This window comes from Microbacterium sp. PI-1, assembly GCF_004337555.1.
In the GTDB taxonomy this organism is placed as follows: domain Bacteria; phylum Actinomycetota; class Actinomycetes; order Actinomycetales; family Microbacteriaceae; genus Microbacterium; species Microbacterium aurugineum.
In genome coordinates this window covers 1-112,899 of sequence record NZ_SJYZ01000007.1, presented here as the reverse complement: position 1 = coordinate 112,899, position 112,899 = coordinate 1, and the positions used below count along the sequence as shown (strand labels likewise).

Below are 112,899 nucleotides of genomic sequence, written 5' to 3'. Positions count from 1 at the left end.
GTTCTTGCCACCTGCTCATCAGTCCACCTCTCTCAGCGCGCGCAGGGCGCGGTACGTGTGCGGAAAACTCTCGTAGGCAGTCTGCAACCGGGAGGCGAGGCTCTCTTGAGGCGCGACCTCCTCTGCGAAGGCGACCCAATCCGCCGCCTGCTCCTCCGTGACGACGTCGAGGCCGATCGCCGCGAGCATCGCGTCCCCGTAGGCGGCTCCCAAGGTCGCCGCCGTCCGTTGGCGCAGGCCCGTGAGGTCGCTGACCGTCTGCATCAGCACCTCGTTGTGTGTTCCGCCGCCGATCGCGACCACGCGTGGCTCGACATCGCCGCCTTCGAGCAGTGCAGACACGGCGAGCACGATCGACTGTCCGACTCCTTCGACGACAGCACGGGCGATCTCGGCCCGACCGGTCGAGAGCGTGAGACCGCTGAACGCGGCACGGGCAGCGGGGTCGTGCAGCGGTGTGCGCTCGCCGCTGAAGTGCGGCAGGTGCAGCACTCCGTTCGCGCCCGGCGGCGCGGAGCGGACGAGTTCCATCAGGCGCCCGAACATCGCGGCGTCGCCATCTCCGTGGTCGAGTCCGAGCAGGTCGGCGACCCATCGTGTCGCGGTGCCGGCCGTCGATGTGCCCGCGGCGAGGACGAAGCGACCCGGCAGTGCGAAGGGTGCGGCCCACAGACGCGGATCCGCGTGCGGCTGGTCAGTCACGCGTATGAAGTAGCCGCTCGACCCATACATGAGCATCAGATCGTCGGCCGCGACCACCGAGGCCCCGACCGCTTCGGCGACGGCGTCCGTCGTGCCGACGAGCACCGGTGTGCCCTCGGGGATGCCGGTCACTGCAGCAGCCGCGGCGGTGACCGTGCCGGCGACGTCGGTCGACCATCCGAGACGGGGCAGGGTCTCCCGGCGGATGAGGTCGTCGATCCCGCCGAGGTCCCAGTCCAGCCGGGCCAGGTCGTAGCAGGGATGGAAGTAGCCGGCCGTTGCATGGTCGATCACGACCTCACCGGTCAGACGCGCGACGAGGTAACTCTGACTCGTGAGGTACCACCGGGTGCGCCCGGCGACTTCGGGCTCGTTGCGCTCGACCCAGAGCATCTTCGGCCCCGCGGACTGGCTGGTCAACGCATTGCCCGCCCGGCGGTAGATCTCGTCCCGTCCGAGTCGCGTCTCGAGGATGCCGATCTCCTCGGTCGCCCTGGTGTCGATCCCGTAGAGGATGGCGGGGCGGAGCGCACGCAGCTCGGAGTCCACGGGGAGCACACACGGGCCGATCGCGCTGCACGCCACCGCGGCGATCACGGCATCCGGTACTGCGCTCCGCAGCGTCGTGGCGACCTCGACGAGGTCGTGCCACCACACCGCATCCGCGTCCTGCTCGACTATTCCAGGTGCGGGCGTGCTGATGCCGTGCCTTGTGCGTGCCTCGGCGTGCACCCGCCCGGTGGCATCGACCAGCACGCCCTTGGTCTCGTACGTTCCGACATCGATGCCGAGGAACAGGTCCATCAGAGTGCCTTTCGGATGCGGGAGTCAGGCCCGGGGAATCTCGGCGAGCGCGATCGTCTCGGTCTGACTGCTCGGCGCGCGACGCGGCCTTCGCCGGACCCTCACCTGATCGAACACCATCACCGCGATCAGGATCACCCCTTGCGCGATCGCATACTCATATGCCGAGAGTCGGATGGCCGTGAAGCCGGACTGCACAACCTGCAGCACGAGCGTCGCGAGGACCACGCCCGTGATGGTGGCGAATCCGCCGGTCGGGTTCGTCCCGCCGAGCACCGCGATCACGATCACGAGCAGCACATAGGACGTGCCGTAGTCGGCGCTCGCGGTCGGGTTGCGGGACAGGAACACCAACCCGGCGATGCCGCCGAGCAGCCCCGTCGTCACATACGTGCCGTAGAGCACGCTCGTGCTGCGGATGCCGGAGTACATCGCCGCCGTGGGGTTCGCCCCCTGCAGCTGAGTGCGTCGCCCGAACGGGGTGCGGGAGATCAGCACCCCGATCAGCACCGCCACCACGAGGAACTCGAGGAACAGGATCGGGATGCCGCCGACAGTCGCTTGCCCGACCGATGAGAGCACGGCCGGGGCACCGTAGAGCGTCTTCCCGCCTGTCCACACGATCGCGATCCCGTTGAAGATCTGCATCGTGGCGAGGGTCGCGAGGATCGGCGTGATGCCGACCGTCGCGATCAGGAAGCCGTTGACCGCACCGGCGAGAGCGCCGACCAGGATGCCGATGAGAGCGATGAACCCACCCAACGACTCGGCGGTCGCCGGATCACTGCTCGCGATGGCCGTGAACATGGTGCTGACCGTGATAGCCGACAGGTTCGCGATGGCTACCAGCGACAGGTCGATCCCGCCGGTGAGCATCGCAAGGGCCATCGCGATCGCGAGGATTCCGACCTCGGGTGAGGCGACCATCATGTTCTGAAGATTGATCGGATTGAGGAAGACCCTCGGGTTGAGGATCGCGAAGAGTCCGAACGCAAGCACGAAGAGCACCAGCATCCGACCGATGCCACGATCCACGTGGATGCGACCGAGCAGCGAACGCACCGAGCGATCGACCTGGTCGTTCATCCGGGCGAGCTGCCCGGGAGGGGGCGTCTGTGGCATGGTCACTCCTTCACCGTGTCGAGGACGAACGTCCGGCGGGAAGCGCGGCGAGCCATGACGGCCTGGATCCCGACGCCGATCACCAGGAGGAAGCCGACGGCGGCACGCTGCCACGCCGTCGGCACGCCCATCAGGATGAGACTGTTGTTGATGATCTGCACCAGCAGCACGCCGAGCACAGTGCCGGTGACGGTGCCGCGTCCACCGAAGATCGAGGCGCCGCCGAGCACGACGGCCGCGATCACGTCGAGCTCCGTGCCGACGAGGTCCTGCGGGTTGGCGCTGCGCCCGAGCACGACGTGGATGAGTCCGCCGATCGCGGCGACCGCCCCGACGAGCACGTAGAGCAGGATCTGCAGGCGCACCACGGGGAAGCCCGCGCGGCGAGCCCCTTCCAGGTCGCCGCCCATCGCGTAGATGCCGCGGCCGAACATCGTGCGCCGCAACAGGAATGCGGCACCGATCACCAGCAGCACGACCGGCACGATGAGCATCGGCAGGTAGGCGCGAGTCGACTCGATCGAGATGAGGTTCGCGGTCGACAGCCAGGAGATGCCGTTCGGCAGCTCAGCTATGTATCGTGAGCCGATGTAGGCGAGCAGCACACCCTTGAAGATGCCCTGCGTCGCGAGCGTGACGATCAGGGTCGGCAGCCGGAACCTCGCGATCACGATGCCGTTGACGAAGCCGAGAGCTCCGCCGATCACAATTGCGAAGGCGAGGATGCCGATCAGCCCGAAGTCGAGCCTCTCGCCCTGCGCGAGAGACACGGTCGTGTAGGCCGCGAAGATGCCGATGGCTGCGAACGAGACGTCGATACCGCCGGAGATGATCACGAGGAGCACCGCAAGCGCGAAGACCATCGGCACCAGAGCAGAGCGCAGGATCGAGAAGAGCGTGTGCACACTGAGGAAGGCGGGGTTCACGGCGCACATCACGATCACCAGGACCACGATGATGCTCGCCAGCACCAGCTCGTTCGACATGCGCCCGATGCGGGGAAGGCGGATGCGGGTGTCGGTGGCGCTCACGCGGCCATCACCTCCTGGATTCGGGGTGCGGCGATCTCGTCGCCCGCCAGCCGCGACACGATCTCGCCGCGGCGGACCACGAGCACGCGGTTGCAGAGGGAGACGAGTTCGGGAACATCGTCGGAGATCATGAGCACACCCATCCCGTCACGCGCGGCCTCGCGGAGGATCTGCAGGATCTCCTCCTTTGAACCCACGTCGACGCCGACCGTCGGTCCGTTCAGGATCAGCACTCGCGGTTTGGTCGCGAGCCACTTGGCCAGCACGACGCGCTGCGCGTTGCCGCCGGACAACGACCGCACGGGCGCTTCGACGCTGGAGGCCTTGATACGCAGGCGGGAGAAGAGACGCGAGATGGTCTCAGCCGTGCGCTTGCGGCTGAGAAGCACCTTGCCGACCGCGTGCTCGCTCAGGGAGCCCGCGATGATGTTGTCGGAGATCGACTTGTCGAGGAACAGGCCCTGTGTGAGCCGGTCCTCGGGCACGTAACCGATACCAGCGTCGACGGAAGCCCGGATGCTCCCCGGCCGCACGGTACGCCCGCCGACGGTGACGGTGCCGGATCGGGGGGTCAACAGCCCGAACAGTGCGTCGGCGATCTCGCCGCGACCTGATCCGAGAAGCCCGGTGAGACCGAGTATCTCGCCCGGCTGCAGGTCGAACGAGACATCCGTGAAGGCGCCCGGAAGATCGAGGTGCTCGACGCGCAGCAACGGTTCGACGTCGTCATCGACCTCGACGACGACCCGGGAGTCGTCGACCTCACGACCTGTCATGGCGTGAGTGAGGGAGGCGACGTCGAACTCGTCGGCCGGGCCGCTCGCGACCAGGCGCCCGGAGCGCAGCACCGTGATGTCCTGAGACACCTGCAGGACTTCGTCGAGCTTGTGGCTGACGAACACCAGGGCGACACCGCGCTGCTGCAATCTCCGCACGAGGGCGAACAACCGCTCGACCTCGGAGTGCGTGAGCGCCGTCGTGGGCTCGTCCATGAAGATGACTCTGGCGTCCTGCACGAGCGCGCGGCAGATCGCGGTGAGCTGACGGTCGGCGACGGAGAGTCGTTCGACGTCGGAATCGAGGTCGAGACTCAGCCCCAGTTCCTCGACGATGCGCTGCGCCTCGGGCCGGCGCTTCTTCGCGCTGTAGAGCTTGCGTCGCGCGGCGATCGCGGCCGGGAGCACGATGTTCTCGGCCACGGTCAAGTTGGGGAAGAGCGAGAAGTCCTGGTAGATGACCTGGATGCCCGCACGGAGGGCCTGCGTCGGCGAGAGGTGTGCGAGCGGTTCGCCATCCAGCAGGATCTCGCCCGCCTCCGGATTCTCGACACCGCTGATGATCTTGATCAGCGTGGACTTGCCGCACCCGTTCTCGCCCGCCAGGCAGTGCACCCGTCCGGGGTGGAGGGTGATGGCGACGTCGTCGAGGGCGACGACCCCGCCGAAGACCTTCCGCACCCCCCTGACCTCGAGAACGGGCCTGGTCCCGCGAACGGAGTCGACCTGAGGAGAAGCGGGCCCCGTTCCGGGCGTCGGCTGCGCCTGTTCTGCGTTCATGTTCTTCCTCCGGGGCGGGGCCGCGCGCTGGCGACCCCGCCCTGAGTCGTGAGGGACGTCGGGATCAGAAGTCGTAGTCGTCGACGTTGTCCTTGTCGACGATGACCGCGGCGTCGCCCACGTACACGTTGTCGAAGCCGTCGAGCTTCTTCAGGGAGTTGTACCCCTCGATACCGAGGTCGGTGCCGTCTGCGATCTCCTCGCCGTCGACGAGCAGCTGCGCGATCTTGAGCTGGGCCTTGCCCGCCATGGCGGGATCCCAGAAGAAGATCTTGTCGATCGAGCCGTCGACGATGTACTTCTTCGCCACCGACGGGATGCTCGTGCCCATCACACAGACTTGGTCCTCCAGGCCCGCTTCCTGCACCGCGCGAGCGATGCCGGCGACGTCGGTACCGGCCGAGCCCTGGAAGCCCTTGATGTCGGGATACTTCGCGAGCAGCTCCTTTGCGCGCTGGTAGGCGACGCTCTCGTCTTCCTTGCTCTCCACAGGCTCTTCGACACGGGTCAGCTCGGGGTACTCGGCCTGCTGCTGGTCGTACGCGCCGCCGACCCAGTCCATGTGGGTCTTGGCCGTGAGCCCGCCGACGAAGGAGACGTACTGCCCGGAGTCGCCCATGCACTCGGCGAGGTTGTCCATGATCTTCGCCCCGTAGGCCCGGTTGTCGAACGCCTCGATATCGATGTCGGCGTTCTCGATACCGGCTGCTTCGTGGGCGACGACGACGATCCCCTGGTCCCGTGCCTGCTTGAGCACGGACTCGAGCGCCTCGGGCGAGTTGGGGACGACGGTGATCGCGGCCGGTGACTGCGCGATCAGGTCCTGGATGATCTGGATCTGCTTCTCGGGGCTCGCGTCGTCGGCACCCTCCTGGCGCGCGTCGATCCCTGTCTCCTCGGCGAACTCCTTGACGCCGACCTCCATGCGGTCGAACCAGCCGACACCCGAGATCTTGACCACGGTGACCATCGCGCCGTCTTCGGCACCTCCACCGGCCTCGCCACCACCGGTGGTTCCGCCGACCTGACCGCAGCCGGCCAGGGCAAGCATGGCCACCGCGCCGAATCCGATCCCTGCAAGCAACTTCGTCTTACGCATGTTCCACTCCTTCGTGTTGAGCCAGTGTTAGTTTCGACCACCCCCAGGGAGGAATGGGAAGAAATCTCATCGCTGTGGAACAGTAAAACGTGATCCCTTCGCTTGTCAATGCGAAATCTCACACCTGTTGCTCAACCGTTGCGCAAGAGGGCCGGACGCGGAGCGCGGTTCGCTAGAGCGCAGGAACGGCTTCGATCTGCACGCCAGCCGCGCGCAACCCGACGAGCGCGGGGTGATCCACCGCACCATCCGTCACCAGAAGATCGACCTCACCCGGGCCGGCGACATTCGTCAGATGCACGCGGCCGAGCTTCGACGCGTCGGCGACGACGATGACGCGATCGCAGGCTTCGATCGCCGCGCGCTTCACCGCCCCCTCCTCATTGGAGTAGTCGGAGAGACCGCGCTTGCCGTCTACCCCGGAGACCCCCATGACGTACACGTCGCAGTTGTAGCGCTTGAATGCCTCGATCGACTCGGCACCGACCAGGCTGAGCTCGCCCGGCCGCACCCGCCCACCGGTGACGAGGATCGTGGTGTTGGGCTCGTCGTGGAGCTCGAGCGCGACGAGGATGCTCGGCGTGACAACCGTGAGCCCGAGCCCCTTGCCGACGATCGCCCGAGCCACGGCAAGCGCAGTGCTGCCGCTGTCGAGCACGACGGTCTCACCATGGTTGAGATGAGCGACGGCAGCGGCAGCGATGTTGATCTTCTCGCGCGCGCCCATCAACGCTCGCGAATTGAACCCGGGCTCCACCGCCGTTCCGTGCGCGGCGATCACACCGCCGGTCACCCGACGCACGCTGCCGCGCTCTTCGAGGAGCTCCAGGTCGCGACGGATGGTCATCTCGGAGACGTCGAACTCCAGGGCGAGAGCCTTGAACTCGGCCTCCCCGTCAGAGAGAACACGCTGCTCTATCAGCGCGCGGCGCTCGTGGGCTTCCATCCCTACCTCCTCGTGTGGCAGATCCCACCTTAGGCGACAAGCTTGTGTGAATGAATTACTTGTGCTTTGCTCGTCGTGAATCTTTCACAGCAACTGTGATCCATTCCGAAGAAACGAGGAAAGACATGCCCAACTGGCTCCCCGAGGTGTTCGGCACACAGAAGCCGATCGTGGCGATGCTGCACCTGGCTCCGCTCCCCGGCGACCCCGGCTACGACACCGTCGGCGGTGTCGCCGCGATCGTGGACCGCGCCCGTGGCGAGCTCGACGCCCTGCAGAGCGGCGGCGTCGACGCCGTGATGATCTCGAACGAGTTCAGCCTTCCGTACCTGACGAAGACGGAGCCGATCACCGCGATCACCATGGCCCGCGTCCTCGGCGAGCTCCAGCGCGATCTCTCCGTCCCTTTCGGCGTGAACGTGCTGTGGGACGGCCGGGCCTCCATCGACCTCGCCACCGCAACCGACGCCGCCTTCGTCCGCGAGATCTTCACGGGCGTCTACGCCAGCGACTTCGGTCTGTGGAACACGAACGTCGGTGAAGTCGCCCGCCACCGCCACCGCATCGGCGCGGGGAACGTGAAACTGCTCTTCAACATCGTGCCGGAGTCGGCCACCTACCTCGCCGAACGCGACCTGGGCTCGATCGCCCGCACCACGGTGTTCGCGACCAAGCCCGACGCTCTCTGTGTCTCCGGGCTCACCGCGGGCGCGCCCACAGACACGCAGTCGCTGGCCATCGTGAAGGAGAACGCCGGAGATGTCCCCGTCTTCGTCAACACCGGCGTCCGGGCCTCCAACGTCGCCGATCAGCTCGCCGTCGCCGATGGCGCTGTCGTCGGCACGTACTTCAAGCAGGACGGCAAGTTCGAGAACCGCGCCGACCGCACGAGGGTCGAGGAGCTCATGGTCGCCGCGAAGGCGTTCCGATCACAGCTCGCCTGAACCGCGACCACTGCGACCTGCGAACCGCCCCGATCCGCGTGAACCCCGGGGCGGTTCTGCGTGTGGGCCTCCGCGCTAGGGCCGCAACGGGAGGACGTCGCTCAGATCGGCGCGGGTCCCGGAGGCGTGGATGCGCCCGGCGGCCGCGGCCTCCGCCCATCGCTCGGTCCCGGTCGACACGGCGATCCAGGTCGCGGCATCCATCTCGACGACGTTGGGCGGCGTGCCCCGGGTGTGACGGGGTCCTTGGATGACCTGCACCGCACCGAACGGGGGCACCCGAACCTCGACGCTGTTACCCGGCGCCTTCTCGTCCAGCAGCTGCAGCAGGTAGCGCACGGCGGTGGCGAGGTCGGAGCGCTGCGGCTTCGCCCCCGAGGCATCGGCGGCACGGACGGCATCGAGCGCGACGCGTCCGTCCGTGATGTCGATCTTCCTGGCCATCTCTCCAGACTACGTCCGACGTCGCGGGACGAGTCCTAAGCTCGAACGCATGAGCATGCATCCCCAGGGCGCCCGCGCCGAGCTGCTCGCGGCTGTCGCCGACCATTCCTGGGGCGTGCGCATCCCGCAGCTCGCCGATCCGCAGAGCGCTCATGACGCGGCCGTGCTCATCCTGTTCGGCGTGCTCGACCGCATCCCCGCCCCCACGGCCGGACCCGCCGTCGCCCGCGATCTCGACGTGCTTCTGCAGCGCCGCGCACCCACCCTCTCCTCCCACCCCGGTCAGGTCTCCTTCCCGGGCGGCCGTGTCGAGCCGGATGACGCCGATGCCGTGGCCACAGCCCTGCGCGAAGCCGAGGAGGAGACCGGGCTCGATCCGGACGGAGTGGAGATCCTGGCCACGCTCCCCGTGATTCCGCTCGCCGCCAGCAACCACCTGGTGACCCCGGTGCTGGCCTGGTGGCAGTCGCCGTCGCGGGTCGTGGCCGTCGACCACGCCGAGACCGTCGAGGTGTTCCGCGTCCCTGTCGCCCAGCTCCTCGACCCGGCCACCCGGTTCACCTCGACCCTCACACGGATGGGCCACACCTTCCGCGGCCCCGCCTTCGACGTCGACGGCACGATCGTGTGGGGCTTCACCGCGATGGTGCTCGATGCCCTGTTCGACGCCGCCGGCTGGACCGTGCCCTGGGATGCCTCCGTGGAACGGACCGTCGACCTCTGAGCCCGGTCGACCCCGGAGCCCGGTCGTTCTCGGAGTCTGGAGTCCCTTCGACCTCGGTCACAACTCCTCAAGAATGTTGGGCGAACGACCGACACACCGCGGGTATGCACCGATTCGGCGGGCTTCTGCGGAGTTGTGAACACCGAACACCCGAACACCGACCACCTGAAACCCGGACCGTGAGCCTCGGTAGTCTGGACGGGTGAAGATTTTCGTCCTCGGTTCCGGTGCCCGTGAGCACGCGATCATCCTCGCCCTGCGGGCAGAGCAGACGGAGCACGAGATCTTCGTCGCTCCGGGCAATGCCGGCATCGCGCAGGATGCGACCCCCGTCACGGTCGATCCCCTCGACGGTGCCGCGGTGACGGCCTTCGCGCATGAGCACGCCATCGACCTGGTCGTCGTCGGCCCCGAGGCCCCGCTGGTCGCCGGTGTCGCGGATGCGCTGCGGGTGCGTGGCATCCCGGTGTTCGGCCCGGGCAAGGCCGCCGCTCAGCTGGAGGGCTCGAAGTCCTTCGCCAAGCGGGTCATGGACGCGGCTGGCGTGCCGACCGGTCGTGCAGTCCGTGCATCCACCACAGCCGAGGTCGAGTCCGCGTTCGACGAGCTCGGCGCACCGTACGTGGTCAAGGCCGATGGCCTCGCCGCGGGCAAGGGTGTCATCGTGACGTCCGACCGTGCCGACGCCCTCGCACACGCCGAGCAGTACCTTCCTGCCGGGCCCGTCCTCATCGAGGAGTTCCTCTCCGGCCCCGAGGTCTCGCTGTTCTTCCTCAGCGACGGCGACACGGTGCGCGCACTCAGCCCCGCTCAGGACTTCAAGCGCGCACTCGACGGTGATGCCGGACCCAACACCGGTGGCATGGGCGCGTATTCGCCGCTGCCGTGGCTCGCCGAGCAGTTCGGCAGCGAGCGGGCTTTCGTCGAAGAGGTCACCCGTGACGTGGCTCTCCCCGTGGTGCGGCAGCTCGACGCCGAGGGCACCCCGTTCATCGGGCTGCTCTATGCGGGGCTGATCCTCACCCCGGCCGGTGTGCGCGTGATCGAGTTCAACGCCCGCTTCGGCGACCCCGAGACGCAGATCGTGCTGCCCCGACTGGTGACCCCGTTGTCGGACCTGCTGTTCGCCGCTGCCTCCGGCACGCTCGAGGATCAGCCCGAGCCCGAGTTCAGCGACGACGTGGCGATCACCGTCGTGCTCGCCAGCGAAGGGTACCCCGAGGCGCCGCAGACCGGTCGTCCGATCGAGGGCCTCGCGGACGCTGCGTCGGTCGAGGGTGTGCGACTCGTGCATGCGGCGACCGCGAGCCCCGATGCACCGGGAGGATCGCTCATCGCGACGGGCGGCCGCGTGCTGAACGTCGTGGCCGTCGCCTCCGACTTCCGCACGGCGCGTGACCGCGCGTACGAGGCGATCTCCCGCATCTCCCTCGAGGGCTCGCACCACCGCACGGACATCGCCGCCCGCGTCGCGGAGTAGTCCTGCTCCGCCTCCGGACCGCAGACGCTCGCGGTGAGGCTAGCTCGCGGTGAGGCTGGTCCCCGAGATGTCGATCCAGTACCGCCGTACGCGGGGCTGCCCGGGCTCGGGGGCGTCGATCACGTCTTCGAGCTCGCCACCTGCACCCTCAATCGTCCGGATCGACCCCACGTTGTCGTCATCGCAGGTGAGCATGACCCGCTCATAGCCCTCGGCCTTCGCCAGGCGCAGCATCAGGCGGAGCGCCTCGCGTACGATCCCCTCCCGGCGTCGGGAGGGGATCACCGAGTATCCGATGTGGCCGCCGAAGCGACGAAGCCACTCGTTGAGCTCCCGACGGAACGCGATGAACCCGACGATCTCGTCACCCTCGGTGATCCAGAAGTAGTCGCACGGAACCCGCCCCTCCGGCAGCGCGGCACCGGGGGTCGCGAACAGCGCCGCCATCTCGACGAAGGCCTCGCACGCGGCACGGTCGGGCACCACCCCCTTCTCGATACCGGCACCGTCGACGTGTGCGCCCTCGAACTCGGCCACCGCGGAAGCCCAGGACTCGAACAAGTCGGTGGTCGGTCGGGAGAGCGCGATCGTCATCGCCTCAGCACACCAGACGGTGGTCGCCGGTGCAACTCACTCCGGGCCTTCGAATCGCGCAAACGGCCCGATCCGAGCCACGGATGCGACCATTCACGCGATTCGAAAGCCGGGGCCGGACTCAGGGAGCCGTGGTCTTGTCGTAGCGGCCGAGGAACAGCGAGGCGATGAGGGCGATCCCCATGACACACGCCGGCAGCAGGATCGACTGCGCCATACCGGCGGCGAACCCGTCGGCCACCTGCGGCGGAAGCGTCCCGCCCGTCGAGATGCCGGACGGCGCATCGGCGAGACCCGGGAGGTTCGCCTCCAGGCGCGACTGCATGAAAGCCGCGATGGATGCCGAGCCGATGACCGATCCGATCGTCCTGGTCGTGTTGTAGATGCCCGCACCCGCACCGGCCTGGCGCGGAGGGAGCTTGCGCGTCGCCGTGGTGGCGAGCGGGCCCCACATGCCCGCGTTGCCGATGCCCATCAGGGCGGACGGCAGCAGGAACATCCAGATCGGGGTGTCCATGTTGATCAGGGCCGAGTACCAGACCAGCGCGCCGGCCACGCAGAGCAACCCCGGGATGAGGATGATGCGCGGATCGACCCGGTCGAGCAGCTTGCCCGCGGCCGGAGCGAGCACACCCGAGAGCACGGCCATCGGGATCAGGAGCAGCGCCGCTTCGGTGGGCGTGAGCCCGCGCGCCGTCTGCAGGAAGAACATCATCGGCAGCGACATGCTGGTCACCGTGAAGCCGACCGCGGCGATCGCCACGTTCGCCCCCGAGAAGTTGCGGTCGCGGAACAGCTCGAGCGGGACCAGCGGCTCACTCCGGGTCTTGGCCTGCTGCAGGATGAAGAGACCGAGGACCACCAGCCCGGCGATGATCAGGCTCCACACCGAGATGGGGCCCCAGATGACGCCCCAGTCGTACTTCTCGCCCTCCTGGAGTCCGAACACGAGGAGGAAGAGGGCCACGGCGCTCAGCACCACGCCCACGATGTCGAAGCGGTGCGGGTGCGTCGCGAGCTTCGGGACCAGGCGCCAGGCGAGCACGAACGCGACGATGCCGACCGGGACGTTCACGAAGAAGATCCACTCCCAGCCGAAGCCGTCGACCAGCAGGCCTCCGACGAGCGGGCCGACCAGGGTGGCGACACCGGCGGTCGCGCCCCACAGTCCCATCGCGGCACCGCGGCGCTCAGGCGGGAACGTGCGGGTGATCACGGCCATCGTCTGCGGGGTCATGAACGCCGCACCGAGCCCCTGCACCGCGCGGGCGACGATGAGCCCCTCGAGTGTGGTGGAGAGTCCGCACCAGAGCGAGGCGAGCGTGAAGATCGCGAGACCGATCAGGTAGATGTTCTTCGGGCCGAAGCGGTCGCCGAGGCGTCCGGTGATCAGCAGCGGCACGGCGTAGGCGAGCAGGTAGGCGCTCGTGACCCACACCACGTTGTCGAGGTTGTTCGTGTTCGGGTCGAGCGCCGCCTTGATGGCCGGGTTCGCGACCGACACGATCGTGGTGTCGACCAGGATCATGAAGAAGCCGATGACGAGCGCCCAGAGCGCGGGCCAGGGACTCGTGGGCTTGTGCCCGAGGGAGTAGGTGCCGGTCGACGGACCGGAGGACGAGGGCGCGGACACCGGTGGGCGGTCTCCGGCACGAGGAGCATCGGTCATTGCTGTGCAGCCTTTCGCTGAGCGCGGTAGCGGTCTGAGTTCTGGAATGCCGTGGGACCCCACGGCAGGGCGTCGGCCTCGAGGCGTTCGAGCAGGGAGTCGAGCCAGCGGAGCTCCGCCGCCAGCAGCGCTTCCTGACGCTCGATCTCGACGAGGACCTGTTCGGGAACCGCGTGATTCCTGGCCTTCGCCAAGCCGTCGCGATGTCGGATGTGGTCGTCGACCAGGGCGACCCGGTGCGCGCCCAGAAGCTCGATGACCTCCGGACGCTCGAGGTTGTGCGCCTCGGCGAGCGCGATCCGGAACTCGGCGGGGCGGTCGATGCGGGGCAGCTCGCGCTGCACCCACGTGACGACCGCTTCGCGTCCGGCATCCGTCAGGGAGTAGGTCGTGCGCTCCGGACGGTTGCCGTCGCGGTCGATGCCGAGTTCATCGATCAACCCTGCACGATGCAGCCGGGAGACCGTGTGGTACAGCGTCCCGTTCGTGATCGTGAGGAGCCGGTCGTCGTGGCGGGCCCGCATGAGACGCACCATCTCGTAGGGGTGCATGTCACCCTCGCGCAGCAGCGCGAGCACCATCACCCCCATCGGGGTGAGGCGATCGACGGCATCCTTCTTCATGGGTCCCCTCAAATAGTCCATGTGGACTATACGCCCATTTCGACCGCCCGCACAGACCCCGTCCTCCCGCCGAGACCCCGTCCTGTCGCCGAGACCCCGTCCTCCCGCCGACACCCCGTCCTGTCGCCGAGACCCCGTCGCAGTTACGGCGGTACGGCGGGGTCTCGGCGACGAACGGGGGTCTCGGTGGGACCCGCCCGACGGAACCGGGATAATGAGCGGGTGAGCATTCCTTCAGAAGGCACGGCACAGAGCATCCCCGGCTGGCGGCACATCTACTCGGGCAAGGTCCGCGACCTGTACGCCTCGGAAGACCCGGCGGACACCCGCATCCTCGTGGTCGCCTCCGACCGCGTGAGCGCCTTCGACTTCGTGCTCTCTCCCGGCATCACCGACAAGGGCGCCCTGCTGACACGTCTGAGCCGCTGGTGGTTCGCCCAGCTCTCCGACTTCCCCAACCACATCGCCGCGGGTGAGCTGCCCGAGGCCGTCGCCGATCGCGCCATGCTCGCACAGTCGCTCGAGATGCTGCCGATCGAGTGCGTCGTGCGCGGCTACATCACGGGGTCGGGCTGGGTCGAGTACCAGGAGAGCGGCACCGTGTGCGGCATCCCGCTGCCCGCGGGCCTGCACAACGGCGACCGGCTGCCGGAGCCCCTGTTCACCCCGGCCTACAAGGCGCCGATGGGCGAGCACGACGAGAACATCACGTTCGAGCGCGCCGTCGAGCTGGTCGGCGCCGACCGTGCGGCCGAACTGCGCGACACCTCCCTCGCGATCTACACGGCTGCGGCCGCCATCGCCGAGGAGAAGGGCCTGATCCTCGCCGACACCAAGTTCGAGTTCGGGACGGATGCCGACGGCACTCTGCGCCTGGCCGACGAGGTGCTCACGAGCGATTCGTCGCGGTACTGGGACGCCGAGGCCTGGCGCACCGGCAGCACCCCGAGCGCACGGATGGCGAGCTTCGACAAGCAGATCGTGCGCGACTGGCTGGCCGCGAACTGGGACCAGCAGGGCGAGCCGCCGCTGCTTCCGGACGATGTGGTCGCACGCACCGCCGACCGCTACCGCGAGCTGATCGAGCGCCTCGGAGCCTGACCCGTCCCGCTGTGCGCTGCTCGCACGCCCGCGTGTGCTACTCCGACGCCCGGTGTGCGGTTCGGATGCATGACGATCCGACGGATGCATGACGATCGGCCGCAAGCCGCTCCTGCATCCGTCGTGCACACCTGCATCTGAACCTGCACGCCGACCGACGGAGAGGGGCGTCCGCACTCAGGGAACCCTCAGGAATCGATAGTGTTGCTCCAGCACTCCTGCCATCCCCCGAACCTCTGAGGAGCCCGCATGGCCCTGTGGAAGCTGCACGGAAACGGCCGCACGGTCGAACCCGACGCCGTCGTCCGTCCCGATGAGCGCCTGAACTGGCCGGCGACGATCGCGATCGGACTCCAGCATGTCGTCGCGATGTTCGGCGCCACGTTCCTGGTGCCGATCATCACCGGCTTCCCGGTCGCCACCACCCTGCTGTTCAGCGGTGTCGGCACGATCCTGTTCCTGCTGATCACCCGCAACAAGCTGCCCAGCTACCTCGGCTCTTCCTTCGCCTTCATCGCACCGGTCACGGCCGCGACCGCCTCCGCGAACATGGGCACCGCCCTGGCCGGCATCGTGGCGGTCGGCGTACTCCTGGCGATCATCGGCGTCGTGGTGCACACGGTCGGCGTGAAGTGGGTCGATCGCTTCTTGCCGCCGGTCCTGGCGGGGACCATCGTCGCCCTCATCGGGTTCAACCTCGCCGGCGCAGCGCACAACAACTACGCCGCAGCGCCCGTGACCGCGACCTTCACCCTCGCGATCACGATCCTCTTCGCCGTCGTCTTCCGCGGTTTCCTCGGACGCATCTCGATCTTCCTCGGCGTGATCGCGGGCTACATCTTCGCGGGTTTCCGCGGGGAACTGGACTTCACAGCCGTCGAGAAGGCGGACTGGATCGGGCTGCCCACCTTCACCTTCCCGAACTTCACCGAGCCCGGCACGCTGACGGCGTTGGCGATGTTCCTCCCCGTCGTCCTGGTGCTGATCGCGGAGAACGTCGGCCACGTGCGCGGCGTCGCGACCATGACCGGTGATGCGAGCGTGAACCAGCAGACCGGCAAGGCCCTGATCGCCGATGGTGTCTCGACCACCCTGGCCGGCTTCTTCGGCGGATCGGGAACCACGACCTACGGGGAGAACATCGGTGTGATGGCTTCCACCCGCGTCTACTCCACCGCTGCGTACTGGGTGGCCGGAGCCGCCGCGATCCTGCTCAGCCTCTCGCCCAAGTTCGGTGAGGTCATCAACTCCGTGCCCGCCGGAGTGCTCGGTGGCGTGACCACCGCACTGTACGGCCTCATCGGGGTGATCGGCATCAAGATCTGGGTCGACAACCGCGTCGACTTCTCCCGGCCCGTCAACCAGTACACGGCCGCCGTCGCCCTGATCATGGCCGTCGGCGGGTTCATGATCAAAGACGAGGCCTCCGGCTTCGAACTCGGCGGAATCGTCATCGCCACGGTCGCGGCAATCCTGATCTACCACCTGGGGAACCTGATCGCCCGCCTGCGCAAGACCGGTGCCGACGACCCCCGTCCGCTCGCAGCCGTCGGCCCGCTCGGCGGCGACCCCGAGTAACCGGCTTCTCCCGCCGGCTCTCCCGCCGGCTCTCCCGCCGTCGCGGTTCACAACTCCGCAGAAGTAGCCCGAATCCCGCTTCATGCGGCCGGTTCGGCCCGGAACGGCTACGTTTCTGCGGAGTTGTGAACGCGACTTAGTCGATGACCGCGAGCACGCCGTCGGCCGAGACCGTCGCGGAGAGCGCAACACGCTGTGAAAGCGTGCCGGCGCGATGGGCTTCGACCGTCGTCTCCATCTTCATGGCGTCGATGACGGCGACCGGATCGCCCTGTGCGACCTCCGCGCCCTCCTCGACGAGCCAGCGCACGAGTGTGCCCGGCACGGGGGAGCACAGTTCGGTCGGATCGGCGGCGGGCGTGGGCACGGCAGCGCCCGTCGGCGGCCCGAGTCCTGCGAGCAGAGCCGCCGGGAGCCCGAGCATCACCCGCCGTCCGTCGATCTCGACCGGGAAGCGCTGCAGCACAGCGTCCGGCAGCGCTGACGGGCGGGGATGCATCTCCAGCTTCGGCAGCAGCGCGCTCTCGATCCACTGCGTGTGCACCGCGAAGGTCTCGGTGGCGAACGCCGCATCGTCGAGGGCGAGCAGGTCGAACGGGATGACCGTCGCCGGACCCTCCACCACGAGCTCACGCAGTGCCCGGCGCGCCCGCACGATGGCCGCGTCGCGCGACTCCGCGTGCACGATGAGCTTGGCGATCATCGAGTCGAAGGCCGGCTGGACGACGTCGCCCTCATCGATGCCGCTGTCCCACCGCACGCCAGGACCACCGGGGATCCGCAACCGCTCGACGCGGCCGGGGCTGGGCAGGAATCCGCGACCGGGGTCCTCGGCATTGATCCGGAACTCGAACGCGTGGCCGACGGGGTCGGGCGTCTCGGTGAAGGACGGACCTTCCCCGAACGCGATCCGGAACTGCTCGCGCACCAGATCGATCCCGGCGACCGCTTCGGTGACCGGATGCTCCACCTGGAGCCGGGTGTTCACCTCGAGGAAGGAGATGGTGCCGTCGGCGGCGAGCAGGAACTCCACCGTGCCGGCCCCGCGGTAGGAGACCTCGGCGCAGATCGAGCGTGCGGCGTCGTGGAACCGGGTCCGCTGTGCGACGGACAGTCCGGGCGCGGGGGCTTCCTCGATGAGCTTCTGGTTGCGACGCTGCATCGAGCAGTCACGATCGCCGACGATGACGACACCGCCGCGTCCGTCGCCGAGCACCTGGACCTCGATATGACGCGGGCTCTCCAGGAACCGCTCCACGAAGCACTCGCCTCGACCGAACGCCGCGATGGCCTCGCGGGTGGCCGCATCGAACGCCTCCGCCACCGCGGACAGCTCGCGCACGACCTTGAGTCCACGCCCGCCGCCGCCGAAGGCCGCCTTGATCGCGATCGGGAGACCGTGTTCCTCCGCGAAAGCCACCGCCTCCTCCGCGCCGGCCAACGGCTCATCGGTTCCGGCCGCCAGAGGGGCACCGACCTGCTGAGCGATGCGACGCGCGGTCATCTTGTCTCCGAGCGCGTCGATGCTCGCGGGCGTCGGACCGATCCAGACCAGCCCGGCCTCTTCCACCGCTCGCGCGAACGCGGCGCTCTCCGACAGGAATCCGTATCCGGGATGCACGGCGGTCGCCCCCGACTGCCGTGCGGCGGCGAGCAGCGCGTCGATGGAGAGGTAGGTGTCGGCGGCCGTAATGCCGACGAGACCCACGGCCTCGTCGGCGAGGCGCACGTGCAGGGCATCGACGTCCTGGTCGGCGTACACCGCGATCGATGCGTAGCCGGCTTCGGCACAGGCACGGATGACGCGCACGGCGATCTCTCCGCGATTGGCGATCAGGATCCTCTGCGTGGTCGGCGCGGCGGTCATGAGGTCTCCTTGACGATGAAGCGAAGGCGCACGCCCGGTGGCAGCTGACCTGCGAGGTCGAGGCTGCGGTCCGTGAGTGCACCGATGATCGGGTATCCCCCGGTGAGGGGGTGGTCGGGGAGGAACAGCACCGGCTGCCCGTCGGGCGGCACCTGGATCGCACCGGTGACGGCGCCCTCGCTCGGCAGCTCCCCGCCGCGTGCGCGTTCCAGGGGCACCTCGCCGTGGAGCCGGATGCCGACCCGGTCGGAGCGCGGCGTCACGGTCCACTCCTGAGCGGTGAGGGTCGCGAGCGCGTCGGCCGTGAACCAGTCGTCGCGGGGACCGAGCGTGATCTCGAGCTCGACGAGGTCGCCCACGGCCGGCAGCTCACGGGGCAGGGCGTCGGGTTCGACCGGGTGCGAGGCGACGCCGCCCACCGGGACGACCGCGCCCGCGGTCAGCACCTCGGGTCCGAGTCCGGCCAGGGTGTCGGCGGCGCGGCTGCCCAGTGCAGCAGCCGCCTCCAGTCCACCGCGGACGGCGATGACATAGCGCAGTCCGCGCGCGGGATGGCCGAGGGTCAGCTCGTCGCCGTCGACCGTGGCGAAGGGCACACCGTGGGCCACGGAACGGACAGCGCCCTCGACGTCGGTCAGGCTGAGCGCACCGACCGCTCCGGTGACCGCGGCGACGCCCGCTCCCCGGAATCGCAGCACCGCACCGCCGACGCTCTCCAGCACCGCGGCCGCGGTCGCGTTGCCCACCGCACGGTTCGCATCGTGCAGGGCCCGGCGGTCGGCCGCCCCGGATGCCGAGACCCCGAGCGCCGCGAAACCCGGGCGCCCGGCATCCTGCACCAGCAGCTGCAGCGACGGGCGGACCACTTCGACCGCAGCCTGTGTGCGGAAACCCAGAGCATCCGCATCCGTCTCGGCGTGTTGCTCCACGACACGCCCCGGGCGCACCGCGTCGTCTCCGTTTCGACCCGATTCGTCCGACCCCGCCACACCCGGCCGAGCCACTTCGCGCACGTGCTCGAACCGCACGGAGGTGCCGGGGGCCAGGAGTGCGGGAGGGTCACGGTCGATGTCCCACATCACGGCGTCCGTGCGGCCGATCAGCTGCCATCCTCCGGGGCTCTCGCGCGGATACACCCCAGTGAACGCGCCCGCGAGTGCCACGGACCCGGCGGGCACGCGCGTGCGCGGTGAAGATCGGCGCGGCACGTCGAACAGGGGATCGCTGCTGACGACGTAGCCGAATCCGGGGGCGAAGCCCGAGAACGCGACCCGCCAATCGGCAGCGAGGTGCCGGTTCACCAGTTCCTCCGTCGAGACCCCGAGCAGGGTCGCCGCTTCGTCGAGGTCTTCGCCGTCGTACCGCACCGGCACGACGACCTCGCCCGCGTCCGGGAGTTGCGCGGTGTCGATCTCCACGGCCGCGAGCGCGGTCGCCAGCTCGACGGCGGAGACCCGCAGCGGATCGAAGCGCACGAGCACGGTCCGGGCACCGGGAATGCGCTCGACCACCCCGGGCACTCCCTCCCACGCGAGGTTCAGGCGCATCGCCTCGTCGAGGTCGGCCGCCTCGACGAGCAGAGCATGATCGGATGCCGTGAGGATGCGCATCAGACGAGGTACTCCGCATCCGGAACGTCGGTGATGAACATGTACCCCGGCGCGTGCGTGATCGCGAACGGCGGCTTCGAGGCCATGATCGCGGCCTGCGGGGTGACCCCGCAGGCCCAGAACACCGGCACCTCGCCGGCACGGATCTCCGGGGGGTCACCGAAGTCGGGGCATGCCAGATCGTCGATCCCGAGCGACGCCGGATCCCCGATGTGCACCGGAGCGCCGTGCACCGCCGGAGTACGGCCGGAGATCTGCACGGCATCCGCCACCCGATCCGCAGCGATCGGCCGCATCGACACGACCATCTCGCCGCTCAGCCGTCCCGCCGGCGTGCACGGCACCGCTGTCCGGTACATCGGCACGTTGCGGCCGAGCTCCTGGTGGCGGATCGGAATCCCCGCTTGCACGAGACCGGATTCGAACGTGAAGCTGCATCCGATCAGGAACGACACGAGGTCCGGATGCTCCGCCCAGGCCTCGGTCGCGTCGGAGACCTCCTCCGCCAGCTCTCCGTCGCGCCAGACGCGATAGCGGCCGATATCCGTGCGGATGTCGCTGCCGGGCGCGAGCCGGGACGCCACTTGCCCCTGTTCGATGACCTCGAGCACCGGGCACGGCTTCGGGTTCCGCTGCGCGAAGAGCAACGTCTCGAAGGCCCAGTCGGCCGGCACCGCGATGAGGTTCGCCTGGGTCAGCCCCACCGCGACGCCGCTGGTCGGCTCGGCGTGCCCCGCCCGGATGGCGGCGCGAGCCGCACGCGCATCGGCGAGCTGATCGGCGGTGGCGAGGACGGTCATGTCAGGCGCCCGTGAACGGGGCGATCGTGATGCCGGCGTCCTGCAGCATCCGCTTCGTCTCGGCGGCCATCGCCACCGAGCCGGGGCTGTCGCCGTGCACGCAGATCGACTGCGCGGCCACGGGCACATCGGTGCCGTCGATCGCCCGGATCACACCGTCGGCGGCCAGGCGCACCATGCGCTCGGCGACCGCGGCCGGGTCGTGCAGCACGGCCCCCTCCTCGGTGCGCGACACCAGCTGCCCGTCCGGCTGATAGGCGCGGTCGGCGAACGCCTCCGCCGCAACGGCGAGCCCTGCCCGCTCGGCGACGTCGAGCACGACGCCTCCGGACAGGCCGAGAAGCACCAGGCTCGGGTCGATCGCACGGATCGCGGCCACGACGTCCTTCGACTGACGCTCGTCCCGCGCGATCGTGTTGTACAGCGCACCGTGCGGCTTGACGTAGGCGACCCGTCCGCCGACCGCGGCGGCGACCCCCATCAGTGCGCCGAGCTGATACTCGACGTGCGCCTGGAGCGTGGCCGAGTCGATGTCGACCTTCGTGCGTCCGAAGTTCTCGTAGTCGCGGTAGCCGGGGTGCGCACCGATCACGACCCCGCCCTGGACCGCGGCCGTGAGCGTCTGCCGGATACCCTCCGGATTGCCGGCGTGGAAGCCGCACGACACGTTCGCACTCGTGACGAGGCGGAGCATGCTCGCGTCGTCGCTGACGATCCGGTCGGCGACGTTCTCGCCGAGGTCCGAGTTCAGGTCGATCGAGGTCATGCGATCACGCTCCGATTCCGAGGAAGGCGAAGATGGGGCCGACCGAGACGATCCCCATGTACCAGGTCAGCAGCGTCACGAGCGTACCGGCGATCAGCAGCCACATCGGGTACTTCTTCGAGCCGAGCAGATCGCGACGGAACCAGCCGATGTACATGAACACCGTGAGGCCGATCGGCAGGATCAGACCGTTGAAACCGCCCACGAAGACGAGGATCGCCGCGGGTGCCGTGCCGATCGACAGGTACACGGCCAGCGACACCACGATGAACGCGACGGTCGCGAGCTGCAAGGGCCAGCCGCCCCTGAGCTTCTTCGTGAAGGTGGAGAGGAAAGTGGCCGACGTGTACGCCGCACCGATGACAGAGCTGATCGCGGCGGCCCAGAAGATCGCGCCGAAGATGCGCAGTCCGGCGTCGCCGAGCACCGCGCCGAATGCCTGCCCCGCGGGGTTCGCGGCCTGACTCGACAGGTCGAGAGTGACACCGGAGGCCACGACGCCGAGGATCGCGAGGAACAGGACGTAGCGCATGATGCCCGTGACGAGGATGCCGTTGGCGGCGGCGCGCATCACCGGACCGGCGCGCTCGGGTCCGGTATGCCCGGAGTCGAGGTAGCGGTGTGCACCGGAGTAGGTGATGTAGCCGCCGACCGTTCCACCGACGATCGTGGTGATGGTGGCGAAGTTCAGCTCGTCCGGGAGGAAGGTCTGGGAGAGCGCTTCGCCGAGCGGCGGCTGCGCGATGAAAGCCACGATCAGGGTCATCACGATCATGCCGAGGCCGAGCACGATCAGGACGACATCCATCACCCGCCCCGCCTTCTTGATCAGGAAGATGATGATCGCCAGCGCTGCGGTGAGTGCGCCTCCGAGCTTCGGATCGATGCCGAGGAGCGCGTTCATGCCGAGCCCGCCACCGGCGATGTTGCCGATGTTGAACGCGAGTCCGCCGATCACGACGAGGACGGCGATCACGTGTCCGGAGAAGGGGATGGCGCTGTTGGCGAGTTCGCCGGCGCGCTTGCCCGACGAGGTGATCATGCGCCACACGTTCAGTTGCACGGCGATGTCGACCAGGATCGAGACGAGGATGGCGAAGGCGAACGCCGCCCCCATCGTCGCGGTGAACGTCGCCGTCTGGGTGATGAAGCCGGGGCCGATGGCACTGGTGGCCATGAGGAAGATCGCACCGAGGACGGCACTGCGGCCGGCGCGCTTCTTGACGGCGGCCAGGCGGACTTCGTCTTCCGGGGAGAGGGAGGCGGTGGACTGCTCGGACATGGAGGGGGATTCCCATCGTCGTTGGTGGGTGTCGGGTGACCCCCAGTGTAGAACGGATAGACACTGATTGTTCAACAATATTGTTTCGGCTGTGCTACGAAGACGTTGCCCGCGTGTGTTTTCTGGGGAGGATCCTCGAACGATCGATTCCTTCGCCACCTACGATGAAGGCATGAACCAGCAGGGCATGCTTCCCGATGTGCTCCGTCAGCGCATCATCGACGGCGACTTCGCTCCGGGATCGCGTCTGTCCGAGTCGGCCCTCGCCGAGCAGTTCGAGGTCTCACGCAACACCCTCCGCGAAGCCTTCCGCGCACTCGCTGAACAGGGGCTGCTGGAGCACATCCCGCACCGTGGCGTCTCCGTCGCCTCCCCGTCGATCGCCGACGTCATCGACATCTATCGGGCCCGTCGCGTGATCGAATGCTCCGCGCTGCTGCAGTCGGAACCCGAGCACCCGGCCGTCCAGCGGATGAAGGACGCGGTCGAGTCCGCGGAAGCGGCCCGGGCCGAGGCGGCGGACGACCCTCGGGCCTGGCGCCGGGTCGGAAGCGCCAACATGGCCTTCCACGTCGCACTGGTCGATCTCGCCGACAGCCCCCGACTGGCCCGCACGTACCGCGATCTGGCAGCCGAGCTCCGCCTGGTCTTCCTCAAGATCGACGACCCGCGTTCGCTGCACGAACCCTTCGTCCGCAAGAACCGCGCCGTGCTCGACGCATTCCTCGCGCGCGGCCCGCAGGCCGGAGCCACCGAGCTCGAGCGCTACCTCGTGCAGTCGGAACGCGTGGTGCTCGGCGCCTTCGCCCGCATGCGCCTGGAGTGAGCGACCTCGCACCGCGCCTCAGGCGGTGCCCCCGGGCGGGTGCGGACCGGACTCGAGCGCTCCGGTCGCTCGCGGACGCCGTTCGCCGTCCCGCAGCCGCACGGGCGGGACAAGGGGCGCGGCGGGTGCGGGCAGTCCATATCGGCGGTAGACCCAGCGTCGCGCGTCTTCGAGTGGATACGTGTCACCGAACACCGCGAACTTCACGAAGACGCCTTCGAGGGTGCTGCGGAACATGATCTCCTCGAGCTCCGGATCCTCGGCGCCCCGCGCGCGGAACAGCTCACGCATGGCATCCTCCGCTGCCGTCACGCGTACCTCGTGTCGGACCTCCGACTCGGCGAACAGCCGGTGCGTCGACGGCTGCTGCTGCATCGCGAGCACCGCCCGCTCCAGCGGTGTCGCGTAGCCCGTCGCCCCGAGCGCCCCGTCGATCACGGCAGCGAGCATCTCGTCCGGCGTGCCTTCGACCCGGGCGAAGCCGAGCACGGTCTCGAACCAGCGATCGATGACGGCCGCGATGAGCTGGTCCTTGCCGCCGAAGTGATAGTTGACGAGCCCCTGGGCCACACCTGCACGCGTCGTGATCTCCGCGATGCTGGCCCCGGCGACTCCGCGCTCGGAGAAGGCCGCGATCGCCGCCTGCAGGATGCTCTCCCTGGTACGTTCGCGCGCCTGCCGATACTGCTCGTCGGAACGTGCCATGCGGCTTCCTCTCCCGTGTTCCGCGGTGTCCCTGCCTCTGAGCACGTGCCGCCCGACTCAGGCCGAGGCGCGCACCACGAGTTCGGTGGACAGGATCGTCGTGGTGGGCGGGTCCTCGCCCGCGAGACGCGACAGCAGGACCCGGGCCATGGCCTCGCCCTGCGCGTACATCGGCTGACGCATCGTGGTCAGCTGCGGATCCGTGCTGACCGCGACCGACGAATCGTCGAAGCCCACCAGGGCGATGTCCTCCGGAACCCGCAGGCCCGACGCACGCAGCGCCGTCAAGGCACCACGGGCCATCAGGTCGCTCGCGACGAAGATGGCGTCGGGGCGCCCGCCCGCGAGAAGCCGTCGAGCGGCGTCCGCCCCGCTCGCCTCGCTGTAGTCCCCCTCCTCCTCCGCATACGGGGAGAGACCGGCATCCTTCAGCGCCTCGCGGAAACCCTGCACGCGGTCGACCGACGCGACCATCGTCAGCGGCCCGGAGATCGTCGCGATGCGCGTACGGCCGATGTCGATCAGGCGCTGAGTGGCGTTGCGCGCTCCGGTGACGTTGTCGACGTCGACCACGTAGTCGCCCTCATGGCGTCGCACCGGCCGACCGCCGAAGACGACGGGGACGGCATCCGCGATCCGATCGACGAAGGCGTCGCTCGTGTGATGCGAGACGATCAGCGCGCCGTCGACTCCGCCGTTGCGCACGAAACTGGTCATCTTGTCACCGGGATCGTCGCTCGCGATCAGCAGGTTGAGCAGGTAGTCCGAGCTGCCGAGCGCCCCCGTGATGCCGGCGACGATCGCTGCGAAGAACGGGTCGCCGAAGAAGCGGGTCGTGTCCTCGGGGATGATCAGGGCGATCGCGTGCGTCTGCCTCGACGCCAGCGAGCGTGCCGCACGGTTGGGCACGTAGTTCAGCTCGTCGATCGCGGCCCGCACGGCGGCCAGGGCCTCCGGGCTCACGGACGTCGATCCGTTCACCACCCGCGACACGGTGGACCGGGATACTCCGGCGGTGGATGCCACCTCTTCGATGGTCGCTCGGGGCGACATCAGCGTACGCACTCTTCCATCGCCCTATTGTCGCTGACCATCTCCCTTCGAATCACGCAAATGGTCGCATCTCGACCAACGGATCGAGCCATTCACGCGATTCGAACGGGGAGGAGGCCGCACTACAGAGCGCGAGCGGCGATGATCCGGGCGTACTCGCGACCGGAGTCCTTGAGCGTGCGCTCCTGGGTGTCGTAGTCGACACGGACGATGCCGAAGCGCTTGTCGTAGCCCCACGCCCACTCGAAGTTGTCGAAGAGCGACCAGTAGAAGTAGCCGCGCACGTCGACACCCGCTTCCGCCGCATCGAGCACCGCGCCGAGGTGCAGACGCAGGAATTCGGTGCGGTCGGCATCGTGCACACGCTTCTCGTCGCCCTCGACCACCACGACGTCGTCATAGGCCGCGCCGTTCTCGGTCATGGAGAGCACGGTGCCCGCAGGCTCGGCGTATTCGGTCCAGATCCGCTGCAGCACGCGGGTGAGGCCCTCGGGCTGCACCTCCCAGTTCTGCGCGGTGCGCGGCAGACCCCGCTCGACCGCGTGGATGCCCTCGCTGGACGGATACGGGCTGCGCCGGACGCGATCGGTGTCCGGCTCCGCGGAGACCGGCCCCTCGGCCGGTGCCGTGCCGGACACGAAGTCGCCGTGGTAGTAGTTCACGCCCTGGGTGTCGATGCGCTGCGCGATGGTCTCGAGGTCACCGTCGTGGACGGACGCCTCGAACCGCGCGACCGCCTCGGCATCGACCGCACGGATGTCCTCGACGATGTCGGCCGGATAGCTGCCGCGGTAGATCGGATCGAGGAACCAGCGGTTGAACTGCCCGTCCACCCGGCGGGCGGCATCGACGTCGGCCGGGTTCTGCGGATCGGCAGGATCGGCGACCGTGTGGTTCAGCGTGATGCCGAGGTTGAGCGACGCATCGCGACCGCGCAGCTCCTGCACGGTGCTGCCGTGTGCGAGCAGCAGATGGTGCGCGGCGAGCAACCCCTCCGCGACGCTGGTGTGACCCGGCGCGTGCTCGCCCGCCGTGTAGGAGAGGAACGACGAGCACCACGGCTCGTTCAGCGTCGTCCACACGTTCACCCGGTCGCCCAGCGCATCGTGCATCGTTCCCGCGTAGTCGAGGAACCGATCGACCGTGTCACGGTTCGTCCATCCCCCGCCCTCCTGCAGCGCCTGCGGCATGTCCCAGTGGTACAGCGTCAACCAGGGCAGGATGTCGGCGCCGAGGAGTTCGTCGATCAGTCGTTCGTAGAAGTCGACCCCGGCGGGGTTCACCGCACCGCCGTCCGGCCGCACCCGCGACCACGACGTCGAGAACCGGTACGTCTGCAGGCCGAGCTCCTTCATGAGCGCGACGTCCTGCGGGTAGCGGTGGTAGTGGTCGCAGGCCACGTCGCCGTTCTCCGCGCCGATCACGGCACCGGGCACACGGGCGAACGCATCCCAGATCGACGCGGTGCGCCCGTCCTCGAACGCGGCCCCCTCGATCTGGTACGCCGCCGTCGCGGCACCGAAGAGGAAGTTCTCGGGGAAGGAGCGGGTCATACGGGTCATCCTTTCACCGCGCCCGCCATGATGCCACTGACCAGCTGGCGACCCGCGACCACGAAGAGCACGAGCAGCGGAAGGGTCGCGAGCACCGCGCCGGCGAGCACGATCGAGTAGTCGATGTAGTACCCCGACTGCAGCTGGCTGAGGGCCGTCTGCAGGGTCGGGTTCTGAGGGGAGAGCACGATCAACGGCCACAGGTAGTCGGTCCACGCGGTCATGAAGGTGAAGAGTCCGAGGATCGCCATGGCCGGTCGCGCCGCCGGGAGGCCCACGGTCAGGAAGGTCCGGAACTGGTTCGCCCCGTCCATCCGCGCGGCCTCGATCAGCTCGTCCGGGATCACGTCGACCAGATACTGGCGCATGAAGAAGACGCCGAACGCGGTGACCAGGGTCGGCACGATCACCGCGCCGATCGTTCCGGTCCAGCCGAGTTCGCGCATCAGCATGAAGAGCGGGATGATGCCGAGCTGCGTCGGGATCGCCATGGTCGCGATCACGAAGATCATCAGCCCGTCGCGACCTTTGAAGCGCAGTTTCGCGAAGGCGTACCCGGCGAGCGTCGAGAACGTGACGACCGAGAGCGTGATGATGCCCGAGATCAGGAACGAGTTGCCGAGCGCGAGCCAGAACGGGATCGCATCGAACACCTGAGCCGCGTTGGTGAGGAAGTTCCCGCCGGGGATCAACGGCAGCGTCTCACCTCGGGTGGCGTTCGTGCCGCTGGCGACCACGACCGACCACCACAGCGGATACACGCTGCCGATGATGAACGCGGCCAGGAGTCCGTAGGTGAGGAAACCGGGTCGGCTGCCGATGCCGGCGTTGCCCCCGGTCCGGACCTGACGACGCCGGATCTTCTCCGGCACGCTGAGAGCCTGCGTGGCGGTCATCGGGTCCCCTCCTCGGTGCTCGTGCGCGCACGGCGACGGGCCGCGCGATTCTTCGGGGCGTCACCGGTGGAGATGCGCCGGGAGATCAGGAAGTTGATGACGCCGATGGCCACGATCAACAGGAAGAGCAGGATGGCGACCGCCGAGGCCTCGCCGAGGTTGCGGCGGAAGAAGGCGAGTTCCCACAGGAACAGGACCGTGGTCTGGAACTGCCTATCGCTGCCGCCGATGCCGCCGGCCGTCGAGACGTCGAACAGGCGGGGCTCGGCGAAGATCTGCAGCCCGCCGATCGTCGCGGTGATGATCACGAAGATCAACGTCGGACGGATCGTGGGGATCGTGATCGAGAAGAACCGCCGTGCGGCACCGGCGCCGTCGAGGGCGGCGGACTCGTACAGGTCGCGCGGCACGGCCTGCATCGCCGCGAGCAGGATGAGGGCGTTGTAGCCCGTCCAGCGGAAGTTCACCATGACCGCGATCGCGATGTGCGACAGGGCCGTGTTGTGCTTCCACTCCTGATCGGCGATCCCGACGAGGTTGAGCAGGTTGTTGGCCAGACCGTCGGCCTCGTTGAAGATGCTCGAGAAGATGATGGCGACCGCGACCGGCGTGACCACGAACGGGATGAGCACACTCATCCGCCAGAACGTCGGGGCACGGAGTCCGCGGTCCAGGAGGTACGCGATCACGAGGGCGACGGCGAGCTGCGGGATGGCCGAGAGCAGGAAGATGCTCAGGGTGTTGCCGATCGAGTTCCAGAACATCGCGTCGCCGAGGATCTCGACGAAGTTACCGAATCCGACGAAGTCCCCCTCCCCCTTGAGCAGGTCCCAGTCGTGCACGGCGACCCACACGGTGTAGAGCAGGGGGAACAGGCCGACCAGCCCGAACAGCAGGAAGAACGGCGAGATGTAGAAGTAGGGCGATGCGTTCTGGTCGAACCGCGAGACGCGATGACGCCAGGAGCGCTTCGACACGGCATCCTTCGCCGGAGGTGTCGTCTCGCGGTGCTCCGCGGGCGGGGCGGTGAGAGTCATGGGGTGTCCTTGTCCCGGAGGTCCGAGGGGTTCCGGTCGCAGTTTCGCTCGGAATGCACGGGCGATACCGAGCGAAACTGCGACCGGAAGGGAGATGTCCGCTGAGGTCAGCCGACGAGGTCGTTCAGCAGACCGATCGCCTGATCCCAGGCACCCTGCGTGTCGGTCTCGCCGCGGTCGAGGCTGCTGAGAGCCGGACCGAAGACGTTCTCCTGGATGACGGAGTCATCCGCGCCCTTGAACTGCGCGACCACGCCCTTGGCACGCTCGGCGAGGATCGCCCCGGTCGGAGCGTCGTTGAAGAAGGCGTTCGGTGTCGCGTCCGCGGCGAGCGTCTCCTGCGCCTTGATCGTGGACGGGAAGTTGCCCGCGGCTGCGGACTGCTTCACCTGCTGGTCGGGCTGCGTCAGCCAGTCGGCGAGCTCGGCCGCCGCCTCCTTGTGCTCCGAGGACTCCGGGATCGAGAGGAACGCCCCACCCCAGTTGGCCGCGCCGCCGGGGAACACGTCGGCGAAGTCCCATCCGGTCGACGCGTCTCCGCCGCCGGCCTCGACCTGACCCTGCACGACGCCGAGCATCCAGCCCGGGCACACGAAGGTCGCGAAGGTGCCGTCGACGAACGACTTTCCGCCGTTCCAGTCCCAGGCCGTCTGCGCGGCGGACTGACCGCCCTCGGTGGCTGCGCCGAGTTCCTCGAAACGCTTCTTGAGCTCGTCGTTGCCCTCGACGTTCAGCTCGCCGTCGGCCGTGTAGTAGCCCTCGTCGAGCTGGTTGACCATGGCGTTCCACACGAAGCCGGAGTGGTCATACCAGGCCTTGCCGGTCTTGGCGGTGTAGTCCGCGCCGACCGCGAAGTAGTTCTCCCAGTCGCCGTTCAGGAGCTCGGCGACCGACTCGCGGTCGCTCGGGAGGCCTGCAGCCTCGAACGCAGCGCCGTTGTAGCAGATGCCGCTGGGGCCGATGTCCGTGCCGTAGCCGATCACACGGCCGTCAGCGTCGGTCGCCTGACCGTACTTCCAGTCGACCCAGTCGTCCTTGCGGTCCTCGATGCCGTAGTCGCGCAGGTCGACGAAGGTGTCGGACACGTCCATGATCGCGCCGAGCCAGCCTTCCTCGATCGCGACGATGTCGCTGAGGCCGGAACCGGCGGCGATCTTCGTGAAGGCATCGGTACGGGCGTTGCCACCCGTGTCGATGTTGGTCGCCTCGATCTTGACGTTCGGGTGCGCCTCCTCATACTCCTTGTAGAGGTCTTCGTAACCGAAGGTGCCGAACGTGGTGACGGTCAGGGTGACCTCCTCGTCGGCGCTTCCCTCCGAGGTGTCGCCGGAGCTGCCGGAGCAGCCGGCCAGGGCCAGGGCGGAGACGGATGCCACAGCTGCGATCGCGAGGATCCGGTGGCGGGCACGTGTGTTCACAGTTCACTCCTTTGTGGTGGTCGTGCGGTGTTGGTGCGTAGGAACGCCGTGGGAGCGCTCCCACGGGTTGAGCTGCCACTCTATGGGAGCGCTCCCACGGTGTCAACCCGACCCGTGCGAACCCGGTCCTGTTCACAACTCAGGAAGAACCTGGCGGCGTGGCCGGTACGGAGCGGCAAACGCGGTAGTCGGGCCGTTTTCTCCTGAGTTGTGAACGCGGCGTACCCTTGTCCGGTGCCCGATGCCACGCTCTCCCCTGCCCTCGTCCGCGCCGAAGCCCTGATCCGCAACGTTCCGGACTACCCGCAGCCGGGGATCATCTTCCGCGACATCACGCCGCTCCTCGCCGACGCCGAGGCCCTCCGTGTGACGACCGAGGCGATCATCGAGCCCTTCGCAGGGCAGTTCGACGTGATCGCGGGCATCGAGGCTCGTGGATTCATCCTGGCCAGCGCCGCGGCGATCGCGGCCGGTGTGGGACTCATCCCGATCCGCAAGGCCGGAAAGCTGCCGCGCCCCGCTGCCTCCGTGGACTACGCCCTCGAGTACGGCACCGCCACGATCGAGATGCACGACGATCTGCCCGCCGGATCCCGCGTACTGCTGATCGACGACGTGCTCGCCACCGGCGGTACCCTCGCCGCGGGACGGGAACTCGTCGAACAGCTCGGCAGCCACGTCATCGGCATCTCGGTGCTGTTCGAGATCGATGGCCTCGGCGGCCGCGAGGCCATCGGCGACCTGCACACGGTCTTCCACTCCGCGGAGTAGTCCGCGCCCGGGGCAGTAGACTGGGTGCGCCCGTCCGCCCGCGACTCCCGGAGCCGTTCATGCCCACCATCGTCGTCGACGTCATGCCCAAGCCCGAACTGCTCGACCCGCAGGGGAAGGCCGTCTCCGGCGCCTTCGCCCGCCTCGGTGTGGAGGGCTTCTCCGACGTCCGCATCGGCAAGCGCTTCGAGCTCACCGTCGAGGGCGAGGTCACCGAAGAGGTCCTCGCCGAAGCCCGCCGCATCGCCGACGAGGTGCTCTCCAACTCCGTGATCGAGGACGTCGTCGGCATCGAGGTCGCCGAGTGACCGTCCGCATCGGCGTCATCACCTTCCCCGGGTCGCTCGATGACCGCGACGCCCAGCGCGCGGTGCGCATCGCCGGCGCCGAACCCGTCGCCCTGTGGCACGGTTCGCACGACCTCGAGGGCGTCGACGCCCTCGTCCTCCCCGGCGGCTTCAGCTACGGCGACTACCTGCGCGCGGGCGCCATCGCCGCGCTCTCGCCGATCATGTCCGAGGTGAAGGATGCCGCTGCCCAGGGCATGCCCGTGCTCGGCATCTGCAACGGGTTCCAGATGCTCGTCGAAGCGCACCTGCTTCCCGGCGGTCTGATCCGCAACAACCACCAGCACTTCGTGCGCCGTGACCAGAAGCTCACGGTCGAGAACTCCGACACCGCCTGGACGAACGCGTTCCGCGCCGGCCAGGAGATCGTGATCCCGCTCAAGAACGCCGACGGCGGCTACATCGCCGACGAGCAGACGCTCGACCGCATCGAGGGCGAGGGGCTCGTGGCCTTCCGCTATGCCGGGGTCAACCCGAACGGTTCCCTGCGCGACATCGCCGGCCTCACGAACGAGGCGGGCAATGTGGTCGGCCTCATGCCGCACCCCGAGCACGCGACCGAGGCGGGCTTCGGCCCCGACACCTCCGCCGCCATGCGCAGCGGTGTCGACGGACTCGACTTCTTCACGAGCGCCATCGCCGCGGTCGCCCGCGTCGCCGCGTAGGCCCGGGGTTCCGCAGCCCCTGCGCTTTCGCAGCCCGGCTCAGTCGCCCGGAAGCGTGAAGGGGTTACTCCCTGCTGCCGCGAGCAGGTACCAGGCCGTCGCGCCCGTGTGCAGACTCGCGTAGTAGAGGTCGCCGAATCCGGAGTCGAGGCCGTCGTTCGAGGTCGCGACGATGCCCTTGCCGTCTCCGTTCGGGGCGTCGCGCTGCGCCAGCCGGATGCTGCTCAGCAGGGCCTCCGCACGATCCGCGTCGCCCGCTCCGTCCCGCAGACGCAGAGCCAGCGCGAGGTGTCCGCTCCCCTCGAACCACGCCTTCGACACGTCGACCTCGCTGATGGACGGACCCGTGTAGGGGCCATCGGTGGCCATCAGGTTCGCGAGCGTCCAGTCCAGCGCGGCGCCGTAGCGCGGGTCTCCGGTGGCGAGTGCGCTCCAGGTCTGGCCGTCCAGGGGGATGGGACGCGTGTTGATGGTCGAGCCGTCGAGGCCGGTGCCGGTGTTCACGTGGCCGTCCGCGCTCTGCATCGCCGCGACGAAGTCGGCCGCGACGGCTGCCCGCTCCGCCCACACCGCGTCCCCGGTGAGCTGCGCGAGCTGTGTGAAGAACCCGGCGATGTCGCTGTTGTGCTCGGTCGACTTCCAGGTCAGCGACGTGCCGTCCTCGAGCTGACCGCCGGTGTAGCCGTACGGAGCCCGGACCATGTCCGCGGTGTTGTCCTGGATCCACTGCCCCACGCGCAGCGCCCCGTCGAGATACTTCGGATCCCCGGTCGCGTGCGCGAGCCGCGCGAGCGCCAACCCGACCCACGCCTGGTTTCCGGTGAAGCTGCCGGGACCGGTGATCTCCACCCGTCCTTGGCGGATGCCGTGCGGCTCGTACGACGCACGGGTGCGTCCGTCGCCGATCGGGTCGTTCTCCTGCACGAACAGGAGCGTGTCGCCGATCGCCCGCGCGCGACGGAGATCGTCCGGAAGCCCCCGCGCGGTGTAGGCGATCACGACCAGCGCGTCGTCGTACACGAACGACGGCGTGAAGTCCCAGGTGGGCGTGGTGAAGAAGCCGCCCTGGTAGCTGCGCGGGAGGCAATGCCCCGCACCGTCGCAGAACTCGTCGACCCTGGCATCGAGGAACTCATAGGCCAGTGCCACCGACTGTGCGGCATCGGGTGCTCCTCCGCCGGGCGCCGAACCGTCTGCGGTCCTTCCGGCGCCCAGAGCGGCAGGGGCCGCGCCGGCGAGAACGGCTGCGGCGACGAGCGCGGCGACGACGATCCACGGCGCCGAGCGACGCGAAGAACCGGACATGGAGACCCCTCGGTCAGAACCGCGCGCGGGGGATGACGCGCAGGCGACCTGAAGGTCACAGCATGAGCCTGACAGTTCCGTCGGGGCTCGAGAAGCGGCGAAAGTCTATATATCGCCCTCTCGCCCTCGCCGATTGGCGAGTGCTAGCCGAGCGCGGGCGGCCAGACGCCGATGATCAGGGCCATCACGACGACGGTGACCAGCTCATGCGCGATGTTCAGCGTGGTCAGCTTGGTCGAGCGGCCCTCGAACGCGTCGTGCGTGATGAAGCGGGCGGCCGTGAAGCCCGCCCACAGCGTGACCGCGGTGACGATCGCACCCCAGAAGTACGATCCGCCGTAGAAGTGCCAGGCGATGACGGCGGCTCCGGCGAGCACCCAGGCCGTGATGAAGCTCACGATGACCGTGGTGATGATCGCCAGCACGGGATTGCCCGAGGGATTGTCGAGGTCCACGTTCGCGAGCTTCGACCAGCGCGTGCCGAACACGCCTCTGGCGTACCAGATCGAGCCGACGAGCATGCTCGACGCGGTGGCCAGCAAGACCGCCCAGTAGTTGATCTCCGGAACCATGACAGCCTCCACTCCTCGGATGCCGCCACCCTACTCCCGACATCGCGCCCCCGGTCCCCGACACCTGCATGATCCCGCAACGGATGCATGACCCCGGCAGGAGAGGAGCTCATGCATCCGGAACGGCCTCATGCAAAACGCCCGCACGCTCTCCGCGCAGCGCGCGCCTCCGAACCGATTCGACTCCCGCCCTGGCAAGAATGTAAGCGTTTGCAGTAGCCTGTTCGGCATGGCACAGCTTGAGCAGATCGCAGCCCCCGGTTCCGAGTGGTGGCGCAGCGCCGTCATCTACCAGATCTACCCCCGCTCCTTCGCGGATGCCTCGGGCGACGGCATCGGCGACCTGCCGGGCATCACCAGCCGCCTCGATGCACTGCAGGAACTGGGCGTCGACGCGATCTGGCTGAGCCCGTTCATGACCAGCCCGCAGCGCGATGCCGGCTACGACGTCGCCGACTACCGCGACGTCGACCCGCTCTTCGGCACCCTCGCCGACTTCGACCTGATGCTCGAAGAAGCGCACGCCCGTGGCATCCGTGTGATCGTGGATCTGGTCCCCAACCACTCCTCCGACCAGCACGTCTGGTTCCAGGAAGCGCTCAAGGCGGCACCCGGCAGCCCGGAGCGCGCGCGCTACATCTTCCGCGACGGCAAGGGGGAGAACGGCGAACTCCCGCCGAACAACTGGGAGTCCGTGTTCGGCGGTGGCATGTGGGAGCGCGTCGTCGAGGCCGACGGCACCCCCGGCCAGTGGTACCTGCACATCTTCGACGCCACGCAACCCGACTTCGACTGGACGAACGAAGAGGTGCGCGAGGAGTTCCGCTCCATCCTGCGCTTCTGGCTCGACCGCGGTGTCGACGGCTTCCGTGTCGACGTGGCCCACGGCATGATCAAGGCCGACGGTCTGCCCGACTACACGCCCCCGAGCGATGCCGACTCGATGGGCGGCGGCGAGTCGAACGTGCCGTACTGGGGCCAGGACGGCGTGCACGACATCTACCGCGACTGGCACACCGTGCTCGCCGAGTACGACGGCGATCGCGCCCTGTGCGGCGAGGCCTGGATGCCGACGCTCACGCAGACCGCGCTCTGGGTGCGTCCGGATGAGATGCACCAGACGTTCAACTTCCCCTACCTGATGACGCCGTGGGATGCGAAGGCTCTGCGCGACGTCATCCGCGAGTCGCTCGACGAGTTCGGCGGAGTCGGCGCCCCCAGCACGTGGGTGCTCTCGAACCACGACGTCGTGCGGCACGCCTCCCGCCTGGCGCTCACGGCCGAGAACCCGCAGGGCGAGGGCATCGGACCGAACACCCCGAACAAGCCCGACACGGCGATCGGTCTCGCCCGCGCCCGCGCTGCGACCACCCTGATGCTCGCACTCCCCGGATCGTCGTACCTGTACCAGGGCGAAGAGCTCGGACTGCCCGAAGCCATGGAGATCCCGGACGAGTTCCGTCAGGACCCGACCTGGTTCCGGACCCACGGCGAGCGCTACGGCCGCGACGGATGCCGCGTGCCGCTGCCGTGGGAAGCGGATGCGCCGGCCTTCGGCTTCAACGACACCGGCCTGTCGTGGCTCCCGCAGCCGGACGAGTGGGCGACCTACGCGCGCGATGTGGAGGAGACCGATCCCGCGTCGACCCTCGCGCTCTACAAGCGACTGCTGGCCGGGCGTCGTGAGCACGGCTTCGGCACCGGATCGCTGGTCTGGGAGGAGGCCGGGGCCGACGCCGTGGCTTTCCGCCGTGGCGATGTGCACGTGGTCGCGAACCTCGGCACCGCACCGATCGAGCTGCCGGCGAACGCGGTCGTGATCCTGCAGAGCCAGCCGTTCGACGGAGCGGCCATCCCGGTCGACACGGCCGTCTGGTACACCACGGCCGTCCAGGCCTGAGAGCCCCTTCCGGTCGCGATATGACAGCTCTCTGCGCCGCAGGGGATGTCATATCGCGACCGGAGCACATTCGAGGAACACATGGCCAGCATCGATGAGGTCGCCCGGCTCGCCGGAGTGTCGACCGCGACCGTCTCGCGCGCGCTGAGCGGACGCGGTCACGTGTCGGAGTCCGCCCGGGAGCGCGTGCAGGCGGCGGCGCAGTCACTCGGCTACGTCGTCTCTTCACGGGCGTCGAGCCTCGCTTCCGGCCGCACCCGGAACGTCGGCGTCGTGGTGCCGTTCCTCGACCGGTGGTTCTTCAGCACCGTGCTCTCCGGTGTCTCGGCCGCCCTGATGCGCGCCGGCTACGACATCACGCTCTACAACATCACCGCCGACAAGGACGTGCGTCGGCACGTGTTCGACACCTTCCTCCGACGGCAGCGCGTGGATGCCGTCATCGCCGTGTCGATCGAGCTCGACGAGGAGGAGACGCAGCTCCTCCTGGACCTGGGGCTCCCCGTGATCGCGATCGGCGGCCCGAACCCGAAGCTCGACACCCTCACGGTCGACGACGTCGCGGTGGCGCAGCTGGCGACCGAGCACCTGATCGGCCTGGGGCACACCGACATCGCGCACATCGGGGCCAACCCCGAGTTCGACATCGACTTCCACATCCCGACCAACCGTCGACTGGGATTCGAGAAGGCCCTGGCGAAGGCCGGGATCCCCCTGAACCACGCATTCCTCGAGCCGGCGGACTTCACGGTCGAGGGTGGCTACCGCGCCGCGAAGCAACTGCTCGGACGCCCCGGCCCGCGTCCGACCGCCGTTTTCGCCGCCTCGGACGAGATGGCGATCGGCGCACTGCTCGCAGCGCGGGACCTGGGCTTCAGCGTGCCGGAGGAGCTGTCCATCGTCGGCATCGACGGACACGAGCTCGGCGAGTTCTTCCGCCTGACGACGGTCGACCAGTTCCCGCTGGGGCAGGGGGAACGCGCCGCGGATGCCGTGCTCGCGAAACTCACCACCCCGGACGAGGTCCGCATCCCGTCAGCGCTGCCCTACGAGCTGAACGTGCGCGGGACCACCGCCCGTCTGCTCTAGCCGCGGAGCAGGGCGGCGTCGCGCCAGGTGCGGTAGCCGCCGTCGAGGTTGCGGGCGTCCACACCGTGCTGCCGGAGGATCCGCGTGGCGATGTGTCCGCGCAGTCCGACCTGGCAGTGCACCACGATCTCTCCGTCGGGCAGCTCATCGAGTCGATCCCGCAGTTCATCGAGCGGCACGTTGACGGCGCCGGGGATCGCACCGGCGGCGAACTCCGTCGGCGTGCGGACGTCGATCAGTGCCGCCCCCGCGCGCTGCGCGGCGTCGAGCTCATGCCACTGGATCGTCGGCGTCGTGCCGGTCCGGGTGTTCTCCGCGACGTAGCCGAGGATGTTCACCGCATCCTTCGCCGAGCCGAACTGAGGTGCGTAGGCGAGTTCGAGCTGCGCGAGTTCTGCGGCCGGCATCCCTGCATGCATGGCGGTAGCGATCACGTCGATCCGCTTGTCGACGCCGTCCCGGCCGACGACCTGCACCCCGAGGATGGCGTCGGACCGCGGGTCGGCGAGCAGCTTCATCGACAGGGTCTCCGCACCCGGGTAGTACCCGGCGTGCGATCCGGGATGCACGTGCACGGCGTAGAACTCGCGCCCCGCCGCTCGGAGCTGCCGTTCGCTCCAGCCCGTCTTCCCTGCGGCGACCCCGAATACGCGGACGATCCCGGTGCCGAGCGCGGGTCGCGCCGTCTCTGACCGTCCCGCGAGGAGGTCGGCCACCATGCGCCCGTGACGGTTCGCGAGCCCGGCCATCGTGACGAGAGCCGTGCCCCCGCCCACGAGCTCGGCCTTCTCGACCCCGTCTCCCACGGCGAACACGTCGGGCGCGCTCGTGCGGCACTGCGCGTCGACGTCGATGCCTCCTGTCTCGCCGATCCGGATGCCCGCGCGCTCCGCCAACGTCGTCTCCGGCACCACCCCGGACGCGTCGATCATGAGTTCCGCGGCGATGGACGTGCCGTCACTGAGCGTGACGTATCCGGAATCGGCGCGAACGACCTCGACCCCGAGGCGCACATCGACGCCGTGTGCACGGACCTCCGCGGCGATCGGGGCGGCCATCTCCGCATCGAGGGGGGAGAGCAACTGTGACCCACGCTGCACGAGGGTCACGGATGCGCCCCGCGCCACGAGGTTCTCGACCGCTTCCAGGCCCGTGTAGCCACCGCCGACGACGACCACCGGAAGTCCCGGTCGCACCAGTGCGGCATCGATCGCATCGGCGTCGTCGACCGTCCGCAGGGAGCGGACGGGGATGTCGGAGACCGGTTCGTCCCGGCGCGGGCGTGCCCCCGTGGCGAGGATCAGACTGTCGTAGCTCTGCGTGAAGCGTCGTCCAGAGTCGAGCTCTTCGACCTCGACGAGCTTCTGCGCGGTGTCGATGCGCACGACGTCATGACGCACCCGGACGTCGAGTCCGAAGCGGCTGCGCAGCGAGGCGGGCGTCTGCAGGAGCAGCGACTCCCGCTCCGCGATCACGCCGCCGACGTAGTAGGGCAGCCCGCAGTTCGCGTACGAGACCTCGGGTCCGCGTTCGAAGACCACGATCTGCGCATGCTCATCGAGCCGGCGCAGACGTGCGGCGGCGGACATCCCTCCGGCGACTCCGCCCACGACGACGACGGTGCGCGCTTCGGTCGCGGTCATCGCTGGAACATCCGCGAGAAGAAGCCGCCCTGCGTCTGCTCCTTAGGATGCCCGGAGCACCACTGCGCTGCGGGAACCGTTCGCCGCACATCGGCGACGTGCTCGCCGCACCCCGCCCAGGTCGTCTTCCCGCAGGTCTTGCAACGGACTGCTCGGCACATGGTTCTCGACTCCTCACCGATACCCCCGTGGGTATCTTTAGGGTCAGCATACCCCAGGGGGTATAGTGGCAAGTCCAGCCGACACTCAGGGAGCGACCGATGTCATCCGCAGATGCCGAGACCCAGCGCAAGATCGCCAACCGCCTCAAGCGCGCCCAAGGACAGCTCGGCGCCGTGATCGCCGCCGTCGAACGCGGGAGCGACTGCCGCGCGGTCGTCACCCAGCTCGCCGCCGTCACCTCGGCGCTCGACAAGGCCGGATTCCAGATCATCGCCTCCGCCATGCAGGACTGCCTGACCGACCCGGCATCGGAGACGGATTCGGCCACCGACACCGATGGGGTGTCGATGGCCGAACTGGAGAAGCTCTTCCTCTCCCTCGCGTGAACCGCGGCTGACGACGGTCAGCGTGGGACGACGAGGCCCGCGGTCGCGGTGCGGGCGGCTTCGAAGCGGCGCTGCACGTCGGGCCAGTTCACGAGGTTCCAGAACGCCTTCACGTAGTCCGCGCGCACGTTGAGGTAGTCGAGGTAGTAGGCGTGCTCCCACACGTCGAGCTGCAGCAGCGGGGTCACACCGAGCGGCGCGTTGCCCTGCTGGTCGAACAGCTGGAAGATGACCGGACGCGCACCCACGCTGTCCCACGCGAGCACCGCCCATCCCGAGCCCTGCACCCCGAGTGCCGTCGCGGTGAAGTGCGCGCGGAACGCGTCGATCGACCCGAACGCATCCACGAGCGCCGCCTCCAGCTCGCCTTCCGGAGCGCCGCCGCCCTCGGGCGACATGTTCTGCCAGAACACCGAGTGGTTGATGTGGCCGCCGAGGTTGAACGCGAGGTCCTTCTCGAGCTTGTTCACGTTCGCGAGGTCACCCGCGTCGCGGGCGGCGGCGAGCTGCTCGAGGGCGGTGTTCGCACCCGTGACATACGCCTGGTGGTGCTTGGAGTGGTGCAGCTCCATGATCTTGCCCGAGATGTGCGGCTCGAGCGCTGCGTAGTCGTAGGGCAGCTCGGGGAGCGTGTAGAGAGCGGACATGGCGTCTTCCTTTCAGTGGTGGGGGTCGTGCGGGAGGGCGTGGAAGCGACGGTCGAGGTACACGAGCGGACGCCCCTGCGGTCCGGCGATGACGTCGAGCACCTCGGCGATCACCACCGTCGACGAACCGACGGCCACGGTCTGCAGTGCACGGCAGCGCAGGGCGGCGCGCGCGGAGGCGAGGTACGGTTCCCCGGTATCGAGCTCCGACCAGCCCTGTTCCGCGGTGAAGCGTTCGGAGCCGCTGACGGCGAAGCTCTGCGCGAGGGCGGAGTGCTCGTCGTCGATGAGATGCACGACGAAGGTGTCCGCACCGAGGATCGCCCCGGCCGACCCGGTCGCCCTGGTGACGGAGAACACGATCGCCGCAGGGTCGACCGCCACCGAGGCGACGCTCGACGCCGTGAGGCCGACCGGACCGGTCGGCGTGGACGCCGTGATGATCGCGACGCCCGCGGGGTGCGTACGGAAAGCGTCCTTGAGCCGGTCGCCGACCGGTGTGGGTATGGGTGTCGCGGTCATCGTCCGGCCTCCGTCATCTGCTCCTGCTTCGCATGCCTCAGCATCTCCTCGCGCTCGACGAGTTTGGTCCGCTCGCGCCCGCGGTCGGCTCCGGCGCTGCGCTCCGCCGCGTCGATGCGCAGCCACCCGTCGAGGTCGACGGCGTGCCCGAGGTGGGCGATCGGGTCCTCCCCGCGCACGACCTCCTCGGCAGCCTCGAGATCCTCGACGAGATGCCGCACGGTCTGCGCGGCATCCGATTTCGTCGAGCCGATGAGCCCGACCGGTCCGCGCTTGATCCACCCCGTCGCGTACAGCCGCGGGATCGGCACGCCGGCTGCGTCCAGGACGCGCCCCTCGGCGTGCGGCACGACCCCGAGCTCGTCGTCGAAGGGCACCCCGGCCACGGGCGTCGAGCGGTAGCCCACAGCGCGGTAGACCGCCCCGACTTCATACCGCCGCAGTTCGCCGGTGCCCACCATGCGGCCCAGCTCATCCGACGCGGTCCGCTCCATCTCGATGCCGGTGACTCGTCCGGTGCCCAGCAGACGGACGGGTCGCTGCCGCAGGTGCAGATGGATGCGGCGAGCGGCGGTGCGGCCAGCCGGATCGAGCGCGGCCCACTCGGTCAGGGTGCGCACGATGATGCGGCGCTGCGAGAACTGCGCGATCATCCGCTCGGCATGCGCGTCGAGTGCGAGTTCGTCCGGATCGACGATCACATCGACGTCATCCTGCTCGGCGAGCTCGCGCAGCTCCAGCGGAGAGAAGCGCACGTCGGCCGGCCCCCGACGCGCGAACAGGTGCACATCCCGCAGGGGGCTGGCGCCGAGCTGGTCGAGCACGGCATCCGGGGTGTCGGTGTGCGTCAGCGCGGAGGCGTGCGTGGCGAGGATCCGCGTCACGTCGAGCGCGACGTTGCCCGCACCGAGCACCGCCACCGACTCGGCGGCGAGCGGCCAGGTGCGCGGGACATCGGGGTGCCCGTCGTACCACGCGACGAAGTCCGCGGCACCGAAAGAGCCGGGAAGGTCGATACCGGGGATGTCGAGGCGGACGTCGAGGTCGGCCCCCGTCGCCACGATCACCCCGTCGTATGCCGCACGCAGCTCATCGATCCCGATGTCACCCCCGACGTCGACGTTGCAGCGCAGGCGGATGCGCGGATGGACGAGCACCTCGTGCAGCGCATCCGTGATCTTGCGGATCCGCGGGTGATCGGGGGCGACCCCGTAGCGCACGAGACCGTACGGTGCCGGGAGCTTCTCGAAGAGGTCGATCGACGCGGTCGGCACACGATCGAGCAGGATGTCGGCGGCGTAGATGCCCGCGGGGCCCGCTCCGACGATGGCGATGCGGGGTTCGGCTACCGTCATGCGTGTTCCCCCTGGGCAGCCAGCGCGGCGATGACCGGGTGGTCGAACGCGAGCATCCCCGTCTTCGCGGCACCTCCGGGGGAGCCGATCTCATCGAAGAACTCGACGTTGGCCTTGTAGTAGTCCTGCCACTCCTCGGGGAGATCGTCCTCGTAGAAGATCGCCTCGACCGGGCACACCGGCTCGCAGGCACCGCAGTCGACGCATTCGTCCGGGTGGATGTAGAGCGAGCGCTCACCCTCGTAGATGCAGTCGACGGGACACTCGTCGATGCAGGCCTTGTCCTTCACATCGACGCACGGCAGGGCGATGACGTAGGTCATCGGGGGGTCTTCTCTAGGGTCACGCTGTCCACCGTAAAACCTCAAGTACACTTGAGGTCAAATCGAGGAGGCCCGGATGAGCCCGCACGCACCCGACGAACCGCTGACGATCGGCGAGATGACCCGACGCACCGGAGTCGCCGCGTCCGCCCTGCACTTCTACGAGACGCTCGGGCTCATCGCGTCCACCCGCACCCCCGGCAACCAGCGCCGCTACGCCCGGCACATGCTGCGCCGCGTCTCCCTGATCACGGTCGCCAAGCGCCTCGGCATCCCGCTGTCCGACGTGCAGGCGGCCTTCGCCGACGTGCCGCTGACCGAAACCCCGAGCCACGCCGACTGGCAGCGGGCATCCCGACGTTGGAAGCGCGAACTCGAGAAGCGCCGCGAGGGCATCGAGCGCCTCGAACGCGAGCTCACCGGATGCATCGGCTGCGGCTGCCTGTCGATGAAGGCCTGCGGTCTGCTCAACCCCGACGACGCGCTCGGCACCCAGGGCTCAGGCCCCCGCCGCCTCGACGCCTAGCCCCCTCTCCCCCTCATCTCCAGGTCGAGACCCCCGCTGGTCGTCGACACCCCCGTGCACAGACGTCTATGGGAGGGGGTGCGGACGACCAGCGGGGGTCTCGGCAGGAACCAGGAACCAGGAACCAGGAAACAGGAACCAGGAACTACACGACCTCGAAGTCCGCGGCGAGGAGCACGTCGTCGCGCGAGCTGGGGCCGACCAACAGCTCGAACGCGCCGGCCTCGACCAGACGCGTGCCCGCGGCATCCACGATCGTGCAGTCGGCGACCGGCAACTCCACACGGACGCGTGCGGACTCCCCGGGCGCGAGCTCGACCTGACGGTAGGCCTTGAGCTCCTTGTCGGTCCAACTCACGCTGGTCACCGCATCGCGCACATACACCTGCACGGTCTCGCGCACCGGCCGCGTGCCCGTGTTCGTCACCGTGACCCGGCCGACGATCGTGTCCGCCTCCTCCAGCGAGGTCGCCTCGAGCTCCAGGTCGGAGTACTCGACGGTCGTGTACGACAGTCCCTCACCGAACGCCCACGTCGGTGACTGTGTGAGGTCGGCGTACCGGTCGCCGTGCTGTCCGCGGATCTGGTTGTAGTACGTCGGCTGCTGGCCCACGTGCCGGGCGAACGAGATGGGCAGGCGGCCCGACGGCTCGACCGCGCCGGAGATGATCTCGGCGAGCGCACGCCCGCCCTGCATGCCGGGGTTCGCCGCCCAGATCACGGCGGCAGCCTTCGACGCGGATGCCGGGAGCACGAGCGGCTTGGAGGCCAGCAGCACCACGACGACGGGCTTCCCCGTCGCGATGAGCGCATCGATCAAGGCGTTCTGCCCGCCGATGAGCTCCAGCGTCGCGGTGGAACGACCCTCGCCGACGAGCTCGATCCGGTCCCCGACCACGGCCACGACGACGTCCGCATCGGCTGCCGCGGCGACGGCCTCGGCGATCAGCTCGGCATCCGGAGCGCAGGGCTGCACGACCGGTGGACGCGGCTGCTTGTCGGGGAAGAACGGTCCCTGCGGGTCTTCCTGCAGGGTGAGGATGTCCGCGCCCCGGGCGTGCGTGACCGTCCAGCCGTCGACCGCGCGCAGTCCGTCGAGCACGGTCGTGATCATCTCGCGGGGCTGACCGTCGAGCCACCCGGCTTGCCCCGATCCCCCGGCCCAGTCCCCGAGCTGCGTCTGCGCGTCGTCCGCCAGAGGACCGACCACGGCCACCCGCACCGGGGCGGCGGCGTCGAGCGGCAGGAGGCCGTCGTTCTCGAGCAGCACGATCGACCGGCGTGCCGTCTCCAGGTTCAGCTCCGCGTGCGCGGCGCTGCCGACCACCTCGTCGAGCCCCGCACCGGGGAGGCGCGGGTTCTCGAAGAGACCGAGCTCGAACTTGAGGGTGAGGATGCGCGCGGCCGCCGCATCGAACGCGTCCTCCGGGAGCATGCCCGCAGCGACCGCGTCCAGGGCACCTTCGTAGAACCCCGGCGTGGTCATGATCATGTCGTTTCCGGCCCGCACGGCCGCGGCGGCCGCATGCGTGATGTCAGGCTGGATCCGCTGCTCCCACACCATCCGTCCGACGTTGTCCCAGTCCGTGATGAGGGTGCCGGTGTACCCCCACTCCCCGCGCAGGACGTCGCTGAGCAGCCAGTCGTTGGTGGTGATCGGCACCCCGTCAGTGGTCTGGTAGCCGAGCATGAAGGTGCGGCAGCCCTCGCGGGCGACGCGCTCGAACGGAGGCAGGAACCAGGAGCGGAGCTTGCGCCGCGAGATGTCGGCCTCGCTGGCATCGCGTCCGCCCTGGGTCTCGGAGTATCCGGCGAAGTGCTTGGCCGTCGCGAGGATCGCCGTGGGGTCGTCGAGCCCCTCCCCCTGGTATCCGCGCACCATCGCGGAGGCGAGTTCCCCGATCAGGAACGGATCCTCACCGAAGGTCTCGCTGATGCGGCCCCACCGCAGGTCGCGGGCGATGCACAGCACCGGCGAGAACGTCCAGTGGATGCCGGTGATCGCGACCTCCTCGGCCGTCGCACGGGCCACGCGTTCGAGCAGATCGGGGTCCCACGTCGCGGCCATGCCGAGCTGAGTGGGATAGATCGTCGCCCCGGGCCAGAACGAGTGCCCGTGGATGCAGTCCTCGCCCACCAACAGCGGGATGCGGAGGCGGGTCTGCGCCGTGAGCTGGTTCGCGCGCAGGATCCGCTCGGGCGAGGTGTGCAGGATCGAGCCCGCGTGGCGGCGTGCGACGTGATCGTCGAGGTCGTCGCGGGCGTCGAGCTGCAGCATCTGCCCGACCTTCTCCTCGAGCGTCATACGGCCGAGGAGGTCGGCCACACGTTCGGGGATCGAGAGCGCGGGGTCCTGGTACGGGAGCTGGGTGGTCAGAGTCTGAGAGGTCATCACGGGGTGTTCCGGGTCGAAGTCGGCGAGGGATCGGAGTTCTTCTGCGGCAGGGGCACGCTGCGGACGGCCGTGACGGCGTCGTTCACGTTCAGCCCCTTCTTCTTCATGGCCCTGGCCCGCTCGCCCGCCGAACGCAGGCGCGGGTTGACGTACTCGTCGATGCCGAAGTTGATGAGCGAGAGGGCGACGCCGATGATGGCGATGCAGAGTCCGGCCGGCACGTACCACCACCACAGGCGCGGGAAGGCGCCGTTCTGCTGGGCCCAGAACAGGACGGTCCCCCAGTTCAGGTTGCTCACCGGGATCACCCCGATGAAGGCCAGCGTGGTGAGACCGAGGATCGCGGCGGTCACGGTGCCGACGAAGCTCGAAGCGATCAGGGCCATGAGGTTGGGTAGCATCTCGACCGTGATGATCCGGCGCAGAGGCTCGCCGTTGGCGCGGGCGGCCTGGATGAAGTCGCGGTTGCGCAGCGACATCGTCTGGGCACGGAGCACGCGCGCCCCCCATGCCCAGCCCGTGATGCCGAGCACGGCGGCGATCACGATCAGCGGCGGGTTGTCGAACTGCGAGGCGATGATGATGATGAGCGGGATACCCGGGATCACCAGGAACACGTTGGTCAGCGCCGACAGCGATTCACTCTTCCAGCCGCGCACGTAGCCGGCGATCACACCGATCGTGATCGCGATGATCGTGGCGATGAAGGCTGCGAGGAAGCCGACGACGATGACGCCGCGCGTGCCATAGATGATCTGGCTCAGCACGTCCTCGCCCATGTGCGTCGTCCCCAGCCAGTGCTCCCACGAAGGGGGCTGCCGGAGCGCCGTGCGATCCTTCTGGGTCGGTCCGTACGGGGCGATCCACGGAGCGAGGATCGCGACGAGCACGAACACACCGAGGATGATCAGCCCGGCGATCGACTTGGGGTTGCGGAACATCGCGAACGCCTGACCCAGCTGCGACCAGAAGGTCTTGCGCGGTGGCGCGGCGGCCGGCCGCGTGCGCAGCGTGGCGGTCTCGGGCATGCCGGAGACGACGGCCGACCCGTCGGGTGCGGTGCTCTCGGTGGTGGTGGGAACGGTCATGTCAGGACTCCATCTGGCGGGTGCGCGGATCGAGGTAGGCGTAGACGACATCCGCGAGGATGTTGGCCACGAGCACCGACAGGGTGATCACGAGGAACACGCCCTGCATGAGGGCGAAGTCCTTGGCGTTGGTCGCATCGAGCAGGAGCTTGCCCACGCCCGGATAGCTGAAGACCATCTCCATCACGATCGTGCCGCCGACGATGAAGCCGATCGACAGCGCGAAGCTCTGGATCTGCGGCAGCACCGCGTTGCGGGCGGCATAGCCCCACAGCACGCGCTTGTTGGGCATGCCCTTGGCCTGGGCCACCGTGATGTAGTCATCGTCGAGCACGGTCAGCATCATGTTGCGCATGCCGAGCACCCATCCGCCGAGCGAGGCGACCACGATCGTCAGGGCGGGCAGTGTGCCGTGCATGATCACCTGACCGATGAAGTCGAAGCTCCACTCCGGGGATTGCCCCTTGTCGTAGGCGTGCGAGGAGGGGAACCACTTCAGGGTCGACGAGAAGATCGCGATCGCGATGAGCCCGAGCCAGAAGTAGGGGATCGTGTTGAAGAAGGTCGTCACGGGGATGATCGCGTCGAGCCTGCTGCCGCGCCTCCATCCGACGACGGCACCGGCGATCGTGCCGATCGTGAAGGAGATGATCGTCGCGATGCCGACCAGGCCGAGCGTCCACGGCAGTGCCGACGCGAGCACCTCGGCGACCGGCCGCAGCCCGTGCAGCGTCGAGATGCCGAGGTCGCCGCGCAGCAGCATCCCCCAGTACTCGAGGTACTGCTGCCAGATCGACTTGTCGGTGTCGATGCCGAGCAGGATGCGTAGTGCTTCCTCGGCCTCCGGGCTCACGCTGCGGTTGCGCGCGAGGTAGGAGCTGACCGCGTCGCCCTTCATGAGGCGCGGGAGGAAGAAGTTGATCGTGATGGCCGCCCAGAGCGTGAACAGGTAGAAACCGGCACGCCCGGCGAAGAAGCGCCACGGGATCTTCCGGCGTCCACGTTCCGCGACGGTCGCCGTGGTGCCGACCTCGAGGGCGTCGCGGGACGTGAGCTCGTCGTCGAGCCGGGGGAGAGCGGCGCTCACAGCGCACCTCCCATCGAGGTCGCAAAGTGTTTGTCCGGGTCGGGCGACGCGGCGCGCAGCTCCCGCGTGTACGGATCCTGCGGGTTGAGGATCACCTCGTCGGCGGCGCCGTACTCCACGACCCGGCCCTGATTGAGGACCATGATCTCGTCGCTGAAGTGACGGGCGGTGGCGAGGTCATGGGTGATGTAGAGCACGCCGAGCCCCTCCTCACGTTGCAGGTCGGCGAGCAGGTTCAGCACACCGAGGCGGATCGAGACGTCGAGCATCGACACGGGCTCGTCGGCGACGAGGAGCGAAGGGCGGGACGCGAGGGCGCGGGCGATGGCGACCCGCTGTCGCTGTCCGCCGGAGAGCTCGTGCGGACGCCGGTCGATCACGGTGTCCGGGTCGAGCCGGACCCTGCTGAGCAGACGGCGCACCTCGGCCTCGGTCTCCCCCTTGGGCACCACGTCATCGAGGCGGATCGGCCGCTCCAGGTGGTAACGGATCGAGTGGTAAGGGTTGAGGGAGGCGAACGGGTCCTGGAACACCATGCGCAACTGCTGCCGGTACTTCCGCAGCCCCTTGCCGCGGCGCGGGATCGGCACGCCGTCGAGCAGCACCTGTCCACTGGTCGGGGTCTCGAGCTGGGTGAGGATCTTCGCGATCGTGGACTTGCCGCTGCCGGACTGACCGACCAGGCCGATCGTCTGCCCGGAGATCAGCGTGAAGCTCACAGCGTCGAGCGCTTTGAGCTGGCCGGCACCGCGGACGTTGTACGTCTTCGTGATGTTCCGGAATTCGAGGGTGGTCATCGCACCAGCACCCCTCTCTCCCCGGTCAACCGGGGGAACGACGACAGCAGTGTCTTCGTGTAGTCGTGCTCGGGCCGCGTCCAGATGCGCTCGGCGGTGGCGAGCTCGATGATCTCGCCCTCCCGCATGATCGCGATCCGGTCGCTGATCTCCAGGAGGAGGGGGAGGTCGTGGGTGATGAAGATCACCGAGAAGCCGAACTCGTGCCGCAGCTGCGAGATCTGCGTGAGGATCTCGCGCTGCACCAGCACATCGAGGGCGGTGGTCGGCTCGTCCATGACCATCAGCTGCGGGCGCAGCGCGAGGGCCATCGCGATCATGACGCGCTGGCGCATGCCGCCGGAGAGCTCATGGGGGAAGGAGCGGATGCGCTGGCGCCCGACCTTGACGATCTCGAGCAGTTCCTCGGCCTCGGCATGCCGCTGCCGGCGGTTCATGTCGGGGCGATGGATCTCGAAGACGTCCTCCAGCTGCGAGCCGATCGTCGCGACCGGGTTCAGGGCGTTCATCGCGCCCTGGAACACCATCGAGACCTTGTCCCAACGGAACCGCTGCATCGCGTCCACGTCGAGCGCGTCGATGTCGATGTCGACGCCGGTCGCATCGTGGAAGGTCACACTGCCGCCGGTGATCACGGCCGGCGCACGCAACAGGCGCTGGACTCCGTAGGCGAGTGTGGTCTTGCCGCACCCGCTCTCACCGGCGAGACCGAGGATCTCGCCGCGCTGCAGTTCGAGGTTCACGTTCTTCACCGCCTCGACGGGCGGATCGACGTCGTACACGACCGAGAAGTCGCGCACGCTGAGGAGAGGGTCTGGCATGGTGATGTCTTTCGTCGGCGGAGAAGGGGAGCCCGGGGTCGTCCACCCGGGCTCCCCACCCGGTGCTTACTCGGCGGGCTTCAGCTTCGTGAGGATCTGCACGATGTTCTGCTGCGTCGGGTCGGCCGACGCGTACGGGTCCTCCTCCGAGGGCCATCCGACGTAGTTGCGGGTGTTGAACTCGCCCAGCAGCGGGTGCGCCCCCAGCGGGATGGCCGGCACCTGCTCAGCGAAGATCGTCTGCAACGTGTCGAGTGCCGCGGTGCGCTCCTCATCCGACGACGCGTTCGCGTAGGAGTTCAGGGCTGCCGTCGCCTCCGGGTCGTCGAAGCGACCGAAGTTGAAGCCGGCCTTGCCGTCCGAGATCCAGCGCGGGTCCATGGTCGAGGTGTAGAGGCCGTAGGCGGTCCCGCTGTCCTCGAGCCAGTGGATGATCGCGGAGAACGTGCCGTTGTCGCGAGGATCGGCCCAGCCGCCCCAGTCGGGCATGTCGATCTTGACCTCGGCGCCGATGGCCTCGGTGACGTCTTCGGCGATGAGCTCCTGCGCGGTGTTCCAGTCGCTCCAGCCCGAGGGGACCGACAGCGTGAACGACACGGGGGCACCGTCGGGGTCGATCAGCGCGTCGTCCTTCCAGGTGTAGCCGGCGGTCTCGAGCAGGTCGCGGGCCTTCTCTGCATCGACCGAGTAGTCCACGTCCGTGAACTCGGGCTGGATCTCGTCTTCGAGGATCGACGAGAGCCCGGTCACCGACCACACGGCCTCGCTGGCACCCTCGCGGGCGATGTCGACGTAGGCGTCGCGGTCGATCACCCAGGCGAGCGCCTGGCGGAAGGCCGGGTCGTCGAACGGCTTCTGCTGCAGGTTCATGAACAGCGTCGCCGAACCGGTGGTGGGAGCGGCCCAGAACTTGTTGTGCTCGGGGTCGACCGACAGGAACTGCTCCTCGATCTGCGGGATGAACGCCTGCGCCCAGTCGGCGTCGCCGTTGGCGAGAGCGGTGGTCAGCGCCGTGTTGTCGCCGTAGGAGACGTAGTGCAGCTCGGGAACGGCCAGATCGCCGCCCCAGTAGTCGTCGCGGGCGTCGAGGGTGACCGATTCGGTCGACCAGTTCGAGAGGACGTAGGGTCCGGTACCCACCAGGTCGTCGCCCTTGACGGGGTCGGTGGCCGGGTCGTCGAGGTTCTCCCAGATGTGCTTCGGCACGATCGGCACGTGCAGGGCGCGGGCCTGGTTGACGTACTTCGAGGCGGCGAAGGTCAGCACGACCTTGTCGCCGTCGACGGCAGCGCTGTCGAGCTGGAGGCCCGCGGTGTCGAGGGCGGGGGTGGAGGCGAGCTCGTAGGAGTAGACGATGTCGTCGGCGGTGAAGGGCTCGCCGTCGCTCCAGGTGACGTCGGCACGGGGAACGACCGTGAGCTGCGTGTAGTCGTCGTTCCATTCCAGACTCTCGGCGAGCCACGGGGTGACCCCGCGGTCGCCGGTCTGGTTCACGAGGGCGAGGGTCTCGAAGATCACCTTGCCGTAGCCGTACTTCGAGGCGGACGAGTCGCCGACGTAGGGGTTGTTCGATTCGGTGGTGATCGCGCCGTCGGGCTTCGCGATCGTGAGCGAGGCGGAACCGGCACCGCTGCCGGACTCGTCGCCCCCTCCTCCTGCGGAGCATCCGGCGAGGGCCGAGATACCGAGGGCGGTGATCGCGGTCGCCGCGATCAGAGATTTCCTGAGCTTCATTGCTTCTCCTTGGGCACGGTCTTTGTGCTGCGGCACCGGCGGAGGCTGCTGCGCCGGTCTGGTGTGATTCGCTTACTGTCGAGAAAGTAAGTTTCAGTGAGGTTACCGAGTAGTAAGTTGGATCGCAAGCACGGCTCGGCAATGGAGGAACGGCGATGGCAGACAGCGACCAGACGGTGCGCGTGCGCCCGGCGACGCTCGCGAAACGCGAGCAGATCCTCAAGGCGGCCATCGAGATCTTCGGGAACAAGGGATCGACGAACGGCACACTGGCCGACGTCGCGGAACAGGTCGGCATCACGCACGCCGGCGTGCTCCACCACTTCGGGTCGAAGCAGAAGCTGCTGCTCGAGGTGCTCGCCTACCGCGATCAGGACGACGTGGCGGGGCTCGCGCAGAAGCACATCCCCGGCGGACCGGAGCTGTTCCTGCACCTCGTGCGCACCGCGTTCACGAATGCGAAGCGCCCCGGCATCGTGCAGGCGTACACGGTGCTCTCCGCGGAATCCGTGACCGATGACCATCCGTCGCGCCCGTTCTTCGAAGAGCGCTACACGACGCTTCGCCGCGAGGTGACGGACGCCTTCCACGAGCTGTGCGCCCAGGAGGGCGTGAGCGATCCGCGCCGCATCGCCGACGCGGCCGCCGCGATCCTGGCCGTGATGGACGGCCTGCAGTTGCAGTGGCTCCTGCATCCGGAGGTCGTGGAGCTCGGCGAGACGAGCGAGTTCGCGATCCGCGCCATCGTCAACGCCGTGCTGCATCCCGGGCCGGAGCTGGAGACATACGCGCACGACACGGACGGCTGACGGCCCCGACACGCCCGACTAGGCTCGGGCCATGACGATCGACCTCGAAGCGCTCTACATCGACCTGCACCAGCACCCCGAGCTCTCGTTCCAGGAGACGCGCACCGCGGGCATCGCCGCCCGGCATCTGCGCGATCTCGGCCTCGAGGTGGAGGAGGGCGTCGGGGTCACCGGGGTCGTGGGCCTTCTCCGCAACGGCGATGGCCCCGTGGTGTGGGTGCGCGCCGACATGGACGCTCTCCCGGTCGAGGAGCAGACCGGCCTCTCGTATGCGAGCACCGCGAAGGGCGTCGACCCCGCGGGCACCACCGTCCCCGTCATGCACGCCTGTGGCCACGACATGCACGTCACCGCCATGATCGGCGCCGTGGAGAGGCTCGTCGCGGAGCGCTCCGACTGGTCGGGAACCCTCGTCGTACTGATCCAGCCCGCCGAGGAGTACGGGGCCGGGGCGCGCGCCATGCTCGACGACGGCATCCTCGACCGCTACCCCCGTCCCGACATCGTGCTCGGCCAGCACGTGACCCCGCTCCCCGCGGGCATCGTCGGGGTGCGCAGCGGGACGCAGATGGCCGCCTCCGACGGGCTCACGGTGACCCTGCACGGCCGCGGCGGACACGGCTCGCGCCCGCACGCCACGATCGACCCGGTGGTGATGGCCGCGGCCACCGTGATGCGCCTGCAGACCATCGCCTCGCGCGAGATCGATCCGCAGGGCGTCGCGGTCGTGACCGTCGGCTCGATCCACGCCGGGCTCAAGAACAACATCATCCCGGCCGAGGCGAAGCTCGAGCTCAGCCTGCGCTACCCGAACGAGGAAGCACGCGAGAAGGTGCTCGCGAGCGTGGAGCGCATCGTGCGGGCCGAGGCCACCGCATCCGGGGCCGAGCGCGAGCCGGAGATCCGCACCGACCACACCCTGCCCGCCACGATCAACGATGAGGATGCCACGGCCCGCGTCACGACCGCGATCCAGCGGGCCCTCGGCGAGGCGTCCGTCATCGACCCCGGCATGTTCACCGGCAGCGAGGACGTGTCCTGGTTCGCGCGCGACGCCGGCGTGCCTCTCGTGTTCTGGTTCTGGGGCGGCGTCGACCCCGCACGGTTCGCCGAGGCGGTCGCCGCGGGTCGACTCGAGCAGGACATCCCGACGAACCACTCGCCGTTCTTCGCGCCCGAGATCCACCCGACGATCGAGGTCGGCGTGACCGCCCTGTCGGCCGCGGCCCGGGAGTTCCTGGACTGAGGCGGACGCGAATCGCCCTACAGCTCGTCGAGGTACTGCGCCCGGGCTTTCATCGCGTGAATGATCAGCTCGTAACCGTCGTCGTAGATCAACACCACGAGCTCCAGGAGGCGGCCAGCAGGGTCGGCGGCGATCATGAGCCAACGGCGCGGGTCGTCTTCATCGTCGAGCGGGCGCGACTGCAGGACGTGCTCGACCGCATAGAGCACGGAAGAGTCGTCGAGCTGGTCGCGCCGGTAGTGTTTGCGGGCCGATCGGTGCAGGTCAGGCAACGTGTGCCCACTCGCGCACTGCGGCGCGAATCGCCTCCGAACGCGTGGCGATGCCCTCCGCCTCAGCGCGCGCTGTCAGGGCCGCGATCGTGGACGCATCGAGCCGCACGGGGATCACCGCGCCGGGGCCATCGCCCACGGTCGGTCGACCTCGACGCGGCTTCGGGAGTTTCGACAGGTCGTACCCGGCCTCGGCCTCGTCGGCCCACGCCTGAATCTGCTCGTCCGGGACGGGCTTTCCATTCAGCAGGTGCTCGCTCATGCGAATAGCGTATACGAAAATGTCCTATTTGTGTATACGAAAAGGTGCCTGGTCGTTGTCGACTGCCGCGGTCACGGGACAGTCTGTTGCGCGCCCAGGAAGACGTGCAGGCCGAGCGCGTTCCGCGGGGGAGGTGGGGCCGCAGAAAGATGGTGATTCAGCAGGCCGACGACCTCGCCGGGAATCGGGTCGATCGCGTTGGCCTTCTTCACGTCCTGGGAGCCGAAGCCGGCCAAGAGCGTCACAGACCCCCCATCCCTGCTTCTCACCTCGACACGGGCGTAGTCCGTGTCGAGGCGGATCAGCACACGAGCGATGGAGGCCCAAGGGAGCGCTCGCTCCGCCCCAGCACCGATGATCCGGATCCCCCGGTCATCCCACTCGACGACGTAACGCTTCCTCTGCCAGGCGAAGATCCACAAGAGGGCGAGCACGATGACGACAGCCAAGCCACCGGCGACCAGGACGACGTCGGAGCGGCCGAGCATGGAGTCGGTCTCGACGGAGATCGCAATCAACGCCGCCGTGGCAGCAGCCCCGCCCACGAGCACGCAGCCGACGATGATCGCGACGAGCTGGCGCAGGGAGACCCGAGTCGCCCGGATGGTCAACCGATACCCGGCACGCCCCTGCCCGATCTGCTCCCACATCCGTTCAGCCCCCGTTCCGTCGATACGTCGACTCAGCCGCCGATCGCGTTCATGCCGCGCGCCGGTTGCAGGAATGAGGGGTCGTTGATCGCGTGCCCCGGGAGCTTGCCGTGCACACAGGAGCGCAGCATCTCGGCGATCCCGGCGGAGCGGGCACCCGGCGCAGAGGCCGACTCCCCGCGCAGCACCTCGATGAGGTCGTACTCGACGTTCGAGAACAGGCAGTTGCGCAGCTGGCCGTCGGCAGTCAGGCGCAGACGGTCGCACGCACCGCAGAACGGGGCGGTGACCGAGGCGATCACCCCGACCTCGTGCGGTCCGCCGTCGATCCGCCACTTCTCTGCAGGTGCTCCCCCACGCCCCTCGACCGGATCGAGATGCCAGCGCTCCCCCAGCGACGCGAGGATCTCCTCGCGCGTGACCATGGACGCCCGGTCCCAGGTGTGTCCGGCGTCGAGCGGCATCTGTTCGATGAAGCGCAGCTGCGCGCCCACACCCATCGCGAACTCCACGAGATCGACCAGCTCGTCGTCGTTGACGCCGCGCATCGCGACCGCATTGAGCTTGAGCGGACGGAGCTCCGAGGCCGCAGCCGCGGCGATGCCCTCGAACACGTCGTCGAGGCGGTCACGGCGGGTCAGGTCGGCGAAGCGCTGACGGTTCACCGTGTCGATGCTGATGTTGAGGCGCGTGAGTCCGGCCTCGATCAGCGCCGGGAGTTTCTGGGCGAGGCTGATGCCGTTGGTCGTCATGGCGACCTCGACGGGTCCGTCCTCGCCTTCGATGCGGGAGACGCGTCGCACGACCTCGACGATGTCGGCCCTCAGGAGCGGTTCGCCACCGGTGAGGCGGAACGTGCGGATGCCGAGAGCGGCGGCCACCTCGGCGACCTCGACGATCTCATCCGTGGAGAGGATGCTCGTGCGGGCGAGCCACTCGTTCCCCTGCTCCGGCATGCAGTACGTGCAGCGCAGCGAGCAGCGGTCGGTGAGCGAGATGCGCAGATCCCGGTGCACCCGGCCGTGCGTGTCGACGAGACCTGCTTCGACGGCAGAGTGGCCAGGGCTCTGCGCCGTCGGACCGGCGTGCGGCGGGCGCACACCGATCACCACCGGCACGGCCGTCATCGCGCTCCGCCACTCCCCGTCATCGTTCGAGACTAACCCGCCGCTTCCCCCCTCGGGGCCGAAACACCTGAGGTTCCCGTCGCGATATGGCAGCCCATATGCGCGTGAGGGCTGTCATATCGCGACGGGAGCGACGGGAGCGACGGAGGCGACGGACGCGGGGACGAACCGCACGCCGGCAGGATCGACGCGCAGGTGCACCTCGTCGCCCACCACGAGGTCGACGGCGTCCGCCAGCGAGGTGTCGACCTGACAGTGCTCGGTGTGCAGGCGGACTCCCGTGAGGATGGGCTCGAGTCGGAGGATCCGGCTGGACCACGCGTGCGGGTCGTCAGCTGGCTCGATGCGCACCGCGGCGGGACGGAACACCGCGGCGAGCGGTGAGCCATCGACCGCGGCGAGCGCGAGCGACTCAGGGTCCGTGCTTCCGAGACGCAGACCTCCCCCGCGCCAGCCCCCGTCCGCGGCGACGCCCACCAGCCGGTTGACACCTGCGATCGCAGCGATGAAGCCCGAAGCGGGTGCCGACAGCACCTCGCGGACGGGCCCGTGCTGCGTGACCAGCCCCGCCTCGATCACCAGGAGCCGATCGGCGAGGGCGACAGCATCCGCAGCATCGTGCGTGACCGCGATCGTGGTGATCCCCGCCAGCTGATCACGCAGCATCTGTCGGATGTCGCCGGCCGTCGCCGGATCGAGCGCGACCAGCGGTTCGTCGAGCAGCACGGCGCGTGGCGACGCGGCGAGCGCTCGGGCGACCGCGACGCGCTGCCCCTCGCCACCGGAGAGCTCGCGCGGCATGCGGTCCCCCGCCCCCGGGAGTCCGACGCGTGCGAGCCATTCGTCGGCCGAGTCTCGTGCCGCGCGGACGTCCTGCCCGACGGCACGAGGACCAAAGGCGACATTCTCGCGCACGGACAAGTGGGGGAACAGCCGCGCTTCCTGCCCGAGCAGCACGATGCCGCGGTTCATGGGAGCTGTCCGCACACGAGGTGTGGCCACGCGGTCGACCACGCGTCCCGCGACCTCGATCTCCCCGGCGGTCAACGGCTCGAGGCCCGCGAGCGCCTGCAGCAGAGTCGACTTGCCCGCGCCGCTCGGCCCCATGATGGCGACGGTCTCCCCTACCGAGACCTGCACCGAAACGTCGACGGCGAAGTGCTCACGGTCGACCACGACGTGCGCACGCAGGCCTCCGCCGCCGACAGCCCGGCCCGTCGAGGAGGTCATCGCGTCGCCCCCGGCCGCCAGCCGCGGACGAGCAGCAGCACGACGATCGCCGTGGCGAGCAGCAGCAGCGCGAGGGCGACCGCCGTGCCCTGCGACACTCCGGCCCCGTTGAACGCGGTGTAGATCGCGAGCGGCATGGTCTGGGTGACGCCGGGCCGGTTCCCTGCGAACAGGGCCGTCGCACCGAACTCGCCGATGGCCCGCGCGAAGCACAGGACGACACCCGCGACGATGCCCGGCGCGGCCAACGGCAGGGTGATCCGTCGCAGGATCGTCCATCGTCCGGCGCCGAGCGCCGCCGCCGTGCGCTCGTAGTCCACGCCCGAAGTGCGTACCGCACCCTCCACGGCCAGCACGAGGAACGGCAGCGCGACGAACGTCTGCGCCAGGATGACGGCCGGCGTGCTGAAGGACAGGCCGAGCCCACCGAGCCAGCCCGCACGTCCGAACAGGTACAGCAGCGCGACACCGCCCACCATCGGCGGCAGCACCAGCGGAACCGTGACGACGGCGCGGAGTACGGCAGCCAGCCGCGGCCCGGAGCGGGCGATCCACAGCGCGAGCGGTACGCCGATCAGGATGCACAGCACCGTGGCCACCAGGCCGGTGCCGAGCGAGAGCGTGAGCGCAGAGAGCGCGGCCTCCGAGGTCACGTCCGCGAGGAACGTCGACCACTGCACGCGCGCGACGAGCGCGGTGAGCGGCAGGATCAGGAACGCCAGGCCGACCAGGGCCGGTACGGCGAGTGCACGGGGCGCGTACCCTCGATCACCTCCCCCGCTCATGGTGCTCCGAAGCCGAAGTCGGCCAGGATGCTGCGCCCCGCATCCGCCCGCACGAACGCCACGAATGCCTCCGCCGCCGTGGCGTTCGGAGCATCGGAGAGCACGGCGATCGGGTAGTGGTTGACGACCTCGTCGGCGCCGTCCGGCACGATCACCTCGACGTCGTCGCGGCCGATCACATCGGTGGCGTACACGAGTCCGGCGTCGGCTTCGGACGCGGCGACCTTCGTGAGCACGGCCGACACGTTCTGCTCGAGGCTCGCCGGGTCGACCGTGACCTCGGCCGCGGACAGCAGCGTCGCGGACGCCGCACCGCACGGCACCTCCGGCGCACACAGCACGGTGGTGACGTCGGCGAGATCCGCCAGCGCCTCGACGTCACCCGGGTTTCCGGACGGAACCACGATCACCAGGGTGTTGGATGCGAACAGCGCGGGCTCAGCCACGACGTCCGCCGCCTTGTCCATGTTCGCCTCGTCGGCCGAAGCGAACACGTCGGCGGGAGCACCTTCGAGGATCTGGGTGACGAGCGTCGAAGAACCGTCGTACACCGGACGGAACCGCACGTCCGGGTTCTCGGCCATGAAGGCCTCCCCGATCGCATCGAAGGCTCCGGCGAGGGATGCCGCGGCGTAGACCGTGAGCTCTCCGCGCACGCCATCCGTGGCCCCCGACGGTGAGGACGTGTCCTCAGCTGTGCCCGCACAGCCCGTGAGCACGAGGCAGGCAGCGGCGAGGAGAGCGAGCGTGGAGCGGCGCAGCAGGCGGTTCATGTCAGCCGTTCGGGATCTCGACGACGACCTGGGTCGCCTTGACGGAAGCGGTGGCGAGGGAGCCGACCTCGAGCCGCAGATCCCGCGCCGCCTCGGACGACATCAGCGACACCACACGATGCGGTCCGGACTGGATGTCGACCTGGGCCATGAGGCCTTCGACCTGCACGCGCGTGACGATGCCGACGAAGCGGTTGCGCGCACTGGAGAGCACATCTCCGGCGTTCCTCGCCTCCTCCGCGAGCTCGACCGCGCGCGCTGCGAGGGCATCACCGGGGATCTCGGTCGGTGTCGCCTCCGTCACCGGAAGCAGTCCCTGATCGATCCAGCGACGGACGGTGTCATCGCTCACGCCGAGCAACTGCGCGGCACGGGCGATCCGGTAGGTCTGCATGCGAAGAATCTACCGCAGATGCGGAGTTTCCCGGAGGCTCCATCCGCTTTCGCGGTCATCGGCTTCTTCCGGGAGGAGGGGCATACGCTGAATCCATGCAGCCCCTCGTCGCCCCGGCCGCCGCGCTCGCCCCGGAAGAGCTCATCCGCACGGCCCGGCACGCGGTGCTCGCCGGCATCGGTGAAGAAGGTCAGCGCCGCCTCCACGCCGCTCGCGTGACGGTCGTCGGCGCCGGCGGGCTCGGCTCCCCTGCCCTGCTCGCCCTGGCCGCCGCAGGGATCGGCAGCCTCACGGTGATCGACGACGACGTCGTGGAGCTGACCAACCTGCAGCGCCAGCTCGCGCACCGCGTGGAGGACATCGGCACGCCCAAGACCGCCTCCGCCGCCCGAGCCATCACGGCTCTCGCCCCGCAGACCGTCGTGACCCCGGTGCCGGAACGCCTCGACACGGCCAACGCCGCCCGCCTGCTCGCGGGAGCCGACGTGGTGGTCGACACGAGCGATTCCTTCGCGACCCGTCGTGATGTGGCCGCGGCGGCCGAGGAGCTCGGACTTCCCCTGGTCTGGGGCGCAGTGCAGGAGTGGCATGCGCAGGCGACCGTGTTCTGGTCGGCCCCCCCGGTGGGCGAGCCGGTCGTGCTCGCCGACCTCTTCCCGCCCGGCACCGAGGGGGAACCGCCCAGCTGCGCCCAGGTCGGCGTGCTCGGAGCGCTGTGCGTGCAGGTCGGCGGGATGCTGGCGGGTGAGGTGATCAAGCTCGTGACCGGGGCCGGCGAACCGCTGCTCGGACGACTCGCCATGATCGATGCGCTCACCTCCCGCCAACACGAGATCGCGATCCGCCCGGCGTCCACGACCTCGACGGCGGTGCACGCATGACCGGCCGCCGCACGGTCGAGGAGCAGCTCGACCGTGTGCTCGGCGCCATCCGCCTGGTCGGCAACGAGGCTCTCCCGGTGACGGATGCCGCAGGACGCACGCTCGCCGCGCCCGCGGTCGCCGCCCACGACATCCCCCTCTTCGACAACTCCGCGATGGATGGGTTCGCCGTGCGCGGTGCCGACGTCGCGGAGGCCTCCCAGGAGAATCCGGTCACCCTGCGCGTGGTCGCCGACCTTCCCGCCGGAGTGGCCCTCGATCCTCCGCTCGGGTCCGGCGAAGCCGCCCGCATCATGACCGGATCCCCCACCCCCACCGACGCCGACGTGATCGTGCCCTTCGAGGACACGGCCGGCGGGCTCGCCGACTCCCTCGATGGGGTGACGGTGCTGCGCGCCCCGGCGAAGCCCGGCGTGTTCGTGCGCCGACGCGGGGCCGACCTGCACGCCGGCGACGAGGTCGTTCCCGCCGGGGAACGTTTGGGGCCCTTCCAACTCGCGGCCGCGGTCGCTGCCGGTGTCGCCGAGGTGTGGGTGACGCGGGCTCCGCGCGTGGCCGTGGTGTCGACCGGGAGCGAGCTGCTCGCGCCGGGCGAGACCCCCGCCCGCGGCCGCATCCCCGACTCGAACGGCCCCCTGCTCGCGCAACTGGTCGCCGAGGCCGACGCCGAGGTGGTGCTGGTCGCACGCGTTCCGGATGCGGCCGACGCCGTCAGGACCGTGACCGCTGAAGCCACAGCCCTCGGCGCCGACGTGATCGTCTTCACCGGCGGGGTGAGCGCGGGAGCCTACGAGCCGGTGCGCGGGGCGTTCGACGGCGGCGGACAGGTCGAGTTCAGCGCGGTGGCCATGCAGCCGGGCAAACCGCAGGCCTTCGGGGTGCTCGATGACGGATGCGTGGTGTTCGGACTCCCGGGGAACCCCGTCAGCGTGGCGGTGTCGTTCGAGGTGTTCGTGCGCCCCGCCCTGCTCGCGATGCAGGGCCGCACGCTCATCCACCGCCCGCGTTCGCCCTTCACCGCCGATGCGTCCTGGACACCCCCGCCCGGCCGCCGCCAGTACCTTCCGGCCGTCGTCGACCTCGCGGCGCGCACCGTGCGTCCGGCGACCGCCGGCGGGTCGGGATCACATCTCGCGGGCGGACTCGCGCGTGCCCACGCGTTCGCGATCGTCCCGGCGGAGGTCGAGTCCGTTGCCGTGGGCGATGTGATCGATGTCATGCTGGTCGGATGAGCTTCCCCCACCTTGACGCCGGCGGCCGTGCACACATGGTCGATGTGACCGCGAAGCAGCCGACCGTGCGCACCGCGACCGCCCGCGGTTTCGTGCGCTGCAGCGCCGACGTGATCACCGCGCTCCGCGACGGCACCGTGCCGAAGGGCGACGTGCTCGCGGTGGCGCGCATCGCCGGCATCCAGGCGGCCAAGTCCACGCCCTCCCTGCTGCCGCTCGCGCACGTGATCGGGGTGCACCGGGCGAGCATCGAGCTGGACGTCGTCGACGACGGCGTGCGCATCGAGGCGACCGTGGGCACCGCCGACCGCACCGGGGTCGAGATGGAGGCGCTCACTGCCGTCTCGGTCACCGCACTGGCGATCGTCGACATGATCAAGGGCGTCGACCGCGCGGTCACGATCGAGGACGTGCGCATCGTGGCGAAGTCCGGCGGCCGCTCCGGCGACTGGGTGCGTCCCGGCGAGCCCGCCCCCGGAGCCGACCGATGACACGCGTGCGCTACTTCGCCGCGGCCGCCGAGGCCGCAGGCACCGACACGGAGGAGCGCGCCGAGCACTCTCTCCTGGAGCTGCGCACCGCCGTCGTCGCCGAGCACCCGGCACTGGCCGACATCCTGCCGCGCTGCGCGGTGCTCGTCGATGGCGTACGCACCGACGGCGAGCTCTCCCTCGAGGACGCCGAGCTCATCGACGTCCTCCCGCCCTTCGCGGGCGGCTGACCACGCGCCACCTGCAGGACCGCCGGCCATCCGCATGACCGTGTGCCGGTGTTTCCTCCTGCATACGGCAGAACCTCATGCAAGTGACGCGTCGAGAACGGCAGGTGACGCGTCGAGAACGGCAGGTGACGCGCGGGACTCAGCCGCCGATGCCCTTCCACGACGTGGTGCCGTCGACCTCGAGCTGACGCTTCCACACGGGGAGGTCGCTCTTGATCGCCTCGATGACCGCACGGCACACCTCGAACGCCTCGGCTCGGTGCTCGGAGGCCACCGCGATCACGACCGCCGCATCGCCCACATCGAGCCGTCCGACGCGATGACTCACAGCCACCACAGCGGGAGCATCGGCACCGGCACCGGCCTCCTCCGCGATCCGCCGCAACGTGGCTTCCGCATCGGGGTGCGCGCTGTACTCCAGTCCGACGACGGGCGTCTGCGCATCCGGGTCGTTGTCGCGCACCCGGCCGACGAACGTCGTCACCGCTCCCAGGCGCGGATCTTCGACCGCGGTGAGATGGACGTCGAGATCGAGGAGTTCTTCCGACACGGCTGCGATGCGTACGTCGTTCATGAGTGGTCTCCGCCTTCGACTTGATCCAGGATGTGCGCGGCGACGCCGAGCACCACGGGCACACCGGAGGCGACGGCTCGGGGCGAACCGGGGAGGTTGACGACGAGCATACCGTCGGGGTCCACGATGCCCGCGAGCCCGCGCGACAGGACCGACAACGGGGTGTCGGCGAGTCCGCTGCGGCGCAGCTCCTCCGCGATCCCGGGGATCTCGCGGGTGATCACCCGGCGCGTCCCCTCCGGAGTCAGGTCGCGGGGCCCGACGCCCGTCCCACCGGTGGTCACGACCAACCGGATGCCGCGCGCGACCGCCCGGCGCAGGGCATCCGCCACGGAATCCGCTCCGTCGGCGATGACCTCGGCATCCGGGCAGTGCCACCCGGCGTCACGAAGCAGCCCCACGGCGATCGGGCCGCCCCGATCCTCGCGCTCTCCGGAGGCCGATCGATCCGAGACGGTGATCACGAGTGCGGGGTACGGGCCCATGGCTCCCACCCTAGGCCCGCGCCGATGACCGTGCACCGGTATCAGGTGACGCGGACGAGCGAACGCTGCCAGCCCGACGATCCGTTCGGCGCGATGGGTGCGCGCTCCTGGATCTGCAGGTCGCCGTTCTTGTTCACGGCGCGCACGGCGACGTAGTGCGTCCCCGGGGTGGCATCCCACTCCATGAACCACTGCACCCAGGTGTCATCGTTGATCGGCGTCGACAGCGTGGCCGCAACCCAGTCGCCGTCATCGATGCTCACCTCCACGCGCTCGATGCCGACCGACTGCGCCCAGGCGACGCCTGCGATCGGGATCTTCCCCGCATCGACCGCCTCGCCGATCTTGGGGGTGTCGACGCGGGAGGAGAACTTGATCGGCGCCTCGGCGCTGTAACCGCGCGGTGTCCAGTACGCCTCGTCCTCGGCGAACGTCGTGACCTTGAGTTCGGTGAGCCACTTGGTCGCCGACACGTAGCCGTAGAGTCCCGGCACGACCATCCGCACGGGGAAACCGTGTTCGAGCGGCAGCGGCTCGCCGTTCATCCCGACCGCCAGGATTGCGTCGAGGTCATCATCGGTGAGTGCCGACAGCGGCGTGCTCGCCGTGTAGCCGTCGACGCTGCGCGAGAGCACCATGTCGGCACCGGACTGGACGCCCGCCTTCTTGAGCACGTTGCGCAACGGCACGCCCAGCCACTTCGCGTTGCCGACGAGTTCGCCGCCGACCTCGTTCGACACGCACGTGAGCGTGATCGCATACTCGTCGAGACCCATGTCGAGGATGTCCTGGAAGCTCATCTCCACACGCTGGTCGACCATGCCGTCGATCACCAGGCGCCAGGTGTCCGGGTCGATCGAGGGAACCGTGAGGGCGGTGTCCACCCGGTAGAAGTCCTTGTTCGGGGTGAACAGCTTGCTGAGTCCGGGGATGTCGAGCTCGGCGCCCTGCGGCACCGTGACCGTGGTCTTCGGAGAGGGGAGCTTGAGCGCACTGCGGACGGCTTCGACCGAGGACACGGCCATGCTCACCGTGCGGGCGGTGATTCCCACGACGAGCGCGGACGCACCGGCGACGGCAGCGAGGAGGAAGAACCGACGACGATCGATCCCGGGCCGGGCGGATTCTCCTTCGGCGAGATCGGTCGGGGGATCATCCGTGGTCGCCGTGGCCCGGTCGTCCTCGCTGGCGCCTGCGAAGGAGTCTCTCCACCCGCGGAGGCGGCGGCACAGGAGCACGAGGATGATCGATCCCGCGACGGTGCCAAGGACCGGGGGCAGGAACGCGAGGGGCGCGACGCCCGCGCGGGTGACGATCGCCGCGGTCGAGAGCACGCCCGCGATCACGAGCGCGATCACGCCGAGCGGCGGACGCACGAACTGCAGGATCCCGGCGATCGCCGAGGCGATGAGGACGGCCAGACCGAGGCCAGCAAGCAGGGCGATCTTGTCGTACTCGCCGAAGGTGGCGATCGCGAATTCCTTGAAGGGCTGGGGCACGATGTCGATCACGAAGCCGCCGACCGCGAGGATCGGGCTGGCGGTGCGCGCGAACAGAAGCGCGAACACCTCCGCCGTGGCGAGGAAGACGCCACCCCCGATCAGGCCCGCGAGGGCGGCCCAGACGAAGAACCTCTTGCCGCTGCGGCGTTGCACCATGATCGTCTCCTGTTCCACCGGTCGCCGGCGTCATCCCCCGTTGTTCGGAGCGGAGGCGCGATCGGATCTGACGATCTGCGGAAGACGTCGCACGGACCCGTTCACAACTCCGCAAAAACGGCAGGAGAGGAACGCGTCAGGCGCGGTATGACGGGCGAGCCGTTCACCTGACACTCCGATCTTCCGGAGTTGTGAACGTCCGCGGGCGGAGAGTCACACCGGGCGGAGGTCAGACCGGGACGACGGGCGGGGGCGGCGGAGCGAGCCGGCGCTGCGGCACCCCGTGCGCCTCCCGGTGCAGACGCTCCATCCGGCTGTCGAGCTCGGCGGCGGCATCGGCGGCATCGGACAGGCTGTCGACGAGGTGCGAGGGCACCTGGTTCGAGAACTTGTAGTAGATCTTGTGCTCGAGGCTCGCCCAGAAGTCCATCGCTATCGTGCGGAACTGCACCTCGACCGGAATCGACAACGCGCCGGTCGACAGGAACACCGGCACCTCGATGATCGCGTGCAGGCTCTTGTAGCCGTTGGCCTTCGGCTGCGCGATGTAGTCCTTGACCGTGCGCACGGTGATGTCGTCCTGCGCGGTGAGCAGGTCGAACAGGCGGTACACGTCGGCGACGAAGCTGCAGGTGACCCGCACACCCGCGATGTCGGTGATCTCCGCGCGGATCCGATCGAAGTCCGGTTCGTCGATCCCCTTGCGGGCGAGTTTCTCGACGATGCTGTCGGGCGACTTGAGACGGCTCTTCACGTGCTCGATCGGGTTGTACGCATGGTCGTGCGTGAACTCGTCACGGAGGATGGAGATCTTCGTCTCGACCTCGCGCATCCCGAACTCGTACTCGCGCAGGAAACGCTGCAGCTCGTCACGCAGCTCGCGAGCCTGGTTGATCGTGTCCTCGGTGACGTGAACGGTCGTCATGCTTCCGACGTTACGCGTTCGTGATCGGAAACGGCTGTGGATCCTCGATCAATCGAGGGCGCGTGCGGGCCGTCGGGGCGGCCCGTAAGGATTCCGTGAGGACAGCGCGTCCGGCCGTAGGGATTCCGTGAGGATCGCAGGAGGATGACATCGGCAGGCGTAGTGTCGCCCGACGTGTCAGACGAAAACAGGGAGGGCGCGGACACTCCGCCGCTCGCCAAGCGCATCCTCATCGGCGAACCGCTGACGAGCCAGCAGGTCGATGATCAACTGCTCCCGAAGCGGATGGCACTGCCGATCTTCGCGTCCGACGCGTTGAGCTCGGTGGCCTACGCACCGCAGGAACTCGTGATGATCCTGCTGATCGGTGGACTGACGTTCCTCTCCTTCACGCCGCTGGTCGCGATCGCGGTCGTGGTGCTGCTGGTCGTCGTCGTCCTGAGCTACCGACAGCTGATCAAGGCCTACCCGTCTGGCGGCGGCGACTACGAGGTCGCGTCGAAGAACCTCGGCGAGATCCCCGGTGTGATCGTCGCCGCGGCCCTCCTGGTCGACTACGTGCTGACCGTGGCCGTGTCGGTCGCCTCCGGTGTCGACAACATCATCTCCGCCGCGCCCGGCCTCGACCCGCTCCGCGTCGAGCTCGCGGTCGGCTTCGTGATCCTCATCATCATCGTGAACCTGCGCGGCGTGCGTGAGGCGTCGCTCGTGTTCGCCATCCCCACGTACGTGTTCATCGGCTCGGTCGGCATCATGATCGCGACCGGGCTGATCCGGACGTTCCTGGGCGATGCGCCGGTGGCCTCGAGCCACGACTTCTCCGTGCAGGCCGAGAACCTCGGTCAGGCCGCGGTGATCCTGCTGATCCTCCGTGCGTTCTCCAGCGGATGCTCCGCCCTCACCGGCGTCGAGGCGGTGTCGAACGGTGTCCCGGCGTTCCGGGCTCCCAAGGTGCGCAACGCCCAGTCGACCCTCGTGCTGATGGGGTCGATCGCCATCTGCCTGTTCGCCGGCCTGACCGCTCTCGCCCTGATCGCCGGGGTGCACTATGCCGAGAACCCCTGCGACCTGATCGGCTTCGACTGCTCGACCCCCCAGCCGAGCCTGATGGCGCAGATCGCTGCGGCGACGTTCGGCGGCGGCAGCATCGCGTTCTTCATCGTGCAGGCGGCGACCGCGTGCGTGCTGCTGCTCGCCGCGAACACCGCGTTCAATGGCTTCCCCCTGCTGGGCGCGGTGCTGGCCCGTGACGGATACGCCCCCAAATCGCTCAACACCCGCGGTGACCGCCTGGTGTTCTCGAACGGCATGATCCTGCTCGGCATCGCCGCAATCGCCGTTCTCGTGGTGTTCCAGGCGCGGCTGACGACCCTCATCCAGCTCTACATCATCGGGGTGTTCGTCTCGTTCTCGCTCGGACAGATCGGCATGGTCAGGCACTGGCGACGCGTGCTCCGCGGACCCGACGAGAGCAGGGCCGCCTCCGGGATCGACGGGGCCTCGGCGTCGGATCGCCGCTCGGCCAAGGTCGGACTCATCATCAACTCGACCGGCGCCGCGATGACCGTGCTCGTGCTGGTCATCGTGACGATCACCAAGTTCACGCACGGCGCCTACCTGGTGTTCTTCGCGATCCCGGTCCTGGCCTTCCTGATGCTGGGCGTGAAGCGGTACTACCGCGACGTCGAGCACGAGATCGCGATCGACGACACGACCAAGTTCGGGGCGACCGGCGACCTCGCGATCGTCCTCGTCAACCGGCTGCAGAAGCCCGTCGTGAAGGCCATCGACTACGCGATCGCGGCCAAGCACGGCAAGACCCTGGCGGTGCACGTGGCCGTGGCGTCCGACGATGCGGCCCAGCTGCAGCAGGAGTGGGCGGACCATCTCGTGCCGATCCCGCTCGTGATCGTCGAGTCGCCGTACCGGTCGTTCGCGCAGCCGGTGACCCAGTTCATCAAGCAGTACCGCGAGAAGCACGGCTCCTCGGTGGTGACCGTGTACCTGCCGCAGTACATCGTCGGACACTGGTGGGAGTCGTTCCTGCACAACCGTCGGGCCCGCCGCCTCGCCAACCAGCTGATGCTCGTGCACGGCGTGTCGATCACGCTCGTGCCCTGGCTGCTCGACTCGTCGGAGCTCATCTACGGCCGCCGCTCCCGCCCGCTGCCGGGTCAGGAGCGCGCGGGGCGCCCCGTGGTCGTCAACGGTCGGCGCGCACACCGGCCCGCCGGCCCGCCGCAGGAGTAGTCGCGGGGCGGCGACGGGGCCTTCGAGTCAGATCCCCTCGAGCACGGCACCCAGGACGCCGGCGGCCTCGGCGAAGCGCGCCGGGTCGGCGTTCGCGTAGTTGAGGCGCACGTAGGACCCCGAGGGCTCGGCCGGGAACCACTCGGATCCCGGCGCGATGATGACTCCGCGCACCTCGCACTCGCGGACGACCTGCCCGACATCCGTCCCCTCGGGCAGTCGCACCCACAGGTTGAGCCCACCGGCCGGAACGCCCTCGACCTGCGCGGAAGGCGCGTGCGCGGCGAGACTCGAGACGAGCAGATCGCGCCGCGCGCGCAGGTGCTCGCGGAATCCGCGCAGGTGCGTGCGCCAGGCGGGCTGGCTCACCACATCGAGGGCCGCGGTCTGGAGCACACCGCTCACGTACATCGACTCGGCGGCGCGGTCCGCGAGGATGCGATCACGCGCAGGCCCTCGGACGATCGCGGCCGCGACGCGCAGGGCCGGTGAGGCGCTCTTCGTGAGCGAGCGCAGATAGACCACGTGACCGTCCTCATCCGACGCGGCGATCGGCCTCGGAGCGGCGTCGATCCCCAGGTCGTGCGCCCAGTCGTCCTCGATCAGGAACGCCCGGTGACGGCGGACCGTATCGAGCACGGCTTCTCCCGTCGCGACAGGCCACTGCGCTCCGGTCGGGTTCGCGAACGTCGGCTGCGCGTAGAACGCCCGCGCGCCGGTCTGCGCGAACGCCCGCTCGACGTCGTCCGGATCGGGCCCATGCGGACCGGACGGGATCGGCACCAGGACCACGCCGGCCTGCGCGGCGGCGAGCATCGCACCCCAGTACGTCGGCGACTCGATCAGCAGCGGCTGCCCGACCCCCACGACGGCACGGAAGATCGAGCTCAACCCGCTCTGGCTGCCCGAGATGATCAGGGCGTCCCGCGCCGAGGCGGGTGTGATCCCCACCGGTGCGGCGGACGCGAGTTCACCGGCGAACCACGCCTGCAGCTCGGGGAGGCCCGCTGCGGGTGAACGGGTCAGCGCCGCGTCCGATCGGGCGGCACGGATCAGCGCCTGTCGCACGAGCCGCTGCGGCAGCAGGTCGACCGCGGGGTATCCCGAGTGCAGTCCGATCGCATCGGGCGCGACCGTGCGTTGCGTCGACGAGAGGCCCGCGAGTCCGGCCGGCGTGGCGCCGAGGGCGGCAGTCTGCCAGCTGTAGTCGACCGTGCGAACGGTGGGCGCGGCGCGGACGAACGTCCCCGCGCCCGGGCGAGACTCGACCAGACCGAGCCGCGCGAGTTGCTGCATCGCCTTCTGCACGGTCACCGGGCCGGCCCCGTACTCGGCCATGAGCGCACGGTTCGACGGCACCCGTGCGCCCGGAGATGCGGAGGAGATCCACGCGCGCACCCCGGCGACGATGCGGTCACTGCTATCCTGATTCATGAAAGTAGACAGTAGCGTTATCGCTCCGCGAGAGACAGTGCTATCAATTCCTGCCGGCGTCCGGTGGGGTCTTCTCGGCGTCCTCGCCTTCTCCTTCACCCTTCCGCTCACGCGCATCGCGATCGACGGGCTCTCACCGCTGTTCGTCGGCGCCGGGCGCGCGGTCGTCGCCGCCCTCCTCGCCGGAATCGCCCTGGCCGTGACGCGCCAGCGACGTCCCACGACGACGCAGTGGGGCCGCCTCGCGATCGTCGCCGGTGGGGTTGTTGCCGGGTTCCCCGTCCTGACCTCGTTCGCGATGACCACGACCCCCGCCAGCCACGGTGCGGTCGTGATCGGCGTGCTCCCCGCGGCGACCGCTGTCGCTGTCGTGCTCCGCACCCGCGAACGACCCACCCGATCCTTCTGGATCTTCGCGAGCCTCGGCGCCGTCGCCGCGATCGTGTTCGCCGCATTGCAGAACGACGGGCTCGACTCCCTCAGCGCTGCCGACCTCCTGCTGTTCGGGGCTGTCATCGCCGCCGCGATCGGCTATGCGGAGGGCGGCCTGCTCGCCCGTGAACTCGGCTCCTGGCAGACCGTGTCGTGGGCGCTGATCGTCGCCGCTCCGCTGATGGCGGCGCTGACGGTGGTGTCGGCCCTTCAGCAGCCTCCGGCCGCGACACCGGTGCACTGGCTCGCCTTCGCCTACCTCGCCGCGGTGAGCATGTTCCTCGGCTTCTTCGCCTGGTACCGCGGGCTCGCGATCGGTCCGATGGCACAGGTGAGCCAGATCCAGCTCGTCCAACCCGTGATGGGCATCGCCTGGGCGGCGCTCCTGCTGCACGAGCAGATCGGCTGGGCCACCGCCATCGGCGGGCTCGCGGTGATCGCCTGCGCCGCCCTCGCCGTGCGTACGCGACTGATTACCCACCGACCGAGCGCGCGCCAAGGAAAGGACTCCTGATGCGTCACACACCCCGGTACCTGATGACCGATCCCGACGAGGTCAAGCGCTTGATCCGCGGCAACCCGTGGGCGACGTTCGTCTCCCCCGCCGGCGGCGGTCTCGTGGCCTCGCACTATCCCGTGCTGCTGGTGGAGAACGAGGATGACATCGTGTTCGCCAGCCATTTCGGACGGCCGGACGAGCGCCTCCACGAACTCGGCCAACACGAAGTGCTCGTGATCATCCAGGGTCCGCACGACTACGTGTCGCCGAGCCTGTACACACCGGGCGACCTCGTGCCCACGTGGAACCATGTCACGGCGCACCTCTACGGCGTTCCCGAGATCCTCGACGAAGAGGAGAACTACGCCATGCTCAGCCGCCTGACCGACCACTTCGAGAACCACCAGCAGCACGGTCGGCATCTGTCGGAGGACGAGGAGGGCACCCGCCGAGCCGCCAGAGGGACCGTCGGCCTGAGGATGCGGGTCACCCGCTTCGATGCCCGCGCCAAGCTCAGCCAGAACAAGTCGCCCGAGGTGCGCGAGAACATCACCGCGCACTTCGCCGCAACCAACAGCGCGCTCGCGACGGAGATGCGCCGGGTCGGCGGGGAGGCGTCCTGAGCGTGTCGCCGGTCGACCCTAGGGTGGAGCGATGACCGAGACGCGAACCCCCGAGCCGTGGCCCGCACGGACAGACCGACTGCAGGTGCGCCCCTGCACGCCCGCCGACGTCGATGTGATGTGGAAGTGGCGTCGACTCCCCGAGGTCAACCGGTGGCTGGGGGCCGCGCCCGACACGCGCGATGCGTTCCGTGAGCGCTATCTCGCTCCGGAGCGGCTGGCGTCGATGTACCTCGTGGAGCTGCTGCCCGCGCACGAAGGCGCCGCCCCGACGCCGATCGGCGATATCATGGTGCAACTCGGCGATGGCTGGGCCCAGGCCGAAGTCGAGGCCGAGGCGAAGGGCGTCGAAGCGGAGCTCGGCTGGGTGCTCGACCCCGCGTACACCGGCCACGGCTATGCGACCGAGGCGATCCGGGCGGTGATCGATGTGTGCTTCGGCGCACTGGGGCTGCGCCGCGTGCACGCCGGGTGCTTCGCCGACAACGAGCCCTCCTGGCGCGTGATGGAACGCCTGGGGATGCGCCGCGAGGAGTTCAGCCGGAAGACGGCGCTGCACCGCTCGGGCGAGTGGTTCGACGGCATGAACTACGGACTGCTCGCCGAGGAGTGGCCGCCGGAGCGGGGCGTCTAGCCCGCGACGAGGAACAGGACGAGAACGGCCACCAGCACGGTCGGCACGGCGGCGACCACGCCCCACAGCATGTACCCGCGCCAGCGGATCGTGACGCCGAGCGCCGTGATGCGGTGATGCCACAGCAGCGTCGCGAGCGAGGCCCACGGCGTGATCAGCGGGCCGAGGTTGACCCCGATCAGAAGGGCCATCAGCGCGACCGGATCCGCGGCGACGGGCTCGAGCACGAGATAGGCGGGGAGGTTGTTGATCGCGTTGGCGCTCACGGCCCCGAGCGCGGCCAACCGGAACAGGTCGCCGGGGGAGTCGCCGTTCGCGGTCTGCGCCGTCAGGAAGTCGAGGAGGCCCTGCGCGTGCGCGGCCTCGACCAGCACGAACAGCGATGCGGCGAGCGCGATCGCCTTCCACGGCACGAGCGCGAGCCGCAGCGCCCGGCGCCGCCGCACCGCGAACAGCACGATGAGCGTGAGCGCCGCGGCCGTGGCAGGGATCCACACGTCGTGCGTGACGACCAGCAGCGGCAACAGCACGACGAGGATCCCGGCAGCGCTCCAGAACAGCATCGGGTCGGCGGGGCGCCGGGGCGGCGGCGTCTCGTACGCCGCGAACACGGTGCGCCGGTGCACCAGGGTCAGGATCACGACGGGCATCAGGATGCCAACCAGAGTCGGTGCCCAGCTCAGGGCGATAAACGCCGCGGGACCGTCGCCGATCGCGGGTGCGGCGAGCAGGTTGGTCAGGTTCGACACCGGTAGGGCGAGGGAAGCCGTGTTCGCCAGCCACACGGTCGCCAGGGCGAACGGGAGCGGGGAGACGCCGACGCTCTGCGCGAGCACGATGACGACCGGCGTGACGATCACGGCGGTCGTGTCGAGGGACAGGAACACCGTGCTCACCACCGCGAGCACCACGACGAGCGCCCAGAGGAGGAGCACACGCCCGCGCCCCCAGCGCGCGAGCCGCTGGGAGACGACATCGAAGACCGCCGCGTCACGGGCGAGCTCGGCGACGACGGTGATCGCGACGACGAACCCCAGCACCGGTGCGATCCGCTGCCCGAGAGCGTCGGCGTCCGACTGCGGGAGGTATTCGGTCAGCACGAGGACGAGGGCGAGGACGACGAGCCCGCCGACGACCCATGTCCCTGCGCCGATCCGCCACTCTCTGGTGCCCACCTGGTGAGCATAGGGGCACTTCAGCGCGAAGGGGAGCACCCGGTGCGCTGCCTCGTGGCGTCTAGGATTCAAGGACGGGATCGGGGATTCCTCGGCGAGGAGCACATCGACGTCGCCGACCTGAATCCCGCGTCGGATGACCGGGAGGGCGAGTGAGCGCAGAGCGGACGCAGCGTCCGGCTCCGGAGCAGTCGCGACGCGGACGCCTCCGCGTGCTCCTGGGCGCTGCCCCGGGCGTCGGCAAGACGTTCGAGATGCTCGCCGAAGGCCGCCGCCTCCGCGAGGAGGGTCACGACGTCGTCATCGCGATCGTCGAAACCCACGATCGCGCCGCTACCGAGGCGCAGACCGTCGGGCTGCCGGAAGTACCGCGCCGGGTCGACGAGCACCGAGGCGTCGCCCTGACCGAGCTCGACCTCGAGGCCGTGCTCGCGCGCGCCCCGGAGATCGCCCTGGTCGACGAACTCGCCCACACGAACATCCCGGGCTCGCGGCACCCGAAGCGCTGGCAGGACGTCGACGACCTGCTGGACGCCGGCATCGACGTGGTCACCACCGTCAATGTGCAGCACATCGAGTCGCTCAACGCCGTGGTCGAGAAGATCACCGGGATCGCGCAGCGGGAGACGATCCCGGATGCCGTCGTCCGGGCCGCGGGTGAGATCGAGGTCGTCGACCTCGCGCCGCAATCGCTGCGCGATCGGCTCTCCGCCGGGCTGGTCTATCCGGCCGAGCGGATCGACGCCGCCCTGTCGAACTACTTCCGGTTGGGGAACCTGACCGCGCTGCGTGAGCTGGCGTTGCTCTGGCTCGCCGACGAGGTCGACAGCGCGCTGCGCACCTACCGCGCCGAACAGGGGATCGAGGGCAACTGGCAGGCCAGGGAGCGTGTCGTGGTCGCTCTCACCGGCGGCCCGGAGGGCGAGACCCTGCTCCGGCGCGGGGCACGGATCGCGGCACGCTCGGCCGGCGGCGAACTGCTCGCCGTACATGTCTCGGCACAGGACGGTCTGCGCAGCGAGACGCCCGGAGCGCTCGCCTCCCAGCGCCTTCTCGTGGAGTCGCTCGGCGGCAGCTATCACCAGGTGGTCGGCGACGACATCCCGTCCACACTGGTCGAGTTCGCGCAGGCGGCCGACGCCACACAGCTGGTGATCGGGGTCAGCCGACGCAGTCGACTCACCGCCGCGCTCACCGGCCCCGGCATCGGATCGGAGGTCATCCGCCGATCCGGCGACATCGACGTGCACATCGTGACGCACGCGGCTGCCGGTGGTCGCCAGGCTCTGCCGCGTATCACCGGCGGGGCGCTCGGCTGGCGCCGACAGCTCCTGGGCTTCGCGATCGCGCTCGTCTTCGGACCGATCCTGTCATGGATCATGTTCACGGTCCGCAGCCCCGAATCGATCACCGCCGAGGTGCTCGCCTATCAGCTCCTCGTCGTCGTGGTCGCCCTGATCGGCGGCATCCGTCCCGCCGTGTTCGCCGCGGTGCTCTCCGGGATCACGCTCGACTTCCTCTTCGTCGCGCCACTGTTCACGATCACGATCGCGCACCCGCTGCACGCGCTCGCGCTGTCCCTTTACGTCCTCATCGCGATCCTGGTCAGCATCATCGTCGACCAGGCCGCACGACGAGCCCGCACGGCTCAGCGCGCCGCCGCCGAGGCCGAGCTGCTCGCCGCGGTCGCCGGCAATGTGCTCCGGGGCGACAACGCGGTGCTGGCGCTGGTCAGTCGCACCCGCGAGGCGTTCGGACTCAGCGGGGTGCGGGTGCTCTCCCCCGATGGCGAGGTGCTGGCGAGCGACGGCGAACCGGTGGCCGACGGCCGCGCCACGACCCTGCCGATCGGCGTCGGACCAGGCGGTGGCCCCCGGGCGCTGCTGGAGTTGAACGGCGAACCTCTGGCCGGACCGGAACGACGCCTGCTTGATGCGATCATCGCGCAACTCTCCGCCGCGATCGAGCACACCGACCTGCGCGCCACCGCCAGCGAAGCCGAAGCCCTGGCCGAGACCGACCAGGTGCGCAGCGCTCTGCTGTCGGCCGTGAGCCATGACCTGCGGCGACCGCTGGCCTCGGCGGTCGCGGCGATCGGCGGCCTGCGCGGTGCGCACGGGCTGTCGGCGACCGATCGCGAAGAACTGCTCGCCACCGCCGACGAGAGCCTCGCGACGCTGTCGGCCCTGGTCACCGACCTGCTCGATGTGAGTCGCGTGCAGGCCGGCGTGCTCGCGGTCTCCTCGTCCCGGATGGATGCCGCCGGCACCGTGCTCGCCGCCGTCGACGAGCTCGGGCTGGGGCCGGCAGACGTCGAGCTCGCCCTCGACCCGGACCTGCCGCCGGTGTTCGCCGATCCCGTGCTGCTGCAGCGCGTACTGGTGAACGTGCTCGCGAACGCGCACCGTCACTCCCCGGACGGCAGCCGCGTGATCATCTCCACCAGCACGATCGGCGACCGCGCCGAGATCCGCGTGATCGACCGCGGGGCGGGCATCGCTCCCGAGCGGCGCGACCGCATCTTCCAGCCGTTCCAGCGATTCGGTGACACCGACAACACGACGGGACTCGGACTCGGACTCGCCCTGTCCCGCGGGTTCACCGAGGGCATGGGCGGTACCCTGACACCGGAGGACACCCCTGGGGGAGGCCTCACCATGGTCATCTCCCTGCCGCTCGGCGCAGGGCTTCCCGACACGGAGGGGACGGAGTGAAGCTCCTCATCGCCGACGACGACCCGCAGATGGTGCGGGCGCTGCGGATCACACTGGCCGCCCACGGATACGAAGTCGTCGTGGCCGCCGACGGTGCCGCCGCAATCGCCGCCGCCGCGCAGTCGCACCCGGACCTGATCATGCTCGACCTCGGCATGCCCCGACTCGACGGTATCGAGGTGATCCAGGCGCTGCGCGGGTGGACGAACGTGCCGATCATCGTGGTGTCCGGACGCACCGGTTCAGCCGACAAGGTCGACGCGCTGGACGCCGGCGCCGACGACTTCGTCACGAAGCCGTTCCAGGTCGATGAACTCCTCGCCCGGTTGCGCGCACTGTCCCGCCGATCGGCTCCCGCGAACGGCGAATCCGTCGTGGCCTTCGGTGAGGTCGTCGTCGACCTGGCCACGAAGACCGTCACCCGCGCCGGAACACGCGTGCACCTGACCCCGACCGAGTGGCGGATGCTGGAGCACCTGTCACGGCATCCGGGAGCCCTGGTCACCCGGCAGGACCTGTTGAAGGAGATCTGGGGCAGCGAGCAGGTCTCCGACTCCGGTTATCTGCGGCTGTACATGTCACAACTGCGCAAGAAGCTCGAACGGGAGCCGGGCGCCCCGGTGCATCTGCTCACCGAGGCGGGAATGGGCTACCGACTCGTGCTCTGAGCCGTCGCCCGCGCCGAGGTGCGCCGGCTCGCCGTTCGTGACTCAGGAATAACCTGCGACCGGGGACGGTGTCGGCGTCGTCGGGGGCGATGCGGCGCGGCCTTCCTGAGTTGTGCGCGTCGTTCACAACTCAGCAAGAACTGCCGGAACCGACCCGGAAATCAGCCCACGCTGCGCTCAGCGCGACGATTCTGAGGAGTTGTGCGCAGCGCGTGCCCGGCGCAGCACCGCGACGACACCGGTGACCACGAGCAGCACGGCCACGATGATCGCGACGATGGCGGTCGGGGTGCTCTCCGGCTCGCCGGTCAGTCGTCCGACCGCGAGCCAGGCCAGTCCCCACGCCGTCGCGAGGGCGGGAGCGATCCGGCCGGTGGCCCACGCCGCCGCGGCACCGATCGCCAAGACGACCACGAGCACGGCGATGGCCCAGGCGTCCGCGGCCTCGGCCCAGCTCTCCGGAGCGAGTTGGGTGAGCCAGGCAGCGGTGTTCGCGACGGTGGCGATCGTGACCCAGCCGAAGTGCAGTCCGTTCGCGCCGTCGGTGAGGATGCGATCCGCGACGGTCCGCGCCGGGAAGTGGCCGAGCACCACGATCACGCGGGCGAGCACGACGAGCAGCAGCGCGATCACGACGACCGTGAGCCACAGCGTCAGGTACCTCGCGGTCACCAGCCACAGCCCGTTCAGCACCATCGACACGGCGATCCATCCACCGACCGCCTGCTGACGGGGATCCTGCCGCTGCGCCGGGAGCGCCTGCCACACTGTGTAGGCGATGAGTCCGAGGTAGATGAGCGACCAGATCGAGAACGCCGGTCCTGCCGGAGCGAGGTAGGAGCCCTGTGCCGAGAGGGCTCCGTCCTGCAGGTCGTCGACGGATGCCCCGCCGAACGCCCCCGCTCCGATGGTGGCGGCGATCAGCATGAACGTCGCCGACGCGATGACCAGGGTCTGCCGGCCGATGCCCTTCGTACGTGAGTCCATGGTCACGACGCTACGGCGCGGTGAGCCGACACGCATCGGGGTTGACACCGAGGCGGTATTTCGCTAACCAGGTTAGGGAAACACTCACTCAGGCCCGGGTGAATGCCGCATCGATCAGGACCTCCGCGGCGCCGCGCGCCTGCACCGCCACCGACGGATCCTTCGAGATCGCCGCCGTGCTCTGCGCACCCTCGGCGAGGATCGACAGCTGTGCAGCGAGCGCCGCAGGTGCACCCGTGTCGGCGACCAGGCCCGCCATGTACTCCTGGAACGATGCCTTGTGCGTGCGCACGATCTCTGCGACCTCGGGGTTCGTGCCCCCGAGCTCGCCGAACGCGTTGATGAACGCGCAGCCGCGGAAGTCGTCGGCGCAGAACCAGTTCTCGAGGTATTCATAGACCGCGAGGAGACGCGCGCGCGGGTCGTCGCCGGCATCCGTCACGGCCCCCGAGAGGCCGGACTCCCACTGGGCGTGCTTGCGGGCGAGGACAGCGGCGACAATGTCGGTCTTCGCGGGGAAGAGCGCATAGAGGCGGCGCAGCGACACTCCGGCCGCGGCACGCAGTTCATCCATGCCCACCGCCGCGTACCCCTTGCGGTAGTAAAGCTCCTCCGCCGCGGTGAGGATGCGTTCACGGGCCTCGTCTTCGGTCATGTCCAGAAGTCTACTTGACACGAGAACGAACGTTCTCTAGATTGAACACATCGAGCGAGAACGACCGTTCTCCTCTCAACCGAAAGGACCCGGATCATGGGCTACATCACCGTCGGAAACGAGAACAGCACCCCGATCGAGCTCTACTACGAAGACCAGGGATCGGGTCAGCCCGTCGTCCTGATCCACGGGTATCCGCTCGACGGACACAGCTGGGAGCGTCAGACCCGCGAGCTGCTCGCCCAGGGCTACCGGGTCATCACCTACGATCGGCGCGGCTTCGGCGGATCCTCCAAGGTCAACGTCGGCTACGACTACGACACGTTCGCCGCCGACCTCAACACCGTGCTCGAGACCCTCGATCTGCGTGACGTCGTGCTCGTCGGCTTCTCGATGGGCACCGGAGAGCTCGCCCGCTACGTCGCCACGTACGGCCACGACCGCGTCGCGAAGCTCGCCTTCCTCGCCCCGCTCGAGCCCTTCCTCGTGCAGCGCGATGACAACCCCGAGGGCGTGCCGCAGGAGGTCTTCGACGGCATCGAGGCCGCCGCCAAGGGCGACCGCTTCGCGTGGTTCACCGACTTCTACGAGAACTTCTACAACCTCGACGAGAACCTGGGCTCGCGCATCAGCGAGCAGGCCGTCACCGGGAGCTGGAACGTCGCGATCGGCAGCGCCCCCGTCGCCGCCTACGCGGTCGTCTCGTCCTGGATCGAGGACTTCCGTGGGGACGTCGAGGCCGTGCGCGCCGCCGCCAAGCCCACCCTGATCCTGCACGGCACGAAGGACAACATCCTCCCGATCGACGCGACCGCGCGCCGTTTCCACCAGGCGGTGCCGGATGCCGACTACGTCGAGGTCGAGGGAGCCCCGCACGGTCTGCTCTGGACCCACGCCGACGAGGTCAACGCGGCGCTGAAGGACTTTCTCCAGAAGTAACCCCCGTTCGAATCGCGCAAATGGCCTCATCCCGTCAGGGAATGGGGCCATTTGCGCGATTCGAACCCGGGCCTACGCGTCGCGCGAGCGCCAGAGCAGCCAGACGAAGTACGGGGCTCCGATCAGCGCCACCACGAGTCCAGCGGGAAGTTGCGCGGGGGCGATGACGGTGCGCCCGATCGTGTCCGCGACCCCCACCAACAGACCTCCCAGCAGCACGGCGACGGGAATCACCCTGGCGTGCGTGGCCCCGACGAGCGCTCGTGCCGCGTGCGGGGCGACGAGTCCCACGAAGCCGATCACGCCGATCGCGGTCACGCTGAGCGCTGCGAGCACCGCCGCCACGACCAGCAGCGTCAGACGCACGGGCTCGAGGCGGATGCCGACGAGCCTCGGGGTGTCCTCATCGAGGGCCAGCACGTCGAGCTCGCGACGGCTCATCACCACGAACGGCAGCGCGATCGCCAGCACGATCGCGAGGGGCAGCACCTGATCCCACACCCGGCCGTACGTCGTGCCCGAAAGCCAGGTGTAGATCTTCGGGGTGTCCCAGGGATTCGACCGCAGCAGGAAGAACGTCGTGAGCGAGACCGAGAAGTACGAGACACCGATGCCGATCAGCAGGAACCGGTCGGCGTTCAACCCGCCGCGCCACGACAGCAGATAGACGAGGGCGAAGGCCAGCAGCGCCCCGGTGACGGCGCCTGCGATCATGCCGGCAGTGGACGAGACGGCGCTCGTGATGACGAGCACGGCACCGAGTCCGGCACCGCCCGTGACACCGAGGATGCTCGGGTCGGCCAGCGGGTTCCGACTCACTCCCTGGATGATGGTGCCGGACAGCGCGAGCGCCCCACCGGCGACGACCGCCGCCACGATGCGCGGCGCGCGTTCGTCCAACGCGAAGGCGATCACCGGCGGCGCCTCGCCCTGCAGCCACAGCGCGATGTCGCCGGTCAGCAGCCATGTGTGCCCGGCGAGCAGGCCGAGGAGCAGCACCCCGACCACCCCGAGCACCACGACGGCCAGGGCGATGCGGAACCGCAGCCGGCTGCGCACTCCGAACCGCACCCGCGGAGGCTCCCGTGTGGGACCGGCGTCGCGCAGACGCCGTGCCATGAGCACCAGCACGATCGCTCCGAGGAGTGTCGTCGCGACTCCGGTCGGGATGAGGATCGCCGCCTCGGCCCCGATGATCGCTCGCAGCAGAGCATCCGAGAGGATCACGACGATCGCGCCGAGCAACCCGGCGGCGGGGATCAAGAGCAGGTGGCGGTTCAGGCTCGGCACGACGCGCGACAGCAGGCGGGCGAGCACGGGCGCGCACAGTCCGACGAAACCCATCGGCCCCGCGAGCGTCACCGACACCGCGGTGAGCGTGACGGCGAGCAGGATGCCGACGGCCCGGGTCGAGCGGATCGGCACGCCCAGCGACGATGCCGTGTCGTCGCCGAGCGCCAGGATGTCGAGCCGCCGCGCCAGCAACAGCGCCGCCCCGGTCACCACGACCACGACCGGGGCCGCCTGGAGGAACGCGGTCAGGCCGAGCTGGGACAGGCTGCCGCTTCCCCACGCGAGCAGACCCTTCGTCTCCTCGTCGAACAGGATGAGCAGGGTCGAGGTGCAGGCCTGGAACGCGAGGGCGAGGGCCGTCCCCGCGAGGATCAGCCGCGTGGTGGACGAGCCCGCACCGCCGGCGAGTCCGAGCACGATCCCCGCGGCGAAGAGGCCGCCGGCGAACGCGACGGCGCCCGACGCCCACACCGGCACCGCGATGCCGAACGCCGCGAGCGCCGTGACCGCGAGGTACGAGCCGGCTGTCACGCCCAGGGTGTCCGGCGAGGCCAGGGCGTTGCGAGCGAGCGACTGGAGGAGGATGCCCGCCACGCCCAGCGCCACGCCCACGGCGATGCCCGCGGCCAGGCGCGGCACCCGCGACCCCCACAGCACGTCCGGGTCGGCGAAGACGGCACCGCTCGTGCCCTGGGTGAGATGCCAGCAGGCCACCGCGAAGAGCACCACGGCGAGGGCCACGAGAGCCCCGATGCCCGTGAGCAGAGCGTGCGGTCGGCGTCCCTCCGCCTCGTCGAGCGCGACGACGGGCACCGGATGCGCCGGCTTCGTCGTCGCCGCCGCGTCATCGAGGCGAAGGGCTCCCGTCACTTCGAGAGCACCTCGACGTAGCCGTCGATGATCTGCTGGGTCGAGCGCGGTCCGCCGAACGTCCAGATCCCGGCAGGGAACGCGGTGAGGCGGTCATCGGCGACGGCGGGCAGCGAGGTCCAGGCCGGGTTGCCCTGCAGAGCGTCGATGAAGCTCTCCGACTCGGGGTCCTCCGTGCCCGTGTAGAACAGGCTGGCGTCGCCGACCGTGGTCATGCCTTCGACATCGGTCTGTCCGAGGCCGTAGGTGGGGTCGACCTCGCCGGTCCACGCGTTCTCGAGACCGAGCTTCTCGCCGATCTCACCCACCAGCGAGCCCTGGCCGAACGGGCGCAGAGCGACGTTGCCACCGTCGACCCAGCCGTCGAAGAACACGAACTCCTTCGTGGGCAGATCCAGATCGGCGAGTTCGGCCGAGGCCGCGTCGAGGTGCTCCTGGAACTCGTCGGCGACCACCGCAGCGCGCTCTTCGCGTCCGGTCACCTGGGCGATGAGGTCGAGCGTTCCGAGCATCTTCGCGATGGGGTCGGCGGCATCCGCACCGACGGTCGCGAGCACCGGCACGTCGTAGGCCTCGAGCTGGGAGACGATGGGGTCGTCCGCGGCGCTGACCTCGACGATCACGAGGTCGGGCTCGGTTCCGAACAGCGTCTCCAGGTTCGGCTCCTGCCGGGTGCCGACGTCGGTCACGCCCTCCGGGAGCTCTTCCGCGGTGACCCACGTGCTGTATCCCTCGGCGTCGGCGACCGCGACCGGCGTGATGCACAGCGACAGCGCATCCTCGATCTGCTGCCACTCCAGCACCGCGATCCGCTCGGCGGGCTTGTCGAGCTCGACCGTGCGACCGAGGTCGTCCGTGACGGAGACGGCACCGGTCGAAGTCGCGGTGGTGTCGTCGCCGCAGCCCGCACTCGTCGAGCCCGAGGCGTCGGGGTCGGCGGCGGTGGGAGCCTGGGTCGTTCCGCAGCCGGCGAGGGCCATCACGAGCACGCCACCGAGGGCGATCAGGGCGAGGGGCTTCTTCTTCATTCGGTTCTTCCTCCGGGAGGTGTGAGGGGGTTCAGGATGCCGCGGGGGTGCGGTGCCGGCGGTGGTGCCGACCGCGCGGGAGCACCCGCACGAGGCCGGTCTCCTCATCGATCTCGGTGTCGATGCGCAGGCCGTAGACGGCGGAGAGGTTCTCGCCGGTCAGCACCTCGGCGGGGGTGCCGGCCGCGTGCACTCGCCCCGCGTGCAGAAGAACGACGTCGTCGGCGACAGATGCCGCGTGGTCGAGGTCGTGCAGCACGACACCGAGGGCGGTGCCGTGGTCGTCGGCGAGCTCGCGCACCAGGTCGAGCGTCTCCACCTGATAGCGCAGGTCGAGGTGGTTCGTCGGCTCGTCGAGCAGCAGCACGCCGGTCTCCTGCGCCAGCGCGGTCGCCAGCCACACGCGCTGCAGTTCGCCGCCCGAGAGCTGGTCGACGGGACGGGCAGCCATGCCGGTGAGTCCGGTCAGCTCGAGCGCCCGCGCGACGGCGGTGCGGTCGGCGTCGCTGACACCGGAGAAGCGACCCCGGTGCGGGTGACGGCCGTACGCCACGACGTCGGAGACCTCAATGCCGGAGGGATGCGGCCGCGATTGCGAGAGCATCGCGACAGTCTTCGCGAACTCCTTCGCCGAGAGGGCGGCGGCGTCGCGCGTCTCGTCACCGCCGATGCGCACACTCCCCGCCTCGATGCGGTGCAGGCGGGCGAGCGCGCGCAGGACGGTCGACTTGCCGCTGCCGTTGGGGCCGATGAGAGCCGTCACCCTTCCGGGGGCGAGGCGCAGCGAGACATCGTGCACCACCCGGGCACGACCGTATCCGAGCACGAGGGATTCGCCCTGCAGGGCGTGGGTCCGCGTCATCATGTCAGCCCCGCATCGCGACACCGCGGCGCCAGTAGCCCATGAACGCCACCTGCCCGCGGTCGATGCCGAGGTCCTTCACGAGGTGTCGGCGCAGAGTGGTGACCACGCCGCTCTCCCCCGCGATCCAGAAGTAGCGCTCAGCCGGGGCATCGGCGGCGGCGATCTCCTCACCGAGGCCGGAGTACGCCGGCGTCTCCCACAGCAGGTCCTCGCCGTCGATGTCCTTCACGCGGATCTCGTCCGAGGCGTCGGCGTCGCCGAGGTAGCCGAGGACCGCAGGGATCAGGTGCAGGCCGTGCGGCTCACCGGCGTCGCGCGGCAGCCAGTGCACCTCGACACCGGTCGGTGCATCGATGCGCAGCACGTCGGCCGGAGTCGGCACCTCGATGAACGCGACACCGCGCAGCCCGCGAGGGGCGTCCTCCAGGATGCGGGCGATCGCCGGGGCCGCCGTCTCATCCCCCGCGAGCACGACCGAAGGAGCACGTCCGGGGTGGAACTCGGCACCGCCGTGCGTATCGACGCCGAGGCCGCGACGCGGTCCGACGAGGTACAGCTCCTGCCCGACCGCGGCCTGGTCCGCCCACAGCGACGCGGGGCCGGTCAGACCCGGCTCGAGGTGCAGCACGAAGTCGACGTCGACCTCGGTCCCGGTCTCGTCGTCGACCCGGAGGTCCCGCACCGAGTAGGTGCGCATCGAGCCGCGCTCCTCTTCCGGCACCGCCAGGAACGCCTGCCACCAGTTGTCCGACGCGCGGTCGAGCTCGGGCAGCACCCCGGATGCCGGCGGGAAGACCAGCTTGATGCGGCTGTCGAACACCTCGCCCGGGGTCCCGAACTCGAACAGGTCGTCCCCGCCGAAGGTCACCCGCACGAACGAGGGCGAGACCCGGACCACGGCGCGCACCTCGGCGCGGGTGAGGATGTAGGTCGGACGCTCGGTGGTGGTCGTCTCAGCGGACATGATGCCTCCCGATGGGTGTGACCATCGGCGTACCGGAGACCGGGTCGATGGTAATCTGATTGGCGAGGCCGAAGACCTCTTCGACGAGGTCGGCGGTGACGACCTCCTGCGGGGCTCCCGCTGCATGCACCCTGCCGTCCTTCATGGCGACCAGTTCGTCGGCGTAGCGGGCGGCGAGGTTGAGGTCGTGCAGCACCATGACGATGGTCGTGCCGCGCGACACGCTCAGGTCGGTCAGCAGGTCCAGCACCTCGACCTGGTGCGCGACGTCCAGGAACGTGGTCGGCTCGTCGAGCAGCAGGATGTCCGTCTCCTGCGCGAGAGCCATCGCGATCCAGACGCGCTGCCGCTGTCCGCCCGAGAGCTCGTCCACGCTGCGGTCGGCGAGATCGGAGATGCCGGTCGCATCGAGCGCGTCCGCCACGACCTCGTAATCGTGCGCGCTCCACCGCGCGAGCATCTTCTGGTGCGGGTGTCGCCCTCGGCCGACCAGGTCGGCGACCGCGATCCCCTCGGGCGCGATGGGGGATTGCGGCAGGAGACCGAGGATCCGCGCGACCTCCTTGGTCGGGCGCGAATGCACCGAGGCGCCGTCGAGCACGATCTGCCCCTCGGTCGGCGAGAGCAGGCGGGCCAGCGAGCGCAGCAGCGTCGACTTGCCGCAGCCGTTCGCGCCCACGATCGCGGTGATGCGTCCGGGAGCGATCTGCAGGTCGAGGCCGTCGATGACGGTGCGGTCGCCGTACGCGAGCGTCACCCCCTCGGCCGACAGGCTGTGCGAGACGGTCATAGCGAACCCCCGGAGCGGTTGGTGCGGATGAGCAGATAGATCAGGTACGGCGCGCCGACCACGCCGGTGATGACGCCGACGGGATAGCGGGTGCCGAAGGCGAACTGGCCGATCAGGTCACCGGCGAGCACGAGCACGGCGCCGACGAAGGCCGACGGCAGGAGCAGGTTCGCCCCGGGCCCGGTGATGCGGGCGGCGATGGGTCCCGCCATGAACGCGACGAAGGCGATGGGGCCGGTGGCCGCGGTCGCGAACGCGAGCAGCGCGACCGCGCCGAGGATGAGCAGCAGGCGTGTCGCGTCGACGCGGACACCGAGTCCGGCGGCGGAGTCGTCTCCGAGCCGGAGAGTCCCCAGCGCGCGACCCTGCGACAGCATCAGCGGCACGATGATCACCGCGGCGATCGCCATCGGCAGCACCCGCTCCCAGGACGCGTTGTTGAGGCTTCCCGTCAGCCACTGCATCGCGGTCTGGATGTCCCAGTTCGCCGCGCGGGAGAGCAGGTACGAGATGACGCTCTGCAGCATCGCGGCGACGCCGATGCCGATCAGGATCAAACGGGTGCCGGCGAAGCCGCCCTTGATCGAGAGCAGATAGATCGCCAGGGCCGTGAGCACCGCGCCGGCCAGCGCGAGCGCGGAGACGACCGGACCGTTGACCGACAGCACGATGATGCCGAACACGGCCGCGGCGCCGGCACCGTTCGAGATGCCGATGATGTCGGGCGAGGCGAGCGGATTGCGCAGCATCGTCTGGAAGCAGACGCCCGCCATACCGAACGCGATCCCGGTGAGGACGGCGAGCACCGCCCGCGGCAGTCGCAGGTCGCCGACGGTGAAGGAGGCGCCGGGCACGTTCTCACCGAGGATCACGCGGATCACCTCGTCCGGTGTGTAGAACGTGTTGCCCACCATCAGAGCGATCGCGAAGAGGGCGAAGACCAGGACTCCGAGGACGATCGTGGCCGTCGCGTGGCGACGGTGGCGCGAGCGACGCCCTGCGACGATCCGGGCGATCCGCGCGGATGCGGACTCCTCGTCGCGGGCGAGGGTGTGTTCCGTGTGCTCGGTCGTGGTCACAGCTCACGCACCTTCTGCCGACGGACGATCCAGATGAAGAACGGGGCGCCGATGATGGCGGTGATGATGCCCACCTGGATCTCCTCGGAGGAGGGAGCGATCACGCGACCGACGATGTCGCTCGCCGTCAGGAGTGCGGCACCGGCGATGGCCGAGAACGGGAGCAGCCACCGGTGGTCGGTGCCGACCAGGAGCCGGCACATGTGCGGGATCACGAGGCCGACGAACCCGATGGGTCCGGCGATCGCGGTCGCGGCACCCGCGAGGATCACCGCACCCAGCGCTGAGATCATGCGGGTGCGGAGCACATGTTCGCCGAGTCCCTTCGCCATGTCGTCGCCGAGGGCGAGCGAGTTCATGCCGCGCGCACTCAGGAAGCAGATGAGGGCGCCGAGCGCGAGGACGGGAGCGGTGATCGCGATCCGCGGCCACTCCGCCCCACCGACACCGCCGATCTGCCACGACTGGAACGTCTGCAGCAGGTCGACGCGCGGCAGCATGATCGCGCTGATCAGCGAGGCGAAGGCGGCCGAGGTGGCGGCCCCGGCGAGCGCGAGCTTGAGCGGCGTCGCGCCTCCGCGCCCGAGGGATCCGACGGTGTACACGAAGACGGCGGCGGCACCGGCGCCCACGATCGCGAAGGTCATCTGCCCGTAGGGGTCGGCGAGACCGAAGAACGCGATGCCGCATACCACGGCGAGCGAGGCGCCGTTCGAGACACCGAGGATGCCGGGGTCGGCGATGGGGTTCCGCGTGACCGCCTGCATGGTGGCTCCGGAGAGCGCGAGTGCCGCGCCGACGAGGAGCGCGAGGACCGTACGGGGGATGCGCTTGACGATCGCGGCCTCGGCGATCGTGTCGGTGTGACCGGTGAGGGCGGCGACGATGTCGTCGAACGAGACCGCGCGCACGCCGAAGGCGATCGACATGACGCTGAGCACCAGGAGCACGACCACCCCGAGGAGGAGCCACAGGGTTCGCGCCAGCGCCGGGCGCCGCAGGTCTGCGGCACCCGGCGCGAGGACGGTCGCTGAGGTCACTGAATGCTCATTCCGCGGGAGCGGATCGAACGACTACGACGCCAGCGGGCCGGCCAGGATCGCGAAGTAGTCGCCGAGTCCCCACGGGATCGACAGCGGCGACGGGTTGGCGGAGGCCGCGATCGGCGTGGCGTTGGGCAGGATCGCGATGCGCCCCTCGGCGATGGCCGGGATCTTCGACAGCAGCGGATCGGCCTGCAGAGCAGCGACGGTCGAGTCGTCCCCGTACGTCACGAACAGATCCACATCGTCGAACTTCTGCGCCTCCTCGGCGCTCACCTCGAGGTTGAACAGCTCGGTGTCCTTGTTCTCCTCGACGATCGACGGGAAGGGGAGACCGAGGCTGTGCAGGAATCCGGGTCGCGTGTCGGCCGCGGTGTAGAAGCCGATCGTGCTCAGGTCGCTCGGGTCGAAGTACGCGAAGAGGACCTTCTTGTCCTTCAGGACGCTGTGCTCGTCGAGGGCGGCTTCGGACTCGGCATGCAGCTCTTCGATCAGGGCCTTGCCTTCGTCCTCGAGCCCGAGTGCTTTCGAGTTCATCTCGACCATCTCATCCACCGAGGTGCCCCAGGCGACGTCCGGGTAGGCGACGACCGGCGCGATCTTGGAGAGGGTGTCGTACTCCTCCTGCGTCATGCCGGAGTACGAGGCGAGGATCACGTCGGGCTCGGTGTCGGCCACGGCTTCGTAGTCGATGCCGTCGGTCTCGTCGAACAGGACCGGTGTCTCGGCCCCCATCTCTTCGAGCTTCTCCTCGACCCACGGCAGCACGCCGTTGTCGTCGTCGTCCCCCCAGGTGACCTTGCTCATCCCGACCGGCACGATGCCGAGGGCCAGCGGCACCTCGTGGTTCGCCCAGGCGACGGTCGCGACCCGCTCCGGCTTCTCGGTGATCGTGGTCTCGCCGTAGACGTGCTCGATCGTGACGGGGAAGGCGTCGTCGGAGGCAGGGTTGCCCCCGGCGGAGGACGTCGATTCCGGTGCGGACGAGGCGCAGGCGGAGAGGCCGACGGCGAGCGCGGCGGCTGCGCCGAGGGCGAGGAGACGGGAGGTGCGCACAGGCGTTCCCTTCGATTCGGGGTGGGAGTGTGGCGCAGACCGCGCCCGGCATTGGTAAGCCTCGCCTAATCTAACACGGAGGTTAGGGTGACCTCACCTCCGCTCCGGATTTCGAATGGCGCAACTGATCGTCTTTTTGGGCCCGGATAGAGCCATTCGCGCGATTTCGAAGGCGCCGTGGGTACGAAAAAAACCGGCCGGATCCGTGAGGATCCGACCGGCTTCAGGAAGTCAGCGCGCGCTCAGAGAGCGCGGATGTTCGCCGCCTGCATGCCCTTGGGGCCACGCTCAGCGTCGAATTCGACCTTCTGGTTCTCGCGGAGCTCCTTGAAACCGGAGCCGGCGATAGCCGAGTAGTGGGCGAAGAGGTCGTCCGAGCCGTCATCGGGAGCGATGAAGCCGAAGCCCTTTTCCGCGTTGAACCATTTCACAGTGCCAGTGGCCATGTGTTTCTACTTTCTGTTGACTTAGCCGTTTACACGGCCTACGCCGAGTCGGAACATCCGACACGCGCGCTTTGTCACGCTACCACGGCAGACTGAGCAGCAGCACGGAACGACGGATTCTTCTGCACGAGAGCCGCTTCGGTGCGCGTGTTCACCCCGAGCTTGCGCAGAACCGCGGAGACGTGGACGCTCACCGTCTTCACGCTGATGAACAGACGGTCGCCGATCTGTCGGTTGCTCAGGCCCTCGGCGATGAGCTCGAGCACCTGCCTCTCACGAGCGGTGAGCAGGTCGTCGCTCAGCGGCGCATCGGAGGCGCGAAGACCGGCGTCGGCGCTGAACCGCGAGACCGCCGCCTGGAGCTGCGCATTGCCCAGGGACTCCGCCAACGCGGCGGCCTCACCGAGCACCGACGCTGCAGATGCGCGATCCCCCTCGTGCACCCGCAGGCGAGCGCTCTCGAGGCGGAGTACCGCTCGGAAGATGACCGGGACGTCTTCTCCCTCGGCGCTGCGCAGGGCGGCGTCGAGCGCATCGCCGCGCGGGTCGAGGAGGGCATCGAGGATCGTCGACCACGCATCGTTCTGCAGCGGCACGGGTTGCGCGAGCCAGGCGGCGCGGATGGCATCGGACTCCTCGGTGACATCGGCCCCCTCGGCGCGCAGCTCGGCGATGATCGCCCCGCCCTCCAGCAGCAGCCGACGCTGGTGCAGCAACGCGGGCCGGTCGTCACGCAGCATCTCGAGGATCGCGTCGAGGGCTCCGCGGAGGTTGCCCTCGCTCTCGGCGACCGCGACCGTCATCATGACCCGGTCGTACCAGATCTGACGTTCCGAGCCACCGGTCTCCTCGAAGGCGGGCAGCCACGCCTGCAACAGCTCTGCGGCCTCGGCCGATCTTCCGCGCCAGGCCAGCACCCGCACGCGCGTCATGCTCATGTACATGCGGAACACGCGCAGGGTCCCCTGCACGAAGTCACGCGCCAGCATCTCCTCGACCCGTGCGATCTCTCCGAGTTCGAGCAGGGGGACGACCATGTTCTGCGCCATGATCGACCCCGAGGTGCGCTCGACCCGGAGCTCACGCGCACGCTGCAGGCCCTCTTCTGCGACCTCGACCGCCTCGCGGTAGCGGCCCAGCAACGTGAGCAGGTCGGAGTAGTTCACGCGGTAACGCATCTCGGCGGTCGTCCCCGTCGCGAGCACACGCGCACGCTCGTACTCGCGTACCCCCTCCTCGATGTGTCCCAGATGGGCGAGGGACCCACCGCGCACGTTCGCGGCGATCGACAGCTGATCCGTCGATTCGGCGCCGGCAGCACTGCGCTCGGCCTCGTCCGCGAGCCGGATCGCCTCCTCACGGTCGCCCGCGATCATGCGCCTGCTCGCGAGCTGGTTGAGGAGCTCGGCGCGGAAGACGTCGTCATGCACGTGCTCGTCGGCGATGGCCAGAGCCTGCTGCAGGAGCGGTATCGCTCCCAGACGCCCGAGGTTGACCAGGTACAGCGCCTTGTTGCGCAGCAGCCGCGCGTGCAGCCGCGGGTCGACCGTCTTCGGGTCGACCTCGGCGAGGGCGACGTTCGCGACGGCGAGGGCCCGGTCTCCGTCACCGGCGTTGCGCAGGATCGAACCGAGCACCAGGAGCAGGTCCAGGCGCTCGATGCGCGCTGCGTCGGCCGCGTCGGGCACGAGCGGCCACAGCTCCAGCGCCAGCTCACCGAAGCGGGCCGCGCTCGCGAACGCATACTGTGCCTTCGCCTGCCGCATGGCATCGGCGGCGGCGATGAGAGCCTTCCGATCGTCTTGTGCGAGTTGCCAGTGGTAGGCGAGCGCCGCGGCATCGCTGGTGTCCGACTCCGCGCACTGCGCCTCGAGCGCCTCGGCGTAGGCACGGTGCAGCCGCGCCCGTTCACCGGGGAGCAGGTCGTCGTGCACGGCCTCGCGCAGCAGCGCGTGGCGGAAGCGATAGTCGTCGTCGCCCACGACCAGGATTCCGCTGCGGGTCGCCTCGCGGATCGCGTCATCGAGCCGCTGCTCCGGCAAGCCGACGAGACTCGTGATGAGCGGGTGCGACAACGGACGCTCGGCCCCGGAGACGACCTGCACGACGTGTCGCGCATCGTCGCTCAGCCTGTCGAAGCGGGCGAGCAGCAGGTCACGGAGCCCATCGGGGAGCGGGCCGTTCGTGCATCCGGCGATCTCCTCGATGAAGAAGGGGACGCCCTCCGCCCTCTCCTGCATGCGGTCGAGCGCGCTCTCGGTGAGCGCGCGGCCGGTGATCTGCTCCGCCAGCTCGCGGACGGCGGCGGCGTCGAGCCGGGCAAGGGTCACGCGGTCGAGCAGCCGTGCGCGCGTCGCCTCTCCGATGAACCGACTCACCGCATCGCCGCGCCGCACGTCGTCGCTGCGGCAGCTGAGGAGCAACAGGATGCGGCCGCGACCCAACGCCCGCAGCAGGAAGGAGAGGATGGCGAGCGTCGACTCATCCGCCCAGTGCAGGTCTTCGACCACGAGCACCTGAGGAGCGCGCTCGGCCGCCGCCTCGATGAGGGAGGCGATCGCGTCTCTCAGCCGCTCGGGACTGGTGCGGTCACGATCGGTCGGGGTGTCGACGAGTTCGGGGAGCAGCATGCCGAGGGCCTCCGCCCCCACTCCCACCGAGTCGCGCACCCGGTCGACGCCCATGCGCGTGACGATCGAGCGCAGGATGCCGGTCAACGGACCGTACGGCGTACGCGAGGCACCGAGGTCGAGACACCAGCCCACGTGCACGTCAGCGGTCTGCTCGATCTCGGCGGCGAACTCGCGCAGCAGACGCGACTTGCCGATCCCGGCCTCTCCCTCGACGAGCAGGGCCGCAGGCACGCCGTCGCGCACACCGGCGAACGACCGGCGCACCTCGGTCAGTTCGGCCTCGCGGCCGACCATCGCAGCGCTCGACGGGGAAAGGGGCATGGATTCATCGTCCCACCCCGGACCGACATTCGGCACGGCCTGCAACGCGCGCTTCGCGAGGACGCCGCTCACTGCGCGGGAGCTGCCGCAGCGTCGCACCGAGCGGACGTGGGCGCCGTCGCCGACCGCTGCCAGGCGCTGCCGAACGCGCGGCGCAGGATGCGTCGGACGGCTCCCTCCGGACGCGGCCGGATCTGGTCGGCGTGCTCGATGAGGAAGAGGCGTCGGGCGGCGGCACGCTCCATCTGCTCCTGGTCGTGCCGGGTGAGCTGTTCGCTGAGATACGGGTGCTCGTACATGGGGTTCTCCTCGATGGTTCTGCGTATCCCTAGAGTCCGCTCTGAGGGGGCCCCTCGACATCGGGCAGATGCCCTATCTTTCGGATTCCGGTGTCTAGGGATGCCGGCACTACGCGTGCCGGGGGCGCATCAGGGAGGTTCGCGCCGAAGGGCGGGAGGTATCGGGCGCGAGGATCGCGAGGACGCGGACGAGGGTCGCCATCCACAGCAGTCCGAGCCCGACGACGATGGCTTCGACAGCGGTGGTCGAGTACAGCCCGAACGGGACCCACAGCACGATCGCGACCGCGAGGAGGAGGCCCACCCCGATCGACGTGATCAGCAGAGCGCGTGGTCGCCCGGGGATCGATGCCACGGTGGTCGCCGCCGCCACGGCGAACAACACGAGAGTCGCGAAGGCGGCGATGTCGTGCGGGAGCGGCACCCGGTGCAGCGGCAGCAGCCCGACCGCAGCGAGCGCGACGCCCGTCGCCGCCCATGCCCCGACCACGACGGCGAGCCGAGGGAGGGCGGTATCGCCGAGGAGGCGGTGCAGGTCGCGGCCGATGTACGACCCCACGGTCGCGACGAGGAGGCCGGCGACCAGGAGGGTTCCGTTGAAAGCCCACGACCCGGAGCCCAGCTGCGAGAAATTCTCCTCCCACCATCGCGGATCGGCCGCCGTGACCATGGCGAAGAGCGTGCCGATCACGAGGAACCCGAACAGCAGCGCGGCGAGATCGACCGTGCGAAGGTCGACACCGGCCCCGAACGCGAAGCGCCCACCGACGGCCGAGGCCACACCGGTCAGGAGCCCACCCCCGATCGCGGCGAGCTGCAGCCCCTGAAGGCCCGCCGCCAGAACCTCGGCGGTCAACAGCACGCCCATCATCGTGACGGCTCCGAACGCGACGGTCAGGGCGATCGACGAGAGGTCGGACACCACCGCCTGCCAGCGCGGCATGGGCGCCGTCTCCCCACGCCGGTGCATCAGCGTGCTCGTGAGGAAGGCCGCCGCGGCGATCACCCCCGCGATCACCGCGGCCGGCATCGCGAGGGCTTCCGTACCCGTGAGCGGGCGCGCGGCGGGACCCAGGATCAGGATGCCGGCGATCGTGCCGAGGACGAAGCAGATCACGGTCGCCCAGACCGCCGTGGTCTCGCCGCGCAGCCTCGCGTCCTGATCCATGCGCCCATGCAAGCACGCACGACGGACGGACGGAACCCCGCTCCCCGCCGCCCGCGCACTACCGTGGAGGCATGCGCATCCCCGCCGCGATCCGCGCCTCCCAGCGCTCTCCGCTGCTGCAGGTCGTGAAGTCGGCCGCAGCGACGATCGCCGCGTGGCTCATCGCCGGATGGGTCTTCCCCGCGCAGCTGCCCGTCTTCGCCGCGATCGCCGCCCTCCTGGTCGTGCAGCCCAGCGTGAACCAGTCGCTGTCAAAGGCGCTCGAACGCAGCATCGGGGTGATCGCGGGAGTCGTGATCGCCGTCGCCCTGGGCCTGCTGTTCGGTTCGCCGACCTGGATCGTGCTGCTCGCGATCGTCGTGGCGATGCTGGTCGCGTGGGTGTTCCGCGCCTCACCGGGAACGGGCAACCAGGTCGCGATCTCGGCGATGCTGGTGCTGGCGCTGGGCTCGTCGAGTCCTGAATACGCGTTCGCGCGCATCGTGGAGACGCTGATCGGCGTGGCCATCGGCATCGTGGTGAACGCCCTCATCGTCCCTCCCGTGCTGGTCGCTCCGGCACTGCGGGATGTCAGCCTCCTCGGGCGCGAACTCGCCGCGAGCCTCGACCGACTCGCCGTCGCGCTCCCGGAACCGCAGACGCCCGCACAGCTGCAGGAACTGATGCTCGAAGTACGCCTGCTGCGGCCGATGAAGGATGCCGCGGACGCCTCCATCGCCGCCGGAGAGGAATCGCTCACGCTGAACCCTCGGCGCTCCACGCATCGCGCGGAGCTGCGGGAGATGCGGGAGCTCCTCGAGCGGCTGTCCCCCATCGTGACCCAGACGATCGGCATGACCCGGGCCTACTTCGACCACTACGACGACACGATCGGCGAGGAGCCGGCCGTGGTCGCGATCGCCGAGCAGCTGCGGCGGGCCGGGCACGACGTCCGCCTCGCGGTGCAGGTCGCCGAGGCATCGCCGGAACCCGAGACGTTGACCTCCACGATCCCCGCGCTCACCGCCCCGCTCGTGCTGCGCCCGCCGTCCTCCCAGCACTGGATCCTGATCGGCTCTCTCATGGAGGATCTGCGCCGGATCAGGGGTGAGCTCCTCGACGAGGACTGACCCGTCGGCCTTTCTCGTCGCGCAAAGTGTTGCATCCGACGCCGACTTCGGACCATTCACGCGATTCGAAAGCCGCTTACCCTGGAGGCATGTCCGACGTCACCGTTGCCGAAGCCCTCGACGAACTCGCCGCGCTCGAGGATCCGAAGATGCGCGCCGCCAACGAGAAGCGCGGCGACGACCACGGGATCAACCTCAGCCGGATGCGCGCGTTGGCCAAGAAGATCAAGACGGACCAGCCTCTCGCGCAGGAGCTGTGGGCGACCGGCGAGACCCCGGCACGGCTGCTGGCCCTGCTGATCTGCCGCCCGCGCGACTTCACCGCCGATGAGCTCGACGCCATGCTGCGCGAGACCCGCCCGCCGAAGGTCAACGACTGGTTCGTGAACTACGTCGCCAAGAAGACACCGCTGGCCGAGGAACTGCGGCTGCGCTGGTTCGACGACGCCGACCCGACCGTGGCCGCCGCCGCCTGGTCGCTCACGACCGTGCGGGTGATGAAGGACGCGGACGGACTCGACCTGCCGCACCTGCTGGACCTGATCGAGCGCGACCTGAAGGATGCACCGCCACGGCTGCAGTGGGCCATGAACGAGACCCTCGCCAACATCGGCATCTTCCATCCGGACCACCGCGCGAGGGCCCGGGACATCGGCGAGCGTCTGCAGGTCCTCGCCGACTACCCGACCGCACCGGGCTGCACCTCGCCCTTCGCGCCACTCTGGATCGACGAGATCGTCCGACGCCGCGAGGGCTGAGGCGTCCCCGCGTGTGGGGGCTGAGGCGCTCATCCTGTGGAGGCTGAGGCGCTGAAGGAGAACTCACGCCCTGAAGGAGAACTCACGCCCTGAAGGAGAACTCACGCTGTGAAGGAGAACTCACATCCTGAAGGAGAACTCCCGCCCTGAAGGTCCGCATCCGGGATCCGCTCCTTCATTCCGCGAGTTCTCCTTCAGGAGCCGCGTTCGCCCGGACGGATACGTGTGGGCGCTGGATACGCTGAGGTCATGAGCACCCACATCGCGGCAGAGCCCGGTCAGATCGCCCCCATCGTCCTGTTCCCCGGCGATCCGCTGCGGGCGAAGTGGATCGCCGAGACGTTCCTCGAGGATGCAGAACTGTACTCCGAGACGCGCGGAATGCTGGGCTTCACCGGCACTTGGGAAGGGCACCGCGTCTCGGTCCAGGGTTCGGGGATGGGCCAGCCCTCGATGGCGATCTATGCGAACGAACTGTTCGACTCCTACGACGTGCAGACGATCGTGCGGGTCGGCTCGTGCGGAGCGCTGACCGAGGATGTGCGGATCCGCGACATCATCATCGCCAACGGCGCCAGCACGGACTCCGGCATCAACCGGGTGCGCTTCCACGGACTCGACTATGCGCCCGTGGCCGACTTCTCCCTGCTGCGCGCCGCGGTCGAGGCGAGTGAGGCCGAGACCCTCGAGTCGACCGTGCACGTGGGGCAGCTCTTCTCGAGCGACCAGTTCTACAGCACCCGACCCGAGCTCACGGAACCCTTCGTGCGGCACGGCATCCTCGGCGTCGAGATGGAGGCCGCCGGTCTCTACACGCTCGCGGCGTACTACGGTCGGCGTGCCCTCGCGATCTGCACCGTGAGCGACCACATCGTCACCGGCGAGCAGACGACCGCGCAGGAGCGCGAGCAGACCTTCGGAGACATGATCCGCATCGCGCTGCGCGCAGCGACCACGGTCTGACCACCACGCAGCGACGGAGACCCCACGCTACGAAGGAGAACTCGCGATTCGAAGGAGCGATTCCCCGGACGAGTCCTTCGAATCGCGAGATCTCCTTCACAACAGGCGGCAGGACGGCAGGGCGGCGGGACGAACGGAACGGACGGCGGATGGGATGATCGAGGGACCATGACTTCCTCGCCGCGGCTCGACCCCGCCATCGTTCCGGACGCCGCGGACCCGGACGCCGTCTACCTCGCATTCGTCGAATGGGCGGAGTCGACCGGCATCCGGCTGTATCCCGCGCAGGACGAGGCGGTCATCGAGATCGTCTCCGGCAACAACCTGATCCTGTCCACCCCCACCGGCACCGGGAAGTCGCTCGTCGCGATCGGCGCGCACTTCAGCGCACTGGTCGCCGGACGGCGCAGCTACTACACGGCACCGATCAAGGCACTCGTGAGCGAGAAGTTCTTCGCGCTGGTCGACGTGTTCGGGGCCGAGAACGTCGGGATGGTCACGGGCGACTCTGCGGTCAACGCCGACGCGCCCATCATCTGCTGCACGGCCGAGATCCTCGCGAACCTCTCGCTGCGCCAGGGCGCCGATGCCGACGTCGGCCAGGTCGTGATGGACGAGTTCCACTTCTACGCCGACCCCGACCGCGGGTGGGCGTGGCAGGTGCCGCTGCTCGAGCTGCCGCAGGCGCAGTTCGTCCTGATGTCGGCGACCCTCGGCGATGTCACCGAACTCGCGGCGGACCTCACCCGTCGCACGGGCCGCGAGACGGCGACGGTCACCGGCGTCGAGCGCCCTGTGCCCCTGCACTTCTTCTACGAGACGACCCCGATCCACGAGACGATCGACGATCTGCTGAGCACCGGGCAGGCACCGATCTACATCGTGCACTTCTCGCAGGCGGCCGCGATGGAGCGGGCCCAGGCGCTGTCGAGCACCAAGGTCGCGACCCGCGAGCAGCGCGACGAGATCGCGGCGCTGATCGCCCAGTTCCGTTTCACGACCGCGTTCGGAAAGACCCTCTCCCGCTTCCTGCGCGCAGGGATCGGCGTGCACCACGCGGGGATGCTGCCGAAGTACCGCCGCCTGGTCGAGCAGCTCGCCCAGCGCGGACTGCTGCGCGTGATCTGCGGCACCGACACGCTCGGCGTCGGCATCAACGTCCCGATCCGGACCGTGCTGCTCACTGCGCTCACGAAGTTCGACGGCTCCCGGATGCGGCAGCTCAACGCCCGCGAGTTCCACCAGATCGCCGGCCGCGCGGGCCGTGCGGGCTACGACACCGCGGGCACGGTCGTCGCGCAGGCCCCCGAGCACGAGAGCGAGAACGTCGCGGCCGTGAAGAAGGCCGGCGACGACCCGAAGAAGAAGCGCAAGATCGTCCGCAAGAAGGCCCCGGACGGTTTCGTGTCGTGGGGTGAGCCGTCGTTCCGCAAGCTCATCGACGCGGTGCCGGAGACACTGACCTCGCACATGCAGATCACGAGCGCGATGATGCTCAACGTGATCGCCCGTGGCGGCGACGTCTTCGCCAATATGCGCGCGCTGGTATATGACAACCACGAGCCGCGGAAGCGCCAGCGCGAGTTGGCGCTCCGGGCCATCGGCATCTACCGCACCCTCCGCGAATCGGGCATCGTCGAGAAGACCCCTGACGGCGACATCCGGCTCACGGTCGACCTGCAGCCGAACTTCGCGCTCAACCAGCCGCTGTCACCCTTCGCCCTCGCCGCGTTCGAGCTGCTCGACCCCGACCCGACCGCGGGCACGGGCACCGGCTCCTACGCTCTCGATATGATCTCGATCGTGGAGTCGACGCTCGACGATCCGCGCGCCGTGCTGAGCCAGCAGGAGTTCCTGGCCCGCGGCGAGGCGGTCGCCGCGATGAAGTCCGAGGGCATCGAGTACGACGAACGGATGGAGCTGCTCGAGCAGATCACCTACCCGAAGCCGCTCGATGAGCTGCTGTCAGCCGCGTTCGAGACGTTCAGCGCGGCGCAGCCGTGGATCCGCGACTTCGAACTGCACCCCAAATCCGTGGTGCGCGACATGTACGAGCGAGCCATGTCGTTCGGGGAATATGTCGCGTACTACAAGATCGCGCGGTCCGAGGGCGTGGTGCTGCGCTACCTCTCCGATGCCTACCGTGCGGCCTCGCAGACCATCCCCGAGGAGTTCAAGGATGAGGATCTGCGCGACCTCATCGAGTGGCTGGGCGAGTTGGTCCGCCAGGTCGACTCGAGCCTGCTCGATGAGTGGGAGGAACTGGTCGCGGGCGTCGACAACGGGCGCTTCGATCCTCACGCGCCCGACGAACCGATCGTCCCACCCGCCCCGAAGCGCCTCACGAGCAACATCCGCGCTTTCCGCATCCTGGTCCGGAACGAGCTGTTCCGCCGTGTGCAGCTCGCCGCGCGGGACGACGTCGACGGGCTCGCCGAGCTCGACCCCGGTTTCGGAGCCGACGCCTGGTCCGACGCCCTCGACGGGTACTTCGCCGACCACGACGAGATCCTCACCGGTGCGGACGCCCGCAGTTCGAAGCTGCTGGTCCTCACCGAAGGGCCGACCACCTGGACCGCGCGGCAGATCCTCGACGATCCCGCCGGCGACCACGACTGGGGCATCACCGCGACGATCGACCTCGCCGAGTCCGACGACGCCGGTCAGGCCGTGGTCACGGTGACCGGAGTCGACCGGCTGTAGCGGCGTCCGGTCGTCAGGCCTGCAGGACGGCGAGCACGTTGCCCGCAGGGTCGCGGAACCACGCGATGTCTGGGCCCTGACCGTTGCCGCGCACGATGCCACGCGAATCGGACGGGAACTCCTCGTCGCTGTAGATCTTGGTCTGCACCCCGCGCGCGATGAGCTCGTCCACTGCGGCGTCGACATCCGCCACCGGGAAGTTCAGGATCGTGAAGCTCGCCGGTGTGTGGTTCGGCTTCGCGTAGACGAGGATCGACCCGCCGCGGGGCAGCCGCAGGTCGAGGAACCCCATCGCGTTGACCTCGACGTCGAGGCCGAGGGTCGTGCCGTAGAACTCTTTCGCCGCATCGATGTCGTCGACGCTGAATCCGCTGAACGCGCTGTCCGCTGTGAAGGCCGCCATGACTCCAGGATCCGCCGTCCGCCGCCGATTGTCGAGGCCTTCATCGCCGCGGGTGCGGCACCAGGCGGTCGATCGCCTGCAGGGGGTCGAACAGCGCGCCGAGTCCGCCGCGCACGAGCAGCGCATGTACTCCCAGACAGATCGCGATCACCGACGCCGTCAGCACGAGAGGGCCGATGGCTTCGAGCACCGGCGTCGTCCTCCAGCCCGCAGCATCCAGCCCCGCATCGATCAGGGCGAGGGGCATCATGTGCAGCACGTAGATGGGCAGGGTCCGCCGGCCGATCCAGCGCAGCGCTCGGGCGACCACCTCGAGGTGCCGGTCCAGGAGCACGCTGAGCGACACCCCGCACGCCACGGCGATCAGGGCGAGCGCGGGCCACACCCCCGGCAGCAGACGGAGGGTCAGGCCTGCCACGAGCGCCAGCGCCGCGACGTAGACGGCGGCGAGCGCGAGCGTGCGCCACACCCCGACGCTCTGCGCGAAGCGCTCGACGACCGGACGCCCCCGAAGCCCGAGGAGGAAGAAAAACAGGTTCTGCACCAACTGCCAGAGGTTGCCGAGGTCGGGGATGACCCCGGCACCGGCGACCGCCGCGATCACGAAGGCCACCGACAGCACGACGGCCGTCGGGAGGCCGCGCGTGAGCCGACCGATCGTCAGGTAGACCGCGAGCGCGAGCAGGTACCAGAGGTTCGTCGGGCTGAGGGTCAGCTGCGCGAGCAATTCCCATCCGTCGTTCGCCCGTGCCGTGTCGAAGTCGGGCGTCAGGGCGAGCACGAACGTCTGGATGAGCACCCACACGACGTAGAGCAGGGCGAGGCGCCCCGCTCGACGACGCCAGGAGCGTGCGCCCACGTCGAGCACCGCCCGGGCGGCGAACACCCCGGATACCAGGAAGAACAGCGGGATCCGCAGCGGGAGCAGCTGCGCGTTCAGCATCACCCAGACGTTTGTCACGGGTCCCGCGCCGGGCATCTCGACCGCGACCTTCGTCACCACGTGCCACAGCACCACGAGGATGATGCAGATGCCCTTCGCGACATCCGGCCAACCGACCCGCGGCGCACGCGCGCCGGTCACGACGCCGCACGCACGAGCCGCGCCACCAGGTCGACGTAGGTCACGCCCGCCGCCGCGAACATCCGCGGCACCTGCGAGGCGGCCGTCAGCCCCGGCATGGTGTTGACCTCGTTCAGCAGCGGACCCCGATCGGTGAGGAAGAAGTCCATCCGTGCGACCCCGTCACAGCCGAGGGCGTCGAAGACCGCGATCGCCGCCCGCTTGAGCGCCGCCACCTCGGCCGCGTCGAGCTGAGCCGGGACCGTGAACCGCGCGCTGCCGTCGTACTTCGTGGCGGTGTCGAAGAGCCCGGTCGCGTGGATCTCCAGGGGCGGGGCCGCCCAGCGGATACCCCCCTTCTCGCGCAGCACCGCCACGTCGATCTCGCGTGCCCGCACGACCTCCTCGACCAGGATCCGCCGGTCGAAGCGCGCCGCCTCCCGCAGCGCCGCGAGCAGCCCACCCTCCTCGCTCACCAGACTCACGCCGTGGCTGGATCCGGCCGACACCGGCTTGACGACGACCTCGCCCTCGAACTCCACGTCCCCGATATCCTCGGCGGCGACCAGACGACCGCGGGCGGTACCGAGGCCCACTGCTTCCGCGACCAGCTTGGTGGTCCACTTGTCCATGCCGATCGCGCCCGCCCGCAGGCCCGACCCGACCACGCGCACTCCGGCGAGTCCGCACAGGGCCGCGAGCGCGCCGTCCTCCCCGAGCGCGCCGTGCACCGCCGGGAAGACCACGTCGGTGCGGGCGAGCAGCGGAAGCGCGAGCGCCAGCGACTCCGCCGCCGAGACCCCGGTCGGGATGCCGTCGGCCCTCCACACCCCCTCTCGATCGATCGTCGCACTCGTGACTTCGTGATCGCCCATGCGCAGCGCGGCGGCGACCGCGGCCGCGGAGGCCAGCGACACCTCGTGCTCGGCGTTCTGCCCCCCACCGATGACCAGGACCCTCGTGGTCATGCCACACTCCTCTGCACTCGTGCTCCGATGCCGGTGACGACGGTGTGCGGGATGCTGCCCGCCCACCGCGCCCACTCCTGCACCGACGGCACGACTCCCCCCTCGGGTCCGAACACCGTGGCGACCGTGCCGCGCGGAACCGGCACGGCGCCGGTATCGATCACGATCTGATCCATCGACACCCTCCCCACGATCGGATACCGGGCCCCGTCGATCGCCACGGCCGCCTCCGCCGCGAGCTCCCGCGGGATCCCGTCCGCGTATCCGACGCCCACGACGCTCAGGTGCGTCTCCCGTTCCGTGATGTGCGCGCCCCCGTAGCCCACCGCCGTCCCGGCCGGGACGAGCGCGCTGTGCACGACCGGGGCGGTCCACCGCGCGGCACCGGCCAGCGCCGTCGCCCCGGAGGGGTCGATACCCACCAGCCCCGCACCGATCCGCACCATGTCGAAGTGCGTCCCCGGATCGGTGAGCGCGCCGGACGTCGCCGCGAGATGCACGAGCACCGGCCCGAAGCCGGCCCGGAGCACGGCGTCCCTGCCCTGCCGAAAGCGCAGCACGGCCGCCGCGTTCGCCCGGGGGTCGGCTTCGTCGGCACGAGGCAGATGTCCCATCACACCCACCACCTCGACCCTGCCCCGCCCCGCGCGTGCGGTGCGGAACAGCTCCTCCCAATCGTCGAGCGGACACCCGCCCCGGGCCATCCCCGTATCGAGGTGCAGGTGCACGCGGACCGGATCCACGGCGTCGGCGATCAACTGGCGCAACTCCTCCACAGAGCCGACCGCGACGTCGATGCGAAGCGCCGCGGCCGTCTCCGCATCGGCCCCCGAGGGGTTCAGCCACGAGAGGATCGGCACGGTGAGCCCGGCATCACGCAGGGCGACGGCGTCGGCGACATCGGTGACCCCGAGCCATTCGGCGCCGGCGGCGACCGCGGCCTCGGCGACCGTGACGGCGCCGTGCCCGTAGCCGTCGGCCTTCACCACGGCCATGATGCGCGCGGAGCACGTGGCCCGCACCCGCCGTACGTTCTCGGCGACGGCCTCCGGGATGGTCTGCAGCGTCGGGGCATGAAGGCGGGAGAGAGTCACCCGCGGGGCGGGCAGGAGGGTGGTCATCGCTTCGTCCTCGGGTCGGCGGTGGGGTCGGGCAGCATCTCGGGGCAGCCCTGGTCGACCGCCTCCGGACGCAGCTCGTAGTGCCACGACTCATTGGCGTAGATCTGGCAGAGCCCGTAGCGCCATCCCCGCTGGACGAGCCAGTCCAAGGCGGGCAGCGGACCGAGGTCGACGGCGTCGCCGGTCACATGCTCCGATGTCTCCGGAGTCGCCACCCATCGCCGCGCTTCCGCCTCGGAGCCGTACTGCGCGATCGCGTCCTGCAGCATCCGTTCCTGCAGCGCGGGGGTGCGCCATCCACTGTTCACCCGGAACGTGACCCCGTCGGCCTCCGCATCCGATGCGGCACGCTGCAGCGCCGCGAGCAGCGACGCGTCGAGGTTGCCCACGGCGACCCGATCGACGTCGAAGACGGTCGGCTGGTCGCCGTCGCGGATCACCCCGTCGGCCTCGCTCGGGGCGATGACCGACCCTTCGCTCTGCCCACTCGGCCGGGGCGTGGAAGAGGGCAGCGGACCGGTGCGCTCGGCATCGGCGAAGGCCGCGGACAGCGACTGCTGGACGACGAAGGCGACGATCACGGCCAGCGCGAGGCCGATGAGGACCGAAGCGGTCCGGCGGCGGCGGGCTCGCGGTGTGAGGGAGGTGGTGCGGGTGTTCATGCTCCCAGTGAAGGAGGACGCGCGTTGCGAGGACGTATGCGCTTTTCCATATGCTCCCGATATGCCCCACTGCGTAGGATCGCAGCCATGCGTGTACTGATCGTCGAGGACGAGCCCTACCTCGCCGAGGCGGTGCGGGATGGGCTGCGCCTGGAGGCGATCGCGGCCGACATCGCGAACGACGGCGACACCGCGCTGGAGCTTCTGAGCATCAACTCCTACGACATCGCCGTGCTCGATCGCGACGTTCCGGGCGCGTCCGGCGACGACATCGCGCGGTGGATCGTGGCCTCCGGCACCGGCATCCCGATCCTGATGCTCACGGCGGCCGACCGTCTCGACGACAAGGCCACCGGATTCGAGATCGGTGCCGACGACTACCTGACCAAGCCCTTCGAGCTGCGCGAGCTCGTGCTGCGTCTGCGTGCCCTGGACCGACGCAGACAACGATCCCGGCCGCCCGTGCTCGAGGTCGCGGGGCTGCGCCTGGATCCGTTCCGTCGCGAGGTGTACCGCGACGACCGCTACGTCGCCCTCACCCGCAAGCAGTTCGCCGTGCTGGAGGTGCTCGTCGACGCCGAGGGAGGGGTGGTCAGCGCCGAGCAGCTGCTGGAGCGCGCCTGGGACGAGAATGCCGACCCGTTCACCAACGCGGTGCGCATCACCGTGTCCTCGCTGCGCAAACGTTTGGGTGAGCCGTGGCTGATCTTGACGGTGCCCGGCGTCGGATACCGGATCGGGACGGACGCCGATGCCTAGGCGGCGCGGGATGAGTGCCCGGCTCAAGCTCACGCTGAGTTATGCGGGGATCGTCGTGGTGTCGGGCATCCTGCTGTTGGGAGCGGTGGTCTTCTACCTGTTGCGGTATGTGCCGGACACCGTAGAAGTATTTCCCAACCGCAGCGACCTCATGAGGGTATTCGTTCCTGTCGCTGCGATAGCAATGCTTGTCCTGTTCGTGATCGGGCTAGCCGGAGGCTGGATCCTCGCCGGACGCATGCTGGCACCGTTGGGGCGTATCGGCGACGCAGCGCGGCTAGCAGCGCAGGGATCGCTTTCACACCGAATCATGCTCCCCGGCCCCGGCGATGAGTTTCGCGGCCTAGCTGACGTCTTCGATTCGATGCTCGAACAGCTCGAGGCCCACGTGGCCGAGCAGCAGCGGTTCGCCGCGAACGCCTCGCACGAGCTGCGGACTCCGTTGGCGATATCTCAGACCCTTCTCGAGGTAGCCCGCGACGATCCCGACCGCGACGTCGATGCACTGATCTCTCGTCTGCAGGAGGTCAACACTCGCGCGATCGACCTGACCGAGGCGCTCCTGCTGCTCAGCCGCGCGGATCAGCGGACGTTCCCCCGAGAGATCGTCGACCTCTCGCTCCTCGCGGAGGGCGCGGTGGAAGCGCTCGTGCCGCTCGCGGATCGTCGTGGCGTCGCCATGGAGGTGGGTGGTGTCCCGGCCCCGGTGCTCGGCTCCACCGCCCTCCTGCCGCAACTGGTGACGAACCTCGTTCTCAACGCGATCGTGCACAACCTGCCGTCCGGCGGAGCTGTCGCCGTGCGCACGCACGCGATGCCCCACGCTGTCGCACTGGTCGTCGAGAACACCGGCGAGGCGCTGCCGGCGCACCGCGTGGCCACCCTCGTCGAGCCGTTCCAGCGCGGCGCCGACCGCACGCGCGGAGACGACCATGCCGGTGCCGGGCTCGGCCTCGCGATCGTCGACCGCATCACGCAGGCCCACGGCGGGACTCTGGTGCTCACGCCTCGCACGGACGGCGGCCTGAACGTGACGGTGTGGCTGCCGCATCCATACCCCGAGTCATTAGCCTGACTATTCATTGGCGCTGTATCGCCCCATCCAGCGGGCGAGAATCTGCAAGACGACCGGATGTCGGTCCGCCCTCAGTTCCGCCGCTGTGTATATTGTGACCGCGGTCCGGGGAGAACTAAGAAGGGCCGCGCAACGAAGAAGACCGGAGAATGCAATGAAAAAGTCTAAGAAGATCCTCGGTATTAGCGCTGGTGTCGCACTCGCGCTCGGACTCCTCGTGGGAGGCGGATCCCCCGCCTACGCGGGAACCTGTTCGAAGATCACACACAGCAACGGCAGCCTCACCGCTACATGCGTGGGCCAGACGACCATCAAATGGAAGTGTTCGACCGACCTCTGGAACACGGTCAACAAGAAGACGATTCCCTTTGGCGCGTCAGGCGGCAAGGTCACTTTTAAGGCGTGCGATGCAGGCTTCCCGTATGAAATTTCTGTGAGCTAATCCGCCTCCGAAAGACATCACAAAGTGTGAAGACCCTCGTGATCGAGACGGGTAGGACAGACGTATCCCACGAAGGTCTTCGCACTTTCTTTCTTCAATTGCCAATCGCGCCCGTTCAATGGAATCTGCCTCCATGGCATTGAAGACCGCTCGGCTCAGGCCACGCGAGGGTCGCGCGTCGCGGCGAGCTCGCGTCCGTAGATGCGGGCGTCGGACTCGGCGTTCTCCTTGAGCTCGCGCGCAGTGTCAGCGAAGGCGTCGAGCGCCGGATTCACGCCGACCAGCGTGAACGGACGCTGCACCACGCGCAGATCGAGGCCCCAGGCGTCTTCGAGCACGCGGCGCAGCCAGCCGGTGGAGTGGTCCCAGCCCTCCTTCGGCGAGCCGGGCGAGTAGTTGCCGCCGAGCACGGTGACGAGCGTCGCAGGCTTGCCGTTGAGCGCGGTGCCGGTCGGGTCGATGCGTGAATCGGTGTAGGACAGGTCGAACCACGTCTTGAAGTGCTGCGAGACGCCGTAGTTGTACAGCGGCACCGCGAACAGAAGCGCGTCTGCACCGATCAACTCGTCGGCGAATGTCGAAGCGAGCGCGCGGGCGTCGCGCTGCGCGGGGGTGCGCTGCGCCTCGTCGACGAATCCACCGGTCACGGCGTCCGCCCACGCGGTCGCCGGCACCGGGTCACTTGCCAGGTCGCGGCGGGTGACGATCGAGTCGGGGTGGGACGCGGTCCACTCGGCCTCGACGAGGTCGGCGAGCGCCCGGCTGGCGGACGACGTGGGAAGGATGCTGGCATCCAGGCGGAACAGGGACATGGCCTACCTCTCGTTTTCGTAGTCGCTATGTTTTTCTTAGCGACACTGCTTAACGTAGCACGGGTAGGATGGGGGAATGGCCGAGGTCGACGAAGAACGTCAGGTGTGCGACGTCGCCGTCACACTGGCGTTCAGCGTGCTCGGGAAAAGGTGGAACGGCATGATCGTGTCGTCACTCGGCGGTGGGCCGTCCACGTTCGTCGCCCTGCGCCGCGCCGTCGCCGGCATCAGCGACACCGTGCTCTCCGATCGGCTCGCTGAACTCTCCGATGCCGGACTCATCGCGCGCACGGTCGACGCGGGCCCGCCGATCACCGTCTCCTATGCGCTCACGCCAAGTGGCGAGGGGCTCCTGCCGATCCTGGACCAGCTCGGCCGATGGGCCTCCGCGAACCTCGCCACTCGCGCCCACTGAATTCGTATCCGCCACCCCGGCGAGGGCGTCGCTCCTCGCTGTCGCTCAGCCCGTCCGGGCGTCGGAGACGGTGAGAGCGGGGATGATCATGGTCTTGATCGCTTCCGGATCCGTCTTCGCCTTCATCAGTGCATCCTCGACGCCGTCCAAGCCGTATCGTCCGGTCACGATCCCCGAGGTGTCGACGATGCCACGGGAGATCAGGTCGATCGCCGTCGGCCATGTGTTGACGTACCGGAAGGTACCGGTGAGCGTGATCTCTCGGTGCTGCAGCATCGCGACAGGAACGTCGAGCTGATTACCACCCATGCCGACGAGGACCGCGATGCCTCCACGGACGATCGTCGGCAGCGCGGCACGGATGGCCTGGGCGCTGCCCGATGCATCGATGTAGATGTCGAAGTACTGGTCGAAGCGAGCGAGCCCGTCGCCCGCGGAGTCGATGACCTCGTCCGCCCCTCGTGCGCGGGCGAAGTCCCGCCGTTTCGCGATCGGATCACTGATGACGACCTCGACGGCACCGAACGCCTTCGCGACCTGCGCGGTCAGGACCCCGATCGGGCCGGCTCCGGTGATAAGCACCCTCGCGCCCGCCGTGACACCTGCACGACGGGCCGCGTGGATCGCCACCGAGACGGGTTCGGCGAGCGCGCCCTGCTCGTCGGTCATGGCCGAGGGAATCTCGTGCGCGAAGTCGGCGTCGACGATCACGAACTCCGCGAAGGAGCCGTCGACCGGCCAGGCGCCGAAGAAGCGGATGCTCGGGCACAGGTGATAGGCGCCGCGCTTGCAGAAGCGGCAGGCGCGACACGGCGTCTGCGGCTCCACAGCGACCCGCGTCCCCACGCGGCTCGCATCGACGCCCGCACCCACGGCGACGATCTCCCCCGCGGTCTCGTGCCCGAGCACGACATGGTCCCGGACGACGATGTCTCCGACGGCACCCGATTCGAAGAAGTGGGTGTCCGAGCCGCAGACGCCGACCGCGGTGACCTTGATGAGGACGCTGCCCGCACCCGGGGAGGGGACCGGGCGACTCTCGAGCTCTACGCGCTTCGGCCCAGTGAGCACGCTGGCGTACATGGTGGAAGGAACGGACATGGGTGGCACCTTTCGGTCGTGCGGGCTTTCAGCCTTTGACAGTGCCGGCGGTGAGACCGCCGACGATCCAGCGCAGTGAGAACACCGCGAAGAGAATCCCGGGGATGAGGGAGACGACCGTGGCCGCTGCCATGGGTCCCCAGTCGATGGATTGCGCGGAGATGTACTGCTGGATCCCGGTCGTGATGACCTGCGTGTTCTTCCCCGCCAGCACCAGCGGCAGCGTGTAGCTGTTCCACGCCCAGACGAAGGAGAGCATCAGACTCGCGCCGAGGCCCGGTGCTATCAGTCGCAGGAGCACGTGACGGAAAGCGGTCCAGCGCGTGCCCCCATCCATGGCCACCGCTTCTTCCAGCTCGCCGGGCAGATCTTCGATGAAGGAGCGGAGCATCCACACCAGCATGGGCAGCGTGACGAGTTGATACGCCAGGATCAACCCCAGATGAGAGTCGTACAGGCCCGTCTTCTGGAACAGCAGATACAGCGGCAGGATGATCAGCAATTCGGGAGCGAATCGCAGGGACAGGATCCCGAACGCGATGTTCTCGCGTCCCCGGAACGAGAAGCGTGCGAGTGCGTACGCGGTCGGAAGGCCGATCACGACCGTCACGAGCAGCGACCCCACCGTCACGATGAGCGAGTTCGCGAACGGGGCCATGAACTTCGCACCGCTCAGCACCTCGACGTAGTTCGTCAACGTCGGAGTGAAGGCGAAGGTGGGCGGGTAGGCGACGATGTCTTCGGCCTTCTTGAACGACATCATCACGATCCACACGAGGGGCGCGAGCGCGAAGACGCTCCACATGCTCAGCGACGCGATCACCGCACCGTGCCGCAGGAGCTTCTTGCGACGACGGGACCGGGCGACGGAACCGCTCGGAGAGGCGTTCATGCTCCCGCCTCCGCCCGACGCGCCCGGAGCAGCACGGACGACAGCAGGTTGCACAGCACCCACAGCACCACGAGGGCCGCCATCGCCGCGCCGAAGTTCATGTTGCGGATGCCGTCCAGGTAGGCGAGCACATGAAGGTTGGTCGTCGCGTCCACGGGCCCACCCTTGGTCGTCGTGTAGATGATGTCGAACATCTTCAAGGAGTCGATGCCGCGGAACGCGATGATCACGATGAGCACGGGCACCAGCATCGGCAGCGTGATGGAGAAGAAGTTCCGGACCGGACCCGCACCGTCGACCGCGGAGGCCTCGCGAAGCTCCTGCGGAACGCTGCGGAGGCCGGCCTGTGCGAGGAGCACGACGAACGGGGTGAAGATCCAGATGTCGATGATCATCACCGACCACAGGGCGCTGTCGAGGCCGTTGAGCCAGAGCAGTCCGGGATGGCCGACGGCTTCGAGAAGCCAGTTCACGACACCGTTCTCGGTCAGCATCACCTTCCACATCAGCGCGGCGATCACCGGGGGCAGCAGGAGCGGCAGGACGATCAGCAGGCGGAAGGTGCTGCCGTACGGACCGTAGTTCAGCAGCATCGCGAGTCCGATGCCGAGAACGCACTCCACGCTCACGACGACGGCGGCGTACAGCAGCGTGATGCCGATCGCGTGCAGCCCCTCCCCGGTGACGAACAGGTTCAGGTAGTTCGCGCCACCGTTGAACGTCGGCGCACCCCGGTTCAGTCGGTAGGACGTGAACGACCACCAGACACCGGTGAGGAAGGGGTAGAGCACCGCCACGAGAACAGCGAGTGCCGGCAGGACGAGCAGGTACGGCAAATGAGGTTTGGGCTTCATGACTCTCTGTCCACTCCGATCGTCATCTCCGGTCCGCCGAGGTCACTCGATCGCCGCGTCGATCTTCGTCGCCGCGTCATCCAGAGCGTCTTTCACGGATGCCTTGTCGAGCAGCGCCGACTGGATCGCGGTCGCCCAGATGTCACCGACCGTCGTCCAGCTCGCAGACGGCGCGTACGGCCACTCCGCGTAGTCGGTCAGGGTCTTCTTCCAGACCTCGTTGTAGTCCCCCCAACCTTCGGTCGCGGCGGAGAGTTCAGGGCTCTCGGCGACGGAGAGGCGCGTCGGGTTGAGGTTGCCGTTCGCGATGGAATCCGTCAGCAGCTCCTTCGACGTCGCCCACTGGATGAACTGCCAGGCAGCGCCCTTGTGCGTGGACGCCGCGTTCATGCCGAGCGACCAGACCCACATGCTCGACGAACGCCCCTTCGGCCCCTCGGGCGGCAGTGCGTAGCCGACCTTGCCCGCGATCCCACTGCCCTCCTTCTCGAAGTCGGGGGCCATGTGGTCGGCGTCAATGTAGAACGCGGAGTTCCCGGCGAGGAAATCCTGCTGTGCCTCGTACCACGTGTAGGTGCTCGCCGCTTCCGGCGCGGTGCGCATGAGTTCGATCCACTTGGTGACGGCCTCGTTGCCCGCCTTCGAGTTGACGGTGGCTTTGCCGTCGGTGATGTCCTGGACGCCGTAGGCCCCGGCGAACGTGGAGAACGGGTTCAGGGTGGGGTAGGTCTTGTCGCCGCGACTGACGAACCCGGAGATGGTCTTGCCGTCGAACTCGGTGCCGTCGAGCTTCTGCGCGGCGGCGATGAGCTCGTCGATCGTCTGTGGCACCGCGACGCCTTTGGCCTCGAGGATGTCCTTTCGATAGAAGAGGGCGTAGCCTTCCTCGTTCGCGGGAATCGCCCAGAGACCTCCTTCGCCCGCACCGTCGAACTCCGTGGTGTCCCACCGCTCCGCTTCGATGAGCGAGGGGAAGAAGTCGTCGAAGTCGTAGTCCGGAGCTGTCTGCGTGTCGTCGTCGACCCACGGCTGCAGGTCTTCCATCCAGCCGGCCGCGGCGTACTGGTAGTTCATCGGCTGGGAGGTCATGAAGACGTCGTAGCCGGCCGCGCCGGACTGGAGCTCGGTGAGGATCTTCACCATGTAGTCGGACTCGGTCAGCGTCTCGATGTCGACGTCGATGCCGGTCTTCTCCTCGAAGTCGGACACGTGGTCGAGGACGGCGTCGGAGAGGGGATGCTCGCTCATGAGGATGCTCAGCTTCTCGCCGCTGTAGTTCGTCCAGTCGAACGACGAGACGTCGGTCGAGGACGTCGTGCTGTCGCTCGGCGCGCAGCCGGCCAGGAGGCCGGCGGTGGTGAGGACGACGACGGCGGCGGTGATGCTGTGGGCGCGCGCACGCTTTCGGCTGTTGTTCATCGATACTCCTTCGAACTGCGACGGGTTCCGTGTGACTTGCGTTCGAGAGTACAGGGAATGTCCTCATGTGAGTCACTAGAGTGCTCATATGTGCACAACTCTTTCAACAACCGAATCTGTGCAGTATGCGTACGCTGCCGTCCAGAATCTCCAGCACGGACGATCGACCATCGAGATCGCCGAAGAACTCGGCATCTCGCGATTCCTCGTGGGGCGGATGATCCGGCGAGCGCGCGAGGACGGTCTCGTCGAGGTCCGCACCCGCCTGCCGGAGCCCATCGCCCCCGAGCTCTCGAAAGCACTCAGCCGCGCCTACGGTCTCGAATCGGCGTTCGTGGCCCTCACCCCCTCGAACGACGAGACACGCACCCGCACGACGATCGCGAGCATCGGTGCACGCTTCCTGAGCGAGACCATCGGCGAAGACGCCATCGTGGGTCTCGGCCCCGGGCGGACGATCCTCGACACGTGCGGCCGCATCCGGGAGGTGGCCACCTGCGACGTGGTCCAGCTCACCGGCTTCGCCTCGGTCGACGCGGGGACGCACCTCGAAGCGATCAGTCAGCTCAGCGGCGTCGCCAAGGGGAGGATGTTCGCCCTCCCCGCCTCGTTCGTCACCCGCAGTGCCCGCTCGTGGGACGCGGTGACCCGGGAGCCCGCCGTGCAACAGGCCCTGGCGCGCATCGACCACATCGACATGGCAGCGCTCACGGTCGGTGGCTGGCCGCGCAGCTCACTGCTGGCTTCCCAGCTCGACGAACTCGACGAACTCGCTCCCCTCCTGCGCCGAGGGGTGGTCGCCGAACTGGGCACGACCCTGCTCGACATCGACGGCAACGAGGTCGACGGCCTCCACCGACGCCTGATCGGGATCACCACCGCGCAGCTGGAGCGCACCCCGACGCGCATCGCCCTCGGCGGGGGTGCGGGCAAGCAGCGCGCCGTGCTCGCCGCCCTGCGATCCGGACTCGTCACCACCCTGATCACCGATGAAGGGACGGCGCGTGCCGCTCTCGACGCGCTCTGACCCGCGCCCTCACCAGGGGCTGGGCTCGTAGTCCTTCAGGAACACGCCGTGGATGTCCTCCCCGGCCTCCCCGCGCACGATCGGGTCGTACACACGGGCGGCACCGTCGACCAGATCGAGCGGCGCGTGGAAGCCCTCTTCCGCCAGCCGGACCTTCGTGTAGTGCGGGCGCTCGTCGGTGATCCAGCCCGTGTCGACCGCGGTCATCAGGATGCCGTCCTTCTCGAGCATCTCGCCGGCGCTGGTGCGGGTGAGCATGTTGAGCGCGGCCTTCGCCATGTTCGTGTGCGGGTGGCCCGGCCCCTTGTAGCGGCGGGAGAACTGCCCCTCCATCGCCGAGACGTTCACGACGTAGGTGCGACGCGCCGCGGAGGCGGCCATCGATGCGCGCAGGCGGCTGATCAGCAGGAACGGGGCGGTCGTGTTCGCGAGCTGCACCTCGAGCATCTCGAGCGGGTCGACCTGCTCGATCGACTGCACCCAGCTGTTGACGCGATTCACATCGGGCACAAGTCCGCCGGCATCGATCGCGGTGCCGTCCGCGTGCTTCTCGAGGGAGGAGGACCCGGGGGCCATCGCGAGGCGAGCCAGGTCTTCGGCCGTGAGCGCCTGGCCACCCTGCTCCGCGACGGTGCCGCCGAGCGCCGCCACCGACAACAGCGGATGCGAGTCGACCGAGGCCTGCAGCGCCTGCGGGTGCGGATCGACCGTGTGCCCGAACGTCTCCATCTCGGGCAGCGGTCCGTCGGGGAGCGGCTGCAGCTCGGCATCCGCGAGCAGCGAGTACGCCCCCGGCGAGCGCCGTACGGTCTGGGCGGCGTTGTTGATCAGGATGTCGAGCGGACCCTGAGCGGCGACCGAGTCCGCGAGCCCGATGACCTGTGCCGGGTCACGCAGGTCGATGCCCACCACCCTCAGACGGTGCAGCCAGTCGGCGGAATCGGGCAGCGCGGAGAACCGGCGCACGGCGTCGCGCGGGAAGCGCGTCGTGATCGTGGTGTGCGCCCCGTCTCGGAGCAGACGCAGCGCGATGTGCATGCCGATCTTGGCGCGGCCGCCCGTGAGCAGGGCGCGCTTGCCGGTGAGGTCGGTGCGGGCGTTGCGCTTGCCGTGGCTGAAGCGGGCGCAGTCAGGGCAGAGCTGGTGGTAGAACGCGTCGACCTGCGTGTACGGCTGCTTGCAGATGTAGCAGTTGCGCGGCTTGAGGAGCTCGCCCGCGATCGGGGCGTCCACGACGCTGGTGGCGAGGTCGTGGCCCCGGGTCTCGTCGTCGATGCGGTCCGGGGCACCGGTGGCGGTGCGGGCGACCACGGCCTTGTCGGCCTCGGCGATCGCGTCGCGGATCTCCTTGCGACGCACGCGCTTGACGGCCTTGAACATGGCCGCGGTCGCGTGGCGCACCGCGACGAAGTCCGGGTGCTCGTTGTCGATCGTGTGCAGTTCGGCGAGCACGCGCAGCGTCGTGGCGAGGTCGTCCGGGTCGATGCCGGCGCCGAGTTCAGGGTTCGCGTCGGTCACCATCCCGATTTTACGCGAGTTTCCCCGCCCCCCCCGCTCAGGCGATGCCGCCGCCGTCCACCACCAGGGCCGAGCCGGTGACGTACGAGGAGTCGTCGCTCGCGAGCCACACCACGGCCTGTGCGACCTCGCTCGGCTCTCCCATCCGGCGCAGCGGGCGGTCGGCGGCCTCGGCGAGGAAGGCGTTCGTGTCCTGCGCGAGCTGACGCGCCTCGTCGCGCAGCATCCCGGTGTTCACGTCTCCGGGGTTGACGGAGTTCACGCGGATGCCGGCGGGCCCGTGGTCGATCGCGAGCGCGCGGGTCATGTTCACCACGGCGCCCTTCGACGCGCAGTACGAGATCGCCTGGCCTCCGCCCTTGAGGCCCCACCCCGACCCGGTGTTGATGATCGAGCCGCCTCCGGCCGCTTCCATGATCGGCACGATGTGCTTGCACATCAGGAAGATCGACCGCACGTTCACGCCGAACACCCGGTCCCACTCCTCGACGGTCGTCTCCACGGCCGTGGTGCGGCGGATGATGCCCGCATTGTTGAAGACGACGTTCACGCCGCCCAGCTCGGCCACCGCGGTGGCGATGACCCGCTCGATGTCGGCCTCGCTCGCGACGTCGGCGGCGATCGCGATGGCCGAGCCACCCGCCGCACGGATCTCCGCGGCGACGCCTTCGGCCGCCTCCGCGTTCAGGTCGACGACGGCGACGGCAGCGCCCTCCGCGGCGAGCGCGAGCGACGTGGCACGACCGATGCCTCCGGCGCCGCCGGTGACGATGGCCTTCTTGTTCTCGAGACGCATGGGGTGTCCTTTCGGGTTCGTTCCGCCGGATCGGTCAGGCGGGGGTCAGTTCGGGGGCGGTCACGGCGTAGAGGCTGCGGGTGCCGACGCCGGTGATGATGCGGACGTGTCCGGCGAGTCTCGCATCCAGATCAGGGTCGCCGGTGTCGACGAGAAGGGGCCGGCCGTGCAGGTCGATGAGCTTCTGCTCCGGTGCGACGACCAGGAGCGGATCGGGGCCGATGGCGCGCAGGACCGCGGCCGAGAGCTGCTGGTTGCCCCGCCCGAGCAGGAATCCTTGGCCGCCGATCACGGTGATCACGGCCTGGGCCGGGCCCTGCGCGATCTGGGCGAGGAGCTCCTGCTCGCTGGCTCCCCGCACGCGCACGGCACCGTCGAGGACGACGTCGACACCGAGGGGGGATCCTTCGACGCCGAGCTGCCTCGCGATCTCGGCCGTCGTGCCGCCGGGTCCGAGCAGATAGCGGACGCCCGGGAGCATGCGCGCCACGGCTCCCCGCGCGGCGGCTTCGACGGCGGCGGCCTCGGTGACCGGCGTCGCGGCCTTCCGTGCCTGCGTCCGTCCGGCGCGGTAGGGCACCCGGAGCATCCCGTACAGCGTCGGGTCGACACGAGCCTGCCGCATCGCTGCCTCGTCGATGTCGAGCACTTCGCGGTCGTCGGTGGGAAGTCCGTCCCGGTCGATCCAGTCGGCCGCGATCGCCCCGGCCGCCCGCGGGCTGACCGCGAACACGGGCGAGTACATCTTCACGCCCGCCGGAACCCCGAGCACGGCGGGCGTGGAG

Annotated in this window: 110 protein-coding genes (1 of these 110 only partly in view); 34 read left to right on the top strand and 76 right to left on the bottom strand. The window is 69.1% G+C overall.

The features are described from left to right. The 7 genes from E0W80_RS08375 to E0W80_RS08345 all read right to left on the bottom strand — a co-directional run. Positions 1–19 carry the 5' portion of an aminopeptidase gene (locus E0W80_RS08375; RefSeq protein WP_131492077.1) on the bottom strand. Its footprint begins 1,055 nt before the window's first position, so only the first 19 of its 1,074 coding nucleotides appear in the window; the start codon lies at positions 17–19; the stop codon falls past the left edge of the window. Then, positions 19–1,506: an FGGY family carbohydrate kinase gene (locus tag E0W80_RS08370; protein ID WP_131492076.1), complete on the bottom strand. Its 1,488-nt coding sequence runs from the start codon at positions 1,504–1,506 to the stop codon at positions 19–21. The genes E0W80_RS08375 and E0W80_RS08370 overlap by 1 nt, the downstream gene beginning before the upstream one ends. Positions 1,507–1,530: 24 nt before the next feature. Further along, entirely contained in the window at positions 1,531–2,628 is a 1,098-nt protein-coding gene (locus tag E0W80_RS08365; protein WP_240740482.1) for an ABC transporter permease, read from the bottom strand. 2 nt (positions 2,629–2,630) lie between these two features. Continuing rightward, complete coding sequence (locus tag E0W80_RS08360; protein ID WP_227991948.1) at positions 2,631–3,659, bottom strand: ABC transporter permease; 1,029 nt, start codon at positions 3,657–3,659, stop codon at positions 2,631–2,633. Then, positions 3,656–5,116 carry a sugar ABC transporter ATP-binding protein gene (locus E0W80_RS08355; protein ID WP_240740481.1) on the bottom strand — a complete coding sequence of 487 codons (1,461 nt, stop codon included), beginning with the start codon at positions 5,114–5,116 and terminating at the stop codon, positions 3,656–3,658. Before E0W80_RS08355 ends, E0W80_RS08360 begins: the two co-directional genes overlap by 4 nt. 163 nt (positions 5,117–5,279) lie before the next feature. Then, positions 5,280–6,314, bottom strand: coding sequence for an autoinducer 2 ABC transporter substrate-binding protein (locus tag E0W80_RS08350; protein ID WP_131492074.1), 1,035 nt, complete (start codon positions 6,312–6,314; stop codon positions 5,280–5,282). Between the two features lie 172 nt (positions 6,315–6,486). After that, the gene (locus tag E0W80_RS08345) at positions 6,487–7,260 is read right to left on the bottom strand and encodes a DeoR/GlpR family DNA-binding transcription regulator (RefSeq protein WP_021199208.1); all 774 of its coding nucleotides are present in this window, start codon (positions 7,258–7,260) and stop codon (positions 6,487–6,489) included. A gap of 125 nt (positions 7,261–7,385) precedes the next feature. On the opposite strand from E0W80_RS08345, the gene E0W80_RS08340 reads away from it, so the two are divergent. Next, positions 7,386–8,204: a BtpA/SgcQ family protein gene (locus E0W80_RS08340; RefSeq protein WP_047522214.1), complete on the top strand. Its 819-nt coding sequence runs from the start codon at positions 7,386–7,388 to the stop codon at positions 8,202–8,204. 75 nt (positions 8,205–8,279) lie between these two features. Here the strand turns inward: E0W80_RS08340 and E0W80_RS08335 are convergent, their stop codons facing one another. Then, on the bottom strand, positions 8,280–8,648 hold the full coding sequence (locus E0W80_RS08335) for a sterol carrier family protein (protein WP_131492073.1): 369 nt from the start codon (positions 8,646–8,648) through the stop codon (positions 8,280–8,282). 49 nt (positions 8,649–8,697) lie between these two features. Here E0W80_RS08335 and E0W80_RS08330 point away from each other — a divergent pair, with 49 nt between their 5' ends. Together E0W80_RS08330 and purD are read left to right on the top strand one after the other, a co-directional pair. Continuing rightward, the gene (locus E0W80_RS08330) at positions 8,698–9,372 is read left to right on the top strand and encodes a CoA pyrophosphatase (protein ID WP_131492072.1); all 675 of its coding nucleotides are present in this window, start codon (positions 8,698–8,700) and stop codon (positions 9,370–9,372) included. 202 nt (positions 9,373–9,574) lie between these two features. After that, complete coding sequence (gene purD / locus E0W80_RS08325) at positions 9,575–10,852, top strand: phosphoribosylamine--glycine ligase (RefSeq protein ID WP_131492071.1); 1,278 nt, start codon at positions 9,575–9,577, stop codon at positions 10,850–10,852. 39 nt (positions 10,853–10,891) lie between these two features. Here the strand turns inward: purD and E0W80_RS08320 are convergent, their stop codons facing one another. The 3 genes from E0W80_RS08320 to E0W80_RS08310 form a co-directional block, all read right to left on the bottom strand. Then, entirely contained in the window at positions 10,892–11,446 is a 555-nt protein-coding gene (locus E0W80_RS08320; protein WP_131492070.1) for a GNAT family N-acetyltransferase, read from the bottom strand. Positions 11,447–11,567: 121 nt separating this feature from the next. Further along, on the bottom strand, positions 11,568–12,974 hold the full coding sequence (locus E0W80_RS08315) for a DHA2 family efflux MFS transporter permease subunit (protein WP_240740486.1): 1,407 nt from the start codon (positions 12,972–12,974) through the stop codon (positions 11,568–11,570). A gap of 137 nt (positions 12,975–13,111) precedes the next feature. Then, a complete protein-coding gene (locus tag E0W80_RS08310; protein WP_131492069.1) occupies positions 13,112–13,738 on the bottom strand; it encodes a PadR family transcriptional regulator in 627 nt (208 codons plus the stop codon). Positions 13,739–13,960: 222 nt separating this feature from the next. On the opposite strand from E0W80_RS08310, the gene E0W80_RS08305 reads away from it, so the two are divergent. Together E0W80_RS08305 and E0W80_RS08300 are read left to right on the top strand one after the other, a co-directional pair. Then, positions 13,961–14,839, top strand: a complete 879-nt coding sequence (locus E0W80_RS08305) for a phosphoribosylaminoimidazolesuccinocarboxamide synthase (protein ID WP_131492068.1) — start codon at positions 13,961–13,963, stop codon at positions 14,837–14,839. Positions 14,840–15,088: 249 nt separating this feature from the next. Further along, the gene (locus E0W80_RS08300) at positions 15,089–16,417 is read left to right on the top strand and encodes a solute carrier family 23 protein (protein WP_047522199.1); all 1,329 of its coding nucleotides are present in this window, start codon (positions 15,089–15,091) and stop codon (positions 16,415–16,417) included. Positions 16,418–16,553: 136 nt separating this feature from the next. Here the strand turns inward: E0W80_RS08300 and E0W80_RS08295 are convergent, their stop codons facing one another. From E0W80_RS08295 to E0W80_RS08275, 5 genes are read right to left on the bottom strand one after another with little or no spacing between them, the layout of a single operon-like run. Further along, positions 16,554–18,284 carry a biotin carboxylase N-terminal domain-containing protein gene (locus E0W80_RS08295; RefSeq protein ID WP_131492067.1) on the bottom strand — a complete coding sequence of 577 codons (1,731 nt, stop codon included), beginning with the start codon at positions 18,282–18,284 and terminating at the stop codon, positions 16,554–16,556. Continuing rightward, complete coding sequence (locus E0W80_RS08290) at positions 18,281–19,894, bottom strand: urea amidolyase family protein (protein ID WP_131492066.1); 1,614 nt, start codon at positions 19,892–19,894, stop codon at positions 18,281–18,283. The genes E0W80_RS08295 and E0W80_RS08290 overlap by 4 nt, the downstream gene beginning before the upstream one ends. After that, positions 19,894–20,694, bottom strand: coding sequence for a putative hydro-lyase (locus E0W80_RS08285; protein WP_131492065.1), 801 nt, complete (start codon positions 20,692–20,694; stop codon positions 19,894–19,896). Before E0W80_RS08285 ends, E0W80_RS08290 begins: the two co-directional genes overlap by 1 nt. Before the next feature lies 1 nt (position 20,695). After that, positions 20,696–21,460 (bottom strand): 5-oxoprolinase subunit PxpA, encoded by a 765-nt coding sequence (locus tag E0W80_RS08280; protein ID WP_131492064.1) that lies wholly within the window; start codon positions 21,458–21,460, stop codon positions 20,696–20,698. 4 nt (positions 21,461–21,464) lie between these two features. Next, positions 21,465–22,742 (bottom strand): NRAMP family divalent metal transporter, encoded by a 1,278-nt coding sequence (locus E0W80_RS08275; RefSeq protein WP_047522189.1) that lies wholly within the window; start codon positions 22,740–22,742, stop codon positions 21,465–21,467. A gap of 172 nt (positions 22,743–22,914) precedes the next feature. On the opposite strand from E0W80_RS08275, the gene E0W80_RS08270 reads away from it, so the two are divergent. After that, positions 22,915–23,568: a GntR family transcriptional regulator gene (locus E0W80_RS08270; RefSeq protein WP_131492063.1), complete on the top strand. Its 654-nt coding sequence runs from the start codon at positions 22,915–22,917 to the stop codon at positions 23,566–23,568. A gap of 18 nt (positions 23,569–23,586) precedes the next feature. Here the strand turns inward: E0W80_RS08270 and E0W80_RS08265 are convergent, their stop codons facing one another. The 6 genes from E0W80_RS08265 to E0W80_RS08240 form a co-directional block, all read right to left on the bottom strand. Continuing rightward, on the bottom strand, positions 23,587–24,273 hold the full coding sequence (locus E0W80_RS08265; protein ID WP_131492062.1) for a TetR family transcriptional regulator: 687 nt from the start codon (positions 24,271–24,273) through the stop codon (positions 23,587–23,589). 57 nt (positions 24,274–24,330) lie between these two features. Next, a complete protein-coding gene (locus E0W80_RS08260; RefSeq protein ID WP_131492061.1) occupies positions 24,331–25,326 on the bottom strand; it encodes a LacI family DNA-binding transcriptional regulator in 996 nt (331 codons plus the stop codon). A 122-nt stretch (positions 25,327–25,448) separates the two neighbouring features. Beyond that, positions 25,449–26,879 (bottom strand): GH1 family beta-glucosidase, encoded by a 1,431-nt coding sequence (locus E0W80_RS08255; protein ID WP_205802323.1) that lies wholly within the window; start codon positions 26,877–26,879, stop codon positions 25,449–25,451. Positions 26,880–26,884: 5 nt separating this feature from the next. Then, positions 26,885–27,775, bottom strand: coding sequence for a carbohydrate ABC transporter permease (locus E0W80_RS08250; RefSeq protein ID WP_131492059.1), 891 nt, complete (start codon positions 27,773–27,775; stop codon positions 26,885–26,887). Further along, on the bottom strand, positions 27,772–28,812 hold the full coding sequence (locus tag E0W80_RS08245) for a sugar ABC transporter permease (protein WP_047524390.1): 1,041 nt from the start codon (positions 28,810–28,812) through the stop codon (positions 27,772–27,774). The genes E0W80_RS08250 and E0W80_RS08245 overlap by 4 nt, the downstream gene beginning before the upstream one ends. Positions 28,813–28,919: 107 nt before the next feature. Continuing rightward, positions 28,920–30,230 (bottom strand): ABC transporter substrate-binding protein, encoded by a 1,311-nt coding sequence (locus tag E0W80_RS08240; RefSeq protein ID WP_131492058.1) that lies wholly within the window; start codon positions 30,228–30,230, stop codon positions 28,920–28,922. A 234-nt stretch (positions 30,231–30,464) separates the two neighbouring features. On the opposite strand from E0W80_RS08240, the gene E0W80_RS08235 reads away from it, so the two are divergent. From E0W80_RS08235 to purQ, 3 genes are read left to right on the top strand one after another with little or no spacing between them, the layout of a single operon-like run. Next, positions 30,465–31,001, top strand: coding sequence for an adenine phosphoribosyltransferase (locus E0W80_RS08235; RefSeq protein WP_131492057.1), 537 nt, complete (start codon positions 30,465–30,467; stop codon positions 30,999–31,001). Positions 31,002–31,060: 59 nt separating this feature from the next. Then, positions 31,061–31,309 carry a phosphoribosylformylglycinamidine synthase subunit PurS gene (gene purS / locus E0W80_RS08230; protein ID WP_131492056.1) on the top strand — a complete coding sequence of 83 codons (249 nt, stop codon included), beginning with the start codon at positions 31,061–31,063 and terminating at the stop codon, positions 31,307–31,309. Next, a complete protein-coding gene (gene purQ / locus E0W80_RS08225) occupies positions 31,306–32,013 on the top strand; it encodes a phosphoribosylformylglycinamidine synthase subunit PurQ (RefSeq protein WP_047524394.1) in 708 nt (235 codons plus the stop codon). Before purS ends, purQ begins: the two co-directional genes overlap by 4 nt. Positions 32,014–32,052: 39 nt before the next feature. On the opposite strand, the gene E0W80_RS08220 is transcribed toward purQ, so the two are convergent. Together E0W80_RS08220 and E0W80_RS08215 are read right to left on the bottom strand one after the other, a co-directional pair. Further along, positions 32,053–33,318, bottom strand: coding sequence for a hypothetical protein (locus E0W80_RS08220; RefSeq protein WP_131492055.1), 1,266 nt, complete (start codon positions 33,316–33,318; stop codon positions 32,053–32,055). A gap of 143 nt (positions 33,319–33,461) precedes the next feature. Continuing rightward, a complete protein-coding gene (locus E0W80_RS08215; protein WP_131492054.1) occupies positions 33,462–33,890 on the bottom strand; it encodes a DUF1761 domain-containing protein in 429 nt (142 codons plus the stop codon). 229 nt (positions 33,891–34,119) lie between these two features. Between E0W80_RS08215 and E0W80_RS08210 the strand changes: the two genes are divergently transcribed. Further along, positions 34,120–35,790, top strand: a complete 1,671-nt coding sequence (locus E0W80_RS08210) for a glycoside hydrolase family 13 protein (RefSeq protein WP_131492053.1) — start codon at positions 34,120–34,122, stop codon at positions 35,788–35,790. An 81-nt stretch (positions 35,791–35,871) separates the two neighbouring features. After that, positions 35,872–36,879 carry a LacI family DNA-binding transcriptional regulator gene (locus E0W80_RS08205; protein ID WP_047524873.1) on the top strand — a complete coding sequence of 336 codons (1,008 nt, stop codon included), beginning with the start codon at positions 35,872–35,874 and terminating at the stop codon, positions 36,877–36,879. Here E0W80_RS08205 and E0W80_RS08200 read toward each other — a convergent pair. Then, positions 36,876–38,522 (bottom strand): FAD-dependent oxidoreductase, encoded by a 1,647-nt coding sequence (locus E0W80_RS08200; RefSeq protein WP_131492052.1) that lies wholly within the window; start codon positions 38,520–38,522, stop codon positions 36,876–36,878. The two genes, E0W80_RS08205 and E0W80_RS08200, sit on opposite strands and share 4 nt — an antisense overlap. Before the next feature lie 260 nt (positions 38,523–38,782). Between E0W80_RS08200 and E0W80_RS08195 the strand changes: the two genes are divergently transcribed. After that, positions 38,783–39,070: a metal-sensitive transcriptional regulator gene (locus tag E0W80_RS08195; RefSeq protein WP_047524869.1), complete on the top strand. Its 288-nt coding sequence runs from the start codon at positions 38,783–38,785 to the stop codon at positions 39,068–39,070. A 17-nt stretch (positions 39,071–39,087) separates the two neighbouring features. Here the strand turns inward: E0W80_RS08195 and E0W80_RS08190 are convergent, their stop codons facing one another. Genes E0W80_RS08190 through fdxA form a run of 4 tightly spaced genes read right to left on the bottom strand, consistent with a single transcriptional unit; the run spans position 39,088 to position 41,917 of the window. After that, positions 39,088–39,717, bottom strand: coding sequence for a superoxide dismutase (locus E0W80_RS08190; RefSeq protein ID WP_131492051.1), 630 nt, complete (start codon positions 39,715–39,717; stop codon positions 39,088–39,090). Positions 39,718–39,729: 12 nt separating this feature from the next. Next, entirely contained in the window at positions 39,730–40,239 is a 510-nt protein-coding gene (locus E0W80_RS08185) for a flavin reductase family protein (RefSeq protein ID WP_131492050.1), read from the bottom strand. Beyond that, positions 40,236–41,594: an FAD-dependent oxidoreductase gene (locus E0W80_RS08180; protein WP_131492049.1), complete on the bottom strand. Its 1,359-nt coding sequence runs from the start codon at positions 41,592–41,594 to the stop codon at positions 40,236–40,238. The genes E0W80_RS08185 and E0W80_RS08180 overlap by 4 nt, the downstream gene beginning before the upstream one ends. Next, positions 41,591–41,917, bottom strand: coding sequence for a ferredoxin (gene fdxA, locus E0W80_RS08175; protein WP_131492048.1), 327 nt, complete (start codon positions 41,915–41,917; stop codon positions 41,591–41,593). The genes E0W80_RS08180 and fdxA overlap by 4 nt, the downstream gene beginning before the upstream one ends. A 76-nt stretch (positions 41,918–41,993) precedes the next feature. On the opposite strand from fdxA, the gene soxR reads away from it, so the two are divergent. Continuing rightward, positions 41,994–42,443 carry a redox-sensitive transcriptional activator SoxR gene (gene soxR / locus E0W80_RS08170; protein ID WP_047524863.1) on the top strand — a complete coding sequence of 150 codons (450 nt, stop codon included), beginning with the start codon at positions 41,994–41,996 and terminating at the stop codon, positions 42,441–42,443. A 145-nt stretch (positions 42,444–42,588) separates the two neighbouring features. On the opposite strand, the gene E0W80_RS08165 is transcribed toward soxR, so the two are convergent. The 6 genes from E0W80_RS08165 to E0W80_RS08140 form a co-directional block, all read right to left on the bottom strand. Then, positions 42,589–44,835, bottom strand: coding sequence for a glycoside hydrolase family 3 N-terminal domain-containing protein (locus tag E0W80_RS08165; protein ID WP_205802322.1), 2,247 nt, complete (start codon positions 44,833–44,835; stop codon positions 42,589–42,591). After that, a complete protein-coding gene (locus E0W80_RS08160) occupies positions 44,835–45,926 on the bottom strand; it encodes an ABC transporter permease (RefSeq protein WP_205802321.1) in 1,092 nt (363 codons plus the stop codon). The genes E0W80_RS08165 and E0W80_RS08160 overlap by 1 nt, the downstream gene beginning before the upstream one ends. 1 nt (position 45,927) lies before the next feature. Beyond that, a complete protein-coding gene (locus E0W80_RS08155; RefSeq protein WP_131492047.1) occupies positions 45,928–47,013 on the bottom strand; it encodes an ABC transporter permease in 1,086 nt (361 codons plus the stop codon). Continuing rightward, entirely contained in the window at positions 47,010–47,810 is an 801-nt protein-coding gene (locus E0W80_RS08150) for an ATP-binding cassette domain-containing protein (protein ID WP_131492046.1), read from the bottom strand. The genes E0W80_RS08155 and E0W80_RS08150 overlap by 4 nt, the downstream gene beginning before the upstream one ends. Further along, a complete protein-coding gene (locus tag E0W80_RS08145) occupies positions 47,807–48,631 on the bottom strand; it encodes an ABC transporter ATP-binding protein (protein WP_131492045.1) in 825 nt (274 codons plus the stop codon). The genes E0W80_RS08150 and E0W80_RS08145 overlap by 4 nt, the downstream gene beginning before the upstream one ends. A 66-nt stretch (positions 48,632–48,697) precedes the next feature. Continuing rightward, positions 48,698–50,365, bottom strand: a complete 1,668-nt coding sequence (locus tag E0W80_RS08140) for an ABC transporter substrate-binding protein (RefSeq protein WP_131492044.1) — start codon at positions 50,363–50,365, stop codon at positions 48,698–48,700. A 155-nt stretch (positions 50,366–50,520) separates the two neighbouring features. Between E0W80_RS08140 and E0W80_RS08135 the strand changes: the two genes are divergently transcribed. Beyond that, positions 50,521–51,174: a TetR/AcrR family transcriptional regulator gene (locus E0W80_RS08135; RefSeq protein ID WP_131492043.1), complete on the top strand. Its 654-nt coding sequence runs from the start codon at positions 50,521–50,523 to the stop codon at positions 51,172–51,174. 31 nt (positions 51,175–51,205) lie between these two features. Then, positions 51,206–52,420: an amidohydrolase gene (locus tag E0W80_RS08130; RefSeq protein ID WP_131492042.1), complete on the top strand. Its 1,215-nt coding sequence runs from the start codon at positions 51,206–51,208 to the stop codon at positions 52,418–52,420. 17 nt (positions 52,421–52,437) lie between these two features. Here E0W80_RS08130 and E0W80_RS08125 read toward each other — a convergent pair whose 3' ends face one another. From E0W80_RS08125 to E0W80_RS08090, 8 genes are all read right to left on the bottom strand, one after another. Beyond that, entirely contained in the window at positions 52,438–52,692 is a 255-nt protein-coding gene (locus E0W80_RS08125; protein ID WP_131492041.1) for a toxin, read from the bottom strand. Then, a complete protein-coding gene (locus tag E0W80_RS08120; RefSeq protein ID WP_131492040.1) occupies positions 52,685–52,954 on the bottom strand; it encodes a ribbon-helix-helix domain-containing protein in 270 nt (89 codons plus the stop codon). The genes E0W80_RS08125 and E0W80_RS08120 overlap by 8 nt, the downstream gene beginning before the upstream one ends. 71 nt (positions 52,955–53,025) lie before the next feature. Continuing rightward, the gene (locus tag E0W80_RS08115; RefSeq protein WP_131492039.1) at positions 53,026–53,604 is read right to left on the bottom strand and encodes a hypothetical protein; all 579 of its coding nucleotides are present in this window, start codon (positions 53,602–53,604) and stop codon (positions 53,026–53,028) included. 32 nt (positions 53,605–53,636) lie between these two features. Further along, positions 53,637–54,731, bottom strand: coding sequence for a GTP 3',8-cyclase MoaA (gene moaA, locus E0W80_RS08110; protein ID WP_131492038.1), 1,095 nt, complete (start codon positions 54,729–54,731; stop codon positions 53,637–53,639). Between the two features lie 114 nt (positions 54,732–54,845). Further along, complete coding sequence (locus E0W80_RS08105; RefSeq protein WP_131492037.1) at positions 54,846–55,961, bottom strand: ABC transporter ATP-binding protein; 1,116 nt, start codon at positions 55,959–55,961, stop codon at positions 54,846–54,848. Then, positions 55,958–56,746, bottom strand: a complete 789-nt coding sequence (modB, locus tag E0W80_RS08100) for a molybdate ABC transporter permease subunit (protein WP_047522926.1) — start codon at positions 56,744–56,746, stop codon at positions 55,958–55,960. The genes E0W80_RS08105 and modB overlap by 4 nt, the downstream gene beginning before the upstream one ends. After that, on the bottom strand, positions 56,743–57,519 hold the full coding sequence (gene modA, locus E0W80_RS08095; protein WP_131492036.1) for a molybdate ABC transporter substrate-binding protein: 777 nt from the start codon (positions 57,517–57,519) through the stop codon (positions 56,743–56,745). The genes modB and modA overlap by 4 nt, the downstream gene beginning before the upstream one ends. A 1-nt stretch (position 57,520) precedes the next feature. Beyond that, entirely contained in the window at positions 57,521–57,913 is a 393-nt protein-coding gene (locus tag E0W80_RS08090) for a TOBE domain-containing protein (RefSeq protein ID WP_131492035.1), read from the bottom strand. Positions 57,914–58,008: 95 nt separating this feature from the next. Between E0W80_RS08090 and E0W80_RS08085 the strand changes: the two genes are divergently transcribed. Genes E0W80_RS08085 through E0W80_RS08070 form a run of 4 tightly spaced genes read left to right on the top strand, consistent with a single transcriptional unit; the run spans position 58,009 to position 60,747 of the window. Beyond that, positions 58,009–58,794 (top strand): HesA/MoeB/ThiF family protein, encoded by a 786-nt coding sequence (locus E0W80_RS08085; RefSeq protein WP_131492034.1) that lies wholly within the window; start codon positions 58,009–58,011, stop codon positions 58,792–58,794. Beyond that, positions 58,791–60,026 carry a gephyrin-like molybdotransferase Glp gene (gene glp / locus E0W80_RS08080; RefSeq protein WP_131492033.1) on the top strand — a complete coding sequence of 412 codons (1,236 nt, stop codon included), beginning with the start codon at positions 58,791–58,793 and terminating at the stop codon, positions 60,024–60,026. Before E0W80_RS08085 ends, glp begins: the two co-directional genes overlap by 4 nt. Beyond that, on the top strand, positions 60,023–60,517 hold the full coding sequence (gene moaC, locus E0W80_RS08075; protein ID WP_131492032.1) for a cyclic pyranopterin monophosphate synthase MoaC: 495 nt from the start codon (positions 60,023–60,025) through the stop codon (positions 60,515–60,517). Before glp ends, moaC begins: the two co-directional genes overlap by 4 nt. Further along, complete coding sequence (locus E0W80_RS08070; protein ID WP_131492031.1) at positions 60,514–60,747, top strand: MoaD/ThiS family protein; 234 nt, start codon at positions 60,514–60,516, stop codon at positions 60,745–60,747. The genes moaC and E0W80_RS08070 overlap by 4 nt, the downstream gene beginning before the upstream one ends. Positions 60,748–60,886: 139 nt before the next feature. On the opposite strand, the gene E0W80_RS08065 is transcribed toward E0W80_RS08070, so the two are convergent. From E0W80_RS08065 to E0W80_RS08050, 4 genes are all read right to left on the bottom strand, one after another. Beyond that, positions 60,887–61,321 (bottom strand): molybdenum cofactor biosynthesis protein MoaE, encoded by a 435-nt coding sequence (locus E0W80_RS08065; RefSeq protein WP_131492030.1) that lies wholly within the window; start codon positions 61,319–61,321, stop codon positions 60,887–60,889. Further along, a complete protein-coding gene (locus E0W80_RS08060) occupies positions 61,318–61,806 on the bottom strand; it encodes a MogA/MoaB family molybdenum cofactor biosynthesis protein (protein ID WP_131492029.1) in 489 nt (162 codons plus the stop codon). The genes E0W80_RS08065 and E0W80_RS08060 overlap by 4 nt, the downstream gene beginning before the upstream one ends. Positions 61,807–61,847: 41 nt before the next feature. Next, positions 61,848–63,464, bottom strand: coding sequence for a molybdopterin-dependent oxidoreductase (locus tag E0W80_RS08055; protein ID WP_131492028.1), 1,617 nt, complete (start codon positions 63,462–63,464; stop codon positions 61,848–61,850). Positions 63,465–63,693: 229 nt separating this feature from the next. Next, positions 63,694–64,389 carry a GTP pyrophosphokinase family protein gene (locus tag E0W80_RS08050; RefSeq protein ID WP_131492027.1) on the bottom strand — a complete coding sequence of 232 codons (696 nt, stop codon included), beginning with the start codon at positions 64,387–64,389 and terminating at the stop codon, positions 63,694–63,696. Between the two features lie 144 nt (positions 64,390–64,533). On the opposite strand from E0W80_RS08050, the gene E0W80_RS08045 reads away from it, so the two are divergent. Next, the gene (locus E0W80_RS08045) at positions 64,534–66,639 is read left to right on the top strand and encodes an APC family permease (protein ID WP_240740480.1); all 2,106 of its coding nucleotides are present in this window, start codon (positions 64,534–64,536) and stop codon (positions 66,637–66,639) included. A gap of 27 nt (positions 66,640–66,666) precedes the next feature. Here the strand turns inward: E0W80_RS08045 and E0W80_RS08040 are convergent, their stop codons facing one another. Continuing rightward, positions 66,667–68,073, bottom strand: coding sequence for a PLP-dependent aminotransferase family protein (locus tag E0W80_RS08040; RefSeq protein WP_131492026.1), 1,407 nt, complete (start codon positions 68,071–68,073; stop codon positions 66,667–66,669). Here E0W80_RS08040 and E0W80_RS08035 point away from each other — a divergent pair. The 3 genes from E0W80_RS08035 to E0W80_RS08025 are packed head-to-tail and all read left to right on the top strand — an operon-like array spanning position 68,072 to position 70,261. Beyond that, positions 68,072–69,019 carry a DMT family transporter gene (locus E0W80_RS08035; protein ID WP_131492025.1) on the top strand — a complete coding sequence of 316 codons (948 nt, stop codon included), beginning with the start codon at positions 68,072–68,074 and terminating at the stop codon, positions 69,017–69,019. The genes E0W80_RS08040 and E0W80_RS08035 overlap by 2 nt on opposite strands. Next, complete coding sequence (locus E0W80_RS08030) at positions 69,019–69,627, top strand: FMN-binding negative transcriptional regulator (protein ID WP_131492024.1); 609 nt, start codon at positions 69,019–69,021, stop codon at positions 69,625–69,627. Before E0W80_RS08035 ends, E0W80_RS08030 begins: the two co-directional genes overlap by 1 nt. Positions 69,628–69,658: 31 nt before the next feature. Then, positions 69,659–70,261 carry a GNAT family protein gene (locus tag E0W80_RS08025; RefSeq protein ID WP_131492023.1) on the top strand — a complete coding sequence of 201 codons (603 nt, stop codon included), beginning with the start codon at positions 69,659–69,661 and terminating at the stop codon, positions 70,259–70,261. Here E0W80_RS08025 and E0W80_RS08020 read toward each other — a convergent pair. Then, on the bottom strand, positions 70,258–71,436 hold the full coding sequence (locus tag E0W80_RS08020) for an SLC13 family permease (RefSeq protein WP_205802320.1): 1,179 nt from the start codon (positions 71,434–71,436) through the stop codon (positions 70,258–70,260). The genes E0W80_RS08025 and E0W80_RS08020 overlap by 4 nt on opposite strands. Positions 71,437–71,588: 152 nt before the next feature. Here E0W80_RS08020 and E0W80_RS08010 point away from each other — a divergent pair, with 152 nt between their 5' ends. Further along, positions 71,589–74,150, top strand: a complete 2,562-nt coding sequence (locus tag E0W80_RS08010; protein WP_131492022.1) for an ATP-binding protein — start codon at positions 71,589–71,591, stop codon at positions 74,148–74,150. Beyond that, positions 74,147–74,818, top strand: a complete 672-nt coding sequence (locus tag E0W80_RS08005) for a response regulator (protein ID WP_131492021.1) — start codon at positions 74,147–74,149, stop codon at positions 74,816–74,818. The genes E0W80_RS08010 and E0W80_RS08005 overlap by 4 nt, the downstream gene beginning before the upstream one ends. Positions 74,819–74,995: 177 nt before the next feature. On the opposite strand, the gene E0W80_RS08000 is transcribed toward E0W80_RS08005, so the two are convergent. After that, positions 74,996–75,805, bottom strand: a complete 810-nt coding sequence (locus E0W80_RS08000; RefSeq protein ID WP_131492020.1) for a tryptophan-rich sensory protein — start codon at positions 75,803–75,805, stop codon at positions 74,996–74,998. A gap of 88 nt (positions 75,806–75,893) precedes the next feature. Continuing rightward, on the bottom strand, positions 75,894–76,460 hold the full coding sequence (locus tag E0W80_RS07995) for a TetR/AcrR family transcriptional regulator (RefSeq protein ID WP_131492019.1): 567 nt from the start codon (positions 76,458–76,460) through the stop codon (positions 75,894–75,896). A 96-nt stretch (positions 76,461–76,556) separates the two neighbouring features. On the opposite strand from E0W80_RS07995, the gene E0W80_RS07990 reads away from it, so the two are divergent. Beyond that, on the top strand, positions 76,557–77,399 hold the full coding sequence (locus E0W80_RS07990) for an alpha/beta hydrolase (protein WP_131492018.1): 843 nt from the start codon (positions 76,557–76,559) through the stop codon (positions 77,397–77,399). 72 nt (positions 77,400–77,471) lie between these two features. Here E0W80_RS07990 and E0W80_RS07985 read toward each other — a convergent pair whose 3' ends face one another. The 12 genes from E0W80_RS07985 to E0W80_RS07935 form a co-directional block, all read right to left on the bottom strand. Beyond that, the gene (locus tag E0W80_RS07985) at positions 77,472–79,562 is read right to left on the bottom strand and encodes an iron ABC transporter permease (RefSeq protein WP_240740479.1); all 2,091 of its coding nucleotides are present in this window, start codon (positions 79,560–79,562) and stop codon (positions 77,472–77,474) included. Then, a complete protein-coding gene (locus E0W80_RS07980; protein WP_131492017.1) occupies positions 79,559–80,590 on the bottom strand; it encodes an iron-siderophore ABC transporter substrate-binding protein in 1,032 nt (343 codons plus the stop codon). Before E0W80_RS07980 ends, E0W80_RS07985 begins: the two co-directional genes overlap by 4 nt. A gap of 31 nt (positions 80,591–80,621) precedes the next feature. Then, on the bottom strand, positions 80,622–81,452 hold the full coding sequence (locus E0W80_RS07975; RefSeq protein ID WP_131492107.1) for an ABC transporter ATP-binding protein: 831 nt from the start codon (positions 81,450–81,452) through the stop codon (positions 80,622–80,624). 4 nt (positions 81,453–81,456) lie between these two features. Further along, positions 81,457–82,419 carry a siderophore-interacting protein gene (locus E0W80_RS07970; RefSeq protein WP_131492016.1) on the bottom strand — a complete coding sequence of 321 codons (963 nt, stop codon included), beginning with the start codon at positions 82,417–82,419 and terminating at the stop codon, positions 81,457–81,459. Then, complete coding sequence (locus E0W80_RS07965; protein ID WP_131492015.1) at positions 82,409–83,209, bottom strand: ABC transporter ATP-binding protein; 801 nt, start codon at positions 83,207–83,209, stop codon at positions 82,409–82,411. Before E0W80_RS07965 ends, E0W80_RS07970 begins: the two co-directional genes overlap by 11 nt. Further along, positions 83,206–84,288: an iron chelate uptake ABC transporter family permease subunit gene (locus E0W80_RS07960; protein ID WP_131492014.1), complete on the bottom strand. Its 1,083-nt coding sequence runs from the start codon at positions 84,286–84,288 to the stop codon at positions 83,206–83,208. The genes E0W80_RS07965 and E0W80_RS07960 overlap by 4 nt, the downstream gene beginning before the upstream one ends. Then, positions 84,285–85,328 carry an iron ABC transporter permease gene (locus tag E0W80_RS07955; RefSeq protein ID WP_047523280.1) on the bottom strand — a complete coding sequence of 348 codons (1,044 nt, stop codon included), beginning with the start codon at positions 85,326–85,328 and terminating at the stop codon, positions 84,285–84,287. The genes E0W80_RS07960 and E0W80_RS07955 overlap by 4 nt, the downstream gene beginning before the upstream one ends. Before the next feature lie 33 nt (positions 85,329–85,361). Further along, the gene (locus E0W80_RS07950; RefSeq protein WP_047523281.1) at positions 85,362–86,387 is read right to left on the bottom strand and encodes an iron-siderophore ABC transporter substrate-binding protein; all 1,026 of its coding nucleotides are present in this window, start codon (positions 86,385–86,387) and stop codon (positions 85,362–85,364) included. A gap of 242 nt (positions 86,388–86,629) precedes the next feature. Further along, entirely contained in the window at positions 86,630–86,833 is a 204-nt protein-coding gene (locus E0W80_RS07945; RefSeq protein WP_017831237.1) for a cold-shock protein, read from the bottom strand. A gap of 74 nt (positions 86,834–86,907) precedes the next feature. Further along, positions 86,908–89,787, bottom strand: a complete 2,880-nt coding sequence (locus E0W80_RS07940; protein WP_165875423.1) for a helix-turn-helix transcriptional regulator — start codon at positions 89,785–89,787, stop codon at positions 86,908–86,910. Positions 89,788–89,855: 68 nt separating this feature from the next. After that, positions 89,856–90,086, bottom strand: a complete 231-nt coding sequence (locus tag E0W80_RS19125) for a hypothetical protein (RefSeq protein WP_165875422.1) — start codon at positions 90,084–90,086, stop codon at positions 89,856–89,858. A gap of 109 nt (positions 90,087–90,195) precedes the next feature. Next, on the bottom strand, positions 90,196–91,254 hold the full coding sequence (locus tag E0W80_RS07935; RefSeq protein WP_131492012.1) for a DUF998 domain-containing protein: 1,059 nt from the start codon (positions 91,252–91,254) through the stop codon (positions 90,196–90,198). A gap of 71 nt (positions 91,255–91,325) precedes the next feature. Between E0W80_RS07935 and E0W80_RS07930 the strand changes: the two genes are divergently transcribed. From E0W80_RS07930 to E0W80_RS07915, 4 genes are all read left to right on the top strand, one after another. Continuing rightward, on the top strand, positions 91,326–92,363 hold the full coding sequence (locus E0W80_RS07930) for an FUSC family protein (RefSeq protein ID WP_047523288.1): 1,038 nt from the start codon (positions 91,326–91,328) through the stop codon (positions 92,361–92,363). 89 nt (positions 92,364–92,452) lie between these two features. Further along, the gene (locus E0W80_RS07925) at positions 92,453–93,121 is read left to right on the top strand and encodes a DNA alkylation repair protein (protein ID WP_131492011.1); all 669 of its coding nucleotides are present in this window, start codon (positions 92,453–92,455) and stop codon (positions 93,119–93,121) included. Positions 93,122–93,370: 249 nt separating this feature from the next. Beyond that, positions 93,371–94,084, top strand: a complete 714-nt coding sequence (deoD, locus tag E0W80_RS07920; protein WP_131492010.1) for a purine-nucleoside phosphorylase — start codon at positions 93,371–93,373, stop codon at positions 94,082–94,084. Between the two features lie 168 nt (positions 94,085–94,252). Beyond that, positions 94,253–96,787 carry a DEAD/DEAH box helicase gene (locus tag E0W80_RS07915; RefSeq protein ID WP_131492009.1) on the top strand — a complete coding sequence of 845 codons (2,535 nt, stop codon included), beginning with the start codon at positions 94,253–94,255 and terminating at the stop codon, positions 96,785–96,787. A 13-nt stretch (positions 96,788–96,800) separates the two neighbouring features. Here E0W80_RS07915 and E0W80_RS07910 read toward each other — a convergent pair whose 3' ends face one another. The 5 genes from E0W80_RS07910 to E0W80_RS07890 are packed head-to-tail and all read right to left on the bottom strand — an operon-like array spanning position 96,801 to position 101,004. Then, entirely contained in the window at positions 96,801–97,190 is a 390-nt protein-coding gene (locus E0W80_RS07910) for a VOC family protein (protein ID WP_131492008.1), read from the bottom strand. A 40-nt stretch (positions 97,191–97,230) separates the two neighbouring features. Then, positions 97,231–98,274 (bottom strand): acyltransferase family protein, encoded by a 1,044-nt coding sequence (locus E0W80_RS07905; RefSeq protein ID WP_131492007.1) that lies wholly within the window; start codon positions 98,272–98,274, stop codon positions 97,231–97,233. After that, complete coding sequence (locus tag E0W80_RS07900) at positions 98,271–99,221, bottom strand: D-alanine--D-alanine ligase (RefSeq protein WP_131492006.1); 951 nt, start codon at positions 99,219–99,221, stop codon at positions 98,271–98,273. Before E0W80_RS07900 ends, E0W80_RS07905 begins: the two co-directional genes overlap by 4 nt. Beyond that, on the bottom strand, positions 99,218–100,342 hold the full coding sequence (alr, locus tag E0W80_RS07895) for an alanine racemase (protein WP_131492005.1): 1,125 nt from the start codon (positions 100,340–100,342) through the stop codon (positions 99,218–99,220). The genes E0W80_RS07900 and alr overlap by 4 nt, the downstream gene beginning before the upstream one ends. After that, a complete protein-coding gene (locus E0W80_RS07890; RefSeq protein WP_131492004.1) occupies positions 100,339–101,004 on the bottom strand; it encodes a M15 family metallopeptidase in 666 nt (221 codons plus the stop codon). The genes alr and E0W80_RS07890 overlap by 4 nt, the downstream gene beginning before the upstream one ends. 87 nt (positions 101,005–101,091) lie before the next feature. Here E0W80_RS07890 and E0W80_RS07885 point away from each other — a divergent pair, with 87 nt between their 5' ends. Then, positions 101,092–101,763 carry a response regulator transcription factor gene (locus E0W80_RS07885; protein ID WP_131492003.1) on the top strand — a complete coding sequence of 224 codons (672 nt, stop codon included), beginning with the start codon at positions 101,092–101,094 and terminating at the stop codon, positions 101,761–101,763. A gap of 10 nt (positions 101,764–101,773) precedes the next feature. Next, entirely contained in the window at positions 101,774–102,838 is a 1,065-nt protein-coding gene (locus tag E0W80_RS07880; protein WP_131492002.1) for a HAMP domain-containing sensor histidine kinase, read from the top strand. A gap of 597 nt (positions 102,839–103,435) precedes the next feature. Here the strand turns inward: E0W80_RS07880 and E0W80_RS07875 are convergent. Then, positions 103,436–104,092, bottom strand: coding sequence for an NAD(P)H-dependent oxidoreductase (locus E0W80_RS07875; protein WP_131492001.1), 657 nt, complete (start codon positions 104,090–104,092; stop codon positions 103,436–103,438). Between the two features lie 76 nt (positions 104,093–104,168). On the opposite strand from E0W80_RS07875, the gene E0W80_RS07870 reads away from it, so the two are divergent. Then, positions 104,169–104,507 (top strand): helix-turn-helix domain-containing protein, encoded by a 339-nt coding sequence (locus E0W80_RS07870; RefSeq protein WP_131492000.1) that lies wholly within the window; start codon positions 104,169–104,171, stop codon positions 104,505–104,507. 45 nt (positions 104,508–104,552) lie between these two features. Here the strand turns inward: E0W80_RS07870 and E0W80_RS07865 are convergent, their stop codons facing one another. Genes E0W80_RS07865 through E0W80_RS07850 form a run of 4 tightly spaced genes read right to left on the bottom strand, consistent with a single transcriptional unit; the run spans position 104,553 to position 108,773 of the window. Next, positions 104,553–105,608 (bottom strand): NAD(P)-dependent alcohol dehydrogenase, encoded by a 1,056-nt coding sequence (locus tag E0W80_RS07865; protein WP_131491999.1) that lies wholly within the window; start codon positions 105,606–105,608, stop codon positions 104,553–104,555. 28 nt (positions 105,609–105,636) lie between these two features. After that, complete coding sequence (locus E0W80_RS07860; RefSeq protein WP_131491998.1) at positions 105,637–106,500, bottom strand: carbohydrate ABC transporter permease; 864 nt, start codon at positions 106,498–106,500, stop codon at positions 105,637–105,639. Further along, complete coding sequence (locus E0W80_RS07855) at positions 106,497–107,354, bottom strand: sugar ABC transporter permease (protein WP_131491997.1); 858 nt, start codon at positions 107,352–107,354, stop codon at positions 106,497–106,499. Before E0W80_RS07855 ends, E0W80_RS07860 begins: the two co-directional genes overlap by 4 nt. A gap of 42 nt (positions 107,355–107,396) precedes the next feature. After that, positions 107,397–108,773, bottom strand: a complete 1,377-nt coding sequence (locus E0W80_RS07850) for a sugar ABC transporter substrate-binding protein (protein ID WP_131491996.1) — start codon at positions 108,771–108,773, stop codon at positions 107,397–107,399. Positions 108,774–108,891: 118 nt separating this feature from the next. Between E0W80_RS07850 and E0W80_RS07845 the strand changes: the two genes are divergently transcribed. Continuing rightward, positions 108,892–109,800: a sugar-binding domain-containing protein gene (locus E0W80_RS07845; protein WP_165875421.1), complete on the top strand. Its 909-nt coding sequence runs from the start codon at positions 108,892–108,894 to the stop codon at positions 109,798–109,800. Positions 109,801–109,809: 9 nt separating this feature from the next. On the opposite strand, the gene E0W80_RS07840 is transcribed toward E0W80_RS07845, so the two are convergent. From E0W80_RS07840 to E0W80_RS07830, 3 genes are all read right to left on the bottom strand, one after another. Beyond that, complete coding sequence (locus E0W80_RS07840; protein ID WP_131491994.1) at positions 109,810–111,321, bottom strand: SDR family NAD(P)-dependent oxidoreductase; 1,512 nt, start codon at positions 111,319–111,321, stop codon at positions 109,810–109,812. Between the two features lie 34 nt (positions 111,322–111,355). Then, complete coding sequence (locus E0W80_RS07835) at positions 111,356–112,114, bottom strand: SDR family NAD(P)-dependent oxidoreductase (protein WP_047523305.1); 759 nt, start codon at positions 112,112–112,114, stop codon at positions 111,356–111,358. A gap of 34 nt (positions 112,115–112,148) precedes the next feature. Next, on the bottom strand, positions 112,149–112,899 hold a 751-nt coding region (locus tag E0W80_RS07830; protein ID WP_205802319.1), incomplete at its 5' end, for an NAD(+)/NADH kinase.

Bases quoted from the DNA above. Each gene is read 5' to 3' on its own strand.
- E0W80_RS08135 (WP_131492043.1), top strand. From the start codon at position 50,521: ATGGCAGACAGCGACCAGACGGTGCGCGTGCGCCCGGCGACGCTCGCG.
- E0W80_RS08190 (WP_131492051.1), bottom strand. From the start codon at position 39,717: ATGTCCGCTCTCTACACGCTCCCCGAGCTGCCCTACGACTACGCAGCG.
- moaA (WP_131492038.1), bottom strand. From the start codon at position 54,731: ATGACGGCCGTGCCGGTGGTGATCGGTGTGCGCCCGCCGCACGCCGGT.
- E0W80_RS07910 (WP_131492008.1), bottom strand. From the start codon at position 97,190: ATGGCGGCCTTCACAGCGGACAGCGCGTTCAGCGGATTCAGCGTCGAC.
- E0W80_RS08065 (WP_131492030.1), bottom strand. From the start codon at position 61,321: ATGAACGACGTACGCATCGCAGCCGTGTCGGAAGAACTCCTCGATCTC.
- E0W80_RS08180 (WP_131492049.1), bottom strand. From the start codon at position 41,594: ATGACGGTAGCCGAACCCCGCATCGCCATCGTCGGAGCGGGCCCCGCG.
- E0W80_RS08350 (WP_131492074.1), bottom strand. From the start codon at position 6,314: ATGCGTAAGACGAAGTTGCTTGCAGGGATCGGATTCGGCGCGGTGGCC.
- E0W80_RS08165 (WP_205802322.1), bottom strand. From the start codon at position 44,835: ATGACCTCTCAGACTCTGACCACCCAGCTCCCGTACCAGGACCCCGCG.
- E0W80_RS08000 (WP_131492020.1), bottom strand. From the start codon at position 75,805: ATGGACTCACGTACGAAGGGCATCGGCCGGCAGACCCTGGTCATCGCG.
- E0W80_RS07870 (WP_131492000.1), top strand. From the start codon at position 104,169: ATGGCCGAGGTCGACGAAGAACGTCAGGTGTGCGACGTCGCCGTCACA.
- E0W80_RS08365 (WP_240740482.1), bottom strand. From the start codon at position 2,628: ATGCCACAGACGCCCCCTCCCGGGCAGCTCGCCCGGATGAACGACCAG.
- modA (WP_131492036.1), bottom strand. From the start codon at position 57,519: ATGAACCGCCTGCTGCGCCGCTCCACGCTCGCTCTCCTCGCCGCTGCC.
- soxR (WP_047524863.1), top strand. From the start codon at position 41,994: ATGAGCCCGCACGCACCCGACGAACCGCTGACGATCGGCGAGATGACC.
- E0W80_RS08060 (WP_131492029.1), bottom strand. From the start codon at position 61,806: ATGGGCCCGTACCCCGCACTCGTGATCACCGTCTCGGATCGATCGGCC.
- alr (WP_131492005.1), bottom strand. From the start codon at position 100,342: ATGACCACCCTCCTGCCCGCCCCGCGGGTGACTCTCTCCCGCCTTCAT.
- E0W80_RS07855 (WP_131491997.1), bottom strand. From the start codon at position 107,354: ATGAAGCCCAAACCTCATTTGCCGTACCTGCTCGTCCTGCCGGCACTC.
- E0W80_RS07890 (WP_131492004.1), bottom strand. From the start codon at position 101,004: ATGAACACCCGCACCACCTCCCTCACACCGCGAGCCCGCCGCCGCCGG.
- E0W80_RS07865 (WP_131491999.1), bottom strand. From the start codon at position 105,608: ATGTCCGTTCCTTCCACCATGTACGCCAGCGTGCTCACTGGGCCGAAG.
- E0W80_RS07930 (WP_047523288.1), top strand. From the start codon at position 91,326: ATGCGCATCCCCGCCGCGATCCGCGCCTCCCAGCGCTCTCCGCTGCTG.
- E0W80_RS08205 (WP_047524873.1), top strand. From the start codon at position 35,872: ATGGCCAGCATCGATGAGGTCGCCCGGCTCGCCGGAGTGTCGACCGCG.
- E0W80_RS08150 (WP_131492046.1), bottom strand. From the start codon at position 47,810: ATGACCACCCTCGAATTCCGGAACATCACGAAGACGTACAACGTCCGC.
- E0W80_RS07840 (WP_131491994.1), bottom strand. From the start codon at position 111,321: ATGGTGACCGACGCGAACCCTGAACTCGGCGCCGGCATCGACCCGGAC.
- E0W80_RS08055 (WP_131492028.1), bottom strand. From the start codon at position 63,464: ATGGTGCAACGCCGCAGCGGCAAGAGGTTCTTCGTCTGGGCCGCCCTC.
- E0W80_RS08330 (WP_131492072.1), top strand. From the start codon at position 8,698: ATGAGCATGCATCCCCAGGGCGCCCGCGCCGAGCTGCTCGCGGCTGTC.
- E0W80_RS07850 (WP_131491996.1), bottom strand. From the start codon at position 108,773: ATGAACAACAGCCGAAAGCGTGCGCGCGCCCACAGCATCACCGCCGCC.
- E0W80_RS08045 (WP_240740480.1), top strand. From the start codon at position 64,534: ATGACATCGGCAGGCGTAGTGTCGCCCGACGTGTCAGACGAAAACAGG.
- E0W80_RS08195 (WP_047524869.1), top strand. From the start codon at position 38,783: ATGTCATCCGCAGATGCCGAGACCCAGCGCAAGATCGCCAACCGCCTC.
- E0W80_RS08040 (WP_131492026.1), bottom strand. From the start codon at position 68,073: ATGAATCAGGATAGCAGTGACCGCATCGTCGCCGGGGTGCGCGCGTGG.
- E0W80_RS08290 (WP_131492066.1), bottom strand. From the start codon at position 19,894: ATGCGCATCCTCACGGCATCCGATCATGCTCTGCTCGTCGAGGCGGCC.
- E0W80_RS08185 (WP_131492050.1), bottom strand. From the start codon at position 40,239: ATGACCGCGACACCCATACCCACACCGGTCGGCGACCGGCTCAAGGAC.
- E0W80_RS08145 (WP_131492045.1), bottom strand. From the start codon at position 48,631: ATGCCAGACCCTCTCCTCAGCGTGCGCGACTTCTCGGTCGTGTACGAC.
- E0W80_RS08105 (WP_131492037.1), bottom strand. From the start codon at position 55,961: ATGACCTCCTCGACGGGCCGGGCTGTCGGCGGCGGAGGCCTGCGTGCG.
- E0W80_RS08130 (WP_131492042.1), top strand. From the start codon at position 51,206: ATGACGATCGACCTCGAAGCGCTCTACATCGACCTGCACCAGCACCCC.
- E0W80_RS07935 (WP_131492012.1), bottom strand. From the start codon at position 91,254: ATGGATCAGGACGCGAGGCTGCGCGGCGAGACCACGGCGGTCTGGGCG.
- E0W80_RS08115 (WP_131492039.1), bottom strand. From the start codon at position 53,604: ATGTGGGAGCAGATCGGGCAGGGGCGTGCCGGGTATCGGTTGACCATC.
- E0W80_RS07885 (WP_131492003.1), top strand. From the start codon at position 101,092: ATGCGTGTACTGATCGTCGAGGACGAGCCCTACCTCGCCGAGGCGGTG.
- modB (WP_047522926.1), bottom strand. From the start codon at position 56,746: ATGAGCGGGGGAGGTGATCGAGGGTACGCGCCCCGTGCACTCGCCGTA.
- E0W80_RS08315 (WP_240740486.1), bottom strand. From the start codon at position 12,974: ATGATCCTGGTCGACACCACGATCGTGTCGGTCGCGAACCCGGCCATC.
- E0W80_RS08270 (WP_131492063.1), top strand. From the start codon at position 22,915: ATGAACCAGCAGGGCATGCTTCCCGATGTGCTCCGTCAGCGCATCATC.
- E0W80_RS08280 (WP_131492064.1), bottom strand. From the start codon at position 21,460: ATGACCTCGATCGACCTGAACTCGGACCTCGGCGAGAACGTCGCCGAC.
- E0W80_RS08260 (WP_131492061.1), bottom strand. From the start codon at position 25,326: ATGTCGCCCCGAGCGACCATCGAAGAGGTGGCATCCACCGCCGGAGTA.
- E0W80_RS08140 (WP_131492044.1), bottom strand. From the start codon at position 50,365: ATGAAGCTCAGGAAATCTCTGATCGCGGCGACCGCGATCACCGCCCTC.
- E0W80_RS08345 (WP_021199208.1), bottom strand. From the start codon at position 7,260: ATGGAAGCCCACGAGCGCCGCGCGCTGATAGAGCAGCGTGTTCTCTCT.
- E0W80_RS08335 (WP_131492073.1), bottom strand. From the start codon at position 8,648: ATGGCCAGGAAGATCGACATCACGGACGGACGCGTCGCGCTCGATGCC.
- E0W80_RS08300 (WP_047522199.1), top strand. From the start codon at position 15,089: ATGGCCCTGTGGAAGCTGCACGGAAACGGCCGCACGGTCGAACCCGAC.
- E0W80_RS07835 (WP_047523305.1), bottom strand. From the start codon at position 112,114: ATGCGTCTCGAGAACAAGAAGGCCATCGTCACCGGCGGCGCCGGAGGC.
- E0W80_RS08340 (WP_047522214.1), top strand. From the start codon at position 7,386: ATGCCCAACTGGCTCCCCGAGGTGTTCGGCACACAGAAGCCGATCGTG.
- E0W80_RS08035 (WP_131492025.1), top strand. From the start codon at position 68,072: ATGAAAGTAGACAGTAGCGTTATCGCTCCGCGAGAGACAGTGCTATCA.
- fdxA (WP_131492048.1), bottom strand. From the start codon at position 41,917: ATGACCTACGTCATCGCCCTGCCGTGCGTCGATGTGAAGGACAAGGCC.
- E0W80_RS08275 (WP_047522189.1), bottom strand. From the start codon at position 22,742: ATGTCCGAGCAGTCCACCGCCTCCCTCTCCCCGGAAGACGAAGTCCGC.
- E0W80_RS08025 (WP_131492023.1), top strand. From the start codon at position 69,659: ATGACCGAGACGCGAACCCCCGAGCCGTGGCCCGCACGGACAGACCGA.
- E0W80_RS08220 (WP_131492055.1), bottom strand. From the start codon at position 33,318: ATGTCCGGTTCTTCGCGTCGCTCGGCGCCGTGGATCGTCGTCGCCGCG.
- deoD (WP_131492010.1), top strand. From the start codon at position 93,371: ATGAGCACCCACATCGCGGCAGAGCCCGGTCAGATCGCCCCCATCGTC.
- moaC (WP_131492032.1), top strand. From the start codon at position 60,023: ATGAGCTTCCCCCACCTTGACGCCGGCGGCCGTGCACACATGGTCGAT.
- E0W80_RS07990 (WP_131492018.1), top strand. From the start codon at position 76,557: ATGGGCTACATCACCGTCGGAAACGAGAACAGCACCCCGATCGAGCTC.
- E0W80_RS07915 (WP_131492009.1), top strand. From the start codon at position 94,253: ATGACTTCCTCGCCGCGGCTCGACCCCGCCATCGTTCCGGACGCCGCG.
- E0W80_RS07980 (WP_131492017.1), bottom strand. From the start codon at position 80,590: ATGAAGAAGAAGCCCCTCGCCCTGATCGCCCTCGGTGGCGTGCTCGTG.
- E0W80_RS08295 (WP_131492067.1), bottom strand. From the start codon at position 18,284: ATGACCGCCGCGCCGACCACGCAGAGGATCCTGATCGCCAATCGCGGA.
- E0W80_RS07970 (WP_131492016.1), bottom strand. From the start codon at position 82,419: ATGTCCGCTGAGACGACCACCACCGAGCGTCCGACCTACATCCTCACC.
- glp (WP_131492033.1), top strand. From the start codon at position 58,791: ATGACCGGCCGCCGCACGGTCGAGGAGCAGCTCGACCGTGTGCTCGGC.
- E0W80_RS07875 (WP_131492001.1), bottom strand. From the start codon at position 104,092: ATGTCCCTGTTCCGCCTGGATGCCAGCATCCTTCCCACGTCGTCCGCC.
- E0W80_RS07965 (WP_131492015.1), bottom strand. From the start codon at position 83,209: ATGACCGTCTCGCACAGCCTGTCGGCCGAGGGGGTGACGCTCGCGTAC.
- E0W80_RS07940 (WP_165875423.1), bottom strand. From the start codon at position 89,787: ATGCCCCTTTCCCCGTCGAGCGCTGCGATGGTCGGCCGCGAGGCCGAA.
- E0W80_RS08090 (WP_131492035.1), bottom strand. From the start codon at position 57,913: ATGCAGACCTACCGGATCGCCCGTGCCGCGCAGTTGCTCGGCGTGAGC.
- E0W80_RS08200 (WP_131492052.1), bottom strand. From the start codon at position 38,522: ATGACCGCGACCGAAGCGCGCACCGTCGTCGTCGTGGGCGGAGTCGCC.
- E0W80_RS07880 (WP_131492002.1), top strand. From the start codon at position 101,774: ATGAGTGCCCGGCTCAAGCTCACGCTGAGTTATGCGGGGATCGTCGTG.
- E0W80_RS08250 (WP_131492059.1), bottom strand. From the start codon at position 27,775: ATGACCGCCACGCAGGCTCTCAGCGTGCCGGAGAAGATCCGGCGTCGT.
- E0W80_RS08370 (WP_131492076.1), bottom strand. From the start codon at position 1,506: ATGGACCTGTTCCTCGGCATCGATGTCGGAACGTACGAGACCAAGGGC.
- E0W80_RS19125 (WP_165875422.1), bottom strand. From the start codon at position 90,086: ATGTACGAGCACCCGTATCTCAGCGAACAGCTCACCCGGCACGACCAG.
- E0W80_RS07945 (WP_017831237.1), bottom strand. From the start codon at position 86,833: ATGGCCACTGGCACTGTGAAATGGTTCAACGCGGAAAAGGGCTTCGGC.
- E0W80_RS08320 (WP_131492070.1), bottom strand. From the start codon at position 11,446: ATGACGATCGCGCTCTCCCGACCGACCACCGACTTGTTCGAGTCCTGG.
- E0W80_RS08070 (WP_131492031.1), top strand. From the start codon at position 60,514: ATGACACGCGTGCGCTACTTCGCCGCGGCCGCCGAGGCCGCAGGCACC.
- E0W80_RS08215 (WP_131492054.1), bottom strand. From the start codon at position 33,890: ATGGTTCCGGAGATCAACTACTGGGCGGTCTTGCTGGCCACCGCGTCG.
- E0W80_RS07860 (WP_131491998.1), bottom strand. From the start codon at position 106,500: ATGAACGCCTCTCCGAGCGGTTCCGTCGCCCGGTCCCGTCGTCGCAAG.
- E0W80_RS08310 (WP_131492069.1), bottom strand. From the start codon at position 13,738: ATGAAGAAGGATGCCGTCGATCGCCTCACCCCGATGGGGGTGATGGTG.
- E0W80_RS07925 (WP_131492011.1), top strand. From the start codon at position 92,453: ATGTCCGACGTCACCGTTGCCGAAGCCCTCGACGAACTCGCCGCGCTC.
- E0W80_RS08030 (WP_131492024.1), top strand. From the start codon at position 69,019: ATGCGTCACACACCCCGGTACCTGATGACCGATCCCGACGAGGTCAAG.
- E0W80_RS08255 (WP_205802323.1), bottom strand. From the start codon at position 26,879: ATGACCCGCTCCTTCCCCGAGAACTTCCTCTTCGGTGCCGCGACGGCG.
- E0W80_RS08245 (WP_047524390.1), bottom strand. From the start codon at position 28,812: ATGACTCTCACCGCCCCGCCCGCGGAGCACCGCGAGACGACACCTCCG.
- E0W80_RS07900 (WP_131492006.1), bottom strand. From the start codon at position 99,221: ATGACCACGAGGGTCCTGGTCATCGGTGGGGGGCAGAACGCCGAGCAC.
- E0W80_RS08120 (WP_131492040.1), bottom strand. From the start codon at position 52,954: ATGAGCGAGCACCTGCTGAATGGAAAGCCCGTCCCGGACGAGCAGATT.
- E0W80_RS08160 (WP_205802321.1), bottom strand. From the start codon at position 45,926: ATGACCGTTCCCACCACCACCGAGAGCACCGCACCCGACGGGTCGGCC.
- E0W80_RS08085 (WP_131492034.1), top strand. From the start codon at position 58,009: ATGCAGCCCCTCGTCGCCCCGGCCGCCGCGCTCGCCCCGGAAGAGCTC.
- E0W80_RS07975 (WP_131492107.1), bottom strand. From the start codon at position 81,452: ATGACGCGGACCCACGCCCTGCAGGGCGAATCCCTCGTGCTCGGATAC.
- purS (WP_131492056.1), top strand. From the start codon at position 31,061: ATGCCCACCATCGTCGTCGACGTCATGCCCAAGCCCGAACTGCTCGAC.
- E0W80_RS08050 (WP_131492027.1), bottom strand. From the start codon at position 64,389: ATGACGACCGTTCACGTCACCGAGGACACGATCAACCAGGCTCGCGAG.
- E0W80_RS08265 (WP_131492062.1), bottom strand. From the start codon at position 24,273: ATGGCACGTTCCGACGAGCAGTATCGGCAGGCGCGCGAACGTACCAGG.
- E0W80_RS08285 (WP_131492065.1), bottom strand. From the start codon at position 20,694: ATGACCGTCCTCGCCACCGCCGATCAGCTCGCCGATGCGCGTGCGGCT.
- E0W80_RS07995 (WP_131492019.1), bottom strand. From the start codon at position 76,460: ATGACCGAAGACGAGGCCCGTGAACGCATCCTCACCGCGGCGGAGGAG.
- E0W80_RS08210 (WP_131492053.1), top strand. From the start codon at position 34,120: ATGGCACAGCTTGAGCAGATCGCAGCCCCCGGTTCCGAGTGGTGGCGC.